At 65.8% G+C, this 111,384-nt stretch carries 111 protein-coding genes and 1 pseudogene (2 of these 112 cut by a window edge); 61 read left to right on the plus strand and 51 right to left on the minus strand.

Translation table 11 applies throughout. The features are described 5' to 3' along the window. Both AB7F10_RS07380 and AB7F10_RS07385 read left to right on the plus strand, forming a co-directional pair. On the plus strand, positions 1-335 hold the end of the coding sequence (locus AB7F10_RS07380; protein ID WP_428559094.1) for an NADH:flavin oxidoreductase/NADH oxidase. The gene continues 760 nt to the left of window position 1, outside the view; only the last 335 of its 1,095 coding nucleotides appear in the window; its start codon lies off the left edge, out of view; it ends in the stop codon at positions 333-335. Positions 336-345: 10 nt separating this feature from the next. After that, the gene (locus AB7F10_RS07385; RefSeq protein WP_428559092.1) at positions 346-1,191 is read left to right on the plus strand and encodes an EamA family transporter; all 846 of its coding nucleotides are present in this window, start codon (positions 346-348) and stop codon (positions 1,189-1,191) included. 80 nt (positions 1,192-1,271) lie between these two features. On the opposite strand, the gene AB7F10_RS07390 is transcribed toward AB7F10_RS07385, so the two are convergent. The 8 genes from AB7F10_RS07390 to meaB form a co-directional block, all read right to left on the minus strand. Next, positions 1,272-1,892 (minus strand): TIGR04282 family arsenosugar biosynthesis glycosyltransferase, encoded by a 621-nt coding sequence (locus tag AB7F10_RS07390; RefSeq protein ID WP_428559090.1) that lies wholly within the window; start codon positions 1,890-1,892, stop codon positions 1,272-1,274. Further along, positions 1,879-2,556 (minus strand): TIGR04283 family arsenosugar biosynthesis glycosyltransferase, encoded by a 678-nt coding sequence (locus AB7F10_RS07395; RefSeq protein WP_428559088.1) that lies wholly within the window; start codon positions 2,554-2,556, stop codon positions 1,879-1,881. Before AB7F10_RS07395 ends, AB7F10_RS07390 begins: the two co-directional genes overlap by 14 nt. Positions 2,557-2,559: 3 nt before the next feature. Continuing rightward, the gene (locus AB7F10_RS07400) at positions 2,560-3,513 is read right to left on the minus strand and encodes a hypothetical protein (RefSeq protein WP_428559086.1); all 954 of its coding nucleotides are present in this window, start codon (positions 3,511-3,513) and stop codon (positions 2,560-2,562) included. Further along, entirely contained in the window at positions 3,510-4,478 is a 969-nt protein-coding gene (gene arsS / locus AB7F10_RS07405) for an arsenosugar biosynthesis radical SAM (seleno)protein ArsS (RefSeq protein ID WP_428559084.1), read from the minus strand. The genes AB7F10_RS07400 and arsS overlap by 4 nt, the downstream gene beginning before the upstream one ends. 133 nt (positions 4,479-4,611) lie before the next feature. Then, the gene (locus AB7F10_RS07410) at positions 4,612-5,355 is read right to left on the minus strand and encodes a DUF3750 domain-containing protein (protein ID WP_428587141.1); all 744 of its coding nucleotides are present in this window, start codon (positions 5,353-5,355) and stop codon (positions 4,612-4,614) included. Positions 5,356-5,557: 202 nt separating this feature from the next. Then, on the minus strand, positions 5,558-6,856 hold the full coding sequence (locus tag AB7F10_RS07415; RefSeq protein ID WP_428559078.1) for a TIGR03808 family TAT-translocated repetitive protein: 1,299 nt from the start codon (positions 6,854-6,856) through the stop codon (positions 5,558-5,560). A gap of 23 nt (positions 6,857-6,879) precedes the next feature. Continuing rightward, positions 6,880-7,497, minus strand: a complete 618-nt coding sequence (locus AB7F10_RS07420; RefSeq protein ID WP_428559076.1) for a pyroglutamyl-peptidase I — start codon at positions 7,495-7,497, stop codon at positions 6,880-6,882. Next, positions 7,494-8,489, minus strand: coding sequence for a methylmalonyl Co-A mutase-associated GTPase MeaB (meaB, locus tag AB7F10_RS07425; protein WP_428559074.1), 996 nt, complete (start codon positions 8,487-8,489; stop codon positions 7,494-7,496). The genes AB7F10_RS07420 and meaB overlap by 4 nt, the downstream gene beginning before the upstream one ends. A gap of 198 nt (positions 8,490-8,687) precedes the next feature. On the opposite strand from meaB, the gene AB7F10_RS07430 reads away from it, so the two are divergent. Then, entirely contained in the window at positions 8,688-8,894 is a 207-nt protein-coding gene (locus AB7F10_RS07430) for a CsbD family protein (RefSeq protein ID WP_428559071.1), read from the plus strand. A gap of 61 nt (positions 8,895-8,955) precedes the next feature. Here the strand turns inward: AB7F10_RS07430 and AB7F10_RS07435 are convergent, their stop codons facing one another. From AB7F10_RS07435 to AB7F10_RS07470, 8 genes are all read right to left on the minus strand, one after another. Then, positions 8,956-9,762 (minus strand): cyclase family protein, encoded by an 807-nt coding sequence (locus AB7F10_RS07435; RefSeq protein WP_428559069.1) that lies wholly within the window; start codon positions 9,760-9,762, stop codon positions 8,956-8,958. Between the two features lie 33 nt (positions 9,763-9,795). Further along, positions 9,796-11,946 (minus strand): methylmalonyl-CoA mutase, encoded by a 2,151-nt coding sequence (gene scpA / locus AB7F10_RS07440; protein WP_428559067.1) that lies wholly within the window; start codon positions 11,944-11,946, stop codon positions 9,796-9,798. Then, entirely contained in the window at positions 11,943-13,826 is a 1,884-nt protein-coding gene (locus AB7F10_RS07445) for a methylmalonyl-CoA mutase family protein (RefSeq protein WP_428559065.1), read from the minus strand. Before AB7F10_RS07445 ends, scpA begins: the two co-directional genes overlap by 4 nt. An 81-nt stretch (positions 13,827-13,907) precedes the next feature. Next, positions 13,908-14,405 carry a 2-amino-4-hydroxy-6-hydroxymethyldihydropteridine diphosphokinase gene (gene folK, locus AB7F10_RS07450; RefSeq protein ID WP_428559063.1) on the minus strand — a complete coding sequence of 166 codons (498 nt, stop codon included), beginning with the start codon at positions 14,403-14,405 and terminating at the stop codon, positions 13,908-13,910. Beyond that, positions 14,398-14,766: a dihydroneopterin aldolase gene (folB, locus tag AB7F10_RS07455; protein ID WP_428559061.1), complete on the minus strand. Its 369-nt coding sequence runs from the start codon at positions 14,764-14,766 to the stop codon at positions 14,398-14,400. The genes folK and folB overlap by 8 nt, the downstream gene beginning before the upstream one ends. Continuing rightward, complete coding sequence (gene folP, locus AB7F10_RS07460) at positions 14,767-15,705, minus strand: dihydropteroate synthase (protein WP_428559058.1); 939 nt, start codon at positions 15,703-15,705, stop codon at positions 14,767-14,769. A 74-nt stretch (positions 15,706-15,779) separates the two neighbouring features. After that, on the minus strand, positions 15,780-16,187 hold the full coding sequence (locus tag AB7F10_RS07465) for a DUF4332 domain-containing protein (protein ID WP_428559056.1): 408 nt from the start codon (positions 16,185-16,187) through the stop codon (positions 15,780-15,782). A gap of 62 nt (positions 16,188-16,249) precedes the next feature. After that, on the minus strand, positions 16,250-16,603 hold the full coding sequence (locus AB7F10_RS07470) for a DUF2267 domain-containing protein (protein WP_428559053.1): 354 nt from the start codon (positions 16,601-16,603) through the stop codon (positions 16,250-16,252). 510 nt (positions 16,604-17,113) lie between these two features. Between AB7F10_RS07470 and AB7F10_RS07475 the strand changes: the two genes are divergently transcribed. Together AB7F10_RS07475 and ppc are read left to right on the plus strand one after the other, a co-directional pair. Further along, positions 17,114-18,511, plus strand: coding sequence for a M20/M25/M40 family metallo-hydrolase (locus AB7F10_RS07475; RefSeq protein WP_428559051.1), 1,398 nt, complete (start codon positions 17,114-17,116; stop codon positions 18,509-18,511). A gap of 11 nt (positions 18,512-18,522) precedes the next feature. After that, a complete protein-coding gene (ppc, locus tag AB7F10_RS07480; RefSeq protein ID WP_428559049.1) occupies positions 18,523-21,294 on the plus strand; it encodes a phosphoenolpyruvate carboxylase in 2,772 nt (923 codons plus the stop codon). 13 nt (positions 21,295-21,307) lie between these two features. Here the strand turns inward: ppc and AB7F10_RS07485 are convergent, their stop codons facing one another. The 3 genes from AB7F10_RS07485 to AB7F10_RS07495 all read right to left on the minus strand — a co-directional run bounded on the left by AB7F10_RS07485 (position 21,308) and on the right by AB7F10_RS07495 (position 23,763). Next, positions 21,308-22,069, minus strand: a complete 762-nt coding sequence (locus AB7F10_RS07485; RefSeq protein WP_428559047.1) for an ABC transporter permease — start codon at positions 22,067-22,069, stop codon at positions 21,308-21,310. Continuing rightward, complete coding sequence (locus AB7F10_RS07490; RefSeq protein WP_428559045.1) at positions 22,066-22,992, minus strand: ABC transporter ATP-binding protein; 927 nt, start codon at positions 22,990-22,992, stop codon at positions 22,066-22,068. Before AB7F10_RS07490 ends, AB7F10_RS07485 begins: the two co-directional genes overlap by 4 nt. 111 nt (positions 22,993-23,103) lie before the next feature. Next, a complete protein-coding gene (locus tag AB7F10_RS07495; protein ID WP_428559043.1) occupies positions 23,104-23,763 on the minus strand; it encodes a haloacid dehalogenase type II in 660 nt (219 codons plus the stop codon). 79 nt (positions 23,764-23,842) lie between these two features. Between AB7F10_RS07495 and AB7F10_RS07500 the strand changes: the two genes are divergently transcribed. Next, positions 23,843-24,706 carry a branched-chain amino acid aminotransferase gene (locus AB7F10_RS07500; protein ID WP_428559041.1) on the plus strand — a complete coding sequence of 288 codons (864 nt, stop codon included), beginning with the start codon at positions 23,843-23,845 and terminating at the stop codon, positions 24,704-24,706. A gap of 98 nt (positions 24,707-24,804) precedes the next feature. On the opposite strand, the gene AB7F10_RS07505 is transcribed toward AB7F10_RS07500, so the two are convergent. Beyond that, complete coding sequence (locus AB7F10_RS07505; protein ID WP_428559039.1) at positions 24,805-26,433, minus strand: ArnT family glycosyltransferase; 1,629 nt, start codon at positions 26,431-26,433, stop codon at positions 24,805-24,807. Between the two features lie 33 nt (positions 26,434-26,466). Continuing rightward, positions 26,467-27,069: a superoxide dismutase gene (locus AB7F10_RS07510; RefSeq protein ID WP_428559036.1), complete on the minus strand. Its 603-nt coding sequence runs from the start codon at positions 27,067-27,069 to the stop codon at positions 26,467-26,469. A 401-nt stretch (positions 27,070-27,470) separates the two neighbouring features. On the opposite strand from AB7F10_RS07510, the gene AB7F10_RS07515 reads away from it, so the two are divergent. From AB7F10_RS07515 to AB7F10_RS07535, 5 genes are all read left to right on the plus strand, one after another. After that, positions 27,471-28,541 (plus strand): hypothetical protein, encoded by a 1,071-nt coding sequence (locus AB7F10_RS07515; protein ID WP_428559033.1) that lies wholly within the window; start codon positions 27,471-27,473, stop codon positions 28,539-28,541. A 266-nt stretch (positions 28,542-28,807) separates the two neighbouring features. Continuing rightward, positions 28,808-29,230, plus strand: coding sequence for a MucR family transcriptional regulator (locus AB7F10_RS07520; RefSeq protein WP_428559030.1), 423 nt, complete (start codon positions 28,808-28,810; stop codon positions 29,228-29,230). Positions 29,231-29,430: 200 nt separating this feature from the next. Next, positions 29,431-29,706 (plus strand): hypothetical protein, encoded by a 276-nt coding sequence (locus AB7F10_RS07525; protein WP_428559027.1) that lies wholly within the window; start codon positions 29,431-29,433, stop codon positions 29,704-29,706. An 11-nt stretch (positions 29,707-29,717) separates the two neighbouring features. Next, the gene (gene dcd / locus AB7F10_RS07530; protein ID WP_428559024.1) at positions 29,718-30,305 is read left to right on the plus strand and encodes a dCTP deaminase; all 588 of its coding nucleotides are present in this window, start codon (positions 29,718-29,720) and stop codon (positions 30,303-30,305) included. 170 nt (positions 30,306-30,475) lie between these two features. Beyond that, the gene (locus AB7F10_RS07535) at positions 30,476-31,144 is read left to right on the plus strand and encodes a DUF6456 domain-containing protein (protein ID WP_428559022.1); all 669 of its coding nucleotides are present in this window, start codon (positions 30,476-30,478) and stop codon (positions 31,142-31,144) included. Here AB7F10_RS07535 and AB7F10_RS07540 read toward each other — a convergent pair whose 3' ends face one another. Beyond that, on the minus strand, positions 31,145-31,576 hold the full coding sequence (locus AB7F10_RS07540) for a SufE family protein (RefSeq protein WP_428559020.1): 432 nt from the start codon (positions 31,574-31,576) through the stop codon (positions 31,145-31,147). Between the two features lie 174 nt (positions 31,577-31,750). Continuing rightward, positions 31,751-32,236 (minus strand): DUF5330 domain-containing protein, encoded by a 486-nt coding sequence (locus tag AB7F10_RS07545; protein ID WP_428559018.1) that lies wholly within the window; start codon positions 32,234-32,236, stop codon positions 31,751-31,753. 410 nt (positions 32,237-32,646) lie between these two features. Here AB7F10_RS07545 and AB7F10_RS07550 point away from each other — a divergent pair, with 410 nt between their 5' ends. From AB7F10_RS07550 to AB7F10_RS07560, 3 genes are all read left to right on the plus strand, one after another. Next, positions 32,647-34,470, plus strand: coding sequence for a PAS domain-containing sensor histidine kinase (locus AB7F10_RS07550; RefSeq protein ID WP_428559016.1), 1,824 nt, complete (start codon positions 32,647-32,649; stop codon positions 34,468-34,470). Continuing rightward, the gene (locus tag AB7F10_RS07555; protein WP_428559014.1) at positions 34,463-34,954 is read left to right on the plus strand and encodes a peptidoglycan-binding domain-containing protein; all 492 of its coding nucleotides are present in this window, start codon (positions 34,463-34,465) and stop codon (positions 34,952-34,954) included. Before AB7F10_RS07550 ends, AB7F10_RS07555 begins: the two co-directional genes overlap by 8 nt. A 79-nt stretch (positions 34,955-35,033) precedes the next feature. After that, on the plus strand, positions 35,034-35,384 hold the full coding sequence (locus AB7F10_RS07560) for a DUF1491 family protein (RefSeq protein ID WP_428559012.1): 351 nt from the start codon (positions 35,034-35,036) through the stop codon (positions 35,382-35,384). Between the two features lie 110 nt (positions 35,385-35,494). On the opposite strand, the gene AB7F10_RS07565 is transcribed toward AB7F10_RS07560, so the two are convergent. Next, entirely contained in the window at positions 35,495-36,451 is a 957-nt protein-coding gene (locus AB7F10_RS07565) for a hypothetical protein (RefSeq protein ID WP_428559009.1), read from the minus strand. Positions 36,452-36,592: 141 nt separating this feature from the next. Here AB7F10_RS07565 and AB7F10_RS07570 point away from each other — a divergent pair, with 141 nt between their 5' ends. Beyond that, positions 36,593-36,781 (plus strand): hypothetical protein, encoded by a 189-nt coding sequence (locus tag AB7F10_RS07570; RefSeq protein WP_428559007.1) that lies wholly within the window; start codon positions 36,593-36,595, stop codon positions 36,779-36,781. Between the two features lie 10 nt (positions 36,782-36,791). Continuing rightward, a complete protein-coding gene (locus AB7F10_RS07575) occupies positions 36,792-37,562 on the plus strand; it encodes a hypothetical protein (RefSeq protein WP_428559004.1) in 771 nt (256 codons plus the stop codon). Between the two features lie 15 nt (positions 37,563-37,577). Here AB7F10_RS07575 and AB7F10_RS07580 read toward each other — a convergent pair whose 3' ends face one another. The 3 genes from AB7F10_RS07580 to AB7F10_RS07590 form a co-directional block, all read right to left on the minus strand. Further along, entirely contained in the window at positions 37,578-38,141 is a 564-nt protein-coding gene (locus AB7F10_RS07580; protein WP_428559002.1) for a DUF1254 domain-containing protein, read from the minus strand. Further along, positions 38,138-38,716, minus strand: coding sequence for a DUF1214 domain-containing protein (locus AB7F10_RS07585; protein ID WP_428559000.1), 579 nt, complete (start codon positions 38,714-38,716; stop codon positions 38,138-38,140). The genes AB7F10_RS07580 and AB7F10_RS07585 overlap by 4 nt, the downstream gene beginning before the upstream one ends. Before the next feature lie 65 nt (positions 38,717-38,781). Then, entirely contained in the window at positions 38,782-40,983 is a 2,202-nt protein-coding gene (locus AB7F10_RS07590) for a transglycosylase domain-containing protein (protein ID WP_428560006.1), read from the minus strand. A 186-nt stretch (positions 40,984-41,169) separates the two neighbouring features. On the opposite strand from AB7F10_RS07590, the gene AB7F10_RS07595 reads away from it, so the two are divergent. Next, positions 41,170-41,742, plus strand: coding sequence for a YcgN family cysteine cluster protein (locus AB7F10_RS07595; RefSeq protein WP_428558998.1), 573 nt, complete (start codon positions 41,170-41,172; stop codon positions 41,740-41,742). A gap of 1 nt (position 41,743) precedes the next feature. Here the strand turns inward: AB7F10_RS07595 and AB7F10_RS07600 are convergent, their stop codons facing one another. Then, positions 41,744-42,031: a hypothetical protein gene (locus AB7F10_RS07600; RefSeq protein WP_428558995.1), complete on the minus strand. Its 288-nt coding sequence runs from the start codon at positions 42,029-42,031 to the stop codon at positions 41,744-41,746. Positions 42,032-42,168: 137 nt separating this feature from the next. On the opposite strand from AB7F10_RS07600, the gene AB7F10_RS07605 reads away from it, so the two are divergent. From AB7F10_RS07605 to AB7F10_RS07625, 5 genes are all read left to right on the plus strand, one after another. Beyond that, positions 42,169-43,848, plus strand: a complete 1,680-nt coding sequence (locus AB7F10_RS07605) for an N-6 DNA methylase (protein ID WP_428558992.1) — start codon at positions 42,169-42,171, stop codon at positions 43,846-43,848. Positions 43,849-43,871: 23 nt separating this feature from the next. Further along, positions 43,872-44,480, plus strand: a complete 609-nt coding sequence (locus AB7F10_RS07610; RefSeq protein WP_428558989.1) for a hypothetical protein — start codon at positions 43,872-43,874, stop codon at positions 44,478-44,480. Positions 44,481-44,511: 31 nt separating this feature from the next. Further along, the gene (locus tag AB7F10_RS07615) at positions 44,512-45,333 is read left to right on the plus strand and encodes a helix-turn-helix domain-containing protein (protein ID WP_428558987.1); all 822 of its coding nucleotides are present in this window, start codon (positions 44,512-44,514) and stop codon (positions 45,331-45,333) included. Between the two features lie 80 nt (positions 45,334-45,413). After that, complete coding sequence (locus AB7F10_RS07620; RefSeq protein ID WP_428558985.1) at positions 45,414-45,551, plus strand: peptidylprolyl isomerase; 138 nt, start codon at positions 45,414-45,416, stop codon at positions 45,549-45,551. 151 nt (positions 45,552-45,702) lie between these two features. Continuing rightward, on the plus strand, positions 45,703-46,146 hold the full coding sequence (locus AB7F10_RS07625; RefSeq protein WP_428558983.1) for a hypothetical protein: 444 nt from the start codon (positions 45,703-45,705) through the stop codon (positions 46,144-46,146). Between the two features lie 128 nt (positions 46,147-46,274). On the opposite strand, the gene AB7F10_RS07630 is transcribed toward AB7F10_RS07625, so the two are convergent. Further along, complete coding sequence (locus AB7F10_RS07630) at positions 46,275-46,922, minus strand: hypothetical protein (protein WP_428558981.1); 648 nt, start codon at positions 46,920-46,922, stop codon at positions 46,275-46,277. A gap of 240 nt (positions 46,923-47,162) precedes the next feature. Then, complete coding sequence (locus AB7F10_RS07635; RefSeq protein ID WP_428558979.1) at positions 47,163-48,104, minus strand: IS1595 family transposase; 942 nt, start codon at positions 48,102-48,104, stop codon at positions 47,163-47,165. A 146-nt stretch (positions 48,105-48,250) separates the two neighbouring features. Between AB7F10_RS07635 and AB7F10_RS07640 the strand changes: the two genes are divergently transcribed. The 3 genes from AB7F10_RS07640 to AB7F10_RS07650 are packed head-to-tail and all read left to right on the plus strand — an operon-like array spanning position 48,251 to position 51,209. Beyond that, on the plus strand, positions 48,251-48,754 hold the full coding sequence (locus AB7F10_RS07640) for a hypothetical protein (RefSeq protein ID WP_428558977.1): 504 nt from the start codon (positions 48,251-48,253) through the stop codon (positions 48,752-48,754). Then, positions 48,720-49,979 carry a DNA-packaging protein gene (locus AB7F10_RS07645; RefSeq protein ID WP_428560003.1) on the plus strand — a complete coding sequence of 420 codons (1,260 nt, stop codon included), beginning with the start codon at positions 48,720-48,722 and terminating at the stop codon, positions 49,977-49,979. Before AB7F10_RS07640 ends, AB7F10_RS07645 begins: the two co-directional genes overlap by 35 nt. Before the next feature lie 45 nt (positions 49,980-50,024). After that, positions 50,025-51,209, plus strand: coding sequence for a phage portal protein (locus AB7F10_RS07650; protein WP_428558975.1), 1,185 nt, complete (start codon positions 50,025-50,027; stop codon positions 51,207-51,209). 98 nt (positions 51,210-51,307) lie between these two features. Here AB7F10_RS07650 and AB7F10_RS07655 read toward each other — a convergent pair whose 3' ends face one another. Together AB7F10_RS07655 and AB7F10_RS07660 are read right to left on the minus strand one after the other, a co-directional pair. Next, the gene (locus AB7F10_RS07655) at positions 51,308-51,655 is read right to left on the minus strand and encodes a hypothetical protein (protein WP_428558973.1); all 348 of its coding nucleotides are present in this window, start codon (positions 51,653-51,655) and stop codon (positions 51,308-51,310) included. 61 nt (positions 51,656-51,716) lie between these two features. Further along, positions 51,717-52,058, minus strand: a complete 342-nt coding sequence (locus AB7F10_RS07660) for a hypothetical protein (protein WP_428558971.1) — start codon at positions 52,056-52,058, stop codon at positions 51,717-51,719. 95 nt (positions 52,059-52,153) lie between these two features. Between AB7F10_RS07660 and AB7F10_RS07665 the strand changes: the two genes are divergently transcribed. The 4 genes from AB7F10_RS07665 (at position 52,154) to AB7F10_RS07680 (ending at position 54,676) form a co-directional block, all read left to right on the plus strand. Next, positions 52,154-52,351, plus strand: a complete 198-nt coding sequence (locus AB7F10_RS07665; RefSeq protein WP_428558969.1) for a hypothetical protein — start codon at positions 52,154-52,156, stop codon at positions 52,349-52,351. After that, a complete protein-coding gene (locus AB7F10_RS07670; RefSeq protein ID WP_428558967.1) occupies positions 52,352-52,534 on the plus strand; it encodes a hypothetical protein in 183 nt (60 codons plus the stop codon). A 152-nt stretch (positions 52,535-52,686) separates the two neighbouring features. Further along, the gene (locus tag AB7F10_RS07675; RefSeq protein WP_428558965.1) at positions 52,687-53,232 is read left to right on the plus strand and encodes an HK97 family phage prohead protease; all 546 of its coding nucleotides are present in this window, start codon (positions 52,687-52,689) and stop codon (positions 53,230-53,232) included. Between the two features lie 82 nt (positions 53,233-53,314). Continuing rightward, entirely contained in the window at positions 53,315-54,676 is a 1,362-nt protein-coding gene (locus AB7F10_RS07680; RefSeq protein WP_428558963.1) for an HD-GYP domain-containing protein, read from the plus strand. Positions 54,677-54,688: 12 nt separating this feature from the next. Here the strand turns inward: AB7F10_RS07680 and AB7F10_RS07685 are convergent, their stop codons facing one another. Beyond that, positions 54,689-55,156 (minus strand): RidA family protein, encoded by a 468-nt coding sequence (locus AB7F10_RS07685; protein WP_428558960.1) that lies wholly within the window; start codon positions 55,154-55,156, stop codon positions 54,689-54,691. Positions 55,157-55,377: 221 nt separating this feature from the next. Here AB7F10_RS07685 and AB7F10_RS07690 point away from each other — a divergent pair, with 221 nt between their 5' ends. After that, complete coding sequence (locus AB7F10_RS07690; protein WP_428558957.1) at positions 55,378-56,628, plus strand: phage major capsid protein; 1,251 nt, start codon at positions 55,378-55,380, stop codon at positions 56,626-56,628. A 52-nt stretch (positions 56,629-56,680) separates the two neighbouring features. Here the strand turns inward: AB7F10_RS07690 and AB7F10_RS07695 are convergent, their stop codons facing one another. Further along, positions 56,681-57,436, minus strand: a complete 756-nt coding sequence (locus AB7F10_RS07695) for a S1 family peptidase (protein ID WP_428558955.1) — start codon at positions 57,434-57,436, stop codon at positions 56,681-56,683. A 19-nt stretch (positions 57,437-57,455) separates the two neighbouring features. Between AB7F10_RS07695 and AB7F10_RS07700 the strand changes: the two genes are divergently transcribed. From AB7F10_RS07700 to AB7F10_RS07785, 18 genes and pseudogenes are all read left to right on the plus strand, one after another. Continuing rightward, positions 57,456-58,016: a head-tail connector protein gene (locus tag AB7F10_RS07700; protein WP_428558953.1), complete on the plus strand. Its 561-nt coding sequence runs from the start codon at positions 57,456-57,458 to the stop codon at positions 58,014-58,016. Then, positions 58,013-58,333 (plus strand): phage head closure protein, encoded by a 321-nt coding sequence (locus AB7F10_RS07705; protein WP_428558951.1) that lies wholly within the window; start codon positions 58,013-58,015, stop codon positions 58,331-58,333. Before AB7F10_RS07700 ends, AB7F10_RS07705 begins: the two co-directional genes overlap by 4 nt. A 15-nt stretch (positions 58,334-58,348) precedes the next feature. Beyond that, positions 58,349-58,642: pseudogene (locus AB7F10_RS07710) on the plus strand (DUF3168 domain-containing protein); the annotation flags it as partial. Positions 58,643-58,729: 87 nt separating this feature from the next. Then, positions 58,730-59,101, plus strand: coding sequence for a DUF2019 domain-containing protein (locus AB7F10_RS07715; RefSeq protein ID WP_428558949.1), 372 nt, complete (start codon positions 58,730-58,732; stop codon positions 59,099-59,101). A 554-nt stretch (positions 59,102-59,655) separates the two neighbouring features. After that, the gene (locus AB7F10_RS07720; RefSeq protein ID WP_428558947.1) at positions 59,656-60,027 is read left to right on the plus strand and encodes a DUF2019 domain-containing protein; all 372 of its coding nucleotides are present in this window, start codon (positions 59,656-59,658) and stop codon (positions 60,025-60,027) included. A gap of 72 nt (positions 60,028-60,099) precedes the next feature. Then, positions 60,100-60,780, plus strand: coding sequence for a nitroreductase (locus AB7F10_RS07725; RefSeq protein WP_428558945.1), 681 nt, complete (start codon positions 60,100-60,102; stop codon positions 60,778-60,780). A gap of 74 nt (positions 60,781-60,854) precedes the next feature. Further along, positions 60,855-61,199: a PepSY domain-containing protein gene (locus AB7F10_RS07730; protein WP_428558943.1), complete on the plus strand. Its 345-nt coding sequence runs from the start codon at positions 60,855-60,857 to the stop codon at positions 61,197-61,199. Between the two features lie 15 nt (positions 61,200-61,214). After that, the gene (locus AB7F10_RS07735; RefSeq protein WP_428558941.1) at positions 61,215-61,883 is read left to right on the plus strand and encodes a response regulator transcription factor; all 669 of its coding nucleotides are present in this window, start codon (positions 61,215-61,217) and stop codon (positions 61,881-61,883) included. A 141-nt stretch (positions 61,884-62,024) separates the two neighbouring features. Beyond that, a complete protein-coding gene (locus tag AB7F10_RS07740; RefSeq protein WP_428558939.1) occupies positions 62,025-63,428 on the plus strand; it encodes a sensor histidine kinase in 1,404 nt (467 codons plus the stop codon). A 121-nt stretch (positions 63,429-63,549) separates the two neighbouring features. After that, positions 63,550-64,053, plus strand: coding sequence for an RT0821/Lpp0805 family surface protein (locus AB7F10_RS07745; RefSeq protein ID WP_428558937.1), 504 nt, complete (start codon positions 63,550-63,552; stop codon positions 64,051-64,053). A 167-nt stretch (positions 64,054-64,220) separates the two neighbouring features. Continuing rightward, the gene (locus tag AB7F10_RS07750; protein WP_428558934.1) at positions 64,221-65,630 is read left to right on the plus strand and encodes a hypothetical protein; all 1,410 of its coding nucleotides are present in this window, start codon (positions 64,221-64,223) and stop codon (positions 65,628-65,630) included. 129 nt (positions 65,631-65,759) lie between these two features. Continuing rightward, positions 65,760-66,908, plus strand: a complete 1,149-nt coding sequence (gene ccmI / locus AB7F10_RS07755; RefSeq protein WP_428558932.1) for a c-type cytochrome biogenesis protein CcmI — start codon at positions 65,760-65,762, stop codon at positions 66,906-66,908. 13 nt (positions 66,909-66,921) lie between these two features. Beyond that, positions 66,922-67,407, plus strand: a complete 486-nt coding sequence (gene ccmE, locus AB7F10_RS07760) for a cytochrome c maturation protein CcmE (RefSeq protein ID WP_428558929.1) — start codon at positions 66,922-66,924, stop codon at positions 67,405-67,407. Further along, entirely contained in the window at positions 67,404-69,407 is a 2,004-nt protein-coding gene (locus tag AB7F10_RS07765; protein ID WP_428558926.1) for a heme lyase CcmF/NrfE family subunit, read from the plus strand. Before ccmE ends, AB7F10_RS07765 begins: the two co-directional genes overlap by 4 nt. Positions 69,408-69,412: 5 nt before the next feature. Beyond that, positions 69,413-69,901 carry a cytochrome c-type biogenesis protein gene (locus AB7F10_RS07770; RefSeq protein WP_428558924.1) on the plus strand — a complete coding sequence of 163 codons (489 nt, stop codon included), beginning with the start codon at positions 69,413-69,415 and terminating at the stop codon, positions 69,899-69,901. 109 nt (positions 69,902-70,010) lie between these two features. Next, positions 70,011-71,600, plus strand: coding sequence for a Do family serine endopeptidase (locus tag AB7F10_RS07775; protein WP_428558922.1), 1,590 nt, complete (start codon positions 70,011-70,013; stop codon positions 71,598-71,600). A 353-nt stretch (positions 71,601-71,953) separates the two neighbouring features. Next, positions 71,954-72,634 (plus strand): response regulator transcription factor, encoded by a 681-nt coding sequence (locus tag AB7F10_RS07780; protein ID WP_428560000.1) that lies wholly within the window; start codon positions 71,954-71,956, stop codon positions 72,632-72,634. Next, entirely contained in the window at positions 72,618-74,042 is a 1,425-nt protein-coding gene (locus AB7F10_RS07785) for a sensor histidine kinase (RefSeq protein WP_428558920.1), read from the plus strand. The genes AB7F10_RS07780 and AB7F10_RS07785 overlap by 17 nt, the downstream gene beginning before the upstream one ends. On the opposite strand, the gene AB7F10_RS07790 is transcribed toward AB7F10_RS07785, so the two are convergent. Next, complete coding sequence (locus AB7F10_RS07790) at positions 74,032-74,250, minus strand: hypothetical protein (RefSeq protein ID WP_428558918.1); 219 nt, start codon at positions 74,248-74,250, stop codon at positions 74,032-74,034. The two genes, AB7F10_RS07785 and AB7F10_RS07790, sit on opposite strands and share 11 nt — an antisense overlap. On the opposite strand from AB7F10_RS07790, the gene AB7F10_RS07795 reads away from it, so the two are divergent. Then, positions 74,231-77,182 carry a bifunctional [glutamine synthetase] adenylyltransferase/[glutamine synthetase]-adenylyl-L-tyrosine phosphorylase gene (locus AB7F10_RS07795; protein ID WP_428558916.1) on the plus strand — a complete coding sequence of 984 codons (2,952 nt, stop codon included), beginning with the start codon at positions 74,231-74,233 and terminating at the stop codon, positions 77,180-77,182. The genes AB7F10_RS07790 and AB7F10_RS07795 overlap by 20 nt on opposite strands. A gap of 55 nt (positions 77,183-77,237) precedes the next feature. Here the strand turns inward: AB7F10_RS07795 and AB7F10_RS07800 are convergent, their stop codons facing one another. The 10 genes from AB7F10_RS07800 to AB7F10_RS07845 form a co-directional block, all read right to left on the minus strand. Next, positions 77,238-79,532: a PAS domain-containing sensor histidine kinase gene (locus AB7F10_RS07800; RefSeq protein ID WP_428558914.1), complete on the minus strand. Its 2,295-nt coding sequence runs from the start codon at positions 79,530-79,532 to the stop codon at positions 77,238-77,240. 189 nt (positions 79,533-79,721) lie between these two features. Continuing rightward, positions 79,722-82,367 carry an aminopeptidase N gene (gene pepN, locus AB7F10_RS07805; RefSeq protein WP_428558911.1) on the minus strand — a complete coding sequence of 882 codons (2,646 nt, stop codon included), beginning with the start codon at positions 82,365-82,367 and terminating at the stop codon, positions 79,722-79,724. Positions 82,368-82,432: 65 nt separating this feature from the next. Continuing rightward, positions 82,433-83,017: an amino acid synthesis family protein gene (locus AB7F10_RS07810; protein ID WP_428558909.1), complete on the minus strand. Its 585-nt coding sequence runs from the start codon at positions 83,015-83,017 to the stop codon at positions 82,433-82,435. 10 nt (positions 83,018-83,027) lie between these two features. Further along, on the minus strand, positions 83,028-84,224 hold the full coding sequence (locus AB7F10_RS07815) for an amidohydrolase family protein (protein WP_428558906.1): 1,197 nt from the start codon (positions 84,222-84,224) through the stop codon (positions 83,028-83,030). 36 nt (positions 84,225-84,260) lie between these two features. Next, positions 84,261-84,851: an aromatic-ring-hydroxylating dioxygenase subunit beta gene (locus AB7F10_RS07820; RefSeq protein ID WP_428558904.1), complete on the minus strand. Its 591-nt coding sequence runs from the start codon at positions 84,849-84,851 to the stop codon at positions 84,261-84,263. A 4-nt stretch (positions 84,852-84,855) separates the two neighbouring features. Beyond that, a complete protein-coding gene (locus AB7F10_RS07825) occupies positions 84,856-86,241 on the minus strand; it encodes an aromatic ring-hydroxylating oxygenase subunit alpha (RefSeq protein WP_428558902.1) in 1,386 nt (461 codons plus the stop codon). 81 nt (positions 86,242-86,322) lie between these two features. After that, positions 86,323-87,804 (minus strand): glutamine synthetase family protein, encoded by a 1,482-nt coding sequence (locus AB7F10_RS07830; RefSeq protein WP_428558900.1) that lies wholly within the window; start codon positions 87,802-87,804, stop codon positions 86,323-86,325. A 120-nt stretch (positions 87,805-87,924) separates the two neighbouring features. Beyond that, positions 87,925-88,194 carry a glutaredoxin 3 gene (gene grxC, locus AB7F10_RS07835; protein WP_428558898.1) on the minus strand — a complete coding sequence of 90 codons (270 nt, stop codon included), beginning with the start codon at positions 88,192-88,194 and terminating at the stop codon, positions 87,925-87,927. A 52-nt stretch (positions 88,195-88,246) separates the two neighbouring features. Further along, entirely contained in the window at positions 88,247-89,617 is a 1,371-nt protein-coding gene (locus AB7F10_RS07840) for a cation-efflux pump (protein ID WP_428558896.1), read from the minus strand. A 119-nt stretch (positions 89,618-89,736) separates the two neighbouring features. Continuing rightward, positions 89,737-90,363, minus strand: coding sequence for a MarR family winged helix-turn-helix transcriptional regulator (locus tag AB7F10_RS07845; protein WP_428558894.1), 627 nt, complete (start codon positions 90,361-90,363; stop codon positions 89,737-89,739). A gap of 73 nt (positions 90,364-90,436) precedes the next feature. Between AB7F10_RS07845 and AB7F10_RS07850 the strand changes: the two genes are divergently transcribed. From AB7F10_RS07850 to AB7F10_RS07880, 7 genes are all read left to right on the plus strand, one after another. Continuing rightward, the gene (locus AB7F10_RS07850) at positions 90,437-91,864 is read left to right on the plus strand and encodes an amidohydrolase family protein (protein ID WP_428558892.1); all 1,428 of its coding nucleotides are present in this window, start codon (positions 90,437-90,439) and stop codon (positions 91,862-91,864) included. Between the two features lie 67 nt (positions 91,865-91,931). Next, positions 91,932-92,744, plus strand: coding sequence for an ABC transporter ATP-binding protein (locus AB7F10_RS07855; RefSeq protein WP_428558890.1), 813 nt, complete (start codon positions 91,932-91,934; stop codon positions 92,742-92,744). Next, positions 92,741-93,535 carry an ABC transporter permease gene (locus AB7F10_RS07860; RefSeq protein WP_428558887.1) on the plus strand — a complete coding sequence of 265 codons (795 nt, stop codon included), beginning with the start codon at positions 92,741-92,743 and terminating at the stop codon, positions 93,533-93,535. Before AB7F10_RS07855 ends, AB7F10_RS07860 begins: the two co-directional genes overlap by 4 nt. 19 nt (positions 93,536-93,554) lie before the next feature. Continuing rightward, on the plus strand, positions 93,555-94,613 hold the full coding sequence (locus AB7F10_RS07865; protein ID WP_428558885.1) for an ABC transporter substrate-binding protein: 1,059 nt from the start codon (positions 93,555-93,557) through the stop codon (positions 94,611-94,613). Positions 94,614-94,716: 103 nt separating this feature from the next. Beyond that, positions 94,717-95,439 (plus strand): alpha/beta hydrolase, encoded by a 723-nt coding sequence (locus AB7F10_RS07870; RefSeq protein WP_428558882.1) that lies wholly within the window; start codon positions 94,717-94,719, stop codon positions 95,437-95,439. 50 nt (positions 95,440-95,489) lie between these two features. Beyond that, positions 95,490-95,879, plus strand: coding sequence for a RidA family protein (locus tag AB7F10_RS07875; RefSeq protein WP_428558880.1), 390 nt, complete (start codon positions 95,490-95,492; stop codon positions 95,877-95,879). 86 nt (positions 95,880-95,965) lie between these two features. Then, entirely contained in the window at positions 95,966-96,376 is a 411-nt protein-coding gene (locus AB7F10_RS07880) for a DUF2177 family protein (protein ID WP_428558877.1), read from the plus strand. On the opposite strand, the gene AB7F10_RS07885 is transcribed toward AB7F10_RS07880, so the two are convergent. The 5 genes from AB7F10_RS07885 to AB7F10_RS07905 are packed head-to-tail and all read right to left on the minus strand — an operon-like array spanning position 96,373 to position 100,370. Further along, positions 96,373-97,398 carry an SAM-dependent methyltransferase gene (locus AB7F10_RS07885; RefSeq protein WP_428558875.1) on the minus strand — a complete coding sequence of 342 codons (1,026 nt, stop codon included), beginning with the start codon at positions 97,396-97,398 and terminating at the stop codon, positions 96,373-96,375. The genes AB7F10_RS07880 and AB7F10_RS07885 overlap by 4 nt on opposite strands. After that, entirely contained in the window at positions 97,395-98,222 is an 828-nt protein-coding gene (locus AB7F10_RS07890) for a DUF1295 domain-containing protein (protein WP_428558873.1), read from the minus strand. The genes AB7F10_RS07885 and AB7F10_RS07890 overlap by 4 nt, the downstream gene beginning before the upstream one ends. After that, complete coding sequence (locus tag AB7F10_RS07895; protein WP_428558871.1) at positions 98,219-99,124, minus strand: alpha/beta hydrolase; 906 nt, start codon at positions 99,122-99,124, stop codon at positions 98,219-98,221. The genes AB7F10_RS07890 and AB7F10_RS07895 overlap by 4 nt, the downstream gene beginning before the upstream one ends. Before the next feature lie 14 nt (positions 99,125-99,138). Next, positions 99,139-99,786: a ChrR family anti-sigma-E factor gene (locus tag AB7F10_RS07900; RefSeq protein ID WP_428558869.1), complete on the minus strand. Its 648-nt coding sequence runs from the start codon at positions 99,784-99,786 to the stop codon at positions 99,139-99,141. A 2-nt stretch (positions 99,787-99,788) separates the two neighbouring features. After that, entirely contained in the window at positions 99,789-100,370 is a 582-nt protein-coding gene (locus tag AB7F10_RS07905; RefSeq protein WP_428558867.1) for a sigma-70 family RNA polymerase sigma factor, read from the minus strand. 196 nt (positions 100,371-100,566) lie between these two features. Here AB7F10_RS07905 and AB7F10_RS07910 point away from each other — a divergent pair, with 196 nt between their 5' ends. From AB7F10_RS07910 to AB7F10_RS07920, 3 genes are all read left to right on the plus strand, one after another. Further along, complete coding sequence (locus AB7F10_RS07910) at positions 100,567-101,907, plus strand: NAD(P)/FAD-dependent oxidoreductase (protein WP_428558865.1); 1,341 nt, start codon at positions 100,567-100,569, stop codon at positions 101,905-101,907. Beyond that, complete coding sequence (locus AB7F10_RS07915) at positions 101,904-102,668, plus strand: DUF1365 domain-containing protein (RefSeq protein ID WP_428558863.1); 765 nt, start codon at positions 101,904-101,906, stop codon at positions 102,666-102,668. The genes AB7F10_RS07910 and AB7F10_RS07915 overlap by 4 nt, the downstream gene beginning before the upstream one ends. 338 nt (positions 102,669-103,006) lie before the next feature. Further along, positions 103,007-105,481 carry a glycogen/starch/alpha-glucan phosphorylase gene (locus AB7F10_RS07920; protein WP_428558861.1) on the plus strand — a complete coding sequence of 825 codons (2,475 nt, stop codon included), beginning with the start codon at positions 103,007-103,009 and terminating at the stop codon, positions 105,479-105,481. Here AB7F10_RS07920 and malQ read toward each other — a convergent pair. Further along, positions 105,478-107,244 carry a 4-alpha-glucanotransferase gene (gene malQ, locus AB7F10_RS07925; RefSeq protein WP_428558859.1) on the minus strand — a complete coding sequence of 589 codons (1,767 nt, stop codon included), beginning with the start codon at positions 107,242-107,244 and terminating at the stop codon, positions 105,478-105,480. The genes AB7F10_RS07920 and malQ overlap by 4 nt on opposite strands. A 132-nt stretch (positions 107,245-107,376) precedes the next feature. Between malQ and AB7F10_RS07930 the strand changes: the two genes are divergently transcribed. Both AB7F10_RS07930 and treS read left to right on the plus strand, forming a co-directional pair. Next, positions 107,377-109,347 (plus strand): alpha-1,4-glucan--maltose-1-phosphate maltosyltransferase, encoded by a 1,971-nt coding sequence (locus AB7F10_RS07930; protein ID WP_428558857.1) that lies wholly within the window; start codon positions 107,377-107,379, stop codon positions 109,345-109,347. Positions 109,348-109,356: 9 nt separating this feature from the next. Next, positions 109,357-111,384, plus strand: partial view of a maltose alpha-D-glucosyltransferase gene (gene treS, locus AB7F10_RS07935; protein WP_428558855.1) — the 5' portion only. Its footprint extends 1,242 nt past the window's final position; only the first 2,028 of its 3,270 coding nucleotides appear in the window; its start codon is at positions 109,357-109,359; its stop codon lies off the right edge, out of view.

Here is a 111,384-nt window from a genome sequence, read left to right on the forward strand (position 1 = left end):
AGGGCGCGGGGCTCGATTTTCTCTGTGTGTCGTCCGGCGGACTTTATGCCGACATCCGCAATCCGAACGAGCCGGGCTACAACGTCGCGATCGCCGAGCGGGTGACGCGCGAGGCGGCGATCCCGACCCGCGTGGTCGGCCTCATCCTCGAGCCGCAACAGGCCGAGGCGATCGTCGCGTCGGGCAAGGCCGACATGGTGGCGCTCGGCCGCGCGCTGCTCGACGACCCGCACTGGGGCTGGCATGCCGCCAAGGCGCTGAAGGCGGACGTAGCGCGGCCGCCGCAATATCTGCGCGCCGGGCCGCAGCTCTGGGCGCCGGCGGCATCGAGCTGACGCGGCCGGCATGACACCCTTCGTCTTCGCCGCCGTTCTGTTCGCGGCCGTCTGTCACGCCGGCTGGAACGCCGTCATCAAGATCGGCCTCGAGCCGCTGGCCGCGACGACGCTGATCTCGGCCGGCTCGGCGGCGGTCGCCGCGCCGCTGCTGTTCGTGTTCGGCGTGCCGGATGCGGCCTCGTGGCCCTGGGCGGTGGCGTCGGTCGTCATCCATCTGTTTTATTTCGTCGGACTGTCGGAAGCCTATCGCACCGGCGATCTCGGCCAGGTCTATCCGCTGGCGCGCGGCGCGGCGCCTTTGATGACTGCGGCGTTAAGCCCGCTGTTCGTCGGCGAGTGGCTCGGCCTCATCGCCTGGGCGGGCGTCACGCTGCTCACGACCGGCGTGGTGCTGCTGTCGTTCCGTGGCGGCCGTCAGGTCGCGGGCTTCGATCGCCGCGCCGTCGGCTTCGCGCTGTTCACCGCGGTGACGATCTGCGCCTATACGCTGGTGGATGGGATCGGCGCGCGGCTCGCCGGCGTTCCGAACGCCTATTCGAGCTGGATGTTCTTTCTCAATGGCTTCGCGCTGATAGCGCTGACGGTATGGTGGCTCGGCCGCGGCGTCATCGCCGACATGGCGCGGTTCTGGAAGCGCGGGCTTGCCGCCGGCGCGATGCAACTGCTGTCCTACTCGATCGTGCTCTGGGCGATGACGCAGGCGCCGATCGCTTTGGTCGCCGCGCTGCGCGAGACCAGCGTGCTGTTCGGCGCGGCGATTGCTGTGGTTTTCCTGCGCGAACCGCTGCGGCCGGCGCGTATCGTCGCGGCGGTGCTGATCGTCGCGGGACTGGTCGTGATCCGGTATCATTAGCATTCCCCGCTCACCCCCGCGAAAGCGGGGGTCCAAGCTGGATTCCCGCTTGCGCGGGAATGAGCGGAGTCTGCTGAAGATCAGAGAGCGAACTCAGGAAACTCGCGTTCGAGCCGGGCGAGATCGGCGGGTTCATCGACGTCCCATAGCATCGGCAGCTCAAGCGCGCGCAAGGCGAGCCGCGCGATGCGAGCGCGGGTGTCCGCCATCACCTGCGGCGTGCTCCATGTCATGCCGGTCATCAGGTCCGGCTGCGGCCGGGCGGCGCCGATCAGCACATAGCCGCCGTCCTCAGCGGGCGTGAGCACCACATCGTTGCCGTCCTGCAAGGCGCGTCCCGCGTGCCGGAGACGATCGCCGGTCAGCGCCGGACAGTCGGTGCCGATGACGATGACCGGGCCGCGCGCGGCGGTCATCGCGGCCAGCATCCGCGCGCCGAGATCGCCGGACGGTTGCGTTTCAAGCGCGATGGCGTGGCGGGCCGCCAATGCGCGAAACGCCGGATGGCGGGGATCGGGCGTGGTCCATAATGTAACCGGGCCGATAGCCGCTGCCGCCGCCGTCTCGGCGGCGCGCTCCAGCAGGCGTTCGGCCAGCACCGCCGCGCCATGCGCGCCGAGTTCGGGAATGAGCCGCGTCTTGGCGAGGCCGGCGACCGGCGCCTTGGCCATGATGGCGATGCGAATGTCAGCGGTCGGCATAGCGGCGGGCGAGATCCTGCGGGTCGGCGCCGCGCCAGTAGTCGAAACGCAGCCGCCACATCAGCAGGATGGTACGCAAGACGCCATGACGCTGCCAGCGGCGGCCCGAGGTGACGGCGCGTGCCGAAAGGCAGAGCGGGCGCGACAGGTTTTTCAGCCGCGCCGACAGCGCGATGTCCTCCATCAGCGCGATCTCCGGGAAGCGGCCGGCGCGCTCGAAAGCGTCGCGGATGACGAAGATCGCCTGATCGCCGGTGGCGATGCCGGTCGCGCGCGAGCGAAGGTTCATCATGCGGCCGACGATGGCGAGCGCCGGCGGGCCGTCGATCGTCACGTCGAAGCGCCCCCAGACATGCGCGCCGTCCGCGAGTCCGTCGCGGATCAGGCGATCCGCGCCGGCGGGAAGCTGCGTGTCGGCGTGAAGAAAGAGAATCGCGTCGCCGCTTGCGGCGGCGGCTCCGGCGTTCATCTGCGCGGCGCGGCCGCGCGGCGCAACGATGACGCGATCACAATGCGGAGCGGCGAGCGAGGCGGTCGCGTCGGTGCTGCCGCCGTCGGCGACGATCACCTCCGCGCCGCCGCGGCGCAGCGGAGCAAGGCGCTCCAGCGCGGGCGCGATCCCGGCCGCCTCGTTCAGCACGGGAATGACGATGGACAGGCGCATGGATCAAACGCGCAGGCGGGCGCGGGCGATGTCGTAAGCCGGACCGGAGGCGATGCGCGCATGATAGGAGACATGCGCCGGCGAGCCTTCCGGCCAGCGCGCCAGGAACCGCGCCATGAAGGCTTGCGTGTCGTAGGCGACCGGCAGCGCGTCGATGAACACCCCGTCGCGTGCCATCCCGTAGAGCGGCGCGTGCGGCGAGGGACGCATCGAGATGCGTGTCAGCGCGCCATAAGTCGTGCCGGTGAAGTTCGGCATGCCGGACGCGCCGTTGTTGGCGACGGTCATGCGGCCCGACGGCAGCACAAAATCGCGTAGCGCGGCGAGGCAGCTATGGGTGCAGGCGAACAGGTCGATGACCGAGAGACGGCGCACCTCGTTGCGCCAGTTCGCGCCTGCGGGATCGTCGAGCGCATCGTTCGCGAAGCGCCAGCCGGCGAGCGCGCCGGCGTCGCCGTGCACGATGCCGACACGAAGCGGACCGACCTGCGCGACGAGATGCATCGGCAGCGCGGCGAGCCGCCAGCGCTGGGCGGAATCGGCGTTGGCGCGCAACGCGCTGAGGATCTCGTTCGAGCGCGTCACCACGCCCTGATCGACCGAGGGCGGGTAGGCGCAGCCGCAGCCGGCGCCGACATCGCCCGCGCGGGCGATCTCGCTTTCGACATTGCCGCGCAGCGCGCGATGCGGCGCAACACCGGCTTCGATGTCCGCGAACCAGTCCGGCGCGGCGTCGAACCAGTGGAAGTCGCCGTTGAAAACGAGGGTGGCGCTATCGGCCGCCGCCATGCGCGCGATCTCGCGCAGCGCCTGCGTGTTGCCGTAGAGCCCGCCGACGACATAGAGCGTGTCGGCGGCGAAGTCCGCCGCGCGGTTCAGAACCGCCGGCGAATAGGTGTAGTCGGTCGGGCAGACGCGGCCGGCATCCATCGGCGCGGCGGGAGCGTGCAGCGTCATTCCGCGGCGTCCTTCAGCGCGCCGCCGCAGCTCGAACCTTGCCCGGCGGTGCAGCCATAGCAGTGGCCGGCGACGCGGATCGGCCGGCCGTCGAGCGGCGTATCGAGAATGTCGCGCAGATACGGGCGGGCCTTGTCGTGCGGCATGGCGAGGCCGAGCATCTGGTTGAAGTCGCAGTCGTAGACATAGCCCTGCCAGTCCACCGAGATCAGGTGGCGGCACATCACGCCGTCGAGATTGGCGTCGAGATGGGCGTGCTGCAGCAGGTCGAGATAACCGTCGAACTCGCCTTTGGTGACGAGCGCCGAGCCGAAGCGCTGGATCGGCATGTTGGCGAGCACGAACAGGTTGTTGAAAACGATGCCGTAGCGCTCGGCGAGGATGCGCTTGTAGTCGGCCTCGAGCGCGGCCTGTGGCGGCGGCAGCGACGGGCCTTGCGGATTGTAGACGAGGTTGAGGACGAGGGCCGGATCGCGGCCGTAGCCGAGCGCGTTGAGCGCTTGAAGGCCGCGGATCGAGCCGTCGAACACGCCCTTGCCGCGCTGGGCATCGACATTGCTTTCCAGATAGCACGGCATCGAGGCGACGATTTCGATGCCGTTGCTGGCGAGAAACGCGCCGAGATCCTCATGGCCCTCGACCTCGAGAATGGTGAGGTTGCAACGGTCCATCACCTTGGCGCCGCGCGCGCGTGCGCCGGCGGCGAGGCGGCGGAAATGCGGGTTCAATTCCGGTGCGCCGCCGGTGATGTCGAGCGTTGTGATGTGGCGGCGTTCGATGAAATCGAGCACGAGATCGATCGTTTCGCCGTCCATCTCCTCGGTGCGCTTCGGGCTGGCGCCGACATGGCAGTGGAAGCAGGACTGGTTGCAGCGGTAGCCGACATTGACCTGCAGGGTGTCGAGCCGCCCGCGCGCGATGGCGGGAAAGTCGATCCTGTCGAGCAAGGCCAGCGTATCGCGCATGTCGCAAATCCAGTCGCAATTCCGGGTGAGTCCGCGGCGAGTGTGCCACGCGGCGCGCAGCGGCGGCACCCCGTTTCAGCGCATGCGAGACACATGACCGTGAGGGCGGTGTGAGCCGCCTTCGTGCGGGGGATCAGCGCGCGAGCGCGACCGCTTCGCCGGGGCCGAAGCCGATGCGGCCGTAGCCCGGCAGCTTGATACCGGGATGGCGCAGGTCGATGCCGGCGACGAGGCCGAGCAGGTTGACCTCGATGCCCTCGACCCAGGCGAGCTTGATGCCGGCGAGGCCCCAGAGGTTCAGCTCGACGCCGGTGCGGCTGTCGGTCGGCCCGGCATAGAAGCCGGGGCGGAAGTCGCGCCCCATCGCGTTCGAGGGCAGGCTGACCTGCAGTTCCGGCACCGCGCGCAGCACGGCGGCGACGAAGCTGTTGCTGTTGGGGCCGGGCCAGATGCGGTAGTCGCCGTAGTCGTTGAACGGGTAGGCGGCGATCGCCTGCTCGACTTTCGGGATGACGCGTTCGGCGTCCGCGCCGTGCAGGTCGGCGATGGCGACCGGCATGTTGCCGTACCAGCGGCCGTCCGCCGCCCAGTTGTTCATGCGGACCGGGCGGCCCCAGCCGACCACGTCGTAGCGCGTCCAGTCCTTGGCGCCGGCCGGCTTGAACACGATCCAGCTATGGACGGCGAAGATGCCCTTCCACGCGCCGGTGGTGCCGGTGAAGACGACGAGGCGGGCGCCGGGCTCCTCGCTGGCCGGGGGCAGCGTTTTGGTGCTCGACCAGTCGGCGTCGCGCCAGCTGCGCGGCGTGTCGCCGGCGACGTAAAGCGCGGCGCGCGCGACCAGCGGCAACAGGAAGACGATCAGGATGGCAAGCATGAGGGGACGGCGCAGGCGGCGGGGTGGGGTCATTCGCTGGTTATATGGGCTGGAGTCCGGCGGAACAAAGGCGAGGTTTTTGCTTCGCTCATTCCCGCGAAAGCGGGAATCCAGCTTCTCTCTTGCGAAATTTCAGGAAAGTCAGCATGGGTCCCCGCTTTCGCGGGGACGAACGGAGAATGAAATCTTCGTGAGGTGGTCTTTAGCGGCTGACCGTGTTGCCGGCGATGCGCAGATGCGCGAAGGCCGTCGCGCCGTCTTTCGTCAGGTCGCCGGTCGCCGGCTTGTCCCAGCGCATGCCAACCACCGCGCCGTCCTTGGCGTCCGCAATCACGTTGCCGGTGATGGTGGCCTTGCCTGCGCCCTCGACCACCGTGACGCCGATGCCGATGCCGGTCTTGCGCAGCGTGTTGCGGCTGACGGTGACATTGCGGAGATACTTGCCGGAGCCGACCTCGATGCCCATTACCGGCGCATTCTCGATGGTGTTGCCGGTGACCTCGGTGTCGGCCTCGACGCCGATGCCGACGCCATGGGAATCCGGTCCGCCCTGCGGCCGCTTGTTGACCATGTTGCGGATGGTGTTGTTGCGCACCACCGCGCCGTGGCCGCCCTTGTCCATGTTAGTGACGGCGATGCCGACCGCGGCGACGTCGATCAGGTTGCCCTCGATGGTCGCGTCCTCGAACTCGAATTCGGAATAGATCGCGACCTCGCCGAGCGCGTAGCATTTGTTGCCGATAATTTTGATGCGCGAGGCGGCGTTGCCGCGCACGGCGGTAAAGGCGGCCTTGCGGATCGTGTTGTTGCGCACGATGACGTCGGCGGCGCGAAACACGTTGATGGCGTTGCCGTTCTGTCCGTCGCCGCCGCCGCGCGCCTGCGTATCCTCGATGGTGTTGTCCTCGATCGTGCTGCCGTCGCTCTGCTTTACGGAGCGCCAGACACGGATGCCACCATTGCCGGAACGCGCGATGGCGTTGCCGCGAATGAGCAGCTTGCTGTCGAGGCAGAACAGCGCGGTATCGCCTGCGTCGGCAATCGTGTTATCGCCGACGATGCCGCCGCATAGAGTGAGCGACAGCGCATTGCCGTTCACGTTTGTTACGGTGCAGCCGGAGACGAGCAGGCGCTGCGCCTGCGTCACCTGCACAAGCCCGCCATTGCCGGCGATGGCCAGGCCGCCGCCGTCGAGCGTGAGGCCGGACAGCGAGACGCCGGTGGCGTCGCGCGCGGTGAGCAGGGCATCGCCGCCGCCGAACACGATGCGGGTCGCGCCGGGCTTGGTTCCAGGTTTGGCGGCGATCCGCGCGCCGGAGGGCAGCGCGAGGTCGTGGGCGCGCCATGTGCCGGGCGGCAGCGTCAGCAGCGTGTTGCCGCGCGCGGCGCGGTCGATGAGCGACTGCAATTCCTGCGACCTGTCCTCGGCGGCATGGACCTGCGCGCCGAACGAAGCGGTGGCGAGCGAGCCGAGCAGGAGGTGGCGGCGGGTGAAACGCATGCCGCCATCATGGCGGGCAGGGGTTAATGGCGATTTGCGAGAGCAATAAAGTCCGCCAGCAGCGCCTTTCCGGCGCGTTCCAGCCGGGCGCGGCTGAATGGGGCGCGACGGGAGGTCGGCGGCGCGTCGCGGCGCACCAGCGGCACATGGACGAAGGCGGCGATGCGTGGGCCGCTTTTGCCGGCGGCTTCCGCCGCGCGCCAGCTCGCATAGTTGCACAGATAGCGCCCGGCATCGTGCGACAGCCGCGCCGGAACGGGCAGCCGGCGCAGCGCGGCGGCAAGCCGCGCAGCGGGAGCGGGCAGCGGCCGCGTGAACGGCGCGCCGGCCTCGATCAGCCGGCGATGGTTCCCGCGCGTGGCGTCGGGCGTCATCGCCACACCGTTGCGGGCGCGCGTCTCGATGCGAATAAAGCGGGTGCGGGGCGCGAGGCCAAACATCAGCAGGGCGTCCGGCTTGTGTGCCTTGATGAGCTTCGGCAGGTCGCGGTCGACGGCGGCATAGCTTGTCGTGAAAACATGGCCGACGATGCGCGCGCTGCCGCGCTGCGTATGGCGCGTGAGAACGCTCACCAGCGCGGCGGTTGGATTATACGGCGCGCCGGGATAGGGGCCAAAGCCGGTGACGAGGATTGTTTTCACGGCAGTCCCAGCATCCGGGCGATCTGCTCGACCGCGAGCGTCGGCGTCAGCCGGCCGGCCGCGACGGCGCCTTCGAGCTTGCGCACCTCGCCCCTGATCGCCGGATCGCTGCGCAGCCGGGCCATCAGGCGGTCTTCCAGCATCGTCCACATCCATTTGATCTGCTGCGCGCTGCGGCGGGCGGCGTGCTCGCCGGATTGTGTCAGCGCGGCGCGGTGCCGCTCGACCGCGCGCCAGAGGTCCGGCACGCCGCTGCCGGTCAGCGCCGAATAGGTCGAGACCGGCGGCGACCAGTGCTCGGACTGGGGTTTGAGGATGTTGAGCGCGGCGCGGTATTCGCCGGCTGCGATCTTCGCGCGTTCGACATTGTCGCCGTCGGCCTTGTTGACTGCGATCATGTCGGCGAGTTCGACGATGCCTTTCTTGAGGCCCTGCAATTCGTCGCCGGCGCCGGCCACCATCAGCACGAGGAAAAAGTCGGTCATGTCGGCGACGGCGGTTTCCGACTGGCCGACGCCGACCGTCTCGACGATGACGACGTCGTAGCCGGCGGCCTCGCACAGCAGCATGGTCTCGCGCGTCTTTGCCGCGACGCCGCCGAGCGTGCCGGACGAAGGCGAGGGGCGGATGAAGGCGTGCGGGTCCATCGACAGCCGCGCCATGCGCGTCTTGTCGCCGAGGATCGAGCCGCCGGTGCGCGACGAGGACGGATCGACCGCCAGCACCGCGACCTTGCGGCCTTCGCCGGTGAGATAGCTGCCGAGCGCGTCGATGGTGGTGGATTTGCCGGCGCCGGGTGCGCCGGTGATGCCGAGCCGCACGGCGTTTCCGGCCGCCGGCAGCAGGTCCTGCACGAGCGCATGCGCGGCGGCGCGATGATCGGCGCGCGTGCTTTCGACCAGCGTGATCGCGCGCGCCAGCACGGCACGCTCGCCGGCCCGGATGCCGCGCGCCGTTGCGTCGATGTCGATGGCGATTTTGTCGCGCGACAATGTGAACTCCGGAAGGCGCAATTTTGGCAACTCTATAGAACGCAGGCGGGTGAAAGGAAATCGGCATGAAATCGTCTTGCCCGCAGGGCAATTCGGCCGGAACGATCTGTCATCTTCCGCGTTCTTAGAAACACGGCATGCGCCGACCGGCGGCGTGCGCGAGTGTTCTGTATCCGACAAACTTAAGGGAGTTTCCGCATGAATTGGGATCAGGTCGAAGGCAACTGGAAGCAGTTCAAGGGCAAGGCCCAGCAGCAGTGGTCGAAGCTGACCGACGACGACCTCGGCCGCATCAACGGCAAGCGCGAGGAGCTTGTCGGCGTGGTGCAGGAGCGCTACGGCATCGAGAAAGAGCAGGCCCAGAAGGACATCGACAACTGGCTGAAGACGCAGAAGGCTGCGTAACGCCAGCCGTCGCGGAATAACGACCGGCCCGGAGCGATCCGGGCCGGTTTGCTTTGGCGCGTCAGGGCAGAATGGCGAAGGCGCGCGCCGGGAAGCCGAGACCGTCCTTCACCTTCGGCCAGCTCACGACGATCAGCGCGCCTTTCGCCGGCACCTTGTCGAGATTGGCCATCACCTCGATCTGATAGTGGCCTTTCTGCAAGAGATAAGTCTCCGACAGCATCTTGTCGGTGGTGTCGGTGTCGAGCGACTCGTGGCCGATGGCGGTGACGCCGCGCTGCTCGAACAGGAACTTCACGGTTTCGAACGACCAGGCGGGAAACGGCGCGCGCTTGAAATGCTCGGGGTTGCCGTCGAAGTCCTTCGCCATGTCGGTGCGCAGCGCCACAAAGGCGCCCTTCGGCACGCGGCCGTGGCGCTTTTCCCAGGCCTTCAGGTCGGCGACCGAAAAGGCGTGATTGGCGTCCTTCGCCTGATAGCGCGTATTGTCGAGCACGATCAGCCGCAGGATCATCTGCTTGAGCGGGATCTTGTCCATCGTGATGCCGCCTTCGGCGAAATGGGCCGGCGGATCGACATGCGTGCCGTATTGTCCGACCATCTCGTAATAGGTCGTGCGAAAGCCGTCGTCCTTGATGGTGTAGGCCTTCTTCGTCTTCGGGTCGCCGGCCGGCGAAAACTTCGCCTGGCCGAAGCCGGACCAGACCGGCGAGTTCGGCGAGAACGCGTGGGTGAGGTCGACGAACTGCTTGCCGGCGATGGTGCGGTAAGCGCGGGCGAGGTCGCTTTGCGCGAAGCTCGGCGACGGCGCTGCGGCGGCGAGCGACAACGCGAGCGCCGCGGCGACTTTGGTCGGCGCGTTCAACATTCATTCCTCCCGGAGATGTAAAGGGTAGCCGATCTACTCGGCCGCGCGCTGGTCGTGGCCGAGACGGTGGCGCAGCGTTTTCAGAAGCTTCTCGGCGGCGTCGGCGATGACGGTGCCGGGCGGGAAGATCGCCTCGGCGCCGGCTTTCAGGAGCGCATCGTAATCCTGCGGCGGCACCACGCCGCCGACCACGATCATGATGTCGTCGCGGCCCTGTTGCGCGAGTTCCTTCTTCAGTTCCGGCACCAGCGTCAGGTGAGCGGCGGCGAGCGAGGAGACGCCGAGCACATGGACGTCGTTCTCGACCGCCTGGCGCGCGGCCTCGGACGGCGTCGCGAACAGCGGGCCGATATCGACGTCGAAGCCGAGATCGGCAAAGGCCGAGGCGATGACCTTCTGGCCGCGGTCGTGGCCGTCCTGCCCGATCTTGGCGACGAGGAGGCGCGGGCGGCGGCCCTCGGCCTGCTCGAAGGCTTCGACGGCGTTGCGCACGCGCTCGACCGCGCCGGTCATGCCGACCTCCCGTTTGTAGACGCCGGTGATCGCCTTGATGGTGGCGACGTGGCGGCCGAACGCCTTTTCGAGCGCGGAGGAGATTTCGCCGACGGTGGCTTTCGCGCGCGCGGCCTCGACCGCGAGTTCGAGCAGGTTGCCGTTGCCGGTGGCGGCGCGGGTGAGCGCGTCGAGCGCCTCCTGCAGCCTGGCCGGGTCGCGTTCGGCCTTGAGCTTGCGCAGCTTGGCGATCTGCTGCGAGCGGACCTTGGAGTTATCGACCTTCAGCACGTCCACCGCGCGGTCGTCGACCGGCTGGAATTTGTTGACGCCGATCACCGACTGGTGGCCTGAGTCGATGCGCGCCTGGGTGCGGGCGGCGGCTTCCTCGATCTTGAGCTTGGGGATGCCGGCCTCGATGGCCTTCGCCATGCCGCCGAGCGCCTCGACTTCCTCGATATGCGCCCAGGCTTTCTTCGCCAGTTCGTAGGTCAGGCGTTCGACGTAATAGGAGCCGCCCCAGGGATCGACCATGCGGGTCGCGCCCGCTTCCTGCTGCAGCACGATCTGGGTGTTGCGGGCGATGCGCGCCGAGAAGTCGGTCGGCAGGGCGAGCGCCTCGTCGAGCGAATTGGTGTGCAGCGACTGGGTCTGCCCCTGCGTCGCCGCCATCGCCTCGATCATGGTACGCGCGACATTGTTGAAGACGTCCTGCGCGGCGAGCGACCAGCCGGAGGTCTGGCAATGGGTGCGCAGCGACAGCGCGCGCGCGTCCTCGGGCTTGAAGGGCTTGAGCATCTTCGCCCACAGCATGCGGGCGGCGCGCATCTTGGCGATCTCCATGAAATAATTCATGCCGATCGCCCAGAAGAACGAGATGCGCGGCGCGAACTGGTCGATGGTCAGTCCGGCCTTGATGCCGGCGCGGACATATTCGAGGCCGTCGGCCAGCGTGTAGGCGAGCTCGAGATCCTGCGTCGCCCCGGCTTCCTGCATGTGATAGCCGCTGACCGAAATCGAATTGAACTTCGGCATCTCGGCGGAGGTGTAGGCGAAGATGTCCGAGATGATGCGCAGGCTCGGACCCGGCGGATAGATGTAGGTGTTGCGCACCATGAATTCTTTGAGGATGTCGTTCTGGATCGTGCCCGACAGCTTGGCGTGCGGCACGCCCTGTTCCTCGGCGGCGACGATGTAGAGCGCGAGCACCGGCAGCACCGCGCCGTTCATCGTCATCGACACGCTCATCTGGTCGAGCGGGATGCCGGAGAACAGCGTGTGCATGTCGTAGATCGAGTCGATCGCGACGCCGGCCATGCCGACATCGCCGGCGACGCGGGGATGGTCCGAGTCATAGCCGCGGTGGGTGGCGAGATCGAAGGCGATCGAGAGGCCCTTCTGGCCGGCGGCGAGGTTGCGCCGATAGAAGGCGTTGGAATCCTCCGCCGTCGAGAAGCCGGCATATTGCCGGATCGTCCACGGCTGCGCCGCATACATCGCGGGATAGGGGCCGCGCAGGAACGGCGGCTTGCCGGGGAAGGTGTCGAGGAAGTCGAGGCCTTCGACGTCGGATCGCGTATAGCTCGGCTTGACGGGGATGCCCTCCGGCGTCAGCCACGGCTCGCCGGCGGCGGACGGCGCGGGCGCGGCATCGGCGAAGGCGACGGAGGCGAAATTCGGAATCCGGCTCATGTCAGCCCCAGACTATCATGGGTCGCGCGAAGCGTCGAAAGCACGTCGCAGCCGGCGTAAATGAAGGCGGACACGCCGGCGGTCTTCAGCGCGGCCTCCTGCTCGCCGGGCCGGCCGGCGAGGTGCACCAGCGCGCCGGCATCCGCGAGCGCCTTGGCCGCGCCGGCGGCCTCCGTCTCATAGACCTTGTCGGACGAGCACAGGCAGGCGAGCGCCGCGCCGCTCTTCTTGAAGGCTGCGATCGTGTCCTCGCGCGAGGCGAAGCCGTCATTGGCGACCGCCTCGATGCCGCCGGCCTCGTAGAAGTTTTTCGCGAAAGTCGCACGCGCGGTGAAGTCGGATACCTTGCCGAGATTGGCGAGAAACACTTTCGGGCGCAGGCCGGTGGTCTTGTGCTGCTTGTCGGCGCGGTCGCGCAGCGCCTCGAACGGCGCGGCGAGGCGCATGGCCGGCAGCGCGTCGAAGGTGACGACGGCGGGCGCGGATGCGACGGCGACCGGCTTGACCGGCAGCACGGCGACGGAGGTCTCCGACAGCAGCGGATAGTCGCTCGCGCCGGTCAGCGGGTCTTTGCGTTTCGCAATCGCGGCTTCGCGCGCGGCGCGCGTCCCAGCGACTTTTTTCTGGATCAGGCTTTGCTCGATGGCGGCAGCCGCGCCGCCCGCCTGCTCGATCTCCTGGAACAGCGTCCACGCGCTTTGCGCGATCTCCGCCGTCAGCGCCTCGATGCCGCCGGACCCGGCGGCGGGATCGGCCACGCGATACAGGTTCGACTCCTCGAGCAGAATGAGCTGCATGTTGCGCGCGACGCGGCGCGCGAAGGCGTCGGGCAGGCCGAGCGCCTGCGTGAAGGGCAGCGCCGCGATCGCATCCGCGCCGCCGACGCCGGCGGCGGTGACGGCAATCGTGGTGCGCAGCATGTTCACGTAAGGGTCGCGCTGCGTCATCATCCGCCATGCGGTTTCCGCCGAGACGAAGGCGGGTTCGGGCGCAAGTTCCATCGCCTGCTCGACGCGCGCCCACAGTTTCCGCAACGCGCGGAACTTGGCGATGGTGAGGAATTCGTCGGCGTCGGCGGCGAGACGGAACGCGATCATGCGCCGTCCGGCATCGGGCGCGATGCCGGCAGCCTCGAGCGCGCGCAGGTAATGCACCGCGCTGGCGACGGCGAAGGCGAGTTCCTGCGCCTCCGAGCCGCCGGCGGCATGGATGCAGCGGCCGTCGGCCACCGCGAACGGACCCTTGAAGCCCTGCGCGGTCAGCTCACCGATCATCCGGGCGAACAGTCTGTCGATCTCCGCGCCCGGCGCGGGAAGCGAGCCGGCGCGGATGCGATTGCCGAGCGGATCGAGGCCGAAGCGGATAGTCGCCGCCTTGGGTTCGATGCCGCGCTGTTTCACATAAGCGGCGAGGCTCGCGCCGGCGTCGCGGTGCGCGGTCGAAAGGTCGAGCTCGATTGACACGGCATCGAGAAAGACGCCGTCCAGCACGCGGGCGATGGTGTCGGGCCTGCCGTCGATGCCAAAGCCATAGGCTCCCGCCGCGCCGCCGTAGACCAGCGTCAGTCCGGTCGCGCCGTTTTCGAGATCGGTCAGCGCCTGCTTGTTCGCTTCCACCGGATCGGGATGATCGACCCGTGCCATCACCTGCCACGGCGCGGCCGCGCGGCCGGCGACCGGGGCGGCGTGGCTGCGCGGATAGAGCGGGGAAACCTTCAGGCCGTCATAGGTGCGGCTGACGAGGCGCTTGTCGAAGTCGGCGCCCTTCAGCGCGGCATCGACCAGCTTGCGCCATTCGGTCTCGGTGGCGGTCGGGAACTCGGCGGCCAGATGCAAGGCTCGCTCGCTCTGGGTCTGGTCGCTCTCGGGGTCGTTGCTCATGCGGATTTCAATGCCACAGACCGCGTGGGCCGCCAATCGGCCGGCGGCGGGCCAGTCATGCGCCTGCGACCAAAGGCTAAATTAGGCGAGCGGCAGTTTCTCGACCCCGGTGGCGTCGATCTTGGCCGCGGCGTCGCGGACGCTGTGGCCGGCGACGACGAGGCCGCCGGCGATCTCCGCGAGCGGCTTGAGAACGAAGGCGCGCTCGAACAGCCGCGGATGCGGCAGCGTCAGGTCCGGTGCGCTGAGGGTGACGCCCTCGATGGCAATGATGTCGATGTCGGCGGTGCGCGGTCCCCAGCGTGTCTCCCGCGCGCGGTCGCGGCCGAGCGCGCGCTCCACCGCATGGGCGCGGCCGAGCAGGGCATGGGGATCGAGCGTGGTGTCGACCGCGGCGCAGGCATTGATGAAGGCAGGCTGGTCGGTCACGCCCCACGGCGCGGTGCGGTAGTCCGACGAGCGTGCCACGAGGCGGATATCCGGCGTCTCGGTCAGCATGGCGATGGCGCGGGCGACCAGTGCCCGGCTGTCGCCGAGATTGCTGCCGAAGGCGAGCCAGGCGCGCGCCGTGTCAGCCATTACGCTTGCGCACCAGCGTAACGGCGACGTCGTCGAATGTAGCGGCAATCGGCGCGTGCGGCTTGTGGATCGTCACCTCGATGCCGCGCACCTTGGGAAAACGGGCGAGCACGGCGTCCGCCACCTTGCCGGCGGCGGTTTCGATCAGCTTGAAGCGGGCGCCGCAGAAGGCGTCGCTCGCCGCCTTCACGACCTGGTCGTAGGACACGGTGTCGGCGACCTTGTCGCTTGCCGCCGCGCGTTTGAGGTCGATGTCGAGCACCATGTCGATGGTGAAACTCTGCCCGACCTTGCCCTCATGCGGCATGACGCCGTGATAGGCGTGCAGCGACAGGCCGCGGATGGAAATGCGGTCGGACATTCAGACGCCCTCATTTTTGGCTGGCGCGCAATCTTGCGGCAAACCGGTTCCCACTCCGCCGGATTGCGCGCCGATCGCTGCCGCGATGCGCAGCGCCTGAACGGTTTCGGCAACGTCATGCGCGCGGATGATGGCGGCGCCTTTCTGCGCGGCATGCAGATGAGCCGCGAGCGAGCCGCCGATCCGCTTGTCGGGCGTCGAAGGCACCACGCTGGCGATGAAGCGCTTGCGCGAGGCGCCGACCAGCACGGGCAGGCCGGCAAAGTCGATCTCGTCATAGCGGCGCAAGGTCTCGACGCTCTGCTCCGGCGTCTTGCCGAAGCCGATGCCGGGATCGAGCGCGATCTGCTCGCGGGCGATGCCGGCTTTCGCGGCGATGTCGAGCGAGCGGGCGAAGAAGGCGTTGATGTCGGCGACGATATCGATGCCGGCATCCGCCTTGTCGCGGTTATGCATGATAATGACCGGCACGCTGTGCTCGGCGACGACGCGGGCCATGTCGGGGTCTTGCTGGAGACCCCAGACGTCATTGGCGATGGCTGCGCCCTGTTCCAAAGCCCAGGCGCAGGTCTTGGCCTTGATGGTGTCGATCGAGATGGGGATGCCGCGCTCGCGGCCGAGCGCGATCACGGCCGGCAGCACCGTCCTCAGCCGCTCCATCTCGTCCTCGGCGGTGACCGGCTTCTGCCCGCCATAGGGACGGGTCGATTCCGCGCCGATGTCGAGAATGTCGGCGCCGTCCTCGGCCATGCGGCGGGCTTGGGCGATTGCGGCGTCGCTTTCAAAGAATTGTCCGCCGTCGGAGAAGGAATCCGGCGTCACGTTGAGGATGCCCATGACCAGCGGGACGGCCGGGCGCTTGCCGAGCAGGGCGGCGAGGCGCAGCGGCGTCGTGGTCGCGGCTCCGGTCACAGCAGCATCCACCAGGGTGGCGTTCATGGCCCAATCGGTCGCGCGGCCGGGTCCGGCTGTCAAGCCGAAGGCCTGCCGCGGCGGAAACCAGGGCTTTCGCGTCAGTACGATATCTTGATCGGCAGTTTCTTGGCGTGATCGATCCAGCGCGTCACGGCCTTTTCGGACGGCAGCAGGCGAACCAGCTTGCGCTTTTCGTTCGCTTTGGCCATCGCCTGCGCGAGTTTCTGCGGATTGCGGTAAGCCAGTTCGCGAAGGGTGTCGACGCCGGCCGCGCACAGCAACTCGGCATATTCGCGGTGGACACCCTTGATGCGCATGCGGTCGGCCATATTGGCCCAGCGCAGCAGCTGCCGCTCGGCGATGCCGGTCCTGATGGCGAGTTCCTTGCGGCCGCGCAGCGTGCTCGCCTTTTCGAGCAGGCGCGCGGACGAGCGAATACCCGCCTTCTTCAGAAGGGCGACAACCTCACCGTCGATGCCATCGATGTCGGTCAGCGGATAGGTCATGGCAACGTGCAAGCTTCCAAAACAAATACAAATGTCGAGTGGCGCATCCGGGAGGGGAGGCGTCAGGTAAACTGGCTGAGGCCGGGAATGGCGCCGACGATCTCGCCGATCGCCTCGTCGCCGACCTTTTCCCGTCCGTAGGCGATGATTTCCTTGGTCACGGCCTGGACCTGGCCCATGCTGAGGCCGGCCGCCATCAGCTTGGTGCCGGCGCCCATGACGCCACCCATCAGGCTGAAACCGCCGCCGGCGGCCTGCGCCGCAGCTTCGCCGCCGGGGATCTTGTCGATCAGGGCCTGCACCTTGTCGGCCGGGCCTTCCTTCTTGAGGAAGTCGAGAATGATGCCGACGGCCTTGGCGGCGACATCTCTGTCGATACCGGTGCTGGCGGTGAGGCGATCGATCAGTTCGTCCATGTCCCCCTCATGCAACGCTGCGTTCGCCACATCGACCTAACGATCAGGCCGATGAAACAATATTGAACTGCACCCGCGCCGATGACAAGCGGCGAAAACGATTTCCGCTTGCGCGCGAGGCCGCTTTGAAGATGCATCGTCGCTTGCAAGTCAAGATAATTGTCGTCGCAAGCAATGCGATGAGGCGATGAGCGTTGCGCGGTTGTCACTGTGCAGTGCGTCTTGCACGAAAACGGGTGAGCGGCGTGCGGGTCTTGCGATAAATTTCGGCAATCGGTCATCCCGATCTTGAAAGGCGGAGTGAAAGGCGGCGCGGATCATACTCGCTCCGCCGGCCGGTTCCGACGTCGCTCAAAACTTGCGTTCGAGGCTTGGTTCAGGGATTGGTCCAAGCCTTTGATAAAATTCGACGGGAAATTTGCGCCCATTTCTGATGGGCTGCGACTTTGCAGCGCGGTATGGGGTTGTTAGTTTGGCGGCCGAAACGCTTTTCAGAAGGACTCTAATCTCATGAGCGGTCTCGACGCGGTGTTGCAACGCATCGATCAGGACATGGATGCCAGCGTCGAGCGGCTGTTCACGCTGCTGCGGATTCCTTCGGTCTCGACCGACCCCGCCTTCGCCAACCACTGCAAGGAGGCGGCCGAGCATGTCGCCGCCGACCTGCGCGGCATCGGCTTTACGGCCGAGGTGAAGCCGACCGGCGGGCATCCGGTCGTGCTGGCCAAGGCCATGAACGGGCAGGCGAAAGCTGGCGGTCCCAGTGTCCTTTTTTATGGCCACTATGACGTGCAGCCGGTCGACCCGCTCGACCTGTGGAAGTCGCCGCCGTTCGAGCCGCGGATCGAAACGCTGCCGGACGGCCGCAAGATCATCGTCGCGCGCGGCGCCTGCGACGACAAAGGGCAGTTCATGACCTTTGTGGAGGCCTGCCGCGCTTTCAAGGCGGTCAACGGCACGCTGCCGCTGCCGGTCACCGTCATGATCGAGGGCGAGGAGGAATGCGGCTCCAAGCACCTGCCGGGCTTCGTGAAAGATAATGCCAAGGACCTCACGCTCGACCTTGCGCTGGTCTGCGACACCGCGATGTGGAACGCCAACACGCCGGCCATCACCACCTCGCTGCGCGGCCTCGTCTACGAGGACGTCAAGGTGACGGCGGCCGACCGCGACCTGCATTCCGGCGTGTTCGGCGGTGCGGCGCAAAATCCGCTGCGCATCCTCGCGCATGTGCTCGGCCAGATGCATGACGACAAGGGACGGGTGACGATCCCCGGCTTCTATGACGGCGTGAAAGACCTGCCGGCCGACATCAAGGCCGACCTGAAGGCGCTCGACCTGACGGCCGACACCTTCCTTGGGCCGATCGGGCTGAAAAAGTCCTCCGGCGAGAGCGACCGCATGCTGATCGAGCAGATCACCACGCGGCCGACCGCCGAGATCAACGGCATCATCGGCGGCTATACCGGCGAGGGCGCCAAGACCGTGATCCCCGGCGAGGCGCTGGCGAAAGTGTCGTTCCGCCTCGTCGGCACGCAGGACCCGCAGAAGGTGCGCGACGCGTTCCGCGCCTTCGTGCGCGAGCGCATCCCGGCCGACTGCAAGGTGGAGTTCGGCAATTTCGGCCTCGCGCCGCCGGTGCAGCTGAATTACGACATGCCGGCGCTGGTCAAGGCGCGGACGGCGCTGGCCAATGAGTGGGGCACCAAGGCGGTGACCGTCGGCGCCGGCGGCTCGATCCCGATCGTCGCGGACTTCAAGCAGGTGCTGGGGATGGACTCGCTGCTGGTCGGCTTCGCGCTCGACGACGACCGGGTGCATTCGCCGAACGAGAAGTTCGATCTCAAGTGCTACCACAAGGGCATCCGCTCCTGGGCGCGCATCCTCGATGCGCTGGCGCAGGGCTGACGACGACGGCCGTGCAGCACAAGGACAGGGACGGCGCGCCGCCCGGAGCGGCCGACAAGGACCGGCCGCTGCAGGAGGATATCCGCTGGCTCGGTCGGCTGCTCGGCGACACCGTGCGCGCGCAGCAGGGCCAGGCGGTCTTTGACCTGATCGAGCGAATCCGGCGCACCTCCGTTCAGTTTCACCGCGACGAGGACGTGACCGCGAAGCGGGCGCTGGAGGACATCCTGCACCGGCTCGATCCCGCGCAGGCGGTCGAGGTGATCCGCGCCTTCAGCTATTTCTCTCATCTCGCCAATATCGCCGAAGACCATCATCACGTCCGGCGCAACCGCAGCCACGCCATCGCCGGCTCGCCGCCGCGCCGCGGTTCGGTCGCCGATGCGCTCGCCCGCGCCTTTGCCGCCGGCCTGCCGCCCGATGCGGTGAACGCCTTTTTCAACGGCGCGCGGATCAGCCCGGTGCTGACCGCGCATCCGACCGAGGTGCGCCGCCGCAGCACCATGCGGCTCGAGATCGCGGTGGCCGAGCTGCTGGCGCAGCGCGAGCGCGCCGATCTGACGCCGGACGAGAAGGCCGAGACCGATGAGCAACTGAGCCGGGTGGTGCTGACGCTGTGGCAAACCAACCTGTTGCGCCGCACCCGGCTCGACGTTCTCGACGAGGTCACCAACGGGCTGTCCTATTTCGATTACACGTTCTTCCGCGAACTGCCGCGGCTTTATGCCGGGATCGAGGACCAGCTCGCCGCGGCGGGCGGGACGCCGGGATCGCCGCTGCATTCGTTTCTGACGATCGGAAGCTGGATCGGCGGCGACCGCGACGGCAATCCGTTCGTGACGGCGGAGACGCTGCGCGCGACGCTGCGGCGGCAGAGCATCCAGGTGCTGAATTTCTATCTCGACGAGGTCCACGCGCTCGGCGACGAGTTGCCGACGTCCTCGCTGCTCGTTCCGGTGTCGGCGGCGCTGGCGGACCTCGCGGCGCGCTCGCCCGATACGTCGCCGCATCGCGAGGCGGAGTCCTATCGCCGGGCGCTCGCCGGATTCTACGCGCGGCTGGCGGCGACCCAGCAGCGGCTCAACGGCGTGACGCCGCCGCGCGAGCCGGTCGGGACCGCCGAGCCTTACGAGAGCGCCGGCGCGTTCGCGGACGATCTTCGCGTCGTGCATGACTCGCTGGTCGAGAACGGGACGGCGGCGCTGACGCGCGGCCGGCTGCGCAGCCTGCGGCGCGCGGTCGATTGTTTCGGCTTTCACCTCGCGAGCCTCGATCTGCGGCAGGGCTCGGACGTTCACGTTGAAACGCTCGCCGAACTGTTCGAGGCGGTCGCGCCGGGCACCGGTTACGGCGGCCTCGGCGAGCAAGCACGCCGCGCGCTGCTGTGCGACGAATTGCGTTCGCGGCGGCCGTTGATCCGCCCGCAGCACGGCTATTCGGATACGACGACGCGCGAGCTTGCGGTGTTCCGCGCGGCCCGTGACGGCCTGTCGAGTTACGGACCGGAGGCGATCCAGACCGCGATCATCTCCAACACGCGCGACGCCTCCGACCTGCTCGGCCTTGCGGTGCTGATGAAGAATACGGGGCTAATCGGCGACGACGGCGCGGGCGCGATCAATCTGGTGCCGCTGTTCGAGACGATCGACGACCTGCGCCGCTCGGTGCCGATCATGGACGCGCTGCTGTCGACGCCGGAATACCGGCGCATCGTGGAGGCGCGCGGCGGATTGCAGGAGGTGATGCTCGGCTATTCCGACAGCAACAAGGACGGCGGCTACGTCACGTCGGGCTGGGAGATCTACAAGGCCGAGGTGGGATTGATGGAGCTGTTCCGCCGCCACGGCGTGCGGCTGCGGTTGTTCCACGGCCGGGGCGGCACGGTGGGGCGCGGCGGCGGGCCGAGCTTCGATGCGATCCTCGCGCAGCCGGCGGGCGTGGTCGGCGGCCAGATCCGGCTGACCGAGCAGGGCGAGATCATCTCCAGCAAATACACCAACCCGGATGTCGGCCAGCGCAATCTGGAAATCCATGTCGCGGCGACGCTCGAAGCCTCATTGCTGCATCCGCAGCAGGCGGCGGTGCCGGAGGACTTCATCGCGGCGATGGAGCAGCTCTCCGGCCATGCCTTTGCGGCCTATCGGGATCTCGTGTTCGAGACGCCGCGCTTCAACGATTACTTCCGCGCCTCGACCGTGATCGACGAAATCGCGACGCTGAACATCGGATCGCGTCCGGCCTCGCGCAAGGCGACCGGCGCCATCGCAGACCTGCGCGCGATCCCTTGGGTGTTCTCCTGGTCGCAATGCCGCGTGATGCTGCCGGGCTGGTACGGCTTCGGGGCGGCGGTCGCGGCGTGGCGCAAGGACAAGGCGAACGGCATCGATCTGCTGTGCCGCATGTATCGCGAGTGGCCGTTCTTCACGACGCTACTGTCCAACATGGACATGGTGCTGGCGAAATCGAGCATGGCCATCGCCTCGCGCTATGCCGATCTCGTCCCGGACGGGGATTTGCGCAAGGCGATCTTCTCGCGGCTGCGCGCGGAACGGCGGCAGACCATCGCCGCGATCTACGAGATCACCGGGACCGACCGGCTGCTCGCCGGCAATCCCTTGCTCGCCCGTTCGATCGAGAACCGGTTTCCCTATATCGATCCGCTGAACCACTTGCAGGTCGAGCTGCTGCGGGCGCACCGCGAAAACAACGACAACGAGAAGGTGCTGCGCGGCCTGCTGCTGACGATCAACGGCATTTCGGCGGGCCTGCGCAACAGCGGCTGACGCCGGCCCGTGTTCAGTTCTTCAGCCGGTAGCCGGTCTTGAAGATCCACCAGGTGATGGCAAGGCACAGGCCCATGAAGAAGAGGGCCGCCGCCGCGCTGATGCCGATATGCACGTCCGCCACTTCGAAGAAGCTCCAGCGGAAACCCGACACCAAATAGACGATGGGGTTCAGCAGCGCGATTTTCTGCCAGATGCCGGGCAGCAGATCGATCGAGTAGAAGGTGCCGCCGAGAAACGTCAACGGCGTGATGATGAGCAGCGGCACCGTCTGCAGTTTCTCGAAGCTGTCGGCCCAGATGCCGATGATGAAGCCAAGCAGGCTGAAATTCACCGCGGTGAGCACCAGGAAGGCGAGCATCCAGAACGGATGCGCGATCTGCATCGGCACGAACAGCCATGACGTCGCGAGAATAATGAGGCCGAGGATGATCGACTTGGTGGCGGCCGCGCCGACATAGCCGGTGACGATCTCGAGGAACGACACCGGCGCGGACAGAAGCTCGTAGATCGTGCCGATGAAGCGCGGGAAATAGATGCCGAACGAGGCGTTCATGGTGCTCTGCGTCAAGAGCGTGAGCATGATGAGGCCCGGCACGATGAAGGCGCCGTAGGCGATGCCATTGATCTCGGTGATGCGGGAGCCGATCGCGGCGCCGAACACCACGAAATAGAGCGAGGTCGAGACGACCGGCGACACCACGCTTTGTAGCAGCGTGCGGCCGGTGCGCGCCATTTCGAACTTGTAGATGGCCCAGATCGCGCGGTGGTTCATCGCCGGTCGCTCACCAGATTGACGAAAATATCCTCGAGCGAGCTTTGCTCGGTCTGCAGGTCGCGTACGCGGATGCCGGCGCGCGACAGTTCACCGAGCAGGGTGCCGATTCCGGTGCGCTCGCTTTTGGTGTCGTAGTCGTAGACGAGTTCGTGGCCGTCGGCGGAGAGCGACAGGCCGGGCGTTGCGATGCCGTCGGGGATGGCGTCGAGCTTCTGCTGCATCTGCAGGGTGAGGCGCTTGCGGCCGAGCTTGCGCATCAATTCGGCCTTCTGCTCGACCAGCATGATGTCGCCCTTGTTGATGACGCCGACACGGTCGGCCATGTCCTCGGCTTCCTCGATGTAATGCGTGGTGAGGATGATGGTGCAGCCGGACTCCTTGAGTTCCCGGATCACCTGCCACATGTCCTTGCGCAGTTCGACATCGACGCCGGCGGTCGGCTCGTCGAGGAACAGGATCTGCGGCTCGTGCGCGAGCGCCTTGGCGATCATGACGCGGCGCTTCATGCCGCCCGACAGCGTCATGATCTTGTCGTCCTTCTTGTCCCAGAGCGACAGCGCCCGAAGCGTCTTCTCGATATGCGCCGGGTTTGCCGGCAGGCCGAACAGGCCGCGGCTGAAGGTGGTGGTGTTCCAGACCGACTCGAAGGCGTCGGTGTGCAGTTCCTGCGGCACGAGGCCGATCAACGAGCGTGCTGCGCGATAGTCGGAGATGATGTCATGGCCTCCGACGGAGATGGTGCCGGTCGAGGGCTTGAGGATGCCGCAGATGATGCCGATCAGCGTCGTCTTGCCGGCGCCGTTGGGGCCGAGCAACGCGAAGATTTCCCCGGCATAGATGTCGAGGTTGATGGTCTTCAGCGCCTGGAAGCCGGTGGCGTAGGTCTTCGACAGGTTGTCGATGGAAATGATCGTCGGCATGAATGAATGCTGGCAGGGTCCGAGGAAGCCAGAGGCATATAGGCGGGCGAGGCGCGGCCCGCCAGCCGGGTCCGGCGAATATCCCGGAAAAAGTGGCCAGATTAGGAGGCGCTAAACCGCAAGGTCCGGCAGCGCGGAGAGACTGGTCACCACGCGTTCGGCCTTGCCGTATTCGTCCGGATTGCCGGCGCGGTTGATCCAGACCGGCTTGAAGCCGACATTGGCCGCGCCCATCACGTCCCAGCGGTTCGACGAGATAAAGGCGACCTCGTCGTGGCGGCACCGGAAGAAATTGATGACGAGGTCGTAGACCTCCGGGCGCGGCTTGAACATTTTCAGGGAGTCGATCGACAGCACGGCGTCGAGCAGATCGCCGAGGCCGGCGGCTTCGACCGCGCCCTTGAGCATCGCGGGAGATCCGTTCGACAGGATGCCGGTGCGGCAGCCCTTGTCGCGCAGGCGGCGCAGCGTGTCCTTGGCGTCCGGGAAGGCGCCGAGCTTGTAGTAGGCGTCCATCAGCTGCGGCTTCAGCCCCTTGTCCACCGAGGGAAAACGCGCCAGCGCGAAGTCGAGCGCCTGGCCGGTCAGCGCCCAGAAATCCTGGTATTGGCCGGACAGCGTCAGCGTCCAGGAATATTCGAGCTGCTTGGTGCGCCAGACCTCCGACATGCGGTCGGCGTCCGGCCCCACCTTGTCGCGATGCTTGCCGATGGCGGAATGGACATCGAACAGCGTGCCATAGGCGTCGAAGACGTAAATCGCGGCGGGCATTGTGATAGGCTCCCTCGAGAAGTCGCGGCAGTCTCGCAGATGACGTCAGGCCGTGCAAAGCGTGGACGTGGAGTGCGGTATGGCGAATGCGCAGAACTGGTCAACCACATGGACTTTTTATGACGGGGACTGGCACGAGGGAAACCTGCCGCTGTGGGGCGTGCGCACCCATGCGATCTGGCTCGGCTCCTCGGTGTTCGACGGCGCGCGCGCCTTCGAGGGCGTGACGCCGGACCTCGACCTGCATTGCGCGCGGGTCAACGCCTCGGCGAAGACGATGTTCCTGAAGCCCGTCGTCGCACCTGAGGAATGGATCGGCCTCGTGCGCGACGGCATCAAGCGTTTCCCCAAGGACACGCCGCTCTATATCCGGCCGATGTACTGGGCCGAGCGGGCAAGTCCGATGTCGCTGCCGCCGGACGCGGAGTCGACCCGCTGGTGTCTGTCGCTCTACGAGGTGCCGATGAAAAAGCCGGAAGGCTTTTCGCTGACGCTGTCACCGTTCAAGCGGCCGCTGCCGGAGACCGCGCCGGTCGACGCCAAGGCCGGCTGCCTTTATCCGAACAACGCGCGGGCGATGATGGAGGCGCGCTCACGCGGCTTCGACAACTGCATCGTCTGCGACGCGGTCGGCAATGTCGCGGAGCTGGCGAACTCCAACGTCTTCATGGCGAAGGACGGCGTGGTGTTCACCCCGATCCCGAACGGCACGTTCCTCAACGGCATCACCCGCCAGCGCACCATCAAGCTGATGCGCTCGGCCGGCATCGAGGTCGTCGAGACGGTGCTGAAATACAAGGACTTCGAGGAGGCCGACGAAATCTTCGCAAGCGGCAATGCCTCGAAGGTCGTCACCGTCAACCGGATCGGCGAGCGCTCATTGCAGCCGGGGCCGCTGTTCCGCAAGGCGCGCGAGCTTTACTGGGATTTCGCGCATTCGTAGCAGTTTATTTTTCTCCGCTCATTCCCGCGCAAGCGGGAATCCATTTTTTGGCTGGATCCCCGCTTTCGCGGGGATGAACGGAGGGTATGACGAAGGCTTTACGGCGGCGGCTGGGTGAGGATGGTCTTCACCTCGCGGCCGCGAATGTCGTAGACGCGCGCATAGGTGACGCCGGCGCGTTCGACCGTGGCGATCTCCGGCGCGTCGAGTTTGGCGCAGTAGAACTCGCCGAGCATCAGCGCGAAGTCGGCGCCCTTCGGATCCCAGGTCAGATCGTAGCCGTCGCCGAGCGCGACCCGCGCCGTCGGATGCGGGCCGCACACCGCGACTGTCCATCGCCGTCCCTGCGGCGGCGCTTCGCCGGTTGCCGCGAGCCTGCCGCGCAGCGCGTCGGCGGCCTGCTTCAGCGACAGGCCCCAATAGTCGATCATGTAATTCTTGCGCGCGCCGCGCTCGCTGCCGGCCAGCAGGTTGAAGTAGGTGTATTCGTACGGATGCAGCCGGATCATCGCGGCAAGCGGATCGAGGATCGCGGCCGCAAACAGAAGTGCGACCACGATGACCGCGTGGCGGCTGTGTCGGCGCGCCCGGTCGAGCAGCCACGGCACGGCGAGGCCGGCGAGCAGCGCAAGCGGCGGCACCGCGAACAGGAAATGGCGGATCCCGTTGTAGCCGGCGGGCCGGGTGATGACGGCAATCGCGATCGGCAGCACGGCGGCGACGAGCACGATCAGCAGGTTGGCCCGCGTCGTCTTGCCGTCGGTTTCGGTCTTCCCCGCGATGCGCCACAGCGCGAGCGCCGTACCGATGGCGACGAAGATCAGCAGCCCTTCCGGCAGCTTCAGCGCGAACAGGTGCGGCACATAGCTTGCCGGCATGTCGGGTACCGAAATCAGCCGGCCTTCGTAAAGCTCTTCCCACGGTTTCTCGAAAAAACTGGAGAAGTATTCGACGGCCTCGATCACATGGAGCGGGCTCAGCACCGACCACGGCCATAGCAGCCCCATGACGACGATGCCGAGCGGAAGCGCCGGCAGCAGCCGGAGGAAGAACGCAAGAAAATTCCGCCACGCGGTCTTGAGGCTTTCCCGCCGTGCGTCGCTCGCGAACAGGAACGCGACCGCGACGACGAAAGGAGCAGCGCTGACGACGGCGAGGATACGCGTGCCGAAGGCGACGCCGAGGCCGACGCCGAAAATCGCCACGGTGGGCCATGACGGTCTGGGGAATTCGTCGATGGCGCGCACGAAGGCGTAGAGCAGCGCCAGCGAGGCGACCGCGAAGGGCGCGTCCTTCGCGTTGATGAAGACGTGGCCGTAATAATGCGGCGTGAGGAGCAGCGCGACGAGGGCGGCAAGTCCCGTGAGAGGTCCGGCGACCGGTCCGCCGAGCCTGCGGCCGGTGCGCCAGATCAGGATGAAGCCGACGAGGCCGACCAGTGCGCCGGCGAGCCGCCGCGTCTCGAACAGCGTGAAGGGCAGCACCTTGGCGGCGAGCGCGGCCGCCATGTCGAAGCCGCCGCCATACATGTAGAGATTGACGAAGTGCAGCGCGCGGGTGTCGACGAAGCTCGAGTCATAGAGCGCGAGCAGCAGCGCGCCGTATTGCGAGTGGGTGTAGTCGTCCCAGCCAAGCCCGTAGTCGCGAAAGGTTGCGAGCGCGATCGCCGCGAAGCCCGCCAAAACGGCGAGCGCGACGCGATCGGCGAGGGTTGCTGCCGATCGCATCGCGCTGTCGTCCTTGATCGCTTGCCGGACCGGTTACTTGGTCGCGGCGGCGTAGAGTTCGGCGACGTAGTCCCAGTTGACCAGATGGTCGAGGAAGGCCTTCAGGTAGTCGGGACGGCGGTTGCGATAGTCGATGTAGTAGGAGTGCTCCCACACGTCGCAGCCGAGGATCGGGGTCGCGCCCTTGACCAGCGGGCTCTCGCCGTTCGGCGTCTTGTCGACGACGATCTTGCCGCCCTTGACCGCGAGCCAGCACCAGCCAGAACCGAACTGGGTTGCGCCGGCCTGGGCGAAGTCTTCCTTCATCTTGGCGACCGAGCCGAGATCCGAGGCGATCGCCTTTTCGAGCGCGCCCGGCAGCTTGTCGCCGCCGCCGTTCGGCTTCATCCAGTTCCAGAAATGCAGGTGGTTGTAGTGCTGACCGGCATTGTTGAAGACGGCCGGGTTCTTGCCGAACGAGCCCTTGACGATCTCTTCCAGCGACTTGCCTTCCCACTCGGTGCCCTTGAGGGCGTTGTTGCCGTTGTTGACGTAGGCGAGGTGATGCTTGTCGTGGTGATATTCGAGCGTCTCGCGCGACATGTAGGGCGCCAGCGCATCGTGGGAATAAGGCAGATCGGGCAGCTTGAACGACATGACGTTCTCCTCGCGCACGTTATGAAACTCCGGGCGGCGTCCGGTCTGCGCCGGAAAACCGCAATGAATGCATTTCATTAGGCCGGTGGCTGCGCCTCGGCAATGACTTCCGCGCCATCCGGCGCATATCGTTTCGCGCCGTCCGGCAGATGCGTCGTTTTTGCGCCATCCGGCGCGTTGCCGGCCTTGCCGCGGGGAACCTCGCGGACCGCAGGCCGCGCCCCGGTGCGGCAAATTCTCTTGGTTCCGGAACGGGTTCGGCGGAAGGCAACTGTCGGCGCGCAAGGTGCCGAGAATATGACAAATCAAATATTAATTCTTGCAGGCGAGAGTGGCTCCGGTAGAAATTCCCGCAAGGTCAAGGGGCTAGCCGGACAGCGGCCCGCAACTGGGGACGTTTGATGTCGGTGGTTTTGTATGTGTTGGGCGGCCTCGCCGTCATGGTTGGCGCAGCGCTGGTCGGCTTCGGGATTCCGATCAAGGAATTCGGCATCGGCAACACGCTGATCATGTCCGGCAGCGTGGTGTTCTCCGTGGGGCTCGTGCTGTTCGGTCTTGCCGCCGCGGTGGCGCGCCTGACGCGCCTGACCGACCTGATGGCGGCGCGCGGGCCCGTGCGCGATGCGCGCGGCGCCGATGCGTTCGAACGCCCGGCGTCAGCCGCGCCGGCTGGCGGCGAGGGGCGTATTCCGTTTCCGAGCCGGCCGAAAGCCAACGTGCCGCCGGTTGCCGAAGTGCGCGCGCCGGTCGCGCCGCCGCCGTTGCCGACAATGCCGGCGTCGATCCCGGCGGACGAGCACGCCTCCGACACCTCGCTCTCGCCGAGCCTCGCGCCGTCGCTGCGCAATCCGGATCTCGGCCTCGACGGACGCGACGAGCCGCCGGCCCGCAAGCCCGCGGTGAAGCCTGCCTCCGAGCGTGCCGCGCCGGCGCCGGAGATGAACCTGCCGCCGCCGCCGCCGCTGCCCTCGACCTTTGCGAAGCCGGCCGCGCCGCAGATGCCGCCGCCACCGCCGCCGCGCCCCGCGCCGGCGATGCGGCCGCCGCAGCCGAACTATTTCGACACCGTCTGGGGCGGCGACGCCAAACCGGGCGCGGCGCCCGAGGGCGACGACGAGACGTCCGAGTTCCGTCCGGTGCCGCGGTTCGAGGCGCCGGCCGATGTGCCGCCGCCGCCGATGGCGCCGTCGAAATCCGAAGCGCCGAAATTCGAGCCGCCCAAGTTCGAGCCACCCAAGTTCGAACCGCCCAAATTCGAACCGCCAAAGGCCGCTCCGCCGCCGCTGCCCGAACCGGCCAAGCCCGCCGGTGAGGAAATGCATGCCGCCGCGGTGCTGAAGTCCGGCGTGGTCGATGGCATGGCCTATACGCTTTATGTCGACGGCTCGATCGAAGCCGAATTGCCGGACGGCACGCTGCGCTTTGCCTCGATCAACGCGCTGCGCGAGCACCTGGAAAAGAGCGGCGGTTAGCCGCGGATCACGCTCTCGAGGCTGACGGCCGTCCGGCTCTCCGGGCGGCCGTTTTGCTTGGTGCGCGCATTTAGCCGGCAGATCGGCTATTGCGGCCGGCCAAGAAAAAGGACGTCCTTTTACAGAATTGGCGGCCCCCAAATCGTCAATTATTCTTGCAGAATACGAATCGGCCAGTAAAAATCCCGGCGTCTAGAGCTTTCAATATCGCGTTGCTTTCGTCTCTCAGCAGGCCTTCAGAGGACCGGACACCGGCGAACCGACCCATGAGCGACACGACCGCGACCAGCAATTTCATCGAGCTGACCGCCGAGATCGTCTCGGCCTATGTCAGCAACAACACGGTGTCGGCCACCGACATCCCGGCGCTGATCAATCAGGTGCACGCGGCGCTGACGCGCGTGAACGCCGGCGGCGTCGAAACCGGCAACGAGACGCTGAAGCCCGCGGTATCGGTGAAGAAGTCGATCACGCCGGAATACATCGTCTGTCTCGAGGACGGGAAGAAGTTCAAGTCGCTCAAGCGTCACCTGCGCACGCAGTACAACATGACGCCGGAGCAGTACCGCGAGAAATGGAACCTGCCGGCCGACTATCCGATGGTGGCGCCGAACTACGCGGCGGCGCGCTCGGAACTCGCCAAGCAGATGGGGCTGGGCCAGCAGCGCAGAAGGCGGGGCGGGAAGTAGGCGAGAAAGTTGAAGTGCAGCCGGTTGGCACCCTGCCATTTGATTGAGGCTGCCATAACAAAAACGCGCTTGTTCAAGCCGTGACATCTCCATATTGTTCCCTGTATGTTCATATTCTTAAACCTCGCGTTAACCATGCGGGTCGCACCACTGTTGATAGGTTCCGAATCGGAAATTCGGCTGAATTTGGGGATATTTCAATGGCGATAGATGTTGGCGACATCATTGGTGTTGGGTGCCAAGTGCAGCCTGGTCCCTTTTCAGAAGAGCGTGTTGTCACGATCGAAACAGTTCATGGGTTGATTTCTGGGTTTGTTCGTGAATCTGAACTTAAAGAGGCCAAGCGAGGCGAGTGGATGGTACGTGCGGAGGTGCGCGCTGTTCGCGGCGAAGAATTGGAAGTGCTTATTCAGGGATCGTTTTTCACAACGAATGGGGTGGCCAGCGTGCCAAAGCGTTTGGCGATGGCAGCTTAGCCAAATGGGGAATGATACTTTCTCGGCCCGAAATACAAGCGGCTGTTGATCGCGGCGAAGTAAAGTTTGATCCGCCGCTTGAAGATCGTCAGTGGGGCGAAGCGTCCGTAGACCTTCGTCTTGGTCTTGATTTTACCAAGCTGAAAAAAGCTGACGGCTTAACCGTTTCGATGGCGCAGGGAATAGGGACAATCGCAGAATCAGGCCTTTGGCAGCAAAGGACGCTTAATACTCAGGATACCTTCGGTAAGCGAGAGACATTTGTTTTAGAGCCGAATGAGTTTATTCTTGCGCTGACTTACGAACGAATTTGGATGCCACGCAATCTCATCGCAATGGTCGAGGGGCGCAGCACTTACGCGCGCGTTGGATTGTCTATGCATCAGACTGCCCCATGGATTCAGCCTGGATGGAATGGTCAGATCACGCTTGAGATTAGAAACAGCGGGCCTTTAAAAATCGAACTCACGCCACTTCTCGACATGCCTTGCCAATTGACGTTCTTTCAGTTGAGCAGCGAACTTGCCGAAGCTGCGGCTTACGGATCGCGGTCCGGCGACATATTCCAAAATCAAAGTGCGGCCCTGCCCCGAGGGTGATTTCGGATAATAGTCCTATTCTTGTGGACAACTGCGCGTACCAGAAGTAGTCCCGCGACAATTTCATTAGTTTTGGCAATAGGCTAGCGGGTGCATCCTGCGCGATGACGGGCGGCTAGCAATCGGCCTTCGAATTAGGTAAATAATCCTAATTCGCAAGGAGGTTGCCGATGTCGGGTGTGGAGAGGCGCGTTGCGCCGGGAATGCTGATGCCGAAAGCGGCGTCGGAACGGTCGAACAAATCCGCTGCGTTGCCACTGCCGCCGCGCCCGGAGATCAACCCGCAGCGCGCGCGGCATCTGCGCGCCGCCGAGCGCGTGATCGATACCGAATTCGGCCGCGCCACCGTGACGGTCGACGAGGCCGAAAGCCCGCTGGCCTGGCTGGCGCGCCGCCGCGGCCGCGACGGCCGCGCGCTGATCGAGACGCATCAGTTGCAGGCCGGCGAACGGCTGCGCGCCGATTTCACCCGCGCCCACATGATGCCGCGCACCACCTCGAACTGGACGAACCCGGTGGCGAACGGCCGTGGCGGCGCTGGCGCGGGCCACTTCACCGACGTGATGATCGCGGCGCGCCAGCGCGTGCGCCAGGCGCTCGACGCCGCCGGGCCGGAATTCGCCGGGCTGCTGGTCGACGTCTGCTGTTTTCTGAAAGGTCTCGAGGACATCGAGCGCGAGCGCGGATGGCCGGCGCGCTCCGCCAAAATCGTGCTGCAACTGGCGCTCGACCGTCTCGCGCGGCATTACGGCTTTCTGTCCGTCGCGCGTGGCGCGGCGCACGCCGAGGTGCGCACCTGGCTCGCGCCGGGCGCGGAACTTTCCGTGGATTCGGTGTAGCTAGGCGGCCGGCTGCAGCGCCGCGCGGGCGTCGGCCTGGATGCGCTCGACCATCGAGCGCAGCCCGTTCGAGCGCTGCGGCGTCAGGTTTTCGCGCAGGCCCATGCGGTCGAACGCCGCGAGCGCGTCGGTATCGAGGATCTGTTTCGCCGGCTTGCCGGAGTAAAGCGCAAACAGGATGGCGATCAGCCCGCGCACGATATGCGCGTCGCTGTCGCCCTCGAAGGACAGCGACGGCCCCGCCGCGCCGTCCGGCGCGACATGCGTGACGAGCCAGACCTGGCTGGCGCAGCCGCGCACTTTATTGGCTTCGTTGCGCTGGCTGTCCGGAAAGTCCGGCAGCATGCGGCCAAGCTCGATGACGTAGCGGTAGCGGTCGTCCCACTCGTCGAGCAGCTCGAAATTGGCGGCGATGTCTTCGAAACTCGTCATCGCCGGCAATATAGGCACTTCGCGCGGCGGCGCCACAGACTTTGCTTAAGCTGCTGATGGTCGTTCCGGGACGGTCCGCAGGGCGGCCCGGAATCCAGATGTAATCCCGATGCGTGTTGCTGGAATCCGGGTTCCGACCTGTCGGTCGGCCCCGCAATGACGTCTGAAGGTGGATCAGACCGACGGGCGCGCGGCGCGGCGCGGCGGCAGCGGGACATGTGCCTGCGCCGGCCCGTGCCACGGCGCGCTCAGGTCGCTCGCCGTCAGCGTGCCGCGCTCGGCGACCGGCACCGGCTTCATGGCGCGCGCTGGCCGTGCCGAGGTCGAGGCCGTGGTCAGCGAGCGGTCGGCCGGAACGGTCGCCGGCGCACCCGGCACGCTCGCGGGCTCCGCGCCATCGCTCATGCGGTTGGTGACGAATTCGATGATGGTGCGGGCGCCGGCTTCCGCCTTGTGGCCGAGCGCGACGGCGATCTTGCCACCGGCGACGCAGGCGTCCGGTTGGCGGTCGCAGAACCCGCGCATGTCGGTGACGGCGGCGCTCGCGGCGGTGACCGCAGTCGCCGGGTCGATCCTGGCCTCGGTGGTCTTCGGCCCGCTGCCCGGCAGCAGGACGCAAACGACGCACAGCCAGAACGCCATTCGCAGCAAGAAAAACATGACCCTACCCATCTTGTCCCCGGCAGCTTTGCGCCGCCTTTGAAACAAAACTAGCAGATGCGCCTGAAGGCGTCGTTGTGGGCCACGCGAGGATTTGCCGAAAATGCGCGGCGAATTTTCGTAAAGTTTGAAACATCGGCATTTGTCTAAAATTTGAACGATCTCGCGGAAGCCGTGAGACCGCGCGGTTTTCCGCGGCGCTGCGCGGGCGCGGCAACCAAGCGTTCACCATGTGGGCGCAACACAAACTTCACCATCCCCGATGAATGGCGGCCGTAAAGCCCGCAGAATCGGCGCAACTGGGGCGCGCAGGCGGCGCGATTCAGTTTTCCTTTAAGCGGGCGAACCTAGAGTGCCGCCCACAAAGAAGGGGCGCGCCGGGTGTTTCAAACCGGGCGCGGACAGGGACGGTGAGCGTATTCACGCCGGTGTGGTCTTACGTCGACGGGCTCGTGCATCCGAGCGCGCAGCGCGACGCGCTGACCGCCGCCCGTCACCGCGCCTTCATCGCGCCGCGTCTGCTCGGCAGCTTCGCGGCGCTCGCGACCTTCCCGATCTATCTGTTCTTCCGCGGCATGCCGAGCGCGCTCGAGGTCGGCGTGTTCGCCTGGCTGGTCGCGCCGATCACCATCTCCTATTTCCTGTCGCGCACCGGCCGGTATGAGCGCGCGCATGTTCTCTCGGCGCTGGCGCTGACCGGCCTCGTCACGGTGGTCGCCTGGCAGACCGGCGGCATCGCCTCGTTCGCGGCGATCTGGCTGGTGGTGGTGCCGCTCGAAGCCGCGTTGTCGGCCTCGCGCCGCGTGGTGGCGCTCGCTTCGACGATCGCGCTGGTCGCCGCCGGCCTGCTGCTGGTCCTGAGCGCGACAAGCCTGCTGCCGCCGCCGGCAGCGGAGGCCAGCGAAGCCGGCGCGCTCGCCGCGCTCGGCATCACCTCGGCCGCGCTCTACGCGACCGGCCTCGCGCTCGGCGCTGAATCGCTCGCGCGCACCAGTTTCTGGCTGCTCTATGCGGAGGAAGACCGCTACCGCCTGCTCGCGCGCAACATGACCGACGTGATCACGCGGCATGGCCGCGGCGGCGTCGTGCTGTTTGCCTCGCCGGCGGCGGAAACGCTGTTCGGCGCGAGCCCCGACGATCTCGCCGGCCACGGCCTGTTCGACCGCGTTCACGTCGCCGACCGGCCGGCTTATCTGTCCGCGCTGTCGGCCGCGGCGGCGAACGGCGAATCCTCCTCGGTCGAATTCCGCGTGCGCCGTGACGGCGGCGCCGATTACATGTGGCTGGAAATGCGCTGCCGTCCGCTCGATGCGGCCGGCGCCGCGGCGGACCACGAGCAGCGCGAGGTCGTCGCGGTGCTGCGCGACGTCAGCGAGCGCAAGGCGCAGGAGGCCGCGCTCGAGGAGGCGCGCACTGAGGCCGAACGGGCTCATGCCGGCAAGAGCCGCTTCCTCGCCACCATGAGCCACGAATTGCGCACGCCGCTCAACGCCATCATCGGCTTCTCCGAAATGATGACCGACAGCGCGATCGTGCTCGAGCCGGAACGCCGCCACGAATATGCGCGGCTCATCAACGAATCCGGCCGGCATCTTTTGTCGGTCGTCAACGGCATCCTCGACATGTCGAAGATGGAAGCCGGCTCCTTCGAGATCACGCCGGAGCCGTTTGCGCCGGGGCCGGCCATCGTGAGCTGCTGCGACATTCTCGCGCTGAAGGCGCAGGAGGCCGGCATCGCGCTCCGCACCGCGCTCGCCAGCGACCTGCCCGAACTGCAGGCCGACCGCCGCGCGCTCAACCAGATCCTCATCAATCTCATCTCCAACGCCGTCAAGTTCACCGAACGCGGCGGCGCGGTGACGGTCAGCGCGCGCCGCGACGGTCACGACCTGCTGATCATGGTGACGGACACCGGCGTCGGCATCGGCGAGGACGACCTGCCGCGGCTCGGCGAGGCGTTCTTCCAGGCGCGCGCGTCCTACGACCGCCGCCACGACGGCACCGGCCTCGGCCTGTCCATTGTGAAGGGCTTGGTGCGGCTGCACGGTGGCCGCATGGAGATCAAGAGCAAGCTCGGCGAGGGCACCAGCGTCTCGGTCCGGCTGCCGCTGGTCGCCGAGGGCCGGCAGGCTGCCGCGAGCCCGATCCATTTTGCGCGGCGAACCGCCGTCACAGAAACGCCGGCGGCAATCGACCGGCCCGAAACGACCGAACAGGTGAAGAAAAGTGCTTAGGCGTCAACAGAAGTCACGCGCGATTGCCATTGACGGCAGCCGCGAATCCGGGTTCATCGCGCGCAATCCGCGCGAGAGCGTCGCGTTGCTGGTCGCAAGCGGCGCGACGCTCTGGATTCTCGTCAATGCGCTGTTCATGCAGGCGGGGCCGCACCCCGCGCCGCTGTTCTCGACGCGCAAGGGTGCAGCCATCGTCGCGCCACCGGCCGCGATGCCCGCTGGCGGCATCGTGCCGGTCGCGCTGCCGCCGTCGCGCAACGATCCGATCGCGGCGCTGATCGCGCCGTCGAAACAGCTGATGGCGATCCAGCGTGCGCTGTCGGATTTCGGCTATGGCCAGATCCGGCCCGACGGGCTTTACGGCCCGGAAACGCGCGACGCCATCATGCGCTTCGAGCGCCAGCAGAAAATGCCGGTGACCGGTCAGGTGTCCGACCGGCTGGTCAAGGCGCTCGCCACCATGACCGGGGCCTCGCTGAACTGAGCGTTCATCGGCAACCGCAAATATGATAAAGGCCGCGTCGGTTACGCGGCCTTTTGCTTGTTCGGGAGCGGATGAGACGATGCGTCTGAAGTCAGCGATCTGGGTCTCCGCCTATGTGCGCCGCTGCAACATCGAGGGCGTGTTCGCAGCGGTGCGCCGCCGAGGCGCGGAGGAAGCGGGCGCGATCTTCATCAAGGTCAGCCGTCTCGACGGCACCGCGACGCTGTACGGTCCAGCGCCTCAGACCGCGTTCGACGACGACCGGCCCGGCGACCGCGCCTTCATCGTCTGCGTCGGGCGTGACGCGCCCGCGCCGGAGGCCGACTGCGAGGCCTATCTCGTCAAGGAAATGAAATTCGATCCCGACGTCTGGATTATCGAGACCGAGGACCGCGCAGGGCGGAACTTCTTGGACTTGGTGACGGGGTAACTTTTGTTCCGTTCATCCCCGCGAAAGCGGGGATCCATGCAACAGATCGAAGTCCGAAATTTTGGCATGGATTCTCGCTTTCGCGGGAATGAGCGGAGTTTGATGTTGGCTCAGCGCCCCGTGCCGCGAAACCGCTCGGTGAGCGGCGCACCACGGCGGACCGGAGCCTGACGCTGGCCGGGTGTGGCGCTGGTGCGTGCCGACGAGGTTTCGTCGTCGTAGTATTGCGGCTGGTGCGCGGCGGCGCGGCGCTGGCCGGCATCGCGGAAGCTGTCCACGAGATGCGCGCAAGCGCCGGCGCCGATGTCGTGGAACAGCGTGTTGAGCCGGTACACGGTTTCCGCCGACTGGCCGATCTTGGGATTGAGGAACATCAGGACGCGCTGCAGCGTCTCGCTGCGCATGCCGAGCGCCTTGGCCACGACGACGATCGGCTCGCCGGTCGCGTCGTTGGTGATCATTTCGGCAACCGAGACGCCGATCGACAATCCGCGCTCGATGACGCTCGCGAACTCGCGGGCGTTGCGCTGAAGCGCGGCGGCTTCGAGCCGGCGTGCGACGTCGCCGGCATCGGGCCGCGCGACGAAGGCGGCGGCCGCCTTGCGCTCGCCGAGATGGAGCAGGATCGAGCGGCGCTCGTCCGGCGCGGCCTTGAAGAACATCACCGCGAGTTCATTGGCGGCCGGCGCGGGCTTTGCCTGGACCGCCGGCGCGACGGCGGCTTCCACGGCCGGTCGGGCGGCGGCGGGCATGACCGGACCGGAGAGCTCCGGCAGGTGCGGCAGCGCGCCGAAATCGACGAGCCGCTGTAGCAGGACGGCAGGCGCGGCCGGATAGGCGGCAAGCCGCGCGGCGACCAGGCTGCGGGTCGAGGGATCGACCACCTCGATCAGGTGGCTCGCCAGCTCGACGAACTGCGCGGCCTCGGCCGGCGAATGGGTCGGTTTCTGGATGTAGAGGTCGGTCAGGACGCGCAGCAGCGTCTGGCGCACATCGATGCCGGTGCGCGAAGCAAGATCGACGAGGTTGTCGAGACAGACGGAGGCGGGGAGTTTGGGGACGCTCATACGCGGAACCTTTCACCCTCAATATTAGACGTTTCGCTTTAACAGGCCGTTAACCTTGCGAACGCTTTAATCGTCCCGAGGCTACGGTTCGGCCGATCGACAAGGGTGTCCTGCGTCAGGCCGGATCGAGGGGGACTGCATATGGGTGAAGTGATTCGCTTTCCCGAAGACGCGGGTTCGGCGCGCGGCCGATACATCGACGCGAGCAGTGAACCGGCGACCGTGATCATCCTTCCGGTGATCCGCATCGAGCGTGGTGCGGGCGACACCGGCGAACAGAAGCCGCAACAGCGCAACGGCAAACGCCGCCGCCGCCGCGCTTCGCGCTGAACGGAATTCCATGACGGATTGTCGCCCGAGCGGTCGCCGCCTGCGTCGGGCCAATCGCGTCGCCGCTATCGCGGCGGCGATGTTGTTTGCCGGCCTTCTCGGCGCTTGCAGCACGCAGGGCGATTTCGGCGAGGTGCGGCCGATGCTGGTGAGCGACGGCATCCATGACTGGATGTCGCCGGCCGCAACCGGCAAGCCGGCCTCGCAATTCGAACTAACCGACGACGAGCGCCTGCTGCGCGATCTCGGCTACCCGCTGATCGAGCCGCCTTACGACCGCAAGCAGTGGTACAGCGTGCTCAACGAATACGGCCACAACGCCGCCGCCTATCGCGTCGGCATGACGCCGGTGCAGTATGCCAACAGCATCCTGTCGCCGCGCTATCGCTCGCCGGCGGGCCGTTACGGCAAGTTGATCGAGGACGTGCGCAACGACATCACGAGGATGCCGCCGTTCTTCGACGTCGCGGGCCGGGTGCTCAGCATCGACATCAAACGGCAGCAGGCGATGGCCTATGTGCAGGGCCTGTCACCGGCGGAGCGCGGCAACGCGCTGCGGCGAATCCGGGAAAACGCGGCGATCGTGCGATGGACGCAAACCTCGCTGGTGCAGCGCTGCGCCGCTTACCGCTTCACGCTGGGTCGTCTGGTGATCGCAACGCCATCGCCGCAGGCCGCCGAAGCCGACCGCCTGATCGGACAATGCGAGGTCGAGGTCGGCCGCTATCGCATCGGTCCGCCGCCGGTCTCGAAGACCGAGCGCGTCGCGGCCATCCGGTAAATCCCGAAGGCTAAATCAGCGCGAGGGCTGCGTCCGCGGCTCCGGCGCGCAGCGCGCGGTTCCGACCGTGGCGCGCACCGCCGGCATCAGGCCCGGCTCGGGCGCGAGCGCGCGCAGCGCGATCAGGCCTGTGGTGGTCGGAGATTCCACGATCAGCCGGTCGGCCGATGTGATGTCCTCGTCCTCCGGCAATTCGGCGCGCTGGTCGGTCGTCATCAATTCGAGTTCGATGGTGCGGCGGCCGGCGGCGCGGTCGTTGATCGCGTAATAGGCGATGTCGCGGCGCGTGTAGAACGTCACCGAGGTATAGGCGAGGCTGACCGGGGCGACGAACTTCAGCGGTCCGTTCGACAGATCGTAACGGCACACGGCGCTTGCGAAGGCCGGGTCCATGAACGGCATCAGGGCTTCGCTGGCTGCGTTCTCCGGCAACACCGTCATGGTGTTGACCGGCGCAAGCGGCGTCAGCCGCGCATAGGCGTCGCGCGTCGCGGTCAGCGGCAGCAGGATGATCGTCGACAGATGCACGATGGCGCCGAGCACCAGGCCGACCAGCAGGATCATCAGCCAGCGGATCATCGGCAATCCCCGGTCGCGATCGCGGGCATCGGCACTTCGCGGCCGGCCTTGGTCGATACGCCGACGGGCGTGTCGTAAAGCTGCAGCACGAGCACATAGCGCTCGATGCCGCCGGTCGGCAGCCAGTTGCCGGCATGGGCGCGCGGCGTCACCGCGATTTCGAAGGTGCCGTCGGCGTGGCGCACGATTTCCTGGCTGGTGAAGCCGGGCCGGTTGAGCGAATTGGCGGCGAGGCTGCCACTCGTGCTGTAGAGCGTCAGCGTCCAGAACCGCGCCTGCGGCGTGATGCCGGACACCGTGACGTCGCAGCGGCCGTCGAGCGGCTTGCCCTTGTCATCGTGATCGGCGGTGAAGGACACGCCGTCGCCGACGCCGGTGACGAGCCGGCCGGTGCGCGCGATCGCGGCGCGGGCGTAAGGATCGGCGTCGATGGTGCCGGTCTTGGGGAACGCGGTCCAGCTTCCGATCGTCAGCGCGCCGAAGGCCGCGCCGCGCGTGAGCGCGAGATAGGTCGCGCCAAGGCCGACAAGCGTGGCGATCAGAAAGGCCAGCAGTGATCCGGTGAGCAGCCGCACAGAGGAACCGAGGCGTTATGAAACCGGCGCGGGCCGTCGTTTCAGCCCGTCGCGGCGAAGCAGTATCAGTTTCGGGCGGGCCGGGCCATCGGCAGATTTTCGAGCGAGGAGGCGAGCGCCGCCTCGGGCGCAGCGGCAGCGCCGCGGCGCAATTCGACCGGGGTGAGCGAGCTGGTTTCCGGCAGGGCGCGCGCGGCGTCGTCCATCTGCTTTTCGATGCGGACCAGAATATCGGCGCCGCGCTTGGTCAGGATCGCCGGACGGGTCGGCGGCGGCTCGGCGGTCTTGCCGCGGGCGCTGGCGACGGCCGGCTGCTGGCGCGACGGCGGCACCGGAACGCCCGGCAGCTGTTTGATCTCGATGCCTTGGTGCGCATAGGCCATGATCTGCTGCCAGGTCATCGCCGGCAGCGCGCCGCCGGTCATGCGGTTGGTCGACTGATAGTCGTCGTTGCCGAACCAGACGCCGCAGACGAAGTTGCCGGTGTAGCCGACGAACCAAGCGTCGCGATATGCGTTGGTCGTGCCGGTCTTGCCGGCCGCAGCGACGCCGTCGAGCCGGGCGCGCCGCGCGGTGCCGTTCTCGACCACGTTGTTCATCATCGTGATCATGTCCTGCGCGACCTGCGGCTTGAACACCCGCTCGGGCTTCGGTCCGTCGCGGTCGAACCGCCAGACCAGCTGGCCGTCGCCGGTGCGCACCTCGAGGATCGGGTGCGGCGCGGCCGGCACGCCGAGATTGGGGAAGGTGGTGTAGGCGCCGACATGCTCGATCATCTTGACGACGTCGGCGCCGATCGGCAGCGACGGCGTGTCGGGCAGCGGCGCCTTGATGCCCATCTTGTGCGCATTGGCGACGATCATGTTGCGGCCGGCCTTGGCGTTGCCGTTGCCGATGATGACCGACAGCCGCACCGCGACCGTGTTGAGCGAGCGGGTGAGCGCGTTGAGCAGCGTCACCGAGCCGGAATAGCCGCCCGAATAGTTGTGCGGGCACCAGTTGCCGATGCAGATCGGCCCGTCGACCACGATGGAGGAGGGCTTCAGGCCGTGCTGGAGCGCGGTGGCGTAGACGTAAGGCTTGAACGAGGAGCCGGGCTGGCGCATCGAGTCGGTCGCGCGATTGAACTGGCTCGCGCCGTAGTCGCGGCCGCCGACCATCGCGCGCACCGAGCCGTCGACATCCATCAGCACCGCGGCGGCCTGATGGGCGTTGTAGGACTGGCCGAACTGGCGCAGCGAGTTTTCGACGGCGTTCTCGGCCTCGTGCTGGAGATTGACGTCGAGCGCGGTGCGCACGACGAAGACACGCTCGGTCATCGACTTCGGCAGCGTGTCGACGATCTTCTTCATCTCGTCGAAGGCGTAGTCGAGATAATAGTTCGGCGCGCGTTCGTCGCGGCGGTCGACCGGGACAGCGGGGTTGCGGCGAGCGCCGAACACCTGGCCTTCCGTCATGAAGCCGGCTTCGACCAGATTGTCGAGCACGACGTTGGCGCGCGCGCGCGCGGCGGGCAGATTGACGTGCGGCGCGAATTTGGTCGGCGCCTTGAACAGGCCGGCGAGCATCGCGGCTTCCGACAGGTTCACGTCGCGCGCCGACTTGTTGAAGTAATACTGTGAGGCCGCATCGACGCCGAAAGCGCCGCCGCCCATATAGGCGCGGTCGAGATAAAGCTTCAGGATCTCGTTCTTGGTCAGATGCGCCTCGAGCCACAGTGCGAGGAAGGCTTCCTTGATCTTGCGGTCGAGCGTGCGTTCGTTCGACAGGAACAGGTTCTTGGCGAGCTGCTGCGACAGCGAGGAGCCGCCCTGCACGACGCCGCCGGCGCGCGCGTTGGTCGCGAGCGCGCGCAGCGTGCCGGAAATGTCGATGCCGAAGTGATCGTAGAAGCGGCGGTCTTCCGTCGCGAGCACCGCCTTGATGAGATGATCGGGGAACTGGTCGAGCGGCACCGAGTCGTTATGACGGATGCCGCGGGTGCCGACCTCGTTGCCGTAGCGGTCGAGGAAGGTGACGGCGAGATCCGACTTGCGCAGCCAGTCGTCGTCCGAGGTGAGCTGGAACGCGGGCATCGCCAGCGCCAGCATCAGCATGACGCCGACGGTGCCGAGATTGGCGCCTTCGGAGACGAGTTCGTTCGCCCAGCGACGCCAGCCGGCGGTGTGGAACCGGTCCATGAAGGTGGCGTAGCGTTCGTAGAGTTCGCGCACGCCACGACCCGAGGAGAACAGGCTGGAATCGACCCAGGCGTCGAACGCCAGCATCACCCTGCGGATCGCGGGCTTCCAGCTATTGGGCTTCTGGTCGGGCAAGGGCGCAGGCCTTCACGGAAAAGGGTGGCGAACCGTCTGATTTTTAGCCGATCCGCAGGATTCCGGCCACGCGGGGATTGTGGCTTTCGTCCCCAAGGTGAACAGAATCCGGGGCGAAATTACGGTAAAAGGCCGCCGATGGACGCCGCCGATTCGAAGAAAACCGCCAAAAAGCCTGCCTCGCGGACAACCGCCGGCCGGGGCGCCTCGGCGCGGCCGGCTGCGCCGGGCAAGGGCGACGCCCCGTTCTGGAAGACCAAGACGCTCGAGCAGATGAGCCAGCGGGAGTGGGAGAGCCTGTGCGACGGCTGCGGCCGCTGCTGCCTCAACAAGCTGGAAGACATCGACACCGGCGAGACGCATTTCACCGATGTCGGCTGCAAGCTGCTCGACACGCAGGCCTGCCGCTGCGTCGACTACAAGAACCGCCAGCGCAAGGTGCCGGACTGCGTGAAGCTGACGCCGCGCGGGGTGCGCCGCATCGTCTGGCTGCCGCCGACCTGCGCCTACAAGCTCGTCGCCGAGGGCAAGGACTTGTACTGGTGGCACCCGTTGGTGTCGGGCGACCCGGAGACGGTGCATATCTCCGGCGCCTCGGTGCGCGGCCGCGTCACGCTCGATGAGACGCAGGTGCTTGACGAGGAGCTCGAGAATCACATCGTCGCGTGGCCGGGGCGGGTGCCGAGGGGTGGGAAGGCCAAAGCGAAGTGAATCAGGCGGCTTTCAAACGATCCATTTCCGTCTCGAACTCAAAGCGTAACTGCGCGCCTTCGTCTTCGGGCAGCCAGCCCGTCATATGGGGAAAGATCGTCTGATAAAGGAGTGTCCGGTCCGCATCCCACGGCAGCTTTTGCGCGCCGCGGGCTTCAGTCAGTATGGCATTGAGCCGGGCGCGGACCTGGTCGAGATCGGGCCGATAGGCTGGCGGAGCCTCGTCGGGCTTGAACAGTTCGGGCTGCGATTCCTCGCCAAAAAGGTCTTGCTGGGTCGGACGGGCCATGGTCTGCGAAGATTTCAACCGTTGGATTTGGTCAATAGACCTACCGGATAACATGAGTCTCGCCTCCGGCCCTGTTATCAACCAGAATTGGATTTCCGGCGGCGTCCCCCACAGATCATCCACAGGCCGAGCAAGATTTGACCGACAACCCGAGCACCCTTGACCTCTTGCGCCACCTCGCGACCCGCCCGGGGCATGACGAGGTAAAGTCCGATTTCCGGCAGCTTCTGGTCGAGGAATTCGGCGTCGAACTTGGCGCCCTCGACTTCGAGCGGCGGGTGCCGGAGGTGCAGGGGCGTCTCGATGCGCTGATCGGCCGGACGGTATTCGAGGCCAAGCGCAATCTCGATCAGGAATGGGACGACGTGGTCCGGCGGATGCCGGACTATCTCGCCGACCGCGAACGCGAAGAAGGCGAACGCTTCGTCGGGATCGCGTCGGACGGCCTCAAGTGGGTGGTGTTCGAACGCAATGGCAACCAGCTTGAAAAACTCAAGGACACCACGCTCGATCCCGACAAGCCGGACGCCTTTCTGGCGTGGCTCGACGGGGCGGTCGCGCTCAAGAGCGCGCTTCCCCCCGATCCGACGACAATCAGGATTGAGCTCGGCCAGGACTCGGTCGCGTTCCGGCGCGCGAATGAGAGTCTTCGCAGCCTTTGGGACAGGCTGAAGGACGATCCCGCGATCGCGCTCAAGAGGCAGTTGTGGGCTCAGCTTCTTAAGTTGGTCTACGGGCGCGAAGTCGAGGCAGACTCGCTGTTCTTCCAGCACACGTTTCTGGTGATCGTGGCCAAGGCGATCGCGCTGGCGGTACTCGGCCTGCGCGACGACGATCCCAAGCATGTGCTGTCGGGAGCGGCCTTCGAGGCGGCCGGTATCTTCGGCGCTGCCGAGAGCGATTTTTTCGACTGGGTCGTGGCCGAGCCGGAAGGCGAGGCGCTGGTCCGGCGCATTCTCGCTCATGTCCGCCGATTCCGGCTCGATCAGGTCGAAAGCGACGTTCTGAAAATTCTCTACGAGTCCCTGATCGACCGCGAGGAACGCCACGGACTCGGCGAATACTACACGCCGGACTGGCTGGCGGCGAAGGTTGCGAGGCATGCGGTCGAACGGCCGCTCGAACAGAAGGTGCTCGATCCGGCCTGCGGCTCCGGCACTTTTCTCTTTCACGCGGTTCGCAACTTCATCAAGGAGGCCGAGGAGTCGGGCCTTGAAGAAAAGCTGCGTGCTGAGGAAGCCACCAATCATGTCGCCGGCATGGATATTCATCCCGTCGCCGTCATTATCGCGCGTGTGACGTATCTGTTGGCGCTTGCGCCCGTGATCGCCAAGCGCGCCGGCTCGCTGTCGATCCCGGTCTATCTCGGCGATGCGATGCAACTATCGACGGCGACGAACATGCACCTGAAGGAGTTGGTCATTCGCGTGCCACCGCCGCCGGAGAGCACCGAACTCAAATTCCCCGAGATTTTCTGCAAGGAGATTCACCTGTTCGACAAGCTGGTCGCGCGCATGCGGCAGGGTTCGGAGCAGAAGCTGGCGGCGCGGCAGGTCGAGCAGGCGTTCAATCGCGAGATCGAGCAGCACTACATGCGCGGCATGACGGAGGAAGAAACCGCCGGCGTTCGCGAACTGGTCGCGACGTACCAGACCCCACCGCACCGTTTGTGGTCAGCCGCCGCAATAATCAGGAAAAGCAGCCGTGGAAGTCGCTGCCCGGCATCGAGCACCGCGTCGAGGTCGAATTCCTGCATCCTGTGCTGCTCGGCGAGAGCATTTTGCCATACCGGGTTTGGCGTCCCTTTGAAGGCGTAGTGCCGGTGACGCGGGAAGGAGCGGTGCTGGACGCCGAAGCGGCGGGCAATCGAGGTTATTCAGGATTGCATGGCTGGATGACGGCTGCGGAGCGGATTTGGAATGACAATTCCGAAAGCGGGTCGATGACGCTGGTCGAACGTTGGAATTATCACAATGAGCTTGGTGCGCAGTTTCCAATTCCAAGGCTTCGTGTTGTCTATGCTGCGTCGGGAACTAATCCAGCCGCATGCGTTCTTCGAAATTCGGATGCAGCTATCGAACACAAACTGTATTGGGGAACACCGACGAGCGAAGGCGAGGCGGCGTATTTAACAGCTATCTTCAATTCTGAAGTGTCGCGCTCTCGCATCTCTTCGCTGCAATCGCGCGGCCAATGGGGAGCGCGCGACTTCGACAAAGTCATCTTTACGCTGCCGATTCCGCGCTTCGATACATCGGATTCGCTTCACAACGACCTCGCCGCTGCGGCAGCCGAAGCGGAGCGCGTTGCGATGGCGTTCGAACTTCCGGAATCCGTCAAGTTCCAACGCGCCCGCAAACTGATCCGCGATGCACTGACGGAATCCGGTATTGCGCCGCAGATCGACCAGTTGGTCGCGCGGTTGCTGGATCAGGAAAATAATCCTTGACACCGTGCCGCTGCTCCGACTACACAGGCGCATGGTCAAGAGGTCCGTCAGACGACAGCGACGCGCTGTCACGGCCGCCGATCTCCGAAATGCCCGAAGCGAGTCGAAACAGCGCAAGCCGCGATCGCTGACGCGCGCGGCGCAGGTGCGCTTCGTCGCGCGGGCGAAGAAGCGCGGGCTGATGAAGCGGGCTGCGGCGAATGCGGCAGGCGCGTTGCCGCATGCCCCGACGAAACTGCAGCAACTCGAGGCACAAGTGAGGGCGGGGCTGGCGAGCGATCCGTTGGCACATTTGCACAAAGAGCCGACCTTTCTTGCTGGTGACTCCCTCCCTGACCCTCCCCCTTCCAGGGGGAGGGAACACGATGTTTCCAGCGGGATGGGAGAAAACGACGCGAGGCAGCGGGAGCAGAGTCTCGCCGCCCGCGTGCGCGCGCTCTATGAGGACGGCTTGGTGCCGGTGCGCGAGATCGCGCGGCTTTGCGGCGTCACCGAGCGCACGCTTTACAAATATGCCGCGCGCGGGCGCTGGCGAAAGCGCTACGCGCGGCGCGCCTTGCACAAGGGCGCCGGAGGGCGCTTCATCCCGCAGGGGGAAGCCGGAAAGGCAACGGCGGGCGGCCTGAAAGCGCTCGATCCTCTGGCATCGGCGGCGGCGGAAACCGCCTGCGTCGAAGCGGGCACCATTGCCAATCGTGCCGCCGCCCGAACACTGGCCGATCATGAGGCGCAGGCGGCTCGCGAGGCCGTGTTGCGGGAGTTCGAGACGCGGGCCCGCCGTCTGGCTGCCCTGGTGACAATCCTGAAATATGCGGGGCCGGAATTCGGGGGCCTCACGCCGTGGCGTGGGTAAACCCGCCCCCATAAACCAAACTCACGTGTTTACGCCGCGGTGCCTCGCCGTATGAGGCGCGTTGGGATAGAGTCGCGGGCATGGGGACGCGCTTTGCCAAGGTCATCGCCGTTGTCATGCTCGGCGTGGTGCTGGCCGGCTGCACCAAATGCGGCTGGATCTGGGATGACTGGACCGCCAAGCCGAAGGCGTGCCGCAGCGATGCGCCGGTGAACTGAGACGACGCGGCGCTCCGTCGTTCGCGTTTTGCAAAGCATCGTTTCGCAAGCATAACGTTGCAAGCAAAACGCCGGGCGCGTTCAACGAGGTTCAGCGTAGCTTTCGATCATGTCTCGCGGTTTTTCATTCTTGCGCCATCCGGCGGTTTGCGTGCTGACAGCAGGGCTGTCGCTCGCGGCGCTCGCGCCGGCGTGCGGCATCGCGCAGACCGATCCGCAAGCCAACCGGCAAGCGAAGCCGCCGATGCAGGTCGCCACGCGCGGCGAGATGGGGGAACTGGGGCCTTACCGGCAAAAGCTCGCCGATGCGGCCGCCGAGGCTTTCAAGAACAGCAAGGCGTCGATGTCCGCGTTTCAGGCCGGCCTGTTGCGCACCGCGCGCGCGCCGCAACCGGGCGATTACGCGGTCTGCCTGCAGACGATCGAGAACGGGCGCATCGCCTATTTCGCCGCATTCATCACCGCCGGCGAGGTCGAGGCGATCCGCCGCGCGGTCGGTGTCGACCGCTGCTGGATGGAGACGAATTTTTCTCCGTTGCCGCAGGCCGGCCCGCCGAAACAGCGGAAGTCCTGGGAGAAACAGACGGCGCGCTGAAGGGGCGCTCGTTTGTTTTGAACAACTAGGAAATTAGTCCCAAATACGTAGTTGACACCACATGGGACTAAATCTAGATAAAAGCGCATCCGAGGCCGCCCCGGCGGAGCGGATTGGCGCGCCCGAAACTATCTTGGACCGGATTCGTTGGGTTCTTGAGCAGGAGGAGTCTGTCGAGAGCCCCCGGCAGTTGGCTGAGCGAATTTGGTCAGCCATTGAGAAGAGTTGTGTTGGAAAATTTTAACGGCGTCTGAGAAGTCTTTGTGTATGGCCTTTGCGACCTCTAAATGGTCGATGAGGTCTTGCGTCTTTAATGTTTTTTCCTTTGCGCCGCTCAAAACATCTTTCGGTTCCGTTATTGCTTGAATTTGCGCATCGTTCTTGATGACTTTTGGACCTCCGTCAGCGTGAAGGTCCCAAATTACTTCGAATTGCACCTGAGTAGGATAATGGGCCACGGCATTTCGCACCCAAAGATTGCTCTCGATCCTATCCCAGATTGGCTTCAGTCTGGCTTTGTCGTCGTCTGGTAGCTTCACTTCGGCAACGTCTTTAGCTAAGTCTCTCTTATTCCCGATTGTCTTGTGTCGGTAATAGACCACCGAAGCTACCTTTTCATCGCCGCCGAGAAGTAGATGGAAGAGGTCAAACATATCTCGGTCGATAGATGCCCATTCGAAAATTATGCGCCCGACGAGTGCAAAGAAAGCATCGCCTTCTTCCTTAGTGAATTTGATTGTTGCATAAGCGCCTGGGTTATCTTGAGGCGAGGTCATGGCAAGTCCTAACAATAGCGACCGACTTAAAAAAATACTGCGGGGGGCGTTCGCTGGCTCTCCAACCCCGCTCAAGGATATTCCAAAAAAGGACGGGGAGTCCCGCGCGAAGCGGAAGCAAAGGGCTAAGTCTCGCTCCACCGCTTCGCGATCAAAATCAAAGGGGCTTTCGGCTTCCTAGACTTTCCCAGCTTCTTTCGCCACCGCACGAAACGCGCGGCGTGAAAGCTGAAATTCGGCTCAATGAGGTTGCCGATACGTCAGCCTCTTGCCGATGCCAGACACAACAGCAAGGGCCGCCCGTTCCCCATCCGTAAGGTTGCGGGTGTTGTAGCGGAAATCATATTCGGCCAAGTAGCGGTGCAGGTTCTTTTCAGCGCAGTGCTGATAGTTGCCGCGCATGCCGCGCTTGAAGATGCCGAAGTAACCTTCAACGGTGTTGGTCGTCACGTCACCGCGCGCGTATTCCTTCGCGGCGTGATGGACCGTTTCGTGAGCGGCAAATTCCTTGCCGACAACGGTGTAAAGCCGCGACTCGTCAGTGTGCAGGCGGCTTTCCTTGTGGACGTTCTCGCGCACGATCTTAGCGACCGTCTCCGCATCGGCAGCGGGAACATGGAACGAGCGAACCTGACCGGCTTCGCGGTCGATCAGCGACACGATAGCGCGTTTGTCGGCGGGGCCTGACTTGCCGCCTTTGGTCGGCTTCGGAATACGACCGCGCGAACGGCGGCGCGGCACTTCGACCTTGCCGTGATAAGCTTCGTCAACCTCGACAGGACGACCGGGACCGCCCATCGGCGGCAGATCAAGGCCGCCACGCCGCATTGCTTCCATAATGCGATGGTGAATGAACCAAGCGGTGTTGTATTCGCAGCCAAGGATGCGTTCGAGCTGAGAGGCCGTGAAGCCCTTTTTGGACGACGCATACAGGTGGAACGCCTGCGCCCATGACGTGAGCGGAACGTGCGAGCGTTCCATGACGCTCTTGGTCGTCACGGTGAAGTCCTTGCGGCATTCCTTTTCGCCGCAGCGATAACGACCGGCCTTCTTGGTCGCGTAGTGCTTGAGCGAACCGCAGTGCGGGCAGACGGGGCCTTCCGGCCAGCGGGCGGCTTCAAACCAAGCCCGCGCGGCTTCCTCGTCGTGAAAGTGTTTGTTTTTGAAGGTGTTTTTGCCCATGACCGTCTCCCGATGGTCAGAACACTACACCTTGAGATTTGTGGTGTCAACTACGTATTTGGGAAATTAGTCCTTGACAGCGGAACGCTGCCCCGGTACAAATCAGACACGCTCCACAATTGCATCAGACGGACGGGGGACGCTTCATGGCGACCGCGCGCTCATCTCCTGCGTCGCGCAAGGCAACGCGCCGCGTGACAAAGACAAGGCGCGTGCGCGTTGACGCAGGGCGCGAGCCCGCGGCCGATGCCATAGCCGCGCCGCGTGACACCGTTTCGCGTGACACCCTTTCTTGCGACACGATGGCGGACCGCGTGCAAACCATGGTCGCGCGCGAGCTCGACGCGGTCGAGCGCGTGCTCGATGTGCTGGCGCCCGAGGGACCGAGCGACGCCGAGCGGGCCGCGCGCACGCTCGCCAGCATCGCGCGCACGCTGCGCGAGCTGTCGTTGATGAACCGCGCAGGGGACGTTTCCACAGGCGAGGGACCGGAGGCCGCGACAGACCACGATGACGATCCCGTGCCCCGCGACCTCGACGAATTTCGTCGCGAACTTGCGCGCCGCATTAACGCTTTTGTCGAAGACCGGACTGGCGGCGGACTTCCTGACGGCGCTGCCGCGCAGCGAGATCGCGGCGCTGGCGCGTGACTGGGCCTGCTTCTGCCATCCGCATCAGCACCCGCCCGATACGGGCAACGATGGTCGTGAATGGACGAGCTGGCTGCTACTCGGCGGCCGCGGCGCGGGCAAGACGCGCGCCGGCGCCGAATGGGTGCGCGCGCTGGCGCTCGGCTGCGACGCCAACGATCCGCCGCGCATCGCGCTGATCGGAGAGACCGAGCACGACGTGCGCGAGGTAATGATCGAGGGCGTGTCCGGCCTGCTCTCGGTTCACGCCGAGGATGAGCGGCCGCAATGGCTGCCGTCGCGTCGCCGTCTTGAATGGACGAACGGTGCGGTAGCGCAGGCGTTCTCCGCCGACAATTTCGAAGCGCTGCGCGGCCCGCAGTTCCACGCAGCCTGGCTCGACGAGCTGGCGAAGTGGCGGCGCGCCGACGACGCCTTCGACATGCTGCAATTCGGCCTGCGGCTCGGGCGCCGCCCGCGGCAGGTCATCACCACGACGCCGCGGCCGACCGCGCTGATCAAGCGATTGATCGCCGACCCCTCGACCGCTGTCACGCACGCAGGAACCATCGCCAATGCCTACAATCTTGCGCCGGCTTTTCTCGACACCGTGCTGGCGCGTTATCGCGGCACGCGCCTCGGCCGTCAGGAAATCGACGGCGGGGTGGTGGAAGAGCGTCCTGACGCGCTGTGGTCTCGCGGACTGATCGAGCAGGCGCGGGTCGAAGCCGCACCCGCGCTCGCGCGCATCGTGGTCGCGGTCGATCCGCCGGCCTCGTCCGGCAGACGCGCCGACGCCTGCGGGCTGGTGGCGGCCGGCCGCGCCGGGGACGGCACGCTCTACGTGCTGGCCGACGAGACGGCGTCAGGCCTTTCGCCGCAGGGCTGGGCCAACAAGGCGGTGGCGCTGTGGCGGCGGCTCGCGGCCGACGCGCTGGTCGTCGAGGTCAACCAGGGCGGCGAGATGGTCAAGGCGGTGATCGCGGAGGTCGACGCCGGCGTGCCGGTGACGGCGGTGCGCGCCCATCGGGGCAAGTACCTGCGGGCCGAGCCGGTGGCGCAGCTTTACGAGCAGGGCCGGGTGAAACACGCCGGGGCTTTCCCGGCGCTGGAGGACGAGATGTGCGACTTCGGACCGGAGGGGCTGTCGTCCGGCCGCTCGCCGGACCGGCTCGATGCGCTGGTCTGGGCGGTGAGCGCCTTGAGCTTCGGGGCGGGGCGGGGACCCAGGATGCGGTCTCTTTAGTCAATCGAAAATGTCGTCACGCTCGTGCGTGGCCGGGAACCAATCATGCTCACAACCCTGAAATCCTTCTTCGCGCCGCCGGAGGCGAAAGCCTCGAAAACGGCGCAACTGATCGCGTTCGAGAGCGGCGGCCGCGCGCGGTGGACGCCGCGCGACTACGCGGCGCTGGCGCGCGAGGGCTACATTAAAAACGCGATTGTGCATCGCTGCGTGCGGCTCGTCGCCGAAAGCGTCGGCTCGCTGTCGCTGCTGCTCTATGAAGGCGAGGTCGAGCACACCGCGCATCCGTTCCTGACCCTGATCGCGCGGCCGAACCCGCGCCAGGACGGCGCGGGATTTCTCGAATCCGTCACCGCGCATCTCCTGTTGTCCGGCAACGCCTATATCGAAGCGGTGACGCTCGCCGGCGAAAGCGGCGCGCCCGACGTGCGCGAGCTTTACGCGCTGCGGCCCGACCGCATGAAGGTGGTGCCGGGCGCGGACGGCTGGCCCGATGCCTACGACTACAGCGCGGGCGGGCGCACGGTGCGCTTTGCGCAGGACGGCGCGCTGCCGCCGATCCTCCAGCTCACGCTGTTCAATCCGCTCGACGATCACTACGGCCTCGCGCCGCTCGAGGCCGCCGCCGTCGCGGTCGATACCCACAACGCTGCCGCGAAATGGAATAAGGCGCTGCTCGACAACGCGGCGCGGCCGTCCGGCGCGCTGGTCTATGCCGGCCCCGAGGGGTCCGTGCTGACCGACGCGCAGTTCGACCGGCTGAAGAAGGAACTTGCCGACACCTATCAGGGCGCAGCGAATGCGGGGCGGCCCTTGCTGCTCGAAGGCGGGCTCGACTGGAAGGCGATGTCGCTGTCGCCGAAGGACATGGACTTCATGGAGGCGAAGCACGCCGCCGCGCGCGAGATCGCTCTTGCGTTTGGTGTGCCGCCAATGCTGCTCGCCATTCCCGGCGACAATACCTTTGCCAACTACCAGGAGGCGAACCGGGTGTTCTGGCGCAGCAGCGTGCTGCCGCTGGTGAACCGGATCCTCACCGGACTGACGCAATGGTTGGCGCCGGCCTTCGGCGGCAATCTGCGGCTCGCGCCCGACACCGACCGCATCGATGCGCTCAGTGCCGACCGCGCCGCGCTGTGGGATCGCGTGACCAAAGCGCCGTTCCTGACGGCGAACGAGAAGCGCGCAGCGACCGGCTATGGCGCGGTGGAGGGCGGCGACGTCTTCTAAAGCCTTTCCGGCTTTGATGGAATCAAGGCTTTCGACTCTTATTTTATCGCGTTTCACGCGAACCGGTTCCCGCTTCGCTCGAAAACGCTCTAGCCGCGCTACTTCGGCTGCGGCGTAGCCGGCGTGCCGGGCTTCGGGTCGACTTTCTTGTCGGACGGATCGGTGCAATTCGTGACGTCGCGCGTCTCGTTGTTCTCGCCCGCGGTGATCAGCACCCGGCATTTGTTCGGCTTGTAGTTGAGGCGGAAAATGAAGGTGCCGTCGTCTTCGGCTTTCTTCTTGTAGCGGCCGTCGACGGCGACTTCCGTGCCGGGTGCGGTCTTTCCGCGCACGACCAGAACGCCGGCTTCGTAATGGGTTTCGTCGATGGTCATCGCGGCGAAGGCCGCGCTCGAGACCAGCAATGTCGTCGCCGTGGCGGCAATGGTCATCATGTGCAATCGCATGGTGTCTTCCTTCATGCCCTTGCCGGCATGAAACGCGAAAACTCCGGCGATTGTTCGGCGATTATTTGTCTTTCCAGCCGGGTTGCAGGCGCTCGATGGCGAACTCGCCATAGCAGCCGGCGATGACGGCGGAATAGACATCGTTGCCGGACGTAATATCGCTCATGCAGGTTTCCGGCTTGTAGTGTTCCTGGAACACGAAATGGCCCTCGGCGTCGCTTTTGACGCTGACGCGTCCGTCGAGCGTGACCGCACGATTGGGCGTGGTCGAGCCGGCAACGGTCAGGGTGCCGTCCTCGTAGCGCGACACATTGATGCGGATTTCCGCCGCGGCCATGCCGGTCGCGCCCAGGCAGACCGACAACGTCGCACACAGGATCGAAGCTGCTTTACGACATGACATCGCGTTCTCCCGGCCGTTCGCCGCTCGACGATGTCGCCCTTGCATTTTGATCTAACGCCAAACGGACGCGCCCGCAATGTGCGCCGGAGGGTTCAATGCCAGACCTGATCAACGAATTCGCGATGCGCGGCGATCTCGCGCATCTTGCGCTGTTTTTGTGGGCGACCAGCGCCACCGCTCTCACCTGGTTCGCGTTGCGCGAATTGGCCGCGGCGAGCCGCCGCTTCGACGATTTCGTGCGTGAGCTCGCGCGCTTCAACGAGCGATTTCAGAACCGGTCCGGAGGATTGTGAATGGATACATTGCATACCGTCTTGCGCTCGATCCGCGGCGACGTGAAGCCGCAGCGCGATCATCTCGACGTCTTCCGCGAGTTTCTCGATCACCTCGACCGCGCCGCCAAGCGCCGGTCGCCGCCGCGCACGACCAAGGCCGCGCGCGGAAAGGGAAGGGCGCGCAGACCGCGCAGCGGCTGACCGCAAGCCGATCCAAACCACCAGGCGTCGTCCCCGCGAAGGCGGGGACCCATAGCCACCGCGCGGAAGCGAAATCTCCGGCGCAGGCGGTTATGGGTCCCGGCTCGCGCGCGTGCCGCGCTTGGCCGGGACGACAACAGAGTAACGATCCCATGCTCGCACCCAACACCAATTTTACCTTGCCGCGCGCGGCGATCGAGGCCGACGGCACGGTGGAAGGCTATGCCTCGCTGTTCGGCGAAATCGACCAGGCGCGCGACATGGTGATGCCCGGCGCGTTTCTCAACACGCTGAAGCAGCGCGGGCTGCGGCGGATCCCGATGCTGTTTCAGCACGATCCGTCCGAGCCCGTCGGTATCTGGCTCGATTTGCACGAAGACCTGCGAGGGCTCTATGCGCGCGGGCGGCTTATCCCCGACGTCGCCCGCGGCCGCGAGCTGTTGTCTCTGCTGCGCGAAGGCGCGATCGACGGGCTGTCGATCGGCTTCAAGACGGTGCGGGGGCGGTTCGATCCCAAGGCGCGGGTGCGCCGGCTGGAACAGGTCGAGCTTTGGGAAATTTCGATCGTGACGTTTCCGCTGCTCCCGGGAGCGCGCGTCCGTGCGGTCAAGGGCGACCGGCTCCCCTCCCGGCCTCGCCCTGCCGCGCGGACGCGCAGCTGGCGGGCCGAAAGGTTCGGGCCGGTGCGACAGCCTTAACGCGCGGTAAGCGCCGGCGGCGACGGTCCATTAAGGCGAGCATGGTTAGATGGCGGACCGGCGGAACGGCAGGCGGGGATGCATGACAGGCAGAGAAGGCTCGAATATCCGGCTCGCTGAAATTCTCGGCGCGTTGAGCCACGCGCTCGACATGGTGGAAGGCCAGCCGGCGGGGCACTGCGTCCGCTGCTGCTGGATCGGCATTCATGTCGGCCGCGAGCTTGGGTTGTCCGAACGGCAGTTGTCCGAGCTGTACTACACGCTGCTGGTGAAGGATGTCGGCTGCTCGAGCAACGCGGCGCGCATCTGCCAGATCTATATGATCGACGACATCGCGTTCAAACGCGATCTGATGACCGTCAACGGCAGCCTGCCGCAGGTGCTGCGTTTCGTGCTGTCGCATACGGGAATGAATGCAGGGCTTGCCGACCGATTTCGCGCCCTGGTCAACGTATTCCAGAACGGCGGCCAGATCGCTCAAGAGTTGATGGAGACGCGATGCGACCGCGGTGCGGAGATTGCACGCAAGATGCGATTCTCGGAGAACGTCATCGCGGCGATCCGCAGTTTCGACGAGCACTGGGATGGCGGCGGCATGCCGGCCCGGCTCAAAGGCGAGAACATCCCGATCTATTCGCGTATCTCGCTGGTCGCTCAGATCGCCGACGTGTTTCAGGTCGCGCACGGCATCGAAGCGGCGCGGCAGGAAATCCGCAACCGGACGGGCACCTGGTTCGAACCGCGCGTCGCTGAGGCGTTCGAGCGCGTCGCGCAGGACGAGGCGTTCTGGCAGGCGTTGCGTTCCGAGGAATTGCAGACGTCGATCTTCGATCTCGAACCGGCGCAGCAGCGTTCGCTGGTCGATGAAGATTATCTCGACGACATCGCGGCTGCGTTCGCGCAGGTGATCGACTCGAAGAGCCCCTATACCAGCGGACACAGCGAGCGCGTGACGTTGTTTTCCGATTTGATCGCGGAAGAACTCGGCATCGAAGCCGAGGCGCGGCGCCGGCTGCGGCGTGCTGCGCTGCTGCACGATATCGGCAAGCTTGGCGTCAGCAACACCATTCTCGACAAGCCGGACAAGCTCGACGACGAGGAGTGGCAGGCGATGAAGCGGCACGCCGAACTCGGCGAGCAGATCCTGTCGAAGATCGCGGCCTTCGAGGGGCTGGCGACGATTGCCGGCGCGCATCACGAGCGGCTCGATGGCAAAGGCTATCCGCGCGGCCTCAAGGGAGACGACATTCCGCTCGAGGTTCGGATCGTGACGACCGCCGATATTTTCGACGCGCTGACGGCAGACCGGCCTTATCGCCCGGCGATGCCGGTCGATAAGGCTCTTGCGATCATGAGCGACATGGCAGGCACGGCGCTCGACCCGGTCTGTCTCGGCGCCATCAGGCGTGCGTTGCGGCGGGTCGATCCCGCCATCGCCGCGTAGCTCGCCTAACGGCTATTTCGCTTTCGGGAACACCGCGATCATGTCGATCTCGACACGCGCGCCCTGCGTCGACAGCTGGTTGACGCAGACGGTGGTCGAGGCCGGCGTCCAGTCGCCGAAATAACCGGCCATCGTCTTCGACATGTCGTCCATGTCGCGCATGTCGGTGAGATACTTCGTCACCTTGATGACGTCGGTCCAGGTCAGGCCCTGGTGATCGAGAATGCCCTTGATGTTCTCCATCGCGAGCTTCGTCTGGTCGGCGATGCCGACCGGGTGGTTGTGCTCGGACAGATCGTGCGGATGCTTGTGATAAAGCGGCGAGGGCGTCGCGCCGGAGATGAACAGGAGATCGCCCGGCGCCTCGATGCGGATCGCGGGCGCGTAGGGCATGTCAGGGCGCCGCGCGGGATTGGTCTGGATTTCGCCGATCGAAGGATTGCTCGGTGAGGTTTTGAAGGCGGGTCCGCGGTTGCTCATGATCGTCTCGACTGTCCTTTACAGGTAACGGCGCTGCGGGGCCGGCGGCCTGCGCGCTCCCCGGTATTCCGGCGCAGAAGCGCGCAAAGGTCAATGGCCTGCCCAGGCGCGAATTGTCGTCCTGCGAAACTCTCATGACTGACTTGCCTGACTGATTTGCCTGTTCCGGCGCCCGGATCGTCCGCGCGCCGTTTCTTTTCGTGTCCAACAAGGAGATCTCAATGGATATCGACCTTTCGGCCGGCGTCAGCGATCGCGCGCCGGAGCACAAATCGGGCGGCGGCGCCGATGCCGTCGCCACGCATGACGACGTCATGCGTGTGTTCGAGGCTTTCAAGAACGAGAACGACCGCCGGCTGGACGACATCGAGAAGCGCGGCGCGGCGGACGTTCTGACCGAGGACAAGGTGTCGCGGATCGAGCGGCGTCTCGACGAATTGATGCTGAAGGCGTCGCGGCCGGCGATGGCGCGCGACGGCGCGGCCCGTGAGGCCGCCGGACGTGAGCACAAGAGCGCGTTCGAGACCTATGTGCGCTCGGGCGAGGCGGGCGCGTTGCGGGCGCTCGAAGCGAAGTCGATGACGATTGGTTCCGGCCCCGGCGGCGGTTACCTGGTGCCGAGCGAGGTCGAGAGCATGATCGGGCGCAGGCTCGCGGCCGTCTCGCCGGTGCGTTCGCTCGCGAGCGTGCGCACGATCTCGTCCAACGTCTACAAGAAGCCGTTCATGACGGCCGGCCCGGCGGTCGGCTGGGTCGCGGAAACGGCCGCGCGGACCGAGACGACCGCGCCGGTGCTCGACGAACTGTCGTTCCCGGCGATGGAGCTTTACGCAATGCCGGCGGCGACCGCCGCGCTGCTCGAGGATGCCGCCGTCAACATCGACGAATGGATCGCCGGCGAAGTCGAGTTGGCTTTCGCCGAGCAGGAAGGCACGGCTTTCGTGACCGGCGACGGCACCAACAAGCCGAAGGGCTTCCTGAGCTACACCACGATCGCGAACGCGTCCTGGGCGTGGAACAAGATCGGCTACGTCGCGACCGGCGTCGACGGCGACTTCCCGGCGGAAGACCCGTCTGACATCCTGGTCGATCTGATCTATGCGCTGAAGGCCGGCTACCGCCAGAACGGCGCCTTCATCATGAACCGCAAGACGCAGAGCGCGATCCGGAAGTTCAAGGACTCGAGCGGTGGCTACCTGTGGCAGCCGCCGGCGCAAGCCGGAGGCCGCGCGACGCTGATGACGTTCCCGGTGGTCGAGTCCGAGGACATGCCGGACGCCGGCACTGATACGTTCTCGGTCGCGTTCGGCGATTTCAACCGCGGCTATCTGGTGGTGGACCGCGCCGGCGTCTCGGTGCTGCGCGACCCGTATTCGGCCAAACCCTATGTGCTGTTCTACACGACCAAGCGGGTCGGCGGCGGCGTGCAGGACTTCGACGCCATCAAGCTCTTGAAGTTCGGCGAGAGCTGAGCGACCGACACGAACGACGAGGGCGCGGGGCGGACGTTCCGCGCTCTCTTCATTACTGTGTTGCCGGCAGCGGCGCGCCGAGCTTCGCCGCGGTGTCGACCACCCATTGGCGATAGCTCAGGAGCGGCGTCAGCCCGGTGAGGCCGCCGCAGCCTTCGGTGCTTTGCGGGCCGGTCGACCAGGCGATGATGCCGATGACCGCGGCGCGGCCGGCCTCGAAAGCGGGTCCGCCGCTGTCGCCGGTGCAGGCGCCGAGACCGGCGCTGTTGTCGCGCGTTTGCGGATCGACCAGACGAATTTGCAGCGAGCCGGGCTGGCCGGTGACGGTCAGCGCGGCGGCGCGCGGAATGCCGAGACCGCGCGGCGTGAACGGCTGGGTGACGCCGAAGCCGGCGACGGTCAGCGTCTCGCCGACCGCCACGCGGCGCGCCGGCGCGAGCGTGGCCGGCACGACGCTGTCGGGCAACGGCGCTTCTAGTTTCAAGAGTGCGACGTCCGCTGTGGCACGCGCTGCGGTGTAGGCCGCCATGCTGAAGCGCGGATGTGTGGCGATGGTGCGCACGCCGACCGTTTGACCGTTCTGATAGACGCGCACGCGGTAAGCGAGCGGCCGGCCGACGCAGTGGCCGGCGGTGAGTACCAGCTCGCGCGTCAACGCGGTGCCGGTGCAGAGATCCCCGCGCGGATCGACGATCATCACGATGGCGCGCGAGGCCCAGCCATGAGCGGGCGGCGCCGGGCCGACGATGGCTCCGGCGGGCGACGAGATCATTGCAGTGAAGGCGAGAGCGGCGAGGGCGGGACGCATATTCCGCGGAGGATAGCACATGAGCGCGATTTTGCTGAATGCCCCGGCCTTCGAGCCGGTGACGCTGGAGGATGCGAAGGCTTTTCTCCGGGTTGAACATGACGACGACGATGACGCGATCGCCGCGCTGATTGCGGCGGCGCGCATTCATGTCGAGGCGCAAACCCATCGTGCGCTGATCACGCAGAGCTGGCGGCTTACCCGCGACGCCTGGCCGGCGGACGGGCGGATCGATGTGCGGCCGTCGCCGCTGCAGTCGCTCGACGTGGTGCGTGTTTATGACGGCGACGGCGAGGCGGCGGTGCTCGACCTGCAGAGCTTCATCGTCGACACGGCGAACGCCGCGCTGGTGTTTGCGCCGTGGTCGCCGGTCCAGCCGGGCCGCGCCGCCGCCGGCATCGAGTTCGACCTCACCTGCGGCTATGGCGACGACCCGGACGACGTGCCGGAGCCGCTGCGCCAGGCGATCCGCATGATGGTGGCGCACTGGTACGATAACCGCGCGGCCGCGGAGCGGACGGCGATGCTGCCGGCCGGCGTGGCGACGCTGGTGGCGCCCTACCGTGAGGTGGCGCTGTGACGGCGGCCGGCGATCTCAACCGGCGGCTGGTGCTTGAAGCGCCGGTCGATACCGACGACGGCGCCGGCGGCGTGACGGTGACCTATCAGACCGTAACGACGCTGTGGGCGCAGGTGACCTCGGTATCGGCGCGCGGCGAGGTCGTCGCCGACCGCGCCGGGACAACCGTTACGCATCGCATCACGCTACGCGCGCGCAACGACGTGACGACGCGGCACCGCTTGCAGGACGGCAGTGCCGTCTACCACGTCGCCGCGCTGCGTGAGAGCGCCGACCGGCGGTTTCTTCTGATCGACGCCGTCGAGCGGCGCGACTGACGTTCGGAGACATCGATGACCACCGCTTCGGTGGCGCTGCGCGCGGCGATTATCGCCGCGCTCGGCGCCGATGCGCCGCTCACCTCGCTGCTGGGCGAAGCGAAGATTTACGACCAGCCGCCGGCCTCGGCGGCTTTTCCTTATGTGACGCTCGGCGAAAGCCGCATCTCCGACTATTCGACCGGCGATGGACCGGGCGAGGAGCATGCCGTCACGCTGCACGGCTGGTCGCGCCAGGGCGGCCACAGACAAGCCCATGCGATTGCCGGCGCGCTGCTGCAGGCGCTCGACGACGCACCGCTGACGCTCTCCGCGTGAATATCTGGGTGACAAGAGCTGGGATGAGCGGGTTCGAGTTGGACGAGAAGCACTTGTTATTCACGGAGTCTTGAAGCCATGACGGTCTCGAAGCTCGTTAGCTCTTCGACGAACGATCTTGTCAAAGAATTTGTAGAAACTGCGCTTGGGCAGGATCGAGCGGAGCTTCATGGAGATATTTCGGAAGTCAATCGTCTATATGCAAGACTGAAGAAGATTGAAGCTGAGCTAAAATCGCGCGCGGGAGACCAACGAAGGGCCTTGATGCCGCTCTATTATCACTCCAATGCACAGGTTCGCCTCAAGGCCGCGACGGCAACGCTGGCGATTGCGCCCGTGGAAGCAAGAGAGGTGCTTGAACGAATTCAGCGCTCGAAGGAATTTCCGCAAGCCGGCGAAGCAGGCATGAGGCTGTGGAATATCGATCGCGGCGTGTTCAAGCCGACTTAGATGTCTCGAGTAAGCTACCGACGGCATGCGGTTTACGTGCTCAGCGTCTATGTCTTGGGTCGATCGCGCGAAAAACGGGCGGCGGCGGGCGGACAGGCGGGCGCGGGCGTGATCGGGGAATTTGTGAAGTCGTTCGCGCGCAGGACGTAGCGCGCCCCGTCGCGCGAAGCTATCGTCGGTACATTTCTGAATGTGCTTGAGGCGGCCGAATGGCTTCATCGGTCCTATCCTTACATTCAATCATATCTCGATGCGCCGAGGACGCTCGGCGAACTTCGGGATGCGGTGTCCGATCAGAAAAGAGGCTATGATATTCATCATATCGTCGAGAAGACACCGGCGGCTCTAGCTGGCTTTTCGAATGACCTGATCAACAGCCGAGACAATCTTGTCCGAATACCGACTCTGAAGCATTGGGAGATCACGGGGTGGTACATGGCTAAGAATGAAAACTTTGGTGGGCTATCGCCTCGGGAGTATCTGCGTGACAAAGATTGGGCGGAGCGGCGGAGGGTTGGGCTATTTGCCCTCATTGACAAAGGCGTCCTCGAGCCATGACTGACAAATCAGTTCGCTCAGTCTCAACAGAGCAATTGGTTCATCAATTTGCCGAGTTCGCGCTTGCTCAGGACAAGGCCGAACTCAATGGCAATATTGGATTGATCAATGCATTGTTCGACAAGATCGAAACGATAAAGGCAGAACTGAAATCTCGTCCGGGTGACGGACGGAGAGCTTTGGTGCCTTTGTACGACCATCCCAATGCGCAGGTCCGGCTAAAGGCCGCGAAAGCGACGCTTGCGCTTGAACCGGAACGTGCACGGCAGGTTCTGGCAACAATAAGGGAACGGCAGGAGCAGCCGCAGGCTCTCGACGCCGGAATGACGTTGCGTTTTCTCGACGACGGCACGTTCAAGCCGACCTGATTTATTCTCTGGCATCTTGGCTATCGTTCAAGTTCGCGCCACACTCTCCCTGTTCTCCGGAGAGTCTCTTCCATGCACGTTCGTGATGCCGTCGCCTCGCGCTATTCCTGCCGCGCGTTTCTGCCCAAACCCGTCCCCGAACCGATCGTCCGCGAGATCGTCGAACAGGCGGCGCGCGCGCCGTCGGCCGGCAACATGCAGCCGTGGTATGTCCACGCAGTCGCCGGCGAACGCATCGAGGCGCTGAAAGCGGAGTTGCGTCCGCGCATGGCGACCGAGCTGCCGAAAGGCGAGGGCGTTGAATACACGATCTATCCGCCGCCGATGATCGAGCCTTACAAGGAACGCGCCTTCACGGTCGGCGAGCTGCTCTACCAGTCGATTGGCGTGCCACGCGAGGACAAGCCGGCGCGCTACAAGCAATATGCCCGCAACTACGAATTTTTCGGCGCGCCTGTCGCGTTGTTCTTCGTGCGCGAAAAAGTCCACGGCGCTGCGCAGTGGGCCGACATCGGCGGCTATCTGCAAACCGTCGCGCTGCTCGCGCGGGGGCACGGTCTGCACACCTGCCCGCAGCAGGCCTGGGTGTCCTTCCACAAGACCGTTCGGTCTTTCCTCAAACTTCCCGATAATTTGATGGTCTATTCCGGCATGGCGCTCGGCTATGAAGACCCGGACGCGCCGATCAATCGCTGGCGCAGTCCCCGCGCGCCGCTGGAGACTTTCGCAACGTTCTCCGGATTTACCAGCTAGCCGCGACAGATTTACGCCGGGGTAACGGCCCCATTCACCGCCCGTTCAGGCCGCCGTCTGCTACAACCCCGGCCATGAACCGCGCCCGAATCGCTGCCGCATTCGCGGCCTGTCTTGCCGCCGGGACGATCGTGCTCGGCCCGCTCGAAGCGGCTGCGGCCGATCGGAGTCCGCGCGCCTGTCTCGGCAAGGCGGAGCAGCGCGCCGCGGTCGCGGCCCGCCGGGCCTTGCCGCTCGGGCAGGTGCGCAATAACCTCAATCTCGGCAACCGCAAGGGCGTGCGCGGCGACGTCATCAGCGCCCGGCTGTGCACAGGCCAGCACGGGCTCGTCTACGTGCTGACAGTGCTGGCCCGCAATGGCAAAGTGTCCCGCGTGACCGTCGATGCGGCGACAGGCGCCGTGCTCCGCGGCCGCTGAGCCGGAGATTTGCCCTTGCGCCTCCTCGTCGTCGAGGACGATCCTGACCTCAACCGCCAGCTCGCCGCCGCCTTGACCGAGGCCGGCTATGTGGTCGACCGCGCCTTCGACGGTGAGGAGGGCCATTACCTCGGCGAGAGCGAGCCCTACGACGCGGTGATCCTCGACATCGGCCTGCCGAAGATGGACGGCATCTCGGTGTTGGAGGCCTGGCGGCGGGCCGGCCGCGCCATGCCGGTATTGATCCTGACCGCGCGCGACCGCTGGAGCGACAAGGTGCAGGGCTTCGACGCCGGCGCCGACGATTATGTGGCGAAGCCCTTTCATCTGGAGGAGGTGCTGGCCCGTGTGCGCGCGCTGCTGCGCCGTTCCGCCGGCCACGCCAAGAGCGAGTTCAACTGCGGACCGGTCCGCCTCGACACCCGCACCGGCCGCGTCGCGGTCGACGGCAATCCGGTGAAGCTCACCAGCCACGAATATCGGCTGCTGTCCTATCTGATGCATCACACCGGCCGCGTGGTATCGCGCACGGAACTGGTCGAGCATCTTTACGATCAGGACTTCGACCGCGACAGCAACACCATCGAGGTGTTTGTCGGCCGCATCCGCAAGAAGCTCGGCGTCGAAATCATCCAGACCGTGCGCGGGCTCGGCTATCTGCTGACGCCGCCGGATGCGTTGTAGCGGGCGTATGAGATCCCAGGCACACCGTCATTCCGGGACGGCGCGTCGGCGCCGGACCCGGAATCCAGAGGCGGGCTCGGATTGCGCTGCTGGATTCCGGGTTCGCTCGCTTGCGCTCGCGCCCCGGAATGACGGTGTATGATGCGCGCCAATTCCCTCGCGCTGCGCCTTTTCCTCTCCGCGACGGCCTGGGCGGTCGTCATTCTCCTCATCACCGGCATCATTCTGTCGTCGCTTTACCGCCAGGCGGTGGAGCGCGCATTCGACCGGCGGCTCAACGTCTATCTGCGCACGCTGGTCGCCGAGCTCGCCACGCCGGACGATCCCGCGCAGGCGGAGAAATTTCCCCAGTCGCTCGGCGAGCCGTTGTTCGAACTGCCGCTGTCCGGCTGGTACTGGCAGATCACGCGGCTCGATATGGGCAAGGATGCCGGCAAGGACGGCAGCAAGGCCGACATCCGGTCGTCCCGCTCGCTGTGGGACGGCGGTTTGCCGCATCTGCAGGATCAGGGTGTCACCGCGTCGGCCTCCGGCTCGCGCGAGGGCTATGTGTCCGGGCCTGAGGACCAGCGATTGCGTCTGACCGAGCGAACCATCGATCTGGGCGAGGACGGGCAGTTTCTTGTCGCGGTCGCCGGCGACGCCGCCGAGATCAGCGAAGAAACCCGCGCCTTCGATCAGGCGCTGGCGATGACATTTGCCGCACTCGCCATCGTGCTGCTGCTGACCACGATGTTCCAGGTGCGGTTCGGCCTCGCGCCGCTCAAGCGCATTTCCGACAGTCTCGCCGCGATCCGCTCCGGCGCCGCCGAACGGCTCGAGGGAGAGTTCCCGGATGAGATCGCGCCGCTCGCGCGTGAGACCAACGCGCTGATCGACGCCAACAAGGAAATCGTCGAGCGCGCGCGCACCCATGTCGGCAATCTGGCGCACGCGCTGAAGACGCCGCTCTCGGTCATGGTCAATGAGGCGACCGCGCGCGGCAGCGATACGCTCGCAGCGAAGGTGCTCGAGCAGGCCGACATCATGCGCGATCAGGTCGCGCGACACCTCGAGCGGGCACGGCTTGCCGCCGGGTTGAAAGTGATCGGCACGGTGACCGAGGTTGCGCCGGTCGTCACCGCCTTGGCGCGGACGATGGAGAAGATTCATCGCGACCGGGGCATCGCCATCGACGTTCACGCCGACAACAAGATTCAGTTTCGCGGCGAGCGGCCGGACCTTGAAGAGATGATCGGCAATCTGGTCGACAATGCCTGCAAATGGGCGGCTTCGCAGGTGGCGATAGCGGTTGAGCCGAACCAGCCGGGCGCCGACGGCCGCAAGACGCTGCGCGTCGTGGTCGATGACGACGGCAAAGGGCTGACGCCGGCGGAGCGCGAACAGGCCGCCAAGCGCGGCCGCCGCCTCGACGAGACCAAGCCGGGGTCGGGGCTCGGCCTGTCGATCGTGGTGGAGCTTGCCGGCCTCTATGGCGGCAGTCTCACGCTGGCCGCCGCCCCGATTGGCGGGTTGCGCGCCGAACTGGTGCTACCGGCGGGTTAGACCGCGCCGCACCATGCCGGGGCAATAAGGCGACGACAGAGTTTTGCCCCAATTGTCCCCTCTGGCTACACTCAATGATCCGGCTGCGGCCGGACTTTTGCTATGCCGAGGGGGAGCCTCCATGCCCGTGCGCAAATCCGTCGTAACCGTCATTGCCAGCCTTGGCCTTGCTGCCACGTTGGCGGCCTGTGCCGGCAGCCCCGACGGCATGGGGCCGGGCCCCAAGGAGAATACCGGAACGCTGCTCGGCGCCGGCACCGGCGCATTGCTGGGCGCGGCGGTGGCGGGCCACGGCACCGGCAACCGTCTTGCGGGCGCTGCGATCGGCGGCCTCGCCGGCGGCCTGATCGGCAACCGCATCGGCGCCGCTCTCGATGAAGAAGACAAGAAGCGCGCTTATGCCGCCGAGATGGATGCGCTCGAACGCGGCCCCTCCGGCGCGCCCGTCGCCTGGCGCAATCCGGACTCGGGCCGCTACGGCACCGTGGTTCCCGGCCCCGCCTATCAGAATGACGGCCGCAACTGCCGCTCGTTCACCCACACCATTTATGTCGACGGCCGGCCGCAGACCGCGCGCGGCACCGCCTGCCGGAACCCCGACGGCACCTGGACCCCTGTCGCCTGAAGGCGACCTCGTGACCCCCGTCGCCTGAAGGCGACATCGTGACCCCGGTCGCCTGAAGGGCGACCTTGTGACGCCCCGCGTGATCGGGGCGGCCGCAGAGTCTTAACGCCTTCTTAAGCCGGCCAGCCTATCAACGCCGAAACGGATCCGAGGCTGGACGAGGGCTCATGGCGAGCGACGGGACCACCGTCGAACGGTTGCGCCAGTATCTGCGTGAGCTGACGCCGGAAGCACGGGCGCTCTTGATCGCAGAGCTGGAACGAGCCGTGTTGCGCGGCGACGATGTCGCCGGCAGCGAGCTCATTCTGCATGAGCTGCGCCAGCTTGTGCGCGAGGCACGCGGTCTGACGCCGCGCCTGAACAGCGTGACGCGCGTGTTCTACATGCCCATCGAGCCGTTCCTGGTCGACGATATCGCCGATCACAATCATCCGAGCCGCATCGCCCGCGCATCGCTGTTGCCGATCTGGAACTGGATCGCGCGCGAACTGCTGCCCGACGATACGCAGGCCTATGCCGACGATGCCGGCGACGCGCTGCTGGCCGGTGACATCAAGCGCGCGCTCGCGCTGGCCGGCCCGCTCCAGGACAAGGCCGCCGACGTCATCGAGCGCGCCTTCGCTGCGGTGGCCAATGACGAGAAGGCCGGCCGCCGGCTTCGCTCGCAGATCGGCACGCCGCGTTCGGAGGAGAGCACGATGTTGCTCGCCCGCGCGCTGCGTTGGCGCGGTGTGTTCGATAATTTTGCGGCGCGGCTGCCGTTGCAGATCGCGGACCTGTCCGGCGCCCGGCTCGACGAGATCAAGGCGATGATCGACGGCGAGAGCGCGCAGGAGCCGGCGAACTTTCCCTGCTTCCTTCTCATCGTGATGCGGCGGCTCTCGGAGCCGTGGCAGATCATCCGCTTTGCCATCAAGGCGGCGGGCACCGACCATTCGACGCGCGTTGCCGCGTCGAGTTACGCGATCGCGGTCAACATCGTTCTCGCGGAGATGAGCCGGCTGGTCAGCGAGCTGAAGGGTGAGCTGCGGTCCGGCCGTGGCGTGGGCTGCGGCATTCTCCTCAAGAACATCCACGACGCCGCGCGCGGCCTGCGCACCGAACTCGACATCTCCGGTGAATCGCATTGGGGACGGCAGCTTGCCCAGTTGCGCGCCCAGGTGTCGGGCCTGCTGAAGTCCGAAATCGAGTCCGTGCCGGGGCGGGTGCGCCGCCTGCTGCGGCCGCGGTCCGCCGTCGATATCCGGCCCGGCGCCGTGCTCAATGCCGACGACGTCTCGGAGACCGAACTGCTGGTCGATTTCGCCGGCGCCTGCCGCAACTTCGCCAGCGAACTTGCGATCAACGAAATCACCCAGCGCGCCTATACCGAACTCCAGCAGTATCTCGACAATACCACCCGCACGCTGGTCGACGGTCTGCGCAACGCGGGCGAGGCCGAGCGGCCGTTCCGCCAGTCGCAGATCGACGCGGCGGCGCGGTTCTGCGGCAAGGTCTTCGGCGCCGAATATGCCGCGATGATCTCGCGCTCGGCCGAGGCGGCGCGGGGCGGCGAGCAGGTTCGCGCCCGCGGCTGACGGCGGTAAAAACCGCTATATTCCCAGTCTCTTGGCCCGCGACGCCGGGCGCATTGCAGCCATGATCGCGCCTGATATACCGCTTGCGCGCGAGCGGCGTGGATTCTGGCGGCGGCAGGCGTTCTCGACATGGTGCTCTGGCTTTTCTTTGCCCTGATGACGGCGGCGGCGATTTTCGCCGTGCTGTGGCCGTTGTCGCGGAGCGTCCGCCGCAGCGAGGGCAGCGACGTCGAGGTTTACCGCGACCAGCTCGACGAGGTCGCGCGCGACCGCGCCGCCGGCCTGATCGGCGACGCTGAAGCGGAGGCGGCGCGCATCGAAGTGTCGCGGCGGCTGATCGCGGCGGCGGAGAGCGCGGAGACCGCGATCCCGGCCGGCTCGCCGGTGTGGTGGCGGCGGGGCGCGGCAGTCGTCGCGCTGATCGTGCTGCCGGTGCTGGCGAGCGGCGTTTATCTCAAACTCGGTTCGCCGCAATTGCCGGGTGAGCCGCTCGCCTCGCGGGAGCGATCGCCGCATGCCAATCAGTCGCTCGCCAGTCTCATTTCGCAGGCGGAAGCGCATGTCGAGCGCAATCCGAGCGACGGCCGTGGCTGGGAGGTGCTGGCGCCGGTCTATCTGCGCATGGGCCGGTTCGACGACGCCGTGAAGGCGCGGCGCAATGCGCTCATTCTCAATGGCGAGACCGCCGACCGTCAGGCCGATCTCGGCGAGGCGCAGGTGATGGCGGCAAACGGCATCGTGACCGCGGAAGCGCGGCAGGCGTTTGAGCGCGCCATCGGGCTCGACGCCAAGCAGTTCAAGGCGCACTTCTTCATCGGCATGGCGCAGGAGCAGGACGGCCGCAAGGACGAGGCCGCGAAAACCTGGCGAGCCCTGATCGCGGAGTCGCCCAAGGATGCGCCGTGGATTCCGTCGGTGCGGCAGGCTCTGGCGGCGCTCGGCGCGTCGCCGGCGGGCAACGCGCCGCCGCAAGCTGAAGGATCGAACGCCACCGCCGCGCCCGGTCCGAGTGCCTCGGATGTCGCCGCCGCATCGACGATGACGGACGCGGAACGCGGCGACATGATCAAGGGCATGGTGTCGCGCCTTGCCGACCGGCTTGCGCAGGACGGCTCCGACGTCGAAGGCTGGCTGCGCCTGATGCGCGCCTATATGGTGCTGGGCGAGAGCGACAAGGCTGCGACCGCCACCGCCGGTGCGCGCAAGGCGCTTGGCGCCGATGCCGACAAGTTGCGCCGGATCAACGATCTCGCCGCGCAGCTCGGTATCAAGGGATAACATTGGAAGGCTCATGACACGCAAGCAGCGCCGGCTGGTATTGATCGGGTCTTGCCTCGCGGTGCTCGCCGTCGCGGTGGGTTTGGTCCTCAGCGCGATGAGCGACTCCATCGTCTTCTTCAATTCGCCGACCGATATCGCCGAAAAGAACGTCGCGCCGGGCACCCGGCTGCGGCTCGGCGGCATGGTGAAGCCGGGCAGCGTGAAGCGCGGCGACGAGTTGCGCATCAGCTTCGAGGTGACCGACGGCGCGAAGGAGGTTCGCGTCGCCTATCAGGGCATCGTGCCGGACCTGTTCCGCGAAGGGCAGGGGGTCGTCGTCGAAGGCAGACTGGAGCCGGGCGGCACGTTCCGCGCCGACAGCGTGCTGGCCAAACACGACGAAAAATACATGCCGCGCGAGGTAGCCGACGCCTTGAAGAAATCCGGACACTGGCAGGAAGACAGCGGCAAGTATGGCGGCCAGTACGGCGGCAAGACGCAAGGGGCCGCGAAATGATCGCCGAGCTTGGACACTATGCGCTGGTGCTGGCGCTCGCCCTTGCGCTGATTCAGGCGGTGGTGCCGGCGATCGGGGCGCGACGCGGCGACCATGCGCTGATGCAGACGGCCGGCTCGACCGCGCTGGTGCAATTTGCCTTCGTGGCATTCTCCTTCGCGGCGCTGACGACGGCCTATGTGACCTCGGACTTCTCGGTGGCGAACGTCTACGAGAACTCGCACTCGCTGATGCCCGTCATCTACAAATTCACCAGCACCTGGGGCAACCACGAAGGCTCGATGCTGCTCTGGGTGCTGATCCTGTCGCTGTCGGGCGCGCTGGTCGCGGTGTTCGGCGGCAATTTGCCGGCGACGCTCAAGGCCAATGTGCTCGCCGTGCAAAGCTGGATCGCCGCGGCGTTCTACGTCTTTATTCTCCTGACCTCGAACCCGTTCCTGCGGATTGCCGACGCGCCGTTCGAGGGGCGGGACCTCAATCCGATCCTGCAGGACTTCGGCCTCGCGGTGCATCCGCCGTTGCTCTATGTCGGCTATGTCGGCTTCTCGATCTCGTTTTCGTTCGCCGTCGCCGCGCTGATCGAAGGGCGGATTGACGCGGCCTGGGCGCGCTGGGTGCGGCCCTGGACGCTTGCGGCCTGGATGTTCCTGACGCTCGGTATCGCGATGGGGTCGTACTGGGCCTACTACGAACTCGGCTGGGGCGGCTGGTGGTTCTGGGATCCGGTGGAGAACGCCTCGCTGATGCCGTGGATCGCGGGCACCGCGCTGCTGCATTCCGCGGTGGTGATGGAAAAACGCGATGCGCTGAAGGTGTGGACCGTGCTGCTTGCGATCCTTGCCTTCTCGCTGTCTCTGATCGGCACCTTCCTGGTTCGCTCCGGCGTGCTTACCTCCGTGCACACCTTTGCCAGCGATCCCACGCGCGGCGTGTTTATTCTCGGTATTCTTGTCTTCTTCATCGGCGGCAGTCTCACGCTCTTCTCGTGGCGCGCGCCGCTCCTGAAGCAGGGCGGGCTGTTTGCGCCGATCTCGCGCGAGGGCGCACTGGTGTTCAACAACCTGTTCCTGACCGCGGCCTGCGCCACCGTCTTTGTCGGCACGCTCTATCCGCTCGTGCTCGAGGCGTTGACCGGCGAGCGGATTTCGGTCGGCGCGCCGTTTTTCAATCTGACATTCGGGCCGCTGTTCATTCCGCTGCTGCTGGCGATGCCGTTCGGGCCGCTGCTCGCCTGGAAGCGCGGCGATCTGCTCGGCGCGGCGCAGCGGCTCATGGCCGCGATCGGCCTTGCGTTGGTCGGTGTCGTGGTCGTCTTCGTCGCGGAGGGTGGGCATGTCAGCCTCGCGCCGTTCGGGATCGGGCTTGCGGTTTACGTCATGGTCGGCGCGGTGAGCGATCTGGTGGAGCGCACCGGTCTGTTCCGTCTTCCGCTGGCCAGCGTGCGGCGCCGGGCCGTCGGCTTGCCGCGCTCGATCTGGGGCACGGCGTTTGCGCATTTCGGCATCGGCCTGACGGCGCTCGGTATTGTCAGCGTCAGCCACTGGGGCAGCGAGCGCATCGTGTCGCTCAAGCCGTCGGAGACGGTGGCGATCAAACATTATCAATTGCGCTTCGACGGCTTGATCCCGCGGCAGGGGCCGAATTACAGCGAACAGATTGCGCGCTTTACCGTCAAGAAGGGCGGCGTCGATATCGGCGTCATGGAGCCGGGCAAGCGCAGCTTTGCGTCACGGCAAACCACCACGACGGAAGCCGCCTTGCTGACGCGCGGCGCAAGCCAGCTCTATCTTTCTCTGGGCGATTCCGGCGCCGACGGCTCGGTGGCGGTGCGGCTTTACTACAAGCCGCTGGTGCTGCTGATCTGGTTCGGCGCCGTGGTGATGGCGTTCGGCGGCGCGCTGTCGCTGTCGGACCGCCGGCTGCGGATCGGCGCGCCCAAGCCGGCGCGCAAGGTTGCGGCGAAGCCCGCCGAAAAGCCGGCCATGACGCCGGCAGAGTGACAGCCATGAGACTCATCGCGCGCGTCCTGTCCGCCGCCGCAATCGCCATCAGCGTGATGGCGGTGCAGGCGCATGCCGTGCAGCCGGATGAAGTGCTGAGCGATCCCGCGCTCGAAGACCGCGCCCGTGCGCTGTCGCGGGAATTGCGCTGCATGGTTTGCCAGAACCAGTCGATCGACGACTCCGACGCGCCGCTCGCGCGCGACTTGCGCCTGCTCGTCCGTGAGCGTCTGACCAAGGGCGACAGCGACCGTCAGGTGCTGGACTTCCTGGTCGCGCGCTACGGCGAGTTCGTGTTGCTCAAACCGCGGCTGGAATGGCGGACGCTGGTATTGTGGGTGACGCCGCCGGGCGTGGTGATCGTCGGGCTCGTCGCGCTCTATGTTTTTTCGCACAAGCGGCGGCAGCCGGGCGCGCATAACGTTCCGCTCACACCGCAGGAACGTGACAAGATTGCTAAATTGACCGGCGGCGATCCCGGAAAGACTTCGTAAGATATTGAAAATACTAGATAAAAATCTTCCACACCTTACCAATTTGTAATTTCGCGGTCAGCCTGCGGTAAGGCGGCGGTCTTCATCTTGTCGACAACAACGGAGCGACATGCGCTCCCCCGAATTCGACGAGATGGAGATCACGACGATGACCCCGAGCGATCATGCTCCCACCCCGCGCAGCGCCGACAAGCCGCGCACATCCGCCTTGCGCCGCTTCTTCCTGGTAACGACCGCGATTGCCGGTATCGGCGGCGCGGCCTTCGTGCTGGCGCCGACGCTGCCGCCGCATGGCGGCTATCCGACCGCGGCAGCGCAGAACCTCACCGAGCAGGCCAAGAAGGTCCAGACGCCGGTCGGCTTCGCCGACATCGTGGCGCAGGTGAAGCCCGCCGTCATGGCGGTGCGTGTGAAGATGAACGACAACGTCCACCCGTCGCGTTTCAATTCCGACGATCTGCCGCCCGGCTTGCAGGAATTCTTCAAGCGCTTCGGCATGCCGGACAACATGCCGAACGGACGCCGCGGTCCGCGCGGCCGCGATCACATCACCGGCCAGGGCTCGGGCTTCTTCATCTCGGCTGACGGCTATGCGGTGACCAACAACCACGTCGTCGACAAGGCCGACAGCGTCGAAGTGCAGACCGACGACGGCAAGATCCACACCGCCAAGGTGATCGGCACCGATCCGCGTACCGACCTGGCGCTGATCAAGGTCGAGGGCGGATCGTTCCCCTATGTGAAGCTTGCCGACGGCAACCCGCGGATCGGCGACTGGGTGCTGGCGGTCGGCAATCCATTCGGCCTCGGCGGCACCGTGACGGCCGGCATCGTTTCGGCCCGCGGCCGCGACATCGGCGCCGGCCCCTATGACGACTTCATCCAGATCGACGCGCCGGTGAACAAGGGCAACTCCGGTGGCCCGACCTTCGACACCGAAGGTCATGTGATCGGCGTCAACACCGCGATCTTCTCGCCGTCCGGCGGCTCGGTCGGCATCGCCTTCGCGATTCCCGCCTCGACGGTGAAGAACGTCGTCGAGCAACTCAAGGAGCATGGCTCGGTGACGCGCGGCTGGATCGGCGTGCAGATTCAGCCTGTCACCAAGGACCTCGCCGACGGCCTCGGCCTGAAACAGGCGAAAGGCGCGCTGGTCGCGGAGCCTCAGGATAACGGCCCGGCCGCTAAGGCCGGTATCAAGGCCGGCGACGTCATCACCGCCGTCAACGGCAATGAGGTCGAGGATGCGCGCGACCTCGCCAAGAAGATCGGTTCGATGGCGCCGAACAGCTCCGTGAAGCTCACCGTCATGCGCGACGGGTCGGAGAAAACGGTGTCGCTGACGCTCGGCGAACTGCCCGGCCAGAAGGATCTGCGGGCGGACGCCGGCAGCAACGATAACAGCGACGGCACCGATGTGGGCAAGCTCGGCCTGACGCTGGCGCCGGCGTCGCGCGTCGCCGGTGGCGGCAGCGAAGGCGTCGCGGTGACCGGCGTCGATCCCTCGGGCGTGGCTGCGGATCGCGGCTTTGCGACCGGGGACATCATCCTCGAAGTCGCCGGCAAGTCGGTGTCGAGCCCGTCCGATGTCCGCAAGCAAATCGCCGACGCCCGCAAGGACGGCAAGAGCGCCGTGCTGATGCGGATCAAGAAGGGAAGCTCTTCGCGTTTCGTCGCGCTGCCGATCGGGCGCGGCTGATCGAGACAGGGCCTGTCACCGGCGAACCGTCGCCCCCCGACCGGTGGCAGCCCTGCGGGGCGGGTTAAGGAGCCCGTCCCGCCAGAATACGCGGTCCCATTCGACCGCGGCCAGAACTCCAGATCCGGCAACCGTCGCCCCCGCCGGACTGGGGTCGCCGGGCGGGCGGTGGAGAAATCCACTGCCCGCCCGCGCATCTCGGGGGCTGGGCATTTTGCATATCGTTGGAGACCGTTTCGGAGGCGAGGGCGCGCAGCAAACGGCTGGACATGAGGTGAGCGATGGCCATTTATGCGCAGGACAACAGCCAGCTTCCGGACCTGACGGCCGAAGCGACCACGGGGCGGGTGCCGATGCGGCTTCTGCTGATCGAAGACGACCGCGATGCCGCCGACTATCTCGTCAAGGCGTTCCGCGAGGTCGGCCACGTCGCCGAGCACGCCGCCGACGGCGAGGAGGGCCTGGCGCTCGCATCGGACGGCGATTACGACGTCCTGATCGTCGACCGCATGCTGCCCAAGCGCGACGGCCTGTCGGTGATCGGCGCGCTGCGCGACAAGGGCGTCGAGACCCCGGTGCTGATCCTCTCCGCGCTCGGCCAGGTCGATGACCGCGTCAAGGGCCTGCGCGCCGGCGGCGACGACTATCTCCCCAAGCCCTATTCATTCTCCGAGTTGCTCGCCCGCATCGAGGTGCTGGCGCGCCGCCGCGGCGGACGCGGCGAGGAGATGGTCTACCGCGTCGGCGACCTCGAGCTCGACCGGCTGTCGCACCGGGTGACCCGCGGCAAGGAGGAAATCCTGCTGCAGCCGCGGGAATTCCGCCTGCTCGAATACCTGATGAAGCACGCCGGGCAGGTGGTGACGCGCACCATGCTGCTGGAAAACGTCTGGGATTATCATTTCGATCCGCAAACCAACGTGATCGACGTGCACATCTCGCGTCTGCGCTCGAAAATCGATAAAGGTTACACCCAGCCGCTCCTGCAAACGGTGCGCGGCGCGGGGTACATGATCCGTGACGGCGCTCGGTAAGCTTTTCCGAACCACCACATTCAAGCTCACGCTTGCCTATCTGATCGTTTTTGCGCTGTTTGCCGCGCTGCTGCTCGGCTATTTCGCACTCAACACGCGCCGCCTCGTCACCGAGCAGATCACCGACACCGTCAACGCGGAAATCACCGGCCTGTCCGAACAATACCGGCAGGGCGGCATCCGCCGGCTGGTGCTGATCATCGAAGCGCGGTCGCGCCGGCCGGGTTCGAGCCTCTATCTCGTCACGACCTTCAACGGCGACACGCTCGCCGGCAACATCAGCGCGCTCGATCCCGGCGTGCTCGACAATCCGGGCTGGAGCGAGACCGGCTATCGCCGGCTCGACGAAGCCGGCGCCGACCGCGGCCATGAGGCGCTGGTGCGCGTCTTCCAGTTGCCGGGCGGCTTTCGCCTGCTGGTCGGCCGCGATCTCGACGAGCGGCAACGGCTGGAGCGCATCATCGCCTCGGCGGGCCGCTGGTCGGCCGCCGTGGTCGTGCTGATCGGACTGATCGGCGGCGTGTTCGTGACGCGCCGCGTGCTGCGCCGCGTCGACGCCATGACCGACAAGGCGCGCACCATCATGGAAGGCGATCTGTCGGGGCGGCTGCCGGTGACCGGCAGCAATGACGAGCTGGATCGTCTCGCCGAAAATCTCAACGCCATGCTGGAGCGCATCGAGGCGCTAATGCATGGCCTGAAGGAAGTCTCCGACAATATCGCGCACGATCTCAAGACGCCGCTGACGCGGCTGCGCAATCATGCCGAGGAGGCGTTGCGCACCGCCAGGGACGAAGCGTCCTACCGCGAGGCGCTGGATCAGACCATCGAGGAATCCGACGGGCTCATCCGCACCTTCAATGCTCTGCTGATGATTGCGCGCGCCGAAGCCGGGCAGTCGAGCGAAAGTCTGACCGATTTCGATGCCGCCGAGATCGCGCGCGGTGTCGGCGAGCTGTACGAGCCTCTTGCGGAGGAAAAGGGTCTCACGCTCAAGGTCGAGGCCGAGACGCCGGCTCCGATGGTGGGCAATCGCGAGCTTGTCACGCAGGCACTTGCCAATCTGGTCGACAACGCCATCAAATACGGCGGGACGGCCACGCCGGCGGACGGCGTCAATGGCGCGGCGCCGGAGATCGTGGTGCGGGCGGTGGGCGAGGGCGACAAGATCCTGCTCACCGTCGCCGATCGCGGTCCCGGCATCCCTGAAAGCGACCGTGGCCGCGTCACGGACCGCTTCGTGCGGCTGGAAACGAGCCGCACCGAGCCGGGCTCCGGCCTCGGCCTCAGCCTCGTCGCGGCGGTCGCCCGCCTGCATGGCGGCGAGCTGACATTTGAGGACAATTCACCGGGCCTCAAAAGCATCATTGCCTTGCCGCGCGGAGGCCCGGTACAGACTACGGCATGACTGCCGGCCGACGAAAATCCGCAAAAACGCGCAAAGCCACGAGAAAGACCGCGAAAAAGAGCCGGCGCTCCGCCCGGCCGGCCACTGCCGCCGGCAAGAAGGCGGCAAAATCGCCGTCGAAATCGTCTCCGAAGCCGCCCGCCACGTCCGCTGCCCGCGCAAGGCCGGCAGCGCCGTCGAGCGGTCCCTTGCTGTCGCGGATCGTCACCGCGCCGGTGCTGGCGGACGCCAAGGCGGCCCGAGCGCGGGTGGCGGCGTGGCTCGACGACGATGTCAGGGCTGCCGACCGTAAGGCGCTGCGGGGGCTGTTGGACGGTAACGCTGCGCTTGCCGGACTGATCGACAGTCTGGCGGAAAGCTCCCCCTATCTCTGGGATCTGGTGCGCGCGTCACCCGAGCGGCTTCTGAAAATTCTGCGCGGCGATCCCGACCGTAACTTTCCCGATCTTCTCGAAGCGACCGCCAAGGCGGCCGCCGCCGCACGCGACGATGAAACCGTGGCGCGGCTGCTCCGGCACATGAAGAGCGAGGCGGCGCTCACCATCGCGCTTGCCGATATCGGCGGGGCCTGGCCGGTGATGCGCGCCGCCCACGCGCTGACCGAGCTTGCCGACGCGGCGGTTTCCGCGGCGGTGCGCTATCTACTCGCCGACGTCGCGCGCGCGGGCCGATTGAAACTGCCGGACAAAGCGAAGCCGGAGGAGGGCTCCGGCTACATCGTGCTGGCGATGGGCAAGATGGGTGCTTTCGAGCTGAACTATTCGAGCGACATCGACCTCATCGTTTTCTACGATCCCGACGCACCGGCGCTTGCGCCCGACATCGAGCCGGGTCCGATGTATGTGCGCATGACACAGCGGCTGGTGAAGCTGCTGAACGAACGCACCGCCGACGGCTACGTGTTCCGCACCGATCTGCGGCTCCGGCCCGATCCGGCCTCGACGCCGATTGCCATCTCGCTCCCGGCGGCGCTGTCCTATTACGAAAGCCACGGTCGCAACTGGGAGCGCGCGGCGATGATCAAGGCGCGGGTCTGCGCCGGCGACCGGCAGGCCGGCGCCGCGCTGCTCGACGCACTCTCGCCCTTCGTCTGGCGCAAGTATCTCGACTACGCGGCGGTTGCCGATGTGCAGTCGATGAAGCAGCAAATTCATGCCTATCGCGGGCATGGCGAAATCGCGGTCGAGGGGCACAACATCAAGCTCGGACGTGGCGGCATTCGCGAGGTCGAATTCTTCGCCCAGACCCAGCAACTGATCGCCGGCGGCCGCGACCCCGCGCTGCGCGACCGGCAAACCCTGCCGACGCTGGTTCAACTGTGCGAGGGACGCTGGATCGACGCCGATGCGCGCGACGAAATGAGTGCGGCTTATCTCTTTTTGCGCGAGGTCGAACACCGTCTGCAGATGGTCAATGACGAGCAGACCCAGACCTTGCCCGACGACGCCGAAGGCATGGAGCGTTTTGCGCGCTTCATGGGCTTTCGCAACCGCGATGCCTTCGCCAAGGCGCTGGTCGTGCATCTGGAAAATGTGCAGCGGCAATACGGCAAGCTGTTCGAGGCGACGCCGGGCGCCGAGCGGTTCATGCTCAATTTCCCCGAGGACCATGACGACCGCAGGACACTCGACCGGCTCAACGAATTGCGGTTTCGCGGCGCGCTCGAAGCCTCCGCGACCATCCGCGGCTGGCTTGCCGGCGGCCATCCCGCGCTGAAGTCTGAGTTTGCCCGCGAGGAGATGCGCGGGCTGGTGCCGGTGCTGCTCGAACATCTGTCGCGGGCGGAAAACCCCGATGCCGTGCTGATCCTGTTCGACCGCTTCCTTGCCAATCTTCACGGCGGCAGCCGGCTCTTGTCTTTGCTCAAGCAGAATCCGCCGCTGGTCGCGCTGATTGCGATGGTCCTCGGCACCGCGCCGCGGCTCGCCGATACGCTCGCCCGCTATCCGGACGTGATCGATGCGCTGGTCGAGCCGAGCTTCTTCGGCGCGCTGCCGGACGATGCGGCTCTCAATGCGCGGCTGAAGACCGCGATTGCGGAAGCGCGTTTCGATCAGGACTTGCTGGAGCGTATCCGCATGTTCGGCCTCGAACAGATGTTCCTGATCGGCGTGCGGGTGCTGACCGGGACGGTCTCGGCGGCTCAGGCCGGTGAGGCCTTCGCGCGGCTCGCCGATGCGGTGATCCGGGCGGTGCATCGCGCCGTCGCGGACATGTTTGCGGAGACGCACGGACACCTGAAGGGCGAGGCGTCCGCCGTCCTGGCGCTCGGCAAGCTCGGCGGCAACGAGATGACGGCGGCGTCCGATCTCGACCTGATCGTGGTCTACGATTTCAACGACGCAAAGCCGGAATCGGACGGCTCGCGCAAGCTGCACGGCGTGCAGTATTACGCGCGTTTGACACAGCGGCTGATCAATGCGCTGACCGCGCAGACCAATTACGGCGCGCTCTATCAGGTCGACATGCGGCTGCGGCCGTCAGGCCGTTCCGGCCCGGTCGCGACCAAGCTCGGCAGCTTCGACAGCTACCAGCACGACGATGCCTGGACCTGGGAGCATATGGCGCTCACCCGCGCGCGTGTTGTCTCGTCGCCGCCGGCCTTCGCCGCGAAGGTCGAGGGCGTGATCGACGACGTGTTGCGGCTGCCGCGCGACACGGCGCAGATCGCCGGCGACGTCGTCGAAATGCGCGGCGCGATCGCCGCAGAGAAAGGCGAGAGCGAACGCTGGGATCTCAAATATGTGCGGGGCGGGCTGATCGACATCGAATTCATCGCGCAATATCTTCAGCTTGTGCACGCGGCGAAGACCCCCGACATCTGCGACACCAACACCGCGCGGGTGCTTGAGAAGGCGCGCCGGCTCGGCCTGCTGGCCGCCGAGGATGCCGAAGTGCTGCTGCCGGCGGTGCGCCTCTATCACAATCTGACGCAGATCCTGCGGTTGTGCCTCGCCGGTCCCTTCGACAAGAAGGAGGCCGGCAGCGGGTTGCTGCGGCTGCTCGCGCGCGCCGCCGACGTGCCGGATTTCGCGACGCTCGAGGCGACGCTCACCGAGACACAGGACAAGGTCCGCGAAAGCTTTGTCCGGATCTTGGGCGATGAGCCGCAGGCGCGGCGGCTGGGGGAAGAGGCTTAGTTATTTTGCGCGTGATCTTGCCCGAAAACCGGTTCCCACTTTTCGGGATCGCGCGCTAGGCGGCGCTCATACGCGGCAGCCGGCATTGCGGCTCGAGCGGCATGCGGACCGTCACCAGCGTGCCGCGGCCGGGCATCGAGCGGATGCGCATCGCACCGCCGTGCAGTTCGATCAGCGATTTGGCGATCGCGAGACCGAGGCCGGAGCCCTGATAGCTCTTGGTGTGCTGGCTCTCGACCTGTTCGAACGGGCGCCCGAGCCGGCTCAGCGCTTCCTTCTCGATGCCGATACCGTTATCGGCGATGCTGAACACCGCGCAGTCGCCGCAGGTGCGCCCGCGCAGCGTCACGCTGCCGCCGGCCGGGGTGAACTTCACCGCGTTCGACAGCAGGTTGAGCACGATCTGCTTGAGCGCGCGGCGGTCGGCCTTGAGCGCGAGGTCCGGCGCGATGCGTGTTGTGACGGAAAGCGCCTTGTCCTGTGCCCGCGCAGCAACGACGCGGATCGCTTCCGCGAGCAGCTTGTCGAGATCGACATATTCGAAGTCGAGCCGCAACCGGCCGGCTTCGATCTTCGACATGTCGAGGATGTCGTTGATGACGTCGAGCAGGTACTGGCCGCTCTGGCGGATATCGCTGCAATATTCGCTGTATTTCTCGGCGCCGAGCGGGCCGAACATGCCTGACTCCATGATCTCCGAGAAGCCGATGATGGCGTTGAGCGGCGTGCGCAGTTCGTGGCTCATATTGGCGAGGAATTTCGACTTCGCCTGGTTGGCTTCCTCAGCGCGGGTTTTCTCGGCGGCGTATTGCCCGGCGAGCTCGGCAAGCCGTTCGCGCGATGAGGTCAGGTCCGACACCGTCGCCATCAGCCGCTTCTCGCTGTCCATGAGCTTTTCCTCATGGGTCTTCAGCGCGGTGATGTCGGTGCCGACCGAAACATAGCCGCCGTCCTTGGTGCGGCGCTCGCTGATGTGCAGCCAGCGCCCGTCGTCGAGCTGCGCCTCGAAGGTGCGCGCGCCCGGCTCGGTCGCGGCTTCGGAGACGGTGCGGGTGTGGACGACCGGCTTGCTGCCGGCGGCGACGACGGACTCGTAGGACGCGCCGACGGTGATCGCCTCGTCGGGCAGGTTGTGCAGGGTCTGGAAATTCGAATTGCACATCACGAGGCGGTTGTCGGCGTCCCACAGCACGAAGGCTTCCGGCACCGTCTCGATCGCGTCGCGCAGTCGGATGTCGGCGGCCGCGGTCTGCTCCATCAGCGTCTTCTGCTCGGTGATGTCGACGGCGATGCCGATCAGGTGGTGGCCCGGCTCGCCGGCGTTGCGGACAAGCTCGCAGCGCGCGCGCAGCCACACCCAGTGGCCGTGAGCATGTCGCATGCGGAAGTCGTGGTCGATCGCCGCGCTGCCGGCCTCGGCAAGTTCGCCGGCCAGTTCATAGAGGCGCACGTCGTCGGGATGAACCAGCGCGCTGACCTCGCCGAAGGTCAAAAGTCCGTCCTTGGCCTCGAGGCCGAGGATGGTGAACATCGAATGCGACCAGAAAATCCGGCCGCGCGCGAGATCCCAGTCCCACAGCCCGCAGCGGCCGCGGTTGAGCGCCGTATCGATGCGGCTGCGCACCGTTTCATAGATGTGGTCGGCCTCCCGCGCCCGGGTCGATTGCCAGTGGAAGGCGAAGCCGAGGATCAGCACCACGAAGCCGGTCGTGGCGGAGAGGGTGATGGTCAGCGCCGAGACCGAGCGCCAGGGGGAGAGCGCATCGCCTCGGGATTGCACGACCGCGAGCTGGCCGAACGGCGCCGGCAGCATGCGCACCGTCGCCATGACCTCAGTGTCGTTGGTAAGCGTCAGGTCCATCACGCCCGCGCCGGCGCCAAAGGTGGTGAGGGGTTGCGAGGGACCGAGGATGTCGATCAGGCGGCGCCCGAGCAGACCGGACGCGCCCGGCTGCGCGGCGGTGATGATGCCGTCGGCGTTGGCGAGGAGAAACATGCGGCCGGCGCGCGCCGCCCAGTCGGGCACCGCATCGGCAAGCAACTGTTGGGGGCGCTCGACCGCATCGGACGGCTTCGCGAGCGGGCGATGGAAGCGCTCGGCGAGCACGTCCGCCGCCGCCGCAAGGCCGCGGGTCGTCTCGGCCAGCGTCTGACGGCGCTGGTCGAGCACCTGCACGCCCGCACCGACGCAGATGGTCAGGAGGAAGGCGACGATCAGGATCGGCACCGCGCGACGCAGAGCCGGTTCGGCCGTCAACAGCCGCCGGTACGCCGGTTTGGCGATCGACTGCGCGAGGCCGCTGATAGAATCAGAACGCAAAGACGCACTCGCCGCCCCGGCGCGCGCCATGTAGTGCCTCCGCTCGGATAGTCCCCTGTCACCCTTGAGCCGGAAGGATGTGCCGCATCTCTCCGAATCAACATGTTTATAAGAATCGATGCGGACTCTTTTGTCGAGAGTCGCAGTCAATAATTTTCGGTTAATTGCTCACAGCGAAGTGCGGTGTGACCTGAAAGACTCACACGACGTGATAGGCGCTCAGGCCGGCGCCAGCGCGCGTTCGACAATGTCGGAGACATCGCGCGACAGCGATGGCGCGGCCTTGATGCGCGCAAGCGCGGCTTCCGCCTTCGCGCGGCGGCCTGCCTCGAGCATGCGCCAGGTGCGGAAGGCGGTGGCGAGCCTTGCCGCGACCTGCGGGTTCTTCGGGTCGAGCGCCAGCACCGCCTCGGCGATGAAGTCGTAAGCCGCGCCGTCGGTCCGGTTGAACTGCGCCGGATTGCCGAAGGCGAAGGTCGAGATCAGCGCGCGCATCCGATTCGGATTGCTCATCGAGAAGGCGGGATGCTTCACCAGATCCCTGACCCGGGTTAGCGCGCCGTCGCCCGGCATCGCCGCTTGCAGCGCGAACCATTTGTCGATGACGAGCGAGTCCTTTTCGAAACGCTTGTAGAAGTCGGTCAGCGCGCGGTCGCGGGCCGGCGTGTCGTGCTGGCTCAGAGTGGCCAGCGCCGCCATGCGGTCGGTCATGTTGTCGGCGGCGGCGTATTGCCGCTCGGCGCGGGCAAGCGCCTCCGCTGTGCCGGTCGCGGCCAGCAGATCGAGCGCTGCGTTGCGCAACGCCCGGCGCCCGGCGCTCGCCGCATCGGGCGAATAGGAGCCGGAACCCGCCATGCCGTCGTAAAGCGCTGCGAGACGGGAGCCGAGCCTGTCGCCCACCGTGACGCGGAGCGCGCGCCGCGCGTCGTGGATCGCCAGCGGGTCGATGTCCTTGCCGATCTCGCGGGCGAGATCGCCTTCGCTCGGCAGCGTCAGCGCCAGCGCGACGAAGGCGGGTTCGAGCCGTTTGTCGGTGGTCAGGTTCGACAGCGCGGTCATCAGTCCGTCGTCGAAGCGGGGCTGGTTGCCGCCGCGCAGGGCGGCGACCGCGGCCACCAGTTGCTGCGTCGCCAGCGTCTGGATCGCCTGCCAGCGATTGAACGGGTCGCTGTCATGGGCCGCGAGGAAGGCGAGGTCGTTATCGGTGAGGTCCGTTGTCAGCCTGATCGGCGCCGAGAAGCCGCGATTGATCGACAAGACCGGGCGTTCACCGATGCCGCCGAAGACGATCGACTGCGTGCCCTCGGTCAGCAGCGCGACGTTGTTGGCGATACTGCCACCATCGGCGCGCGTTAAAGGCAGATCGCGGCCGTCCTTGCCGACGAGGCCTAGCGCGAGCGGAATGACCATCGGCTTTTTGTCAGGCTGTCCCGGCGTCGGCGGCACGGTCTGCGCGAGATCGAGGATGAAGGTTTTCGCCGCGGCATCGTAGCGGCCGCTGGCGGTAACCGCGGGCGTACCGGCCTGGTTGTACCAGCGCATGAACGGCGTGAAGTCCTTGCCGCTCGCGTCGGCAAAGCACTGCACGAACTGTTCGATGGTGGCGGCTTCGCCGTCGTGCCGCTCGAAATAGAGATCCATGCCGGCGCGGAATGTCTCCGCGCCCACGACGGTCTTGATCATGCGCACCACTTCGGCGCCCTTCTCGTAGACCGTCGCCGTGTAGAAGTTGTTGATCTCCTTGTAGACCTCGGGCCGCACCGGATGGGCGAGGGGGCCTGCGTCCTCGACGAACTGCGCGGCGCGCAAACCCCGAACGTCGCCGATCCGCTCCACCGCGCGCGAGCGCATGTCGGCGGAAAATTCCTGGTCGCGGAAAACCGTCAGGCCTTCCTTCAGGCAAAGCTGGAACCAGTCGCGGCAGGTGATGCGGTTGCCGGTCCAGTTGTGGAAATATTCGTGGGCGATCACGGCCTCGATGCCGTTGTAATCGCCGTCGGTCGCGGTCTCGGAACTGGCCAGCACGTATTTGTCGTTGAAGACGTTGAGGCCCTTGTTCTCCATCGCGCCCATGTTGAAGTCGGACACCGCGACGATCATGAAGATGTCGAGATCGTATTCGCGGCCGAACACGTCTTCGTCCCAGCGCATCGACCGCTTCAGCGCGTCCATCGCATAGGCGCAGTATTTTTCCTTGCCGGGCTCGACATAGATCTTCAGCGCGACCTTGCGGCCGGACATGGTGACGAAGTCGTCCGAGACGTGGCCTAGATTGCCGCCGACCAGCGCGAACAGATAGGACGGCTTCTTGTGCGGGTCGTGCCACACTGCGAAGTGCCGGCCGTCCGGCAACTCGCCGCTGTCGGTCAGGTTGCCGTTGGCGAGCAGGACCGGCGCTTCCTTCCTGTCGGCCTCGATGCGTGTCGTGTAGACCGCCATCACGTCGGGACGGTCGGGGAAATAGGTGATGCGGCGGAAGCCTTCGGCCTCGCATTGCGTGCAGTAATTGCCGCTGGTGCGGTAGAGGCCGGACAGCTGCGTGTTGGCGGTCGGATCGACTTCCGTTTCGATCTCGAGCGTGAAGGCCTTGCCGGGCGGCTGCGGGATGGTGAGGCTGTCCGGCGTCGCTGCGTAGCTGTCGCCCGTTAGCGCCTTGCCGTCGATCTTGATCGAGCGCAGTGTTAGTCCGTCGCCGTCGAGCACCAGCGGCCCGGGCGCGGTGGCGGGATTGGCCTTGAAGGCGATGCTGGCGCGCACCACCGTCCTGGTCGGGTGCAGCGAAAAATCCAGATCGACGGTCTCAACGAGCCAGTCGGGCGGGCGATAGTCGGAAAGGCGGATCGGCTGGCCGGTGTCTGTGCGCATGGGGGAGATTTAGACAATTGATGGGGCGATTGTAAGGGCGGGACGATTGCGCTTGGCGCAGACCACTATCTCAGGCCGTCCTCGCCCTTGATGTCTTCTTTCTTGAGGCCGCCGACGCGCGGCAGCGGTCGGCCGCCGGTCGTGACCGCGACGGCGACGACGATCTCGCCGGCGCGCGGCGCATCGGTGACCGAGACCTGCATGCCGTCGAAGTGGCTGCGCACGAAGGCCGCGTCCTTATGGCCGAGCGGGATGTCGAGTTCCGCGCCGGGCCCGCCGCGTTTCTTCGAGGACGGGATGAGGGCCGCGCCTTTCGTCAGCGTCTTGCGGACCGGCGCGCCCATTTTCGGATGCAGCAGCGCGGCCGCGTGCTCCATCTCGCCGTCGGCGCCGACCAGCGCCGCTTTGCCGTAGCTTTCCACCTTGCCGCCGTCGATGCCGAGCGCGGCGACGGCGCGTTCGGACAGGATGTGCCCAAGCTGCTCGCCCATCTCGATCATGGGGCTGAGGTCCTCGACATAGCGGCCGGCAAACGGGTTTTCGATGACCGCGATGGCCGCCGCGCGCCGCACGGGAGGCGTTACCGGCTGGCCCATCTCGGTCAGCGTTTCATCGACAATGATGACGAATTTCCGGATCCTGGCGTCCACGGCGCTGCTCCTATCCACTGACGACCTCGGGCAAGCGTTCGGCCGGCGGCGTATTGCGGCTGCGGCCGGTGCGCACGACGCCGTCGATGACCGTCATGCCGATGCCGGGCAGGTCGCCGAGCCGCACGCTCTCCAAGAGGTTTGCGCCGGCGGAATGCTGCGCCTTGTCCATCAGCACGAAATCCGCGGCGCGGCCGACCTCGATCAGTCCGCAATCGAGCTTGCGCATCCGCGCGGTGTTGCCGGTCGCGAAACAGAACGCGATTTCCGCAGGCACATCGCCGAGCGATGACAGCATCGCCACCATGCGCACGATGCCGAGCGGCTGCACGCCGGAGCCGGCCGGACCGTCGGTGCCGAGGATGACGCGGTCGAGCTGCTTCATCTCGCGGGCGAGCCGCAGCGTGAACAGCGCGGCGCGCTCGTTGCCGTTGTGCACGATTTCGAGGCCGCGGCGGCAGCCCTCGCAGATGCAGCGGATTTCCGCGTCGGGCAGGGCGGTGTGGCCGCCGTTAATGTGGCCGACCACGTCGGTGTCGGCCTCAAGCACCACGTCCGCTCCAATAAGCCCGGAGCCGGGGATCGACGGCCCGCCGGTGTGGATCGTCGACTGGATGCCGTATTTGCGCGCCCAGGCGACCATCTGTTTCGCGCCCGCGCCGTCCTTGACGCCGCCAAGGCCGACTTCGCCCAGGAGCTTCACGCCGGCGTCGGCGAGATCCTTGAAGTCTTGCTCGGTCATCCCAGGTTCGAGCACCGGCGCGCCGGCATGGAGCTTCACGCCGCCGAAGCGGAAATTGTGGAAGCTGCGCTGCGCGGCGATCGCGTGGGCTTTGAGGCCGACGATGTCCCGCGGCCGGCCCGGATGATGCACTTCGCCCGCCGAGATCATCGTGGTGACGCCGCCATGCAGCGAAGAGTCGATCCAGCCCAGTTGGTTCTGTCGCGGGGTCCAGTCGCCGGCCACGGGGTGGACATGGCTGTCGATCAGACCGGGCGTGAGCACGGTGCCGCGCGCATCGACCACCGTGGTGGCGTTCGCTGTGTCGACATCCTTCGCCCTGCCGATCGCGGTGACGCGGCCGTTCTCGGCGACGACGGTGTCGGCCTCGAGGATCGGATGTTCCAGCGCGCCCGACAGCACGAGGCCGATATTGCGGATGACGAGTTTGGAGGGGGCGGTGGCCGCGGGAGCGTCATGGGCCATAAAGGAAGCCTCCCGTTTGGTCGGCGCGGTACAACGCTAGAGAATGATGCTCGGATTGCGGATGCACTGATCGCAGTTGATGAGGTTCACCTGCTTGGCGGAAATCTTCCAGGCGCCGTCCAGCTTGCGGAAACGATGGCCCGCCCAGCCGGCCAGCATGCGAATGTCGCCGTCCCAGAATTCGCTGATGAGGAAGTTCGAGCGCACCATGCGCTGACCGTCCGTCTTGCAGCGGAACACCTCGACATTCGAGACGATGCGCGAGGTGCGGGAGGAGGGAGCCTGCGACCAGGCATAGCCGGTGCGCAGCCGGTAGACCCGATCCTCCAGCCGGCGGCGGTCGTCGAACATCACCGCGATCTCGCGGCGCGGATCGCCGGCGTCCGGCGTTGACGGCACCCAATAGCCGCATTCCGGCGCGAATAGCGCGAGCCAGTCCTCGAACAGTAGCCGGTCGAGCAGGCGCGCTTCCTGTTCGAGCAGGCGGCGGAACAGGTCGCGCTCGCTCACATCGTGGATCGCGCGCTCCTCGGTCTGCCAGTCGGTGTAGTCGGCGACCAGTTCGCCGTACCAGGCGTCGGTGACGTAATAAGAGAAGCGCGACGGATCGTGGTTCTGCACGTTCATGACGTCACGGCTCCCGCCGGATCGCGATATTGGGCTCGTTCTTCATCAGGTGCTTCCACTCGCGGATATACTCGCGCATGAACAGCTCGTCGGTGGCCGGCGCCTTCAGCGTGCCGTCCTTGAGCGTGACGGTGCGATCGGGAATGCCGTAGCCGCGGTGCATGTAGATCCACTCGTCCTCGGTGCATTGCAGGCCGCGCTGGATCTGCTCGAAATTGGCGATGTCGTCGACCTCGCCGAAATTCGGGAAGCCTTCCTGGGTGCGCATGCGCAGCGCGTTGATGTCGGCCACGACGTCGTCGCCGAGCGAGCCGTCGACGTCCTCGATGCGGGTGCCGTACCAGACCGCGTCGGTTTCGTCGTAGGCGACCGGCTGGAACACCTGGATGTGGTTGCCGAGCAGCGACAGGTTCGGAAACACGTTGATGTTGACCGGCTCGGAGCCGGCGAGGTCGAGCATGGACTCCGCGCGCTCGCCGTATTTGGTGCGCAGCCGCTCCGCGACATGCTCCATGCCGGGATGCAGCGACTCGATCGCCCACAATCCGCCGGGTCGCGCCTGCAGGTTCGGTCGCTTGTCCTTGAAGTGATGGCCGTTGCCCATGTACTGGATGTACATCGGCAACTCGTCGGGCTTGGTCTTGTAATAAGACATGCCCTTGGAGGTCTCCTCGTCCTTGAAACGGTTCTCCGTTTCGAGCAGCGAGTGGTGCGAATAGAGCACGTGATAGCCGTCGCCGGAGTTGTCGTAGGCGAGCTTCCAGTTGCCCTTGTACTTGAAGCGATTGGCCTCGCAGACGGTGATCTTGCCGCCGGGATTGCGGTCGATCCATTCGTCCATCGGCTTGCGGATCGGTCCGAGATGTTCCGGCAGCGGTGCGGCGTCCATGTTCAGCGTGCCGAAGATGAAGCCGCGGTAGGATTCGACGCGCGGCACTTGCGCCAGATTGAACTTCGGATCGCGCACGAGACTGGACGCATAGCCGTCAGGCCACGGCACGCCGCGCAGCTTGCCGGTGTTGAGGAAGTTCCAGCCGTGATAGGGGCACTGAAACGACCGGCTGTTGCCCTTGTCCCAGCGGCACAGCGTGGTGCCGCGATGGGTGCAGCGGTTGTAGAGCGCGCGGATCACGCCATCGTTGTCGCGGGTGATGATGAGCGGACGCAGGCCGAGCTTGCCGGTGATGAAGTCGTTCGGGTTCGGGATCTGGCTCTCGTGGGCGAGATAGACCCAGGTGCCGCCGAAAATGTGTGTCATCTCGGCGTCGAACACCGCCGGATCGGTGTAGAGCAGGCGATGGACGCGATCCTCCTGCACCAGTTCGTCCCAGTCATAGAGCGGGGCGTTGGCGACACGCGACGGAGTGCGAACGCGCTCCAGGTCCGTCATGATGGTTGTCCTTCCAAACTCAGCTTATTTTATGAGCATGATCTTGACCGAAAACCGGTTCCCATTTTTCGGGATCATGCCCTAAAAGAAGTCGAAATACTCGTCCTGCTCCCAGGCGGTCGGTTCCTCGCCGGCAGGATCGATGTTGTTGTCCTTCAGGTAAGTTTCGTAACGGCCAAGCTCGGTGCGTTTGATCTTCGCATAGTAGTCGACGAACACCTTGCCGAATTGCTCGGCGAACAGCAGCTCCTTCTCGAAGTGATGCAGCGCGTCGGTCAGAGACTTCGGCAACATCGGCCGCTGCGAGGTGTAGGGATCGGTTTCCGGCTGGCCGGGATCGCGCTTGTTGGCGATGCCGTCGCGGCCGGTGACGAGCTGTGAGGCAATATAGAGATAAGGATTGGCCGACGGCTCGCCGATCCGGTTCTCGATGCGGCTTGCCGGGTCGCCGGCGGCGGCCAGCACGCGCAGCATGACGCCGCGGTGATCGGTGCCCCAGGCGACGCGGTCCGGTGCCAGCGAATTGACGCGGAAGCGGCGGTAGCCGTTGATCGTAGGACTTGCGAGCACGGTCGCGGCGATGCCGTGATGCATCAGTCCGCCGAGATAATGCTGTCCGAGCGGCGACAGCGCGCTGCCATTCCTCGGTGTAAAGAGGTTATCGCCGCTCCTGGCGTCGACCAGCGACTGATGCAGATGCCAGCCGCTCGGGTAATAGCCCTTGAGCGCGGGGCGCGGCATGAAGGTCGCAAGATAGCCGTTGCGGCGGCAAAGCTGCCGCGTCGCGGTGCGGAACAGCACCAGATTGTCGGCGGCGGTGAGCGCGTCTTTCGGCGCAAAGGTGCATTCGACCTGACCCGGTCCCCACTCGTTTTCGATCGAGCGCAGGGGCAGGCCGAGCTTTTCCAGCGCATCCGCGATCTGCGCCAGCAGCGGATGCATCAGGTCCATGTTGGTTTCGGAGTGAAACGAGAAGCCGGGCTCGGCGGGATAAGTGCGGATGGCGTGGCCCTTGAGGCCGGGGCGGCCGACATGTTCCTCGGTCAGATGCTCTTCGGCGAGGCGCAGCAGATACCACTCGACCTCAAGGCCGATCAGGCTGCGCATGCCGGCCTGTTCGAGCGCGGCGATCTGGTTCTTGAGCAGGCGGCGCGGCGAGAAATGGAACGGCACGCCGGATATGAAATATTCGTCGCACAGGATCCAGCCGACCTGCGGCTCCCACGGCAGCACGCGGAAGGTCGCCGGATCGGGGACGAGAATGAGGTTCGGCGAGCCGGTCATTTCGTCGAGGCCCATGCCGCCGCCGCGCGTGAACGACGCGAAAGTGCGGGCGCCGGATGCATCGAGCGTCGTGGTCGCGACATTGATGTTGTAGCCGTTCTCCAACGCGCCGAGGAACGCCGGGACGGTTACCGTCTTGGCACGCGAGGCGCCGTGCGGGTCGGCCCAGGCCATGCGGAACAGCTTCAGCCCGTCGGCCTTGACGCGCGCCTTGATCTCGTCGGCTGCGCGGCGCTGGTCGTTCGACCAGAGGCCATGCTTCTCGATAAAACCCGCCATCCCTGCGTCTCTGTCCCGCCGCGTCCGACCGCCGATCGGTGGATTGGAGCCAGCATAAACAAGGGATAGGAGAGCAACAATATCGCGCGGGGGCGGTTTTCCGGCGCGAAAGCGCGGCAATCAGCCTGACGCAGCGTCGGCCAATAGTGCGTCGAGCCGGCCTTCGCGTTCAAGTGCCCGCAATTCGTCATGGCCGCCGATATGCGCCCCGCCGATAAAAATCTGCGGCACCGTCACGCGGCCGTTCGCCCGCGCGATCATCTCGTCGCGCCGCTCCCAGTTGCCGGCGATGTCAATCTCGGTGAAGGCGACGCCCTTGCGCGCCAGCAGGGCCTTGGCCGCCGTGCAGTAGGGGCAGAATCGCGCCGTGTAGATCTCGACTTTTGCCATCGCGGACCTGATGCGGTGTTGTCCAAGGATAACCGCTTCGGCCGCGGTCGCGCTACTGGCGCATCGGCTCGGTGTGACCGATGACGCGCTTGATGCTCGGCGACTGCCGCCGCAGCGCCCGTTCGACGTCGTCGACCTTTTCGTGGACGGTCTCCACGGTGAGGGAAGGGTCGACGCGGCAGTGAAAATTGACGATCTCGCCGTCGTCGGCCTCGCGGACGCGCACGTCATGCACGTCGCGGACCACGCCGGTCCGGGCGGCGATTTCGGCGAGCGCCATCTCGACCGCGCGGACGCGCTCGGGCGGCGCCTCTCGTCCGAGAATATCGAGTTGCTGCAGCGGCTCGATGTGGGTTTCCACTTCGACATTCTCGCCGATTTCGGCCTCGATGGCTTTCTCCAGCCGGTCGGCGATATCGTGCGCCTCGATCAGTGACAGCTTGCCGTCCACTTCGAGGTCGAGCGATACCGCAAGCTTGTCGCGGATGCTGTGGGCCGTCACATGATGCACGGCGAGGCCGCGGTTGCGCGCGATCACCATGATGCGGTCGAGCACCGTCTCGTTGTCGAGCGGGACGGGGTCGATGGTCACGGTCGCCTCGATGCCGGGTATCGCCGAGCGCAGGGCGGCGAGGATGGTGTCTTTCAGCGCGCCGACGCGGTCGAGCGGCAGGGTGCGGCTCACCGCGACGGTCAGGTCCGCGAACGTCGTCTGTCCGACGGCGCGGGCACGGACCTGATCGACACCGACCACGCCGGGGATTTTCGAGACGATAGCGGTGACTTTGCTCGCGGCGCCTTCCGGCGCGGTGTCGACCAGCGTGGCGACCGTCCGCCGCGCCATGCGGAAGCCGAGCACGGAGATGAGCGCCGCGACCGCGATGGCCGCGACCGGGTCGCCCCAGGCGTAACCATAGGCCGACAGAATGAGGCCGATGATGACCGGGATCGAGCCGAACAGGTCCGACGCGAAATGCAGCGCGTCGGCTTCGAGCGCCTGGCTCTTGGTTTCGCGCGCCACTTTCATCAGCGCGCGGGCGCGCCAGCCGTTGACCGCCATCTCGATGCCGAGCACGACGAAGGGGATCACGGAGAATGCGACCAGCGTGCCGCCGGACTGAAGGCGGCTGACCGCCTCGACCGCGACGCCGCCCGCCAGCAGGAACAGCATGGCGGCCTCCGCCAGCGCCGCGACGCTTTCGACCTTGCCGTGGCCGTAGTGATGTTCCTCGTCCGGCGGGCGATCGCCGACGCGCACCGCGTACAGCGTGACGAGCGTGGCGCCGAGATCGATCAGGCTGTGCAGCGCATCGGAAATCAGCGCCAGACTGCCGATGGCGACGCCGACAATGAACTTCGCCGCCGCAAGCGAACCGCTGGCGACGACGGAGACGATGGCGACTCTTTCTTTCCTGCTCGGCACGGCGGCGTCCTTCGCCGCAGGATGTAACAGCGGCGGGAGGCGGCGACAATCTCACCGAAAGCCCGCGGAGGCTGCCTGCAATTGCAACTGGGTTGCAATTGCGCAGGTGCGGCGAAAAGCTAGCGTCCGTTGCGGCGGCCGTTTCGAGGCGGCTTGTGGCCGTTGGTCTTGTGGCCGTTGGTCCTGGCGCCGGCTTTCCCGGTCGGCGCGTTTTCGAACGAAAGCAGAAGCTCGCTCAGCAGGGCGGCAATATTGCGCGCGGCGTCGCCGCTCAGGTCGTCCAGCAGGCGGGACATCCTCGCAAAATGCAGCGCGATGGCGCGGTCGGCCAGCGTCCGGCCGCGTGCCGTGAGTTGCACGACGACGCCGCGCCGGTCGTTCGGATCGGCCACGCGCCGCACCAGCCCGAGATTTTCGACGCGGTCGATGCGGTTCGTCACCGCGCCGGAACTCAAGAGCGACTCGCGCAGGAGGTCGGTCGGCCGCATCGCGTAGGGCTTGCCGGCGCGGCGCAATGTCACGATCAGGCTGAAGGTTTCCCAGGTCAGTCCGAGTTCGCCGAGCCAGGCATCGGCATGCCGCGTGAAATAACCGGCGATGCGGTGGATGCGGCCGAAAATGCCGAACGGGCTCGGATCGAGATCGGATCGCTCCCTGCGCCATTGCTGCATGAAGAGTTCGATCGAGTCCGGCGGCAGGCCGCCGGCCCGCGCGGATTTTCGCGGGGTGGAATCGCTGCGCTGCAATGGCGTTTTCCCGGCAAGGTCTCTTGACATCAAGATACTTTACATCGAGGATTTTCATCTGGGAAGGTGGGTCATGTCGCGCACGCTTCTGAAGAACGGTTACGTCGTGACGGTGGATGGCGGCCGTGCGGTGCATCCCGGCGGTTACGTCGCGATTGACGGTGCGACGATCTCCGCCGTCGGGTCGGCCAAGGCGACGCCGGACGCGGCGGGCTTCGACCAGGTCATCGACGTCGCCGGCTGCATCGTGATGCCCGGCCTCATCAACATGCACCAGCATCACTGGTACACGCTGTTCAAGGGATTGGCCGACGGCTACCTGCTGGAAGACTGGGTCACCGGATTCCTGCTTCCGCTGGCGCACCGCCTGCCGGAAGAGGGCATGCGCGCATCGAGCTACCTCGCGGCGATGGAGATGCTCTCGACCGGCACGACGTGCTCGCTCAATCATTCGGTGACGACGACGCCGCCGGAAATGGTGCGCGCCACCATCGAGCCGCAGGCGGAACTCGGCATCAAGCAGGTCTTCGCCAAGGAATTGCGCTGCAAGACCGCGGGCAATCCGAACCATCCCTTTACGCTCGACGAGGCGCTCGGCGCCTTCGAGGATGAGTACCGCCAATGGGATGGCACCAGTGACGGCCGCGTGCGTATCGCGATGGTGATCGAGTCGAACGCGCACTGGGTGACGGCCGGCATGACCACCGAGGATCTGATCTGCCGCGGCTACGAACTTGCCCGCAAGCTGAAGATCAAGATCACCGATCACATCGCCGGCGGCACCTTCTCGCTGGAAAAGGGCTTCCTGAAATATCTGCGGGAAACCGGACGCACCGATGTGCGCTACCTGATGCAACTCGGCCTGCTCGATCCGACATGGCTGATGATCCACGGCATTCATGTGACCGAGCTCGATATCGAGCACATGGCGCGCGCCGGCTGCGGTTTCGTCTACACGCCGAGCAGCGAGTCGATCCGTGGCGGCGGCATCGGCCCCTTCGCCAGTGCCGCCCGCGCCGGAGTGAATGTCGCGCTCGGCACCGACGGACCGATGGTCGATTATTCAGTGGACATGGTCGAGCAGATGAAGGTCTGCACTCTGATGCAGCATGCGCGTCATCTCGATCCGACGCGCATGCCGGCGGAACTGACCATCGAAATGGCGACCATCAATGCCGCGAAGGCGCTCGGCCTCGACCACGAGATCGGCTCGCTGGAGGTCGGCAAGAAGGCCGACATCGCGGTGTTCGACATCGACAAGCCCTATGTCGGCGTCAAACATCGGCCGATTTCGAGCTTCCTCTATGCCGGCAAGGGCAGCGACACGCGCCTTGTCATGGTGGACGGCGAGATCGTCTGCCGCGATGGGGTCGTGGTGAAGATGCCGGACCACGGCAAGGTCGTTCACGAGTGCGAGACGATTGCCAAACGCATGCTGAACGATGCGGGCCTGCAGACCCGCCTCGAACCGGCATGGCGCTTGCATAATATCGGACGATAGCGACGCCGCGCGGGAACGCGCGGCTTGAAGGATGAGGCTAAGGGGCGGACGTGGCAGGGATCGCGGGATGGATGTAATCGCCGAAAACGTGACGCAGATCTGGCCCGGCCGCCACGGCGACGACGTCGTTGCGCTCGACAGTTTCTCTCATCGTTTCGCTTCGGGCCGGTTCTCCTGCCTGCTTGGACCGAGCGGCTGCGGCAAGAGCACGTTGGTGCAGATCGTCGGCGGCCTCGAGCAGGCCACCAGCGGCGCCGTGCGCATCGTCGATCCGAAGCGGCCGGATGCCATGCGCCCGCTCGGCGCAGATTCGGTCATGGTATGGCAGCATCTCAATCTGTTTCCCTGGCGCAGCGTCGTCGACAACGTCGCCTTCGGCCTCGAAATGCAGGGCGTGCCCAAGGCGCAGCGCCACGAGCGCGCCAGGGCGCTGGTCGCCTCGGTGGGCCTGCGGGGCTTTGAAAACCATCTGCCTGGTCATCTTTCGGGCGGGATGCGCCAGCGCGTCGCGCTCGCCCGTGCGCTCATTCTCGAACGCCCGATCATGCTGATGGACGAGCCGTTCGGCGCGCTCGACGCTCAGACCAAGATCGTCATGCAGGAAGAGTTGCTGCGCATCTTCGACGAGACCAAGAAGACGATCCTGTTCGTCACCCACGCCATCGAGGAGGCGATCCTGCTCGGCGACGAGGTGATCGTGATGACTGCGCGGCCCGGCCGCATCAAGGAGGTCATCAAGGTCGATCTGCCGCGGCCGCGGTCGCTCGAAATGGTGAGTTCCAAGGCGTTCGGCGAGCTGTTCGACCGCGCGTTCCATCTCATTCGCGAGGAGGTGATGACCTCGATGGCGCAGCAGGCCAAGGCGCTGGAGGAGCAATGACCGCGAGACGGACCAACGCGCCGGGATTGTTCGAGCGCCTGCTGCCGACGCTCGTGATCGTCGCCTTCATTATCGGCTGGGAACTGTTCGTGCGCTGGCGCGGCATCGCGCCGATCTTCCTGCCGCCGCCGAGCCAGATCGCGAAATATTTCATGCGTATGGTGATGGACGGCTCGCTGGGCCTCAATCTCGGCGCGACGCTGCTGCGTATTTTCGTCGGCTTCGCCGTCGCGGCGGTCGCCGGCGTCGCGCTCGGCGTCCTGATGGGCATGTCGCGGATCGTGGCGCGGGTGGCGGACCCGTGGATCGCCGCGCTTTATCCGCTGCCGAAGATCGCGCTGATCCCGTTGCTGGTGATCTGGCTCGGCACCGGCGAAGCCTACAAGATCCTGATCAGCGCCATCACGGCGTTCTTTCCGATCGTGATCAGCAGCTATGCCGGTATCCGCCAGGCCGACCGCGGCCTCATGAAAGCGGCGGAAGATCTTGGCGCCAATCGCAGACAGATCCAGATGAAGGTCGTCATTCCCTCGGCGATCCCGAGTATTTTTGCCGGCCTTCATCTCGGCATGGGAGTGACGATCATCCTGGTGGTTGCCGCCGAGATGATCGGCGGAGCCGGGCACCTCGGCATGGGCAACCTCCTCATCACCGCGGGTCAGGTGATGGAGACCGAGAAGGTGTTCGCAAGCCTCGTTGTGCTTGCGGTCGTGGGAGCGGTGGTCATCAAGTCCCAGCAGTGGATCGACCGCAAGGTCGCGCCGTGGATGACCTCCCGGGACGAACATTGAGCCTCAACAGGAGCACAGCATGTCAACTTTGAGTCCGCTGAAGATTGCCCTCGGCGCCGGTTTCGCGCTCTGCGTGGCCTTGTCGCCGCTGCAGCGCGCGAACGCCGCCGACGTCGTCCGGGTCGGCGAGGGTCCGTTCATTACCGGTGGCGGCTTCTACGTCGCCAACGAGCGCGGTTACTTCAAGAAGATGGGTCTCGACATTCAGGTCAAGAAGTTCAACGACGGCGCGCTCGCCGTTCCCTCGATGCTGGCCGGCGAGCTCGATATCTCGCTCATGACCGCGAATGCCGGCTTCTTCAACAGCGTCGCCAAGGGCGCGCCGATGGTGATCGTGCTCGACCGCGGCCAGAACAAGCCCGGTTACGGCTATACCGCGATCAACGTCACGCAGGAGCTTTACGATTCCGGCGTGAAGAAAGCTTCCGATTTTGCCAAGCTCAAGGGCAAGCGGATCGGCGTCGGCGCGGTCGGCAGCATCAATCAGTACACGACGGCAAAGGCACTCCAGAAGGCGGGCCTCGACCCGCGCAAGGACGTGCAGTGGGTCGCCGGCGCTTCGCAGCCCGACCTTATGAAAATGCTCGGCCAGAAGCAGGTCGACGTGACCGATCTCGCCTATCAGTTCGGCTTCTTCGCCCAGAACAACAAATGGGGTCCGATCGTCGCCAACGGCGACGAGGTCGCGCCCGGCAGCTCGATCGGCGTCTATGTCGTCAACAAGAGCTTCCTGACCGGCAAGCGCGACGTGCTGATCCGCTTCGCCATGGCTTATCTGCAGGGCGTCAAGGAATTCGACGCGGCCGCCAAGGCGCCGGACAAAAATCCGGAGATCCTCGGCTACCTCGCCAAGAACACCTTCCTCAACAAACCCGAGCTGGTGAAGGCGATCGCACCGTTCTGGTCCTACACCAATGAGGATGGCGTGCCGCCGGTCGACTCGATCATGGACATGCAGAACTACTGGGCCGACTACTTCACCTATGTGGAGAAGAAGGTCACGAAGGAGCAGCTGTTCGATCTGAGCATCGCCAAGGAAGCCAAGGCGCGGCTCGATAAGGAGCAGCCGTTCAAGTAGTCCTGTCGACGGCGTCGCCAGGCCGGTTCGGGTGAACCGGCCTGGTCCGCTTCCTGAAATCCTCGCAACAGGCAATCGTCCCCGGTCGGGCGGGAGTGCGCACTTGTCGACTTACGTTCTGGTCCACGGCGGCTGGCATGACGGCTCGTGCTGGGACACCGTGGCGGGGCTGCTGCGGCGTGAAGGCCATGAGGTCCACACGCCGACCATTGCCGGCAACGGCAAGAATGCCGACCGGCGCGTCAATCACGCCGACTGCACGGCCTCGATCGTCGACTATATCCGCGAGCGCGACATCACCGACGCGGTGCTGCTCGGCCACAGCTATGGCGGCACCATCATCGGCAAGGTCGCGGAAGCGGTGCCGGAGCGGCTGCGGCGGCTGGTTTTCTTCAATGCCTTTGTGCTGCTCGACGGCCAGTCGCTGCTTGACGAGACGCCGCAGAACGTCCAGTTCGTCGAAAAGGGCGCCGCCGCAAGCGGCGACGACACCTATCTGCCGGCCTTCGAGAATGTCCGCGACGTCTTCTTCAACACCGTGAGCCGGGAGGAGGCGTTGCGTTACTACGCGAACTGGTCGCCGCAACCGATCCAGCCGTTTCGCGACAAGCTCGACATGAAGACGTTCTACAGCCTCGACATCCCGAAAAGCTATCTGACGGCGACCGAGGACATCCGGGTGCCGATGCCGGACCTGTCGTGGCATCCGCGGTTTTCCAACCGGCTCGGCCGCTTCCGTTTCGTTGCAATGCCGGGGGACCACGAGGCGATGTACACCAATCCGGGCCTGCTGGCCGTCAAGATCGTCGAGGCCGGGCGCGACTGACCGCGCGTCCGATCGACGCCTGCCGAAAAATTCACAAGGAGAGACTGAAAGTGACAAAGGATTTCGTTCGCGGCACCTGGCAGCAGAAGCGCGCATTCTCGCCGGCCGTCATCACGTCGGGGGCAGGGCGCACGATCTGGATTGCGGGCCATACCGGCCAGGTTGACGATGCCGGCAAGTCGCTCGCCGGCGATTTCGAGGCCCAGTGCCGGCAGACCTTCCGCAACATAGAAAAGACGCTGACCGAGGCGAAGGGTTCGCTCAAGGATATCGTGACGATGACGGTGTTCCTGATCGACAGCCGCTACACGACGCGCATGACCGAGTTGCGCAGCGAGATTTTCGGCAAGGACTTTCCGGCGAGCGCGGCCATCACGGTCAGCGGTTTCGCGCAGCCCGAGATCATGATCGAGGTTCAGGGCATCGCCGTCGCGGATTGATGCTGCGTGCCGGCCGCCGCGGCCGGCCGGTGATCCAACGGCCTTCCCCGAGCGTAAAGCTCCTATTCTCGATCGAGGGAGGGCCGATGATTTATCTCGCAGCCTATTTTAGCGCGCTGGTCGTGTTCGGGCTCATCGACGCCGCCTGGCTGAGCACGATGGGCAATGTCATCTACCGGCCGCTGCTCGGCGATCTGCTGGCGCCGACCGTCCGGATGGCTCCGGCGGTCGCCTTTTATCTGGTCTATCCGGCGGGTCTGGTCGTGTTTGTCGTCCTGCCGGCGCTTCGTGAAGGCACCATGTCCGGCACGTTCCTGTATGGAGCGCTGTTCGGGGCGGTCGCCTACGCAACCTACGATCTGACCAATCAGGCGACGCTGCGGACCTGGCCGGTGCAGATCACGCTGATCGATATCGCTTATGGCGCGGTCGCGTCGGGCCTGGCCGCGATGCTGGCCGTGGTCGCGGCGCGGTGGCTCGCGAGTTTCAACGCCTAGACGGGCAGCAGGCGGAAGTGGCTGACGCCCCATTCGCGGCCGTCGTCGTGACCGAACAGGCCTCCGGTGGCGAGGAAGAACAGCCGCCACCGGCGCTGCCAGAGCGCGGCGTCGGCGCCGTAGACGTCGCGTAAGATCGCCCGGATGGCGTCGGCGTTGGCGTCGAAATTCTCGAGCCAGTGCTGCGCCGTCTTGCGGTAGTGCAGCCCGTTCCAGCGCCATTCCTGTTCGACCGCGAACAGCTCCGGGAATTGCCGGATCAGCCGATGGCTCGGCATGATGCCGCCGCTGAAAAAATGCTGTGCGATCCAGTCGTCCTTGTCCTCGACGCGAAAGCGATAGGGCGTCGTGCGGTGCGTAAAGATGTGAATGAACAACCGGCCGTCGCCGGCGAGATGCCGGCGGATACGTTGCAGCAGCGGACCCCAGTTGGCCATGTGCTCGAACATTTCGACCGACACCACGCGGTCGAACGGCCCGTCGGGCTCGAAGCTGTTCATGTCGGCGGTCACGACCTTTAGATTGCCGAGGCCCTCGGCCTGCGCCCGCGCGAGGATATAAGCGCGCTGCGAATGTGAATTCGAGACGGATGTAATGCGCGCGGCGGGATAGTGGCGCGCCATCCAGAGCGACAGCGAGCCCCAGCCGCAGCCGAGCTCCAGGATACGCTGGCCATCGGCCAGTCCGGCGTTTTCGGCGGTCGCCGCCAGCGCGCGCTCCTCCGCAGCCGCCAGCGTGTCGATGCCGCCGTCATAGAGGCAGCACGAATATTTGCGTTGCGGTCCGAGGCAAAGCGCAAAGAAGCTCTCGGGTATCTCATAGTGCTGGGCGTTGGCGTCCGAAGTATGCGTCGCGATCGGATAATGCGCCATGTCGCGGGTGAAGACGCGGTCGGCATCGATTGTCGTGTCGCCGAGCTTGCGTCGCGTCTGATCGACCAGAAGAGCGATTGCAGCCTTGCTCAGGCTGTCGGGCAGAGGGAGGCGTTCGCCGTAATAGGCTGCGGTCTGGGCAAAGGTCATGGCGTCACCTTCGAGGTACGGGACGGAGCGGGAAAGAAAGCCGATGTGCGCGCCTGGTAGGCACGAAAGGCGGGGCCGCGGGTTCGCAGCATGTGTTCCTCGAGCGGGGGCACGCCCGTGACGTGAACCAGAACCCAATACATGCAGAGCGGGCCGATGAGCGCGAACCAGCCCCACGGATAATGTCCGCCGAGGTCGATGGCGATCAGCGGATAGGCCAGCCAGCCGAACCACTCGAAGAAATAGTTGGGATGGCGCGACCAGCGCCACAGACCGGCGTCGCAGATGCCGCCCTTGTTGGCGGGATCCGCCTTGAAACGTCTGAGTTGCGCATCGGCGAGCGCCTCGCCGGCAATGCCGATCGCCAGAACGGCGATGCCGAGAACATCCTGCGCTCGCAGGTGAGGCGCCGGGTTCCAGACTGCCAGCAGCATCGTCATGGCGAGAGGAATGCTGACCCAGGCCTGCTTCTGCGCGATCCAGAACATGCCGCGCGTCGCGGTGGCGCCAAAGCCCTCGACCAGTCTGGCATAGCGGGGATCGTCCGCGATGCCGGCGGTGCGGCGGGCGATTCCGCTGCCGAGGCGCATCGCCCAGATGGCGATCAGTCCGGCAACGATGACGGCGCGTGTCGTAAAGCCCGTTCCGGCAGACACCGCGGCGAGCGCGCCGGCGCATCCAATCGCGCCGAGGCCGAAGGTCCACGTCGTGTCGATCCAGCCGGCATTGCGTGTCGCCCGCCAGATCAGCCACGCGCCCAGCATCACGAGCGAGAGTGCGGCCGACACCGCCGCAAGCGCGGCCAGAAACACCGTCGTATTCATGGCCGGTCCTTCCTTCCGGACAGCACGCTGCGGATGAACGCATCGACATCGTCCAGCACGGGAGCGAGAAACCGTAACGAGGGCGCCAATGCGCCGATCGTTTCGAGATGACCCTTGTTCGGATAGGTGATGACCTCGGCCCGGTCGCCCGCGGCGCGCAGCCGGTCGGCGAGACGCTGCGAATTGCCGGGGTCGACGACGCTGTCGCCGGTGCCGGTCGCAAGCAGGGCGGGCGGCTCGCTGCCCGTCACATAATGGATCGGCTGCGTGTCGGGGCGTGCCGCACCACCGAAAATCACCTTGAGCGTTTCGTCGCGCAGCGGCAGGAAGTCGTAAGGCCCCGACAGGCCGACAAGTCCGGCGACGTCCGCCCGCGACAGTCCGGCGTCGCCCAGCCATCGTGGATCGATCGCCAGCATGGCCGCGATATAGGCGCCGGCCGAATGTCCCATCACGAATAGACGGCTCGCATTGCCGCCGTATCGCCGCGCATTGCGTTTCGCCCACGCGACCGCCTGTGCGCCATCCTTCAGGAACGCGGGATAGGTGACCTCTGGATAGGTCCGGTAATCGGGAACGACGACGACGTAGCCGCGATGGGCAAGCGCCGTCGCGGCAAAGAGATAGGTGTCCTTGCTGCCGCTCTGCCAGCTTCCGCCATAGAAGAACACGATGACCGGCAGGTTCTTGCCGCCTTCGGGGCGATAGACATCGAGCGTCTGCCGCGGACCGGCGGCATACGGCAGCGATCTGTCGATCACCAATCCCTGACGCGACGCCAGCAGATTCAGCGGTGCAGCCGGCGAACAGGCCGAGGCAAGCAGGGCAGCGACAAGACCGAGCGAGACGCGCAGGCGCTGGCTCGGCCGGGGCCGCGGGTGAATGTCGGGCTCGGCAGCCACGCGCGCCACAGCGGTCAGAAGCGCAGGAGAGGTTGCAGCAGGCGTCCGGCCCAGCCCTGCAGCATGACCTTGCCCTGCAGGGCGACGAGACAGATGCAAACCTCGCCGGCCTCGACGATCGGATGATGCTCGACCGTCTCGTCCGCCTCATCGAAATCGCCTGCGCCGAAATGGCCGCCGGCATGGCTGAACGCACCCTGGATGACGCAGGTCCATTCCGCCCCGGTGTGCTTGTGATGGGGCAGGCGGATGCCCGGCTCGGCCTTCAGCAGAAATACGCGACCGTCCGGTCCGGCCGGCACGTCGACCGCGCAGAACTGGATGCCGCGGCCAAGCCAGCGCCACGGCTTGCGGTCGTAGGCTGCAAGCGGCGCAGGCAACCGGATGTCGTCGTCATCGCGCGCGGTGGCCGGGACGGGCGCCGCCGGTGCGGCGTCCGCCTCCAGCCGTGCGAGCGTCTTCGTCAGCGCATCGGCGTGCATCGGCGCGGGCGGCAACGCTTGCAGCATCTCGCCGGCAACGCTTTCGAAAGCGGCGGCCGCCTGACGGCATTGCGGGCACAGCGAAACATGCGTCGCGACGACAAGCGCTTTCGCTTCGTCGAGCGTGCCGGCTGCATAAGCCGCAAGCGTCTGGTCGGTGGGATGGTGTTTGATCGTCATTGTCATTGATCCAGTTGCCCGCGCAAGCTTTGCATCGCAAGCCGCAGGCGCGACTTCACCGTGCCGAGCGGAATCTTGAGCGTCCGGGCGATCTCGCCGTGGGCGACGCCTTCGAAAAAGGACAGTTGCACCACCGCTATTTGCTCGGGCGACAAGGTCGCGAGCGCCGCACGAACCTTTTCTCCCGTTTGTCTGACATCGAACACGTCGTCCGGCCGCTCTGCCCGGTCCGGTTCTGCAAGCTCAAAGACCGCGCCGCGGCGTTCCCGTGCTTCGCGCCGCAGTTTGTCGATCTGGAGGTTGCGGGCGATGGTGAAAATCCATGCCGCCGCCGTGGCCCGGCCGGGGTCGAACATCGCGGCCTTCCGCCAGATCAGCAGCAGCGCGTCCTGCGCCGTCTCTTCGGCCGCATCCGCCGTCGCGCCGCGGCGCATCAGCCAGGCTTTGATGCGTGGCGCGTAAAGCTCGAACAGCTGTGCGAACGCGGCCCGGTCCTGCGTCGTCGCCATCGCCACGATCAGGCCGGACGCATCCCCCGGACCCGCCTGCTGCCTCGCTGCGATGTCGTCGTTGTTCTTGCGCACGGCTATCCTGACCGGCTGGCGGCTCTTTCCCGGACAATACGGCATTGGGGGAAGCGCGCGAACCGCGTTTACCGGAAATGGCGAGGTTGCCGACATGTTCAGAATACGTCTTGCCGTCCGGTTTGGATCAGCACTGATCCAAACCGGACATGGCCACGTATCTTCGGGAGCAAACTACGGACGGATAGGGGATTTAATGAGGCAGGGCGCATCGGCTTGCAGGCGCATCGCGGTCGTCGGCAGCGGTATCTCCGGCCTCTCCGCGGCGTGGATGCTGAGCCGGCGCCATCATGTGACGCTTTACGAGAAGGACCGCCGGCCCGGCGGCCACTCCAACACCGTGACGGTCGCGGCGCCCGGCGGTCCGCTTCCGGTCGACACCGGCTTCATCGTCTATAATGCGGCGACCTATCCCAATCTCGTCGCGCTGTTTGCCCATCTCGCGGTCGACACCCAGCCGACCGACATGTCCTTCGCCGTGTCCCTGCTGAGCGGGCTCGAATATGCCGGCAACAATTTCGCCGGCCTCTTCGCGCAGAAGCGCAATCTGTTGCGTCCGCGGTTCTGGTCGATGCTCAGCGATCTGCACCGGTTCTATCGCAGCGCGTCGCGGGATGCGCGGTCGGTCGACGACACGCTCACCATGCGGGAGTACCTGAAAGCCGGCGGCTTCGGCTCGGCCTTCCGCGACGACCACCTGCTGCCGATGGCAGCGGCGATCTGGTCGGCACCGTGCGGCGCGATCCTGGACTATCCTGCGGCTGCGTTTATTCGATTCCACGACAATCACGGTTTGCTCCGGTTGCGGGACCGGCCGGTCTGGCGAACGGTGCGGGGTGGCAGCCGCGCCTATGTCGAGAAGCTGACCTGCGCCTTGTCGGACGTGCGCACCGGCACGCCGGTGGTGTCGATCGAGCGCACGACGAGGGGCGTTCTGGTCCGCGACGCCGGCGGTCAGACCGATCGCTTCGACGATGTCGTGATTGCGGCGCATGCCGATCAGGCGCTGGCCTTGCTCGCGGAGCCGACGGCCGAGGAGCGCGCCTTGCTCGGCGCTTTCCGTTACAGCCGTAACGCCGCGTTTCTTCATTCCGACGATGCGCTGATGCCGCGCCGCCGGGCGGTGTGGTCGAGCTGGAACTACATCGAGGGGCAGGGCGGGCGCGACACGACATCGCCCGGCGTCACCTACTGGATGAACAGGCTTCAAAGTCTGCCCGGCGACCGGCAATATTTCGTGACACTCAATCCGGAGCGGGAGCCAGGGCATATCTGGCACCGGGAAAACTACGATCACCCGCTGTTCGATGCCGCCGCCATCGCCGCGCAACGGCAGTTGCACCGCCTGCAGGGGCGTAACCGCGTCTGGTTCTGCGGCTCTTATTTCGGCGCGGGCTTTCACGAAGACGGCCTTCAGGCGGGCCTTGCGGTGGCGGAGGCACTGGGTGGCGTGCGGCGGCCGTGGACCGTGGCCGCTGAATCGGACCGCATCTGTCTCGGGCCGGCGCCGGAGCAAAACCGCGAGCTTGCCGCATGACGCTTCGATCCGCGCTCTATTTCGGCTCCGTCATGCACCGCCGCCGCCGGCCGCGGCCGCACAGTCTGCGTCACAATGTTTTCTGGGCGCTGCTCGATCTCGACGACCTCGACGGACTGGGCCACCGGCTGAGATTGTTTTCGCACAACCGCTTCAACGTCTTCAGCCTTCACGACTCCGATCACGGCGACGGCAGCGACACGCCGCTGCGGCAACAGGTCGACCGGCATCTCGCGGCAGCCAGAATGACCGCCGACCAGGTGTTGCTGTTCTGCATGCCGCGGACCTTCGGTTATTCCTTCAATCCGCTCAGCATCTATTTCTGCTGCAACGGGGGAGCCATCGACGCGATCCTTTACGAGGTGCACAACACCTTCGGCGAACGCCACAGCTATCTGGTCCCGACACGCGGCGAAACGCAGCCCTTCGAGCATTCCTGCGACAAGCAGTTCTATGTCTCGCCCTTCATGGGCATGCGGCTGACCTACGGATTTCGCACGACGCTCGATGCCGCGAGCGTCGCCGTCGCGATCCGCGGCTCCGACGCGGACGGCGTGGTGATCGACGCCGCGCTCGCTGGCCGCCAGGCGCCGCTGACGGATGCCACACTCGCGCGCGCGATGGTTTTGTTTCCGCTTGTGACGCTGAAGGTGATCGCGGCGATCCATTGGCATGCCCTGATGATGCTGTTGAAGGGCTACCGCGTCGCGCCGCGGCCGACGCCGCCACGCGACGACGTCACGATGATCGTCAATCGCTGACAAGCGAATCGGCATGACGTATCGCAGCGCCGTCCGGTAAATCGCGCGCCAGGCGGGAGCCGGACCAAATATGTCATTTGGAAACCTGCGATACCGCTCGGGCCGGGAACTTTTCAATTCAACTCAAAATCGCGCGGTTCCCTGCCGTGGAACCTTTGCACGACGGGCGATTGGCCGGCCGCGCAACGAAACGGCTCAGTCCCGCGCTCGCGGCCGATCTGTGGCGCCTGTTGGAAAGTGGCCAAAGCTGGGCAATTCCGCACTTTTGCCCCGCGATGCCCGCGGCTCTTCTGTTATGTTGCCGACGCCTCACGATGAGATGACGACGCCATCGACGAATGAAGACTGCCGCCCGATCGCTTGCATTTCCGACCGACCAGACGTCGCGCCACGACGAGCCCGAGAGCCTGCGCCACGCCATCCGCACGCGGCTTGTTTACTCCCTCGGCCGCACCTTGGCGGAAGCCCGGATGGAGGACTGGTATGTCGCGACGGCGCTGGCGGTGCGCGACCGCATCGTCGCGCGCTGGCTCGATGTGCGCAACGCCAACCGCGCCAACAAGAAAAAGCGCGTTTACTACCTGTCGATTGAATTTCTGATCGGCCGGCTGCTGTTCGACACGCTCGTCAATCTCGGCCTGCTCGACGAAGCGCGCGACGCTTTGCATTCGTTCGGCATCGACATCGACGACGTGAAGGCCGTCGAGCCGGACGCTGCGCTGGGCAATGGCGGGTTGGGGCGGCTTGCCGCATGCTATCTCGACAGCATGGCGGCGGTCGGCGTGCCGGGCTACGGCTACGGCATCCGCTACGAGCACGGGTTGTTCGAGCAGCATATCCGCGACGGCTGGCAGGAGGAGAGGCCCGAAACCTGGCTGCGCAACGGCAACCCGTGGGAACTGCCGCGGCCGGAGAAGGAATATCCGATCGGCTTCGGCGGCGCGGTCGAATATGTCGGCGGCGACGGCGCCACCGCGCGGGCGATCTGGTACCCCGCCGAATACGTCATCGCGACGACGCACGATCTGCCGATTGCCGGCTGGCGCGGGCGGCACGTCAACATCCTCCGCCTGTGGGGCGCGCGGGCGGCCGATCCGATCCAACTCGCAGCCTTTAATGAAGGCGACCATGTCGGCGCGATGAGGGCGCGCAACCGCGCGGAAGCGATCACCCGCGTGCTTTATCCGAACGATCAGACGGTGCACGGCCAGGAGTTGCGGCTCCGGCAGGAATATTTCTTCACTGCGGCGTCGTTACGCGACATTTTGCGCCGTCACATCGAGCAGTTCGGCGACGTCCGCACGCTGTCCAGTCATGCCGCCATTCAGCTCAACGACACGCACCCCGCCGTCGCCGTCGCCGAATTGATGCGGCTGCTGATCGACGATTACGACATCGGCTGGGACGAGGCGTGGCGTGTGACCCGCGAAACGCTGAGCTTCACCAATCACACCTTGCTGCCGGAGGCGCTGGAAAGCTGGCCGACGGAATTGTTCGGTCGGCTGCTGCCGCGCCACCTGCAGATCATTTATCTGATCAACTGGCTGCATCTTAAAGAGGCGACCGAGGCGGGCCACACCGACCCCGATTTCATCGCGCGGATATCGCTGGTGTCGGAGGGCGAGCAGAAGCGGGTGCGGATGGCGCATCTCGCCTTCGTCGGTTCGCATGCGGTCAACGGGGTGTCGGAACTGCATACCGATCTGCTGGGACGGACGGTGTTCGGCGATCTGCTCAAGGTCTCGGCCACGCGGCTGGTCAACAAAACCAACGGCATCAGCTTCCGGCGCTGGCTGTTCAAGGCAAACGTGGGTCTGACCGATCTCATTCGTTCGGCCATCGGGCCGGCATTTCTTGACGACCCCGAACGTCTCGGCGATCTCGACCGGTTGGGGAAGGACGCCGGCTTTGTCGAGGCGTTCCGCCGCGCGCGCTACGACAGAAAACAGGCGCTTGCGGATCTGTTGCCGGACGATCTCGCGCGTCATCTCGATCCGGAGGCGCTGTTCGACGTTCAGGTCAAGCGTATCCACGAGTACAAGCGCCAGTTCCTGAACATTCTCGAAACGATCGCCTGCTATCAGGAGATTTGCGCCAATCCGAACGCCGATGTGGCGCCGCGTGTGAAGCTGATCGCGGGGAAGGCGGCGCCGGGCTACGAGCGGGCCAAGCTCATCATCAAGCTCGCGCACAATGTCGCGCGCGTCATCAATGCCGATCCTCGCGCGCGGGGCCGGCTCAAGCTGTTGTTCGTGCCGAACTACAGCGTCAGCCTGGCCGAGGCGCTGATCCCCGCCGCCGATCTGTCGGAGCAGATATCGACCGCCGGCATGGAAGCGTCGGGGACCGGCAACATGAAGCTCGCGCTCAACGGGGCGCTCACGATCGGCACGCTCGACGGCGCCAACATCGAAATCCGCGAAAAGGCCGGCGCCGAACATTTCTTCCTGTTCGGCATGACAGCCGCGGAGGTTCAGGCCTGCAGCGAGGCGCGGGTGACAGGAGCCGCGGCGGCCGAACGTTCGCCGCGATTGCGGCAGGTCGTCAACGCGCTCAGCCGTGGCGAGTTTTCCGACGCCGGCGACGCGCAGTTCCAGCCGTTGATCGATGCGTTGCTGGACTTTGATCCCTTCATGGTTGCCGCCGATTTCGACGCCTATTGGAATGCGCAGCGCGAGGTCGACCGGGCCTGGCTCGATCCGGCCCGCTGGTGGCGGTCCAGCATCCGCAACACGGCACGGATGGGCTTTTTCTCGTCGGACCGTGCGGTGCGCGCCTATGCGCGCGACATCTGGCGCGTGCCGGTCGATTAACGGCCGTAACGGCCGCGGCCGGCATGGTCGAACGCCGCCTTGACCGCGCGGAAGGTCGGTTGCGCGCTCCATTGCTCGATCGGAACCGGAAGCACGCGGCGCCAGTTCGGATATTCGTCGACGGTGCCCGGAATATTGATGGGCTGCTCGATGTCGAGCAGATCGTCGATGGCGACCATCACCAGCCGCGACGGCGTGGCGGCAAGGTAGCCGGCCGTCGCCGCGAAATTCGTGAGCTCGTTCGGTCCCGCATAAGGCTGCAAGTGGCGCAGTAGCATCCCGCGTGCCCGGGCGCGCCCCGCCTCATCCTCGCCAGGATCGAGGCCGATGCTGCGCTTGATCTCGATATCCCGTCCGGCGATCCAGCCGCGGTAGGTCGGCAGATCGTGGGTGTTGAATGCCGCGAGCGCGTCGGCGGGATAGTCGGACGGCGATTTATAGTCGCCGTTCGGCCACCGCTCGAACATCATGACGCGATAGGTCCACACGCCCCAGCGTTGCGCGATTTCGCGAAACCCCTCCGGGACGGTGCCGAGATCTTCGCCGATGAAGACGCAGCGGTGACGGTGACTTTCCTGGGCGATGACCGACAGCTGCGCCTCAAGTGGATAGGACACATAGACGCCGTCGGCCGCCGGCGCTCCGTTCGGAACGAGAAAGAGGCGCATCAGGCCGATCACATGATCGAGCCGGATCGCCCCGGCATACCGCATGGCGGAGCCGAGGAGGGCGCGCAACGCTGCAAAATCGTTGTCGGCCAGCATGTGCGGATTGAAGGGGGCCAGTCCCCAATTCTGTCCGGCCGGATTGAACTCGTCGGGCGGCGCGCCGATGCTCAATCCGGCGACGATGGCGCGTTGATTGCTCCAGGCATCGGCGCCGGCGGGATCGACACCGACCGCCAGATCGAGATAAAGGCCGACGGCGAGCTTGCGGCGCTTTGCCTCGTCGCGGCACGCGGCGAGTTGCCGGTCGGCCACCCACTGGAGGTATTCGACGAAGCCGCAGGCTTCTGCTTCCTCATGGTGCAGGCGGTCGATCGCGGGCCGGTCGGGATCGCGCCACGGCTGCGGCCATTCTCGCCACGGTTTCGATTGAAACCGCAGGCGAAGAACCTCAAAACACGCAAAGCGCAGCAAGGCTTCGCCGCGTTCGGCTCGGAAGGCGGCAAAGTCCGCCGCGCGCTCCGCACTGGCGCTCTCGCGGAAGCGGCCGTAACACCGGCGCAACGCTGCGAGCTTGAGCGCCGCAACGCCGGCGTAATCGACCAGCGGTCGGCTGCGAAGCGCCGCACGGCGTTCGGCAAGCTCTGCCGTGTCCTCGAAATCCGGCAACGCATCGACCGCGATGTAGAGCGGATTGAGAAAGATGCGGCTGCTCGGACCATAGGGGCTGGCCGCTCCCGGGCGATCGGTGAACAGCGCATGCAGCGGATTGAGACCGACGGCCGACGCGCCGGCCTGCGCTGCCGTCGCGATCGCCTCGCGCAGATCGGAGAAGTCGCCGATTCCCCAGTTGTGTGACGAGCGCACGGCGTAAAGTTGAACGGCCAATCCCCAGACCCTGTCGCCGTCGCCTTGAAAGGCGCGCGCATTGCTTTGCAACTCGGGGGAGAGATGAGCGTGAGCGCTGGATTCGCCGGCCGCGAGCGCCGCAACGACAGTGCCGACCGAAGCGTCCGATGCTGCGCGCCACCGTCCGAAAACGTCGTGATATCCCGGCGCGACGCCCCAATATCGCGCCTGATCGCTCCAATTTTCCATCAATCCGATCTCTTTCGGGCTTTCGCACCCGCATTAAGGACAAAAAGTTGTTCCACGGTGGGAACTATTAGAGCGATCAAACGGTTTTTCTCGGGTCCAGACCGAAAAAAATCATCGATTCTTGAAAAAATCATGGGAGGTCCGGTCATCACCCATCCCAATTCGGCAATCTCGAATTTCGATCGGTCGCCGAGTGACCCCACCGGGCCGCGATTTCTGATCGAGAATATTTTTCCTGCCGTCGATGGCGGCCGCTATCCGGTCAAGCGGATCGCGGGCGAAGCCGTCGCGATCTGGGCCGATATTTTCCGCGACGGCCACGACCAGATCCGCGCCGCGCTCCGCTGGCGCCGGGAGAACGCCAACGCGTGGCAGATCGCGGACATGCAACTCCACAGCAACGACCGCTTTACGGCGTCGTTCGTTCCGCCGGAGCCGGGCCGCTATCTGTTTCAGATCGAGGCATGGACCGACCGGTTCGCATCGTGGCGCAAGGGCGCGCTTCTGAAGAAGCAGGCCGGTCAGGATATTTCGCTTGAACTTCGCGAGGGCCTCGCACTCGCGCGCTCGCTGATGCCGAACGGCGGGACGGCGAATGCTGCGGTGACGGCAGCCATCGATAACTTCAATCGCAACCCCGAAGCATTGCTGTCGGACGACCTCGGCGGCGCGATGGCGCAGACGGAGGTACGAACCGATCTCAGCCGCAGCGCGACAATTCCGTTGCTGGTCGAGCGCGAAAAGGCGCGGGCATCGGCCTGGTACGAGATGGTGCCGCGCAGCCAGAGCAGTGTGCCCGGCCAGCACGGCACGTTCGAGGACTGCATCGCCCGTGTGCCGGAAATCGCCGCGCTCGGCTTCGACGTGCTTTATCTGACGCCGATCCATCCGATCGGCCGCACCAACCGCAAGGGCCGCAACAACAGCCTGACGGCGGAGCCAGGCGATCCGGGTTCGTTTTACGCCGTCGGCGACGCCACCGGCGGTCATGACGCGGTGCATCCGCAACTCGGCAATCTCGCGGATTTCCGCCGGCTGGTCGACGCCTGCCGGACTCACGGCATGGAGGTCGCGCTCGATATTGCGGTCCAGTGTTCGCCGGACCATCCCTGGCTCACGCAGCATCCGGAATGGTTCAAGCGTCGGCCCGACGGCTCGATCAAATTCGCCGAGAACCCACCGAAGAAATACGAGGACATCGTCAACCCGGATTTCAGTGCCGCCGAGCGGATCGCGCTGTGGCAGGCCCTGCGCGACGTGCTGCTGTTCTGGGTCGAGCAGGGCGTCGAAATCTTCCGCATCGACAATCCGCACACCAAGCCGCTGCCGTTCTGGGAGTGGGTGATCCACGAGGTGCACCAGCGCAACGCCAACGTGATCTTCCTGTCCGAGGCCTTCACGCGGCCGAAGCTGATGAAGGCGCTGGCCAAGCTCGGCTTCTCGCAATCGTATTCATACTTTACTTGGCGCACCACGAAGCAGGAACTGCAGGAGTATCTTTCCGAGCTGATCGGCTATCCGGAGCGCGAGTATTTCCGCCCCAATTTTTTCGTCACCACGCCGGACATTCTCCCGGTGCAGTTGCAGACCGGCGAAACCTGGCTCTTCAAGTCGCGCGTTGCGCTTGCCGCGCTGCTATCGTCGAATTACGGCATCTACAACGGATTCGAGCTGATCGAGCACGAGCCTTTGCCCGGCCGGGAGGAGTATCTCAACTCCGACAAATACGAGATCCGCACCCGCGACTGGAACAAGCCCGGCAACATCAAACCGTATCTCGCGATGCTCAACCGGCTGCGGCGCGAGCACGCCGCGCTGCGCCAGACCGACAATTTGCGATTTTTGCAGGTCGAGGACGACGGCGTCATCGGCTTCATCAAAGAGGCCGTCGACGGTTCCGACGGTGTTGCCGGAGCGATTGCGATCACACCGAATGCGCGTGAGTTCTGGCTTCACTTCGGCGACGCCCAGATCGGCGGCCGGCCGGTCGTGGCGATCGAAAACCTGCTGACCGGCGAATTCCGCCGGCTCGAATGGGGCGGTACGCGGCTTCGCATCGATCCGCAGGTCGATCCCGCGCTCCTGTTCCGCTGCGTGACGTGAGGGCGAGGCATGAATGTCGCGCCCGATTTCATGCTCGAAGACGAGGTCCGGGACCCGCTGTGGTTCAAGGATGCGATTATCTATCAGCTTCATGTCAAGGCGTTCGCGGACAGTAACGGCGACGGCGTCGGAGACTTCAACGGCCTGACCGAGCGGCTCGACTATCTGAAGGATCTCGGCGTCACCGCGCTCTGGCTGCTGCCGTTCTATCCGAGCCCGGGCCGCGACGACGGCTACGACATCGCCGACTATGGCGACGTCAACGAGGCCTTCGGCACGATGCGCGACTTCCGGCGGTTCGTGCGGGAAGCGAAGCGCCGTGGCCTGCGGGTCATCACCGAACTGGTCGTCAACCACACCTCGGACCAGCATCCCTGGTTCAAGCGCGCGAAGCGTTCGCCGGCGGGCTCCAGCGCGCGGAATTGGTATGTCTGGAGCGACAGCGACCAGAAGTATTCCGGCACCCGGATCATCTTCACCGACACCGAAAAGTCGAACTGGGCGTGGGACGATGAGGCCGGCGCCTATTATTGGCACCGCTTCTTTTCCCATCAGCCGGACCTGAACTTCGACAATCCGCGCGTCGTGCAGGCCGTGGTGCGGGTGATGAAGCGCTGGCTCGACGCCGGCGTCGACGGCTTTCGTCTCGACGCGGTGCCCTATCTCATCGAGCGCGACGGCACCGGCAACGAGAACCTGCCCGAAACGCACGCCGTCATCCGGACGCTGCGCGCGGAACTCGACGCTTATGCGGAAGGGAAGGTGTTGCTGGCCGAGGCGAATATGTGGCCGGAGGACGTGCAGCAGTATTTCGGCGCCGGCGACGAATGCCACATGGCCTACCATTTCCCGCTGATGCCGCGGATTTACATGGCGATCGCGCAGGAAGACCGCTTTCCGATCACCGACATCGTGCGGCAGACGCCCGATATCCCCGAGAACTGCCAGTGGGCGATGTTCCTGCGCAATCACGACGAACTGACGCTGGAGATGGTGACCGACAAGGAACGGGATTATCTGTGGTCGACCTACGCCTCCGATCACCGGGCGCGCATCAATCTCGGCATCCGGCGGCGGCTCGCGCCGCTGATGGAGAACGACCGGCGCAAGATCGAGTTGATGAACTCGATCCTGATGTCGATGCCCGGAACCCCGATCATCTACTACGGAGACGAGATCGGGATGGGCGACAACATCTATCTCGGCGATCGCAACGGCGTGCGCACGCCGATGCAGTGGACGCCGGATCGCAACGGCGGGTTTTCGCGCGCCGACCCCGCGCGGCTTTTCCTGCCGCCCATCATGGACCCGGTTTACGGCTATGCTTCGGTCAATGTCGAGGCGCAGTCGCGCTCATTGTCGTCGCTGCTGAACTGGACCAAGCGGCTGATCGGTGTCCGCAAGTCCACGAAGGTATTCGGGCGCGGGACGCTGACGCTGGTGCGGCCGGCAAATCGCGGCGTGCTCGCCTATGTCCGCCAACTCGGCGACGAGGCGATCCTGTGCGTCGCCAACCTGTCGCGCGCCGCGCAGGCGGTTGAGCTCGACCTCGGCGCGTGGAAAGGCCGCGTTCCCCAGGAAATGCTTGGCCGTTCGCGGTTTCCCCCGATCGGCGATCTGCCTTATCTGGTGACGCTGCCGCCCTACGGATTCTACTGGTTCATGCTGCATTCGCAGCCGCCGGAGTGGCAGGAGCGTGACCTGCCGCGCGACGTGACCACGCTGGTGATCGGCGACGATATCAACTCGGTGGTTACGGAACGCAATCGCCGCGCCCTGGAACATGAGGTGCTGCCGGGCTTCCTGTCCGAGCGCCGGTGGTTCGGCGAAAAGGGCGGCGGTGTCGGCGTGCGGGTGCAGATGGCCTTGCCTGTCACGCACCGGAACGACCGTTTCATTCTCGCCGTCCTCGAAACGGCGGGCGAGGGGGTGGCGAGCCGCTATCAGCTGCCGATGATGATCCGGTGGCAGCCCCACACGGATATCGAGAACGGCCATATCAAGGTGCTCGCCGCCGTGCGCCGGCTGGCGCGGGAG

The organism is Pseudolabrys sp., from assembly GCF_050250095.1.
Taxonomy (GTDB): Bacteria; Pseudomonadota; Alphaproteobacteria; order Rhizobiales; family Xanthobacteraceae; genus Pseudolabrys.

What these genes read in the sequence shown, in the direction of transcription:
- AB7F10_RS07385 (WP_428559092.1), top strand. Translation starts at nt 346, where the DNA reads ATGACACCCTTCGTCTTCGCCGCCGTTCTGTTCGCGGCCGTCTGTCAC.
- AB7F10_RS07390 (WP_428559090.1), bottom strand. Translation starts at nt 1,892, where the DNA reads ATGCCGACCGCTGACATTCGCATCGCCATCATGGCCAAGGCGCCGGTC.
- AB7F10_RS07395 (WP_428559088.1), bottom strand. Translation starts at nt 2,556, where the DNA reads ATGCGCCTGTCCATCGTCATTCCCGTGCTGAACGAGGCGGCCGGGATC.
- AB7F10_RS07400 (WP_428559086.1), bottom strand. Translation starts at nt 3,513, where the DNA reads ATGACGCTGCACGCTCCCGCCGCGCCGATGGATGCCGGCCGCGTCTGC.
- arsS (WP_428559084.1), bottom strand. Translation starts at nt 4,478, where the DNA reads ATGCGCGATACGCTGGCCTTGCTCGACAGGATCGACTTTCCCGCCATC.
- AB7F10_RS07410 (WP_428587141.1), bottom strand. Translation starts at nt 5,355, where the DNA reads ATGCTTGCCATCCTGATCGTCTTCCTGTTGCCGCTGGTCGCGCGCGCC.
- AB7F10_RS07415 (WP_428559078.1), bottom strand. Translation starts at nt 6,856, where the DNA reads ATGCGTTTCACCCGCCGCCACCTCCTGCTCGGCTCGCTCGCCACCGCT.
- AB7F10_RS07430 (WP_428559071.1), top strand. Translation starts at nt 8,688, where the DNA reads ATGAATTGGGATCAGGTCGAAGGCAACTGGAAGCAGTTCAAGGGCAAG.
- AB7F10_RS07435 (WP_428559069.1), bottom strand. Translation starts at nt 9,762, where the DNA reads ATGTTGAACGCGCCGACCAAAGTCGCCGCGGCGCTCGCGTTGTCGCTC.
- scpA (WP_428559067.1), bottom strand. Translation starts at nt 11,946, where the DNA reads ATGAGCCGGATTCCGAATTTCGCCTCCGTCGCCTTCGCCGATGCCGCG.
- AB7F10_RS07445 (WP_428559065.1), bottom strand. Translation starts at nt 13,826, where the DNA reads ATGAGCAACGACCCCGAGAGCGACCAGACCCAGAGCGAGCGAGCCTTG.
- folK (WP_428559063.1), bottom strand. Translation starts at nt 14,405, where the DNA reads ATGGCTGACACGGCGCGCGCCTGGCTCGCCTTCGGCAGCAATCTCGGC.
- folB (WP_428559061.1), bottom strand. Translation starts at nt 14,766, where the DNA reads ATGTCCGACCGCATTTCCATCCGCGGCCTGTCGCTGCACGCCTATCAC.
- folP (WP_428559058.1), bottom strand. Translation starts at nt 15,705, where the DNA reads ATGAACGCCACCCTGGTGGATGCTGCTGTGACCGGAGCCGCGACCACG.
- AB7F10_RS07465 (WP_428559056.1), bottom strand. Translation starts at nt 16,187, where the DNA reads ATGACCTATCCGCTGACCGACATCGATGGCATCGACGGTGAGGTTGTC.
- AB7F10_RS07470 (WP_428559053.1), bottom strand. Translation starts at nt 16,603, where the DNA reads ATGGACGAACTGATCGATCGCCTCACCGCCAGCACCGGTATCGACAGA.
- AB7F10_RS07475 (WP_428559051.1), top strand. Translation starts at nt 17,114, where the DNA reads ATGAGCGGTCTCGACGCGGTGTTGCAACGCATCGATCAGGACATGGAT.
- AB7F10_RS07485 (WP_428559047.1), bottom strand. Translation starts at nt 22,069, where the DNA reads ATGAACCACCGCGCGATCTGGGCCATCTACAAGTTCGAAATGGCGCGC.
- AB7F10_RS07490 (WP_428559045.1), bottom strand. Translation starts at nt 22,992, where the DNA reads ATGCCGACGATCATTTCCATCGACAACCTGTCGAAGACCTACGCCACC.
- AB7F10_RS07495 (WP_428559043.1), bottom strand. Translation starts at nt 23,763, where the DNA reads ATGCCCGCCGCGATTTACGTCTTCGACGCCTATGGCACGCTGTTCGAT.
- AB7F10_RS07500 (WP_428559041.1), top strand. Translation starts at nt 23,843, where the DNA reads ATGGCGAATGCGCAGAACTGGTCAACCACATGGACTTTTTATGACGGG.
- AB7F10_RS07505 (WP_428559039.1), bottom strand. Translation starts at nt 26,433, where the DNA reads ATGCGATCGGCAGCAACCCTCGCCGATCGCGTCGCGCTCGCCGTTTTG.
- AB7F10_RS07510 (WP_428559036.1), bottom strand. Translation starts at nt 27,069, where the DNA reads ATGTCGTTCAAGCTGCCCGATCTGCCTTATTCCCACGATGCGCTGGCG.
- AB7F10_RS07515 (WP_428559033.1), top strand. Translation starts at nt 27,471, where the DNA reads ATGTCGGTGGTTTTGTATGTGTTGGGCGGCCTCGCCGTCATGGTTGGC.
- AB7F10_RS07520 (WP_428559030.1), top strand. Translation starts at nt 28,808, where the DNA reads ATGAGCGACACGACCGCGACCAGCAATTTCATCGAGCTGACCGCCGAG.
- AB7F10_RS07525 (WP_428559027.1), top strand. Translation starts at nt 29,431, where the DNA reads ATGGCGATAGATGTTGGCGACATCATTGGTGTTGGGTGCCAAGTGCAG.
- dcd (WP_428559024.1), top strand. Translation starts at nt 29,718, where the DNA reads ATGATACTTTCTCGGCCCGAAATACAAGCGGCTGTTGATCGCGGCGAA.
- AB7F10_RS07535 (WP_428559022.1), top strand. Translation starts at nt 30,476, where the DNA reads ATGTCGGGTGTGGAGAGGCGCGTTGCGCCGGGAATGCTGATGCCGAAA.
- AB7F10_RS07540 (WP_428559020.1), bottom strand. Translation starts at nt 31,576, where the DNA reads ATGACGAGTTTCGAAGACATCGCCGCCAATTTCGAGCTGCTCGACGAG.
- AB7F10_RS07545 (WP_428559018.1), bottom strand. Translation starts at nt 32,236, where the DNA reads ATGTTTTTCTTGCTGCGAATGGCGTTCTGGCTGTGCGTCGTTTGCGTC.
- AB7F10_RS07560 (WP_428559012.1), top strand. Translation starts at nt 35,034, where the DNA reads ATGCGTCTGAAGTCAGCGATCTGGGTCTCCGCCTATGTGCGCCGCTGC.
- AB7F10_RS07565 (WP_428559009.1), bottom strand. Translation starts at nt 36,451, where the DNA reads ATGAGCGTCCCCAAACTCCCCGCCTCCGTCTGTCTCGACAACCTCGTC.
- AB7F10_RS07570 (WP_428559007.1), top strand. Translation starts at nt 36,593, where the DNA reads ATGGGTGAAGTGATTCGCTTTCCCGAAGACGCGGGTTCGGCGCGCGGC.
- AB7F10_RS07575 (WP_428559004.1), top strand. Translation starts at nt 36,792, where the DNA reads ATGACGGATTGTCGCCCGAGCGGTCGCCGCCTGCGTCGGGCCAATCGC.
- AB7F10_RS07580 (WP_428559002.1), bottom strand. Translation starts at nt 38,141, where the DNA reads ATGATCCGCTGGCTGATGATCCTGCTGGTCGGCCTGGTGCTCGGCGCC.
- AB7F10_RS07590 (WP_428560006.1), bottom strand. Translation starts at nt 40,983, where the DNA reads ATGCTGGCGTTCGACGCCTGGGTCGATTCCAGCCTGTTCTCCTCGGGT.
- AB7F10_RS07595 (WP_428558998.1), top strand. Translation starts at nt 41,170, where the DNA reads ATGGACGCCGCCGATTCGAAGAAAACCGCCAAAAAGCCTGCCTCGCGG.
- AB7F10_RS07600 (WP_428558995.1), bottom strand. Translation starts at nt 42,031, where the DNA reads ATGGCCCGTCCGACCCAGCAAGACCTTTTTGGCGAGGAATCGCAGCCC.
- AB7F10_RS07615 (WP_428558987.1), top strand. Translation starts at nt 44,512, where the DNA reads ATGGTCAAGAGGTCCGTCAGACGACAGCGACGCGCTGTCACGGCCGCC.
- AB7F10_RS07620 (WP_428558985.1), top strand. Translation starts at nt 45,414, where the DNA reads ATGGGGACGCGCTTTGCCAAGGTCATCGCCGTTGTCATGCTCGGCGTG.
- AB7F10_RS07630 (WP_428558981.1), bottom strand. Translation starts at nt 46,922, where the DNA reads ATGACCTCGCCTCAAGATAACCCAGGCGCTTATGCAACAATCAAATTC.
- AB7F10_RS07635 (WP_428558979.1), bottom strand. Translation starts at nt 48,104, where the DNA reads ATGGGCAAAAACACCTTCAAAAACAAACACTTTCACGACGAGGAAGCC.
- AB7F10_RS07640 (WP_428558977.1), top strand. Translation starts at nt 48,251, where the DNA reads ATGGCGACCGCGCGCTCATCTCCTGCGTCGCGCAAGGCAACGCGCCGC.
- AB7F10_RS07650 (WP_428558975.1), top strand. Translation starts at nt 50,025, where the DNA reads ATGCTCACAACCCTGAAATCCTTCTTCGCGCCGCCGGAGGCGAAAGCC.
- AB7F10_RS07655 (WP_428558973.1), bottom strand. Translation starts at nt 51,655, where the DNA reads ATGCGATTGCACATGATGACCATTGCCGCCACGGCGACGACATTGCTG.
- AB7F10_RS07660 (WP_428558971.1), bottom strand. Translation starts at nt 52,058, where the DNA reads ATGTCATGTCGTAAAGCAGCTTCGATCCTGTGTGCGACGTTGTCGGTC.
- AB7F10_RS07665 (WP_428558969.1), top strand. Translation starts at nt 52,154, where the DNA reads ATGCCAGACCTGATCAACGAATTCGCGATGCGCGGCGATCTCGCGCAT.
- AB7F10_RS07670 (WP_428558967.1), top strand. Translation starts at nt 52,352, where the DNA reads ATGGATACATTGCATACCGTCTTGCGCTCGATCCGCGGCGACGTGAAG.
- AB7F10_RS07675 (WP_428558965.1), top strand. Translation starts at nt 52,687, where the DNA reads ATGCTCGCACCCAACACCAATTTTACCTTGCCGCGCGCGGCGATCGAG.
- AB7F10_RS07680 (WP_428558963.1), top strand. Translation starts at nt 53,315, where the DNA reads ATGACAGGCAGAGAAGGCTCGAATATCCGGCTCGCTGAAATTCTCGGC.
- AB7F10_RS07685 (WP_428558960.1), bottom strand. Translation starts at nt 55,156, where the DNA reads ATGAGCAACCGCGGACCCGCCTTCAAAACCTCACCGAGCAATCCTTCG.
- AB7F10_RS07690 (WP_428558957.1), top strand. Translation starts at nt 55,378, where the DNA reads ATGGATATCGACCTTTCGGCCGGCGTCAGCGATCGCGCGCCGGAGCAC.
- AB7F10_RS07695 (WP_428558955.1), bottom strand. Translation starts at nt 57,436, where the DNA reads ATGCGTCCCGCCCTCGCCGCTCTCGCCTTCACTGCAATGATCTCGTCG.
- AB7F10_RS07700 (WP_428558953.1), top strand. Translation starts at nt 57,456, where the DNA reads ATGAGCGCGATTTTGCTGAATGCCCCGGCCTTCGAGCCGGTGACGCTG.
- AB7F10_RS07715 (WP_428558949.1), top strand. Translation starts at nt 58,730, where the DNA reads ATGACGGTCTCGAAGCTCGTTAGCTCTTCGACGAACGATCTTGTCAAA.
- AB7F10_RS07720 (WP_428558947.1), top strand. Translation starts at nt 59,656, where the DNA reads ATGACTGACAAATCAGTTCGCTCAGTCTCAACAGAGCAATTGGTTCAT.
- AB7F10_RS07725 (WP_428558945.1), top strand. Translation starts at nt 60,100, where the DNA reads ATGCACGTTCGTGATGCCGTCGCCTCGCGCTATTCCTGCCGCGCGTTT.
- AB7F10_RS07730 (WP_428558943.1), top strand. Translation starts at nt 60,855, where the DNA reads ATGAACCGCGCCCGAATCGCTGCCGCATTCGCGGCCTGTCTTGCCGCC.
- AB7F10_RS07740 (WP_428558939.1), top strand. Translation starts at nt 62,025, where the DNA reads ATGCGCGCCAATTCCCTCGCGCTGCGCCTTTTCCTCTCCGCGACGGCC.
- AB7F10_RS07745 (WP_428558937.1), top strand. Translation starts at nt 63,550, where the DNA reads ATGCCCGTGCGCAAATCCGTCGTAACCGTCATTGCCAGCCTTGGCCTT.
- AB7F10_RS07750 (WP_428558934.1), top strand. Translation starts at nt 64,221, where the DNA reads ATGGCGAGCGACGGGACCACCGTCGAACGGTTGCGCCAGTATCTGCGT.
- ccmI (WP_428558932.1), top strand. Translation starts at nt 65,760, where the DNA reads ATGGTGCTCTGGCTTTTCTTTGCCCTGATGACGGCGGCGGCGATTTTC.
- ccmE (WP_428558929.1), top strand. Translation starts at nt 66,922, where the DNA reads ATGACACGCAAGCAGCGCCGGCTGGTATTGATCGGGTCTTGCCTCGCG.
- AB7F10_RS07765 (WP_428558926.1), top strand. Translation starts at nt 67,404, where the DNA reads ATGATCGCCGAGCTTGGACACTATGCGCTGGTGCTGGCGCTCGCCCTT.
- AB7F10_RS07770 (WP_428558924.1), top strand. Translation starts at nt 69,413, where the DNA reads ATGAGACTCATCGCGCGCGTCCTGTCCGCCGCCGCAATCGCCATCAGC.
- AB7F10_RS07775 (WP_428558922.1), top strand. Translation starts at nt 70,011, where the DNA reads ATGCGCTCCCCCGAATTCGACGAGATGGAGATCACGACGATGACCCCG.
- AB7F10_RS07780 (WP_428560000.1), top strand. Translation starts at nt 71,954, where the DNA reads ATGCGGCTTCTGCTGATCGAAGACGACCGCGATGCCGCCGACTATCTC.
- AB7F10_RS07800 (WP_428558914.1), bottom strand. Translation starts at nt 79,532, where the DNA reads ATGGCGCGCGCCGGGGCGGCGAGTGCGTCTTTGCGTTCTGATTCTATC.
- pepN (WP_428558911.1), bottom strand. Translation starts at nt 82,367, where the DNA reads ATGCGCACAGACACCGGCCAGCCGATCCGCCTTTCCGACTATCGCCCG.
- AB7F10_RS07815 (WP_428558906.1), bottom strand. Translation starts at nt 84,224, where the DNA reads ATGGCCCATGACGCTCCCGCGGCCACCGCCCCCTCCAAACTCGTCATC.
- AB7F10_RS07820 (WP_428558904.1), bottom strand. Translation starts at nt 84,851, where the DNA reads ATGAACGTGCAGAACCACGATCCGTCGCGCTTCTCTTATTACGTCACC.
- AB7F10_RS07825 (WP_428558902.1), bottom strand. Translation starts at nt 86,241, where the DNA reads ATGACGGACCTGGAGCGCGTTCGCACTCCGTCGCGTGTCGCCAACGCC.
- AB7F10_RS07830 (WP_428558900.1), bottom strand. Translation starts at nt 87,804, where the DNA reads ATGGCGGGTTTTATCGAGAAGCATGGCCTCTGGTCGAACGACCAGCGC.
- grxC (WP_428558898.1), bottom strand. Translation starts at nt 88,194, where the DNA reads ATGGCAAAAGTCGAGATCTACACGGCGCGATTCTGCCCCTACTGCACG.
- AB7F10_RS07850 (WP_428558892.1), top strand. Translation starts at nt 90,437, where the DNA reads ATGTCGCGCACGCTTCTGAAGAACGGTTACGTCGTGACGGTGGATGGC.
- AB7F10_RS07855 (WP_428558890.1), top strand. Translation starts at nt 91,932, where the DNA reads ATGGATGTAATCGCCGAAAACGTGACGCAGATCTGGCCCGGCCGCCAC.
- AB7F10_RS07860 (WP_428558887.1), top strand. Translation starts at nt 92,741, where the DNA reads ATGACCGCGAGACGGACCAACGCGCCGGGATTGTTCGAGCGCCTGCTG.
- AB7F10_RS07865 (WP_428558885.1), top strand. Translation starts at nt 93,555, where the DNA reads ATGTCAACTTTGAGTCCGCTGAAGATTGCCCTCGGCGCCGGTTTCGCG.
- AB7F10_RS07880 (WP_428558877.1), top strand. Translation starts at nt 95,966, where the DNA reads ATGATTTATCTCGCAGCCTATTTTAGCGCGCTGGTCGTGTTCGGGCTC.
- AB7F10_RS07885 (WP_428558875.1), bottom strand. Translation starts at nt 97,398, where the DNA reads ATGACCTTTGCCCAGACCGCAGCCTATTACGGCGAACGCCTCCCTCTG.
- AB7F10_RS07890 (WP_428558873.1), bottom strand. Translation starts at nt 98,222, where the DNA reads ATGAATACGACGGTGTTTCTGGCCGCGCTTGCGGCGGTGTCGGCCGCA.
- AB7F10_RS07900 (WP_428558869.1), bottom strand. Translation starts at nt 99,786, where the DNA reads ATGACGATCAAACACCATCCCACCGACCAGACGCTTGCGGCTTATGCA.
- AB7F10_RS07910 (WP_428558865.1), top strand. Translation starts at nt 100,567, where the DNA reads ATGAGGCAGGGCGCATCGGCTTGCAGGCGCATCGCGGTCGTCGGCAGC.
- AB7F10_RS07915 (WP_428558863.1), top strand. Translation starts at nt 101,904, where the DNA reads ATGACGCTTCGATCCGCGCTCTATTTCGGCTCCGTCATGCACCGCCGC.
- AB7F10_RS07920 (WP_428558861.1), top strand. Translation starts at nt 103,007, where the DNA reads ATGAAGACTGCCGCCCGATCGCTTGCATTTCCGACCGACCAGACGTCG.
- malQ (WP_428558859.1), bottom strand. Translation starts at nt 107,244, where the DNA reads ATGGAAAATTGGAGCGATCAGGCGCGATATTGGGGCGTCGCGCCGGGA.
- AB7F10_RS07930 (WP_428558857.1), top strand. Translation starts at nt 107,377, where the DNA reads ATGGGAGGTCCGGTCATCACCCATCCCAATTCGGCAATCTCGAATTTC.